This is a genomic window from Micromonospora saelicesensis, from assembly GCF_900091575.1.
In the GTDB taxonomy this organism is placed as follows: Bacteria; Actinomycetota; Actinomycetes; order Mycobacteriales; family Micromonosporaceae; genus Micromonospora; species Micromonospora saelicesensis.
In genome coordinates this window covers 105787-216718 of record NZ_FMCR01000002.1, presented here as the reverse complement: position 1 = coordinate 216718, position 110932 = coordinate 105787, and the positions used below count along the sequence as shown (strand labels likewise).

Annotated in this window: 119 protein-coding genes, 1 tRNA gene, 1 pseudogene and 1 riboswitch; of the genes and pseudogenes, 43 read left to right on the top strand and 78 right to left on the bottom strand. The window is 71.3% G+C overall.

Features of this window, described 5'->3' with window-relative positions; translation table 11 throughout:
• Window positions 1-31 precede the first annotated feature (31 nt).
• From GA0070561_RS08950 to GA0070561_RS08930, 5 genes are all read right to left on the bottom strand, one after another.
• Entirely contained in the window at window positions 32-499 is a 468-nt protein-coding gene (locus tag GA0070561_RS08950) for an HNH endonuclease (RefSeq protein WP_091398176.1), read from the bottom strand.
• A 230-nt stretch (window positions 500-729) separates the two neighbouring features.
• Window positions 730-1290 (bottom strand): dihydrofolate reductase family protein, encoded by a 561-nt coding sequence (locus tag GA0070561_RS08945; protein ID WP_091398172.1) that lies wholly within the window; start codon window positions 1288-1290, stop codon window positions 730-732.
• Between the two features lie 4 nt (window positions 1291-1294).
• On the bottom strand, window positions 1295-1783 hold the full coding sequence (locus GA0070561_RS08940) for an SRPBCC family protein (protein WP_091398170.1): 489 nt from the start codon (window positions 1781-1783) through the stop codon (window positions 1295-1297).
• Entirely contained in the window at window positions 1783-2193 is a 411-nt protein-coding gene (locus tag GA0070561_RS08935; protein WP_091398167.1) for an ArsR/SmtB family transcription factor, read from the bottom strand. The genes GA0070561_RS08940 and GA0070561_RS08935 overlap by 1 nt, the downstream gene beginning before the upstream one ends.
• A gap of 246 nt (window positions 2194-2439) precedes the next feature.
• Window positions 2440-3369 (bottom strand): LysR family transcriptional regulator, encoded by a 930-nt coding sequence (locus GA0070561_RS08930; RefSeq protein WP_091398164.1) that lies wholly within the window; start codon window positions 3367-3369, stop codon window positions 2440-2442.
• 127 nt (window positions 3370-3496) lie between these two features.
• On the opposite strand from GA0070561_RS08930, the gene GA0070561_RS08925 reads away from it, so the two are divergent.
• Window positions 3497-4747, top strand: coding sequence for an MFS transporter (locus tag GA0070561_RS08925; RefSeq protein WP_167362364.1), 1251 nt, complete (start codon window positions 3497-3499; stop codon window positions 4745-4747).
• Window positions 4747-5319: a GNAT family N-acetyltransferase gene (locus GA0070561_RS08920; protein WP_091398158.1), complete on the top strand. Its 573-nt coding sequence runs from the start codon at window positions 4747-4749 to the stop codon at window positions 5317-5319. Before GA0070561_RS08925 ends, GA0070561_RS08920 begins: the two co-directional genes overlap by 1 nt.
• 34 nt (window positions 5320-5353) lie before the next feature.
• On the opposite strand, the gene GA0070561_RS08915 is transcribed toward GA0070561_RS08920, so the two are convergent.
• The gene (locus tag GA0070561_RS08915; protein ID WP_091398154.1) at window positions 5354-6094 is read right to left on the bottom strand and encodes an SDR family oxidoreductase; all 741 of its coding nucleotides are present in this window, start codon (window positions 6092-6094) and stop codon (window positions 5354-5356) included.
• 126 nt (window positions 6095-6220) lie between these two features.
• Here GA0070561_RS08915 and GA0070561_RS08910 point away from each other — a divergent pair, with 126 nt between their 5' ends.
• The gene (locus tag GA0070561_RS08910; protein WP_208603716.1) at window positions 6221-6703 is read left to right on the top strand and encodes an RrF2 family transcriptional regulator; all 483 of its coding nucleotides are present in this window, start codon (window positions 6221-6223) and stop codon (window positions 6701-6703) included.
• A 33-nt stretch (window positions 6704-6736) separates the two neighbouring features.
• Here GA0070561_RS08910 and GA0070561_RS08905 read toward each other — a convergent pair whose 3' ends face one another.
• Complete coding sequence (locus GA0070561_RS08905; RefSeq protein ID WP_091400073.1) at window positions 6737-8299, bottom strand: ArnT family glycosyltransferase; 1563 nt, start codon at window positions 8297-8299, stop codon at window positions 6737-6739.
• Between the two features lie 123 nt (window positions 8300-8422).
• Between GA0070561_RS08905 and GA0070561_RS08900 the strand changes: the two genes are divergently transcribed.
• The 3 genes from GA0070561_RS08900 to GA0070561_RS08890 are packed head-to-tail and all read left to right on the top strand — an operon-like array spanning window position 8423 to window position 10569.
• Window positions 8423-9454: an aldo/keto reductase gene (locus tag GA0070561_RS08900; protein ID WP_091398150.1), complete on the top strand. Its 1032-nt coding sequence runs from the start codon at window positions 8423-8425 to the stop codon at window positions 9452-9454.
• Entirely contained in the window at window positions 9451-9957 is a 507-nt protein-coding gene (locus GA0070561_RS08895; protein ID WP_244166126.1) for a DinB family protein, read from the top strand. Before GA0070561_RS08900 ends, GA0070561_RS08895 begins: the two co-directional genes overlap by 4 nt.
• A gap of 24 nt (window positions 9958-9981) precedes the next feature.
• Window positions 9982-10569 carry a GNAT family N-acetyltransferase gene (locus GA0070561_RS08890; protein ID WP_091398143.1) on the top strand — a complete coding sequence of 196 codons (588 nt, stop codon included), beginning with the start codon at window positions 9982-9984 and terminating at the stop codon, window positions 10567-10569.
• Here GA0070561_RS08890 and GA0070561_RS08885 read toward each other — a convergent pair whose 3' ends face one another.
• The 5 genes from GA0070561_RS08885 to GA0070561_RS08865 all read right to left on the bottom strand — a co-directional run bounded on the left by GA0070561_RS08885 (window position 10570) and on the right by GA0070561_RS08865 (window position 14826).
• A complete protein-coding gene (locus tag GA0070561_RS08885; protein WP_091398140.1) occupies window positions 10570-11862 on the bottom strand; it encodes an MFS transporter in 1293 nt (430 codons plus the stop codon).
• Between the two features lie 149 nt (window positions 11863-12011).
• Window positions 12012-12239, bottom strand: coding sequence for a hypothetical protein (locus GA0070561_RS08880; protein WP_091398136.1), 228 nt, complete (start codon window positions 12237-12239; stop codon window positions 12012-12014).
• A 108-nt stretch (window positions 12240-12347) separates the two neighbouring features.
• The gene (locus GA0070561_RS08875; protein ID WP_141710338.1) at window positions 12348-13253 is read right to left on the bottom strand and encodes a hypothetical protein; all 906 of its coding nucleotides are present in this window, start codon (window positions 13251-13253) and stop codon (window positions 12348-12350) included.
• The gene (locus GA0070561_RS08870) at window positions 13240-14487 is read right to left on the bottom strand and encodes a hypothetical protein (RefSeq protein WP_091398128.1); all 1248 of its coding nucleotides are present in this window, start codon (window positions 14485-14487) and stop codon (window positions 13240-13242) included. The genes GA0070561_RS08875 and GA0070561_RS08870 overlap by 14 nt, the downstream gene beginning before the upstream one ends.
• 93 nt (window positions 14488-14580) lie before the next feature.
• Complete coding sequence (locus tag GA0070561_RS08865; RefSeq protein ID WP_091398125.1) at window positions 14581-14826, bottom strand: flavin reductase; 246 nt, start codon at window positions 14824-14826, stop codon at window positions 14581-14583.
• Window positions 14827-15066: 240 nt separating this feature from the next.
• Here GA0070561_RS08865 and GA0070561_RS08860 point away from each other — a divergent pair, with 240 nt between their 5' ends.
• Both GA0070561_RS08860 and GA0070561_RS08855 read left to right on the top strand, forming a co-directional pair.
• Complete coding sequence (locus GA0070561_RS08860; protein ID WP_091398123.1) at window positions 15067-15822, top strand: DUF5753 domain-containing protein; 756 nt, start codon at window positions 15067-15069, stop codon at window positions 15820-15822.
• Window positions 15813-16004: a DUF397 domain-containing protein gene (locus GA0070561_RS08855; RefSeq protein WP_091398120.1), complete on the top strand. Its 192-nt coding sequence runs from the start codon at window positions 15813-15815 to the stop codon at window positions 16002-16004. The genes GA0070561_RS08860 and GA0070561_RS08855 overlap by 10 nt, the downstream gene beginning before the upstream one ends.
• An 86-nt stretch (window positions 16005-16090) precedes the next feature.
• Here GA0070561_RS08855 and GA0070561_RS08850 read toward each other — a convergent pair whose 3' ends face one another.
• On the bottom strand, window positions 16091-17323 hold the full coding sequence (locus GA0070561_RS08850; protein ID WP_091398117.1) for an MFS transporter: 1233 nt from the start codon (window positions 17321-17323) through the stop codon (window positions 16091-16093).
• A 68-nt stretch (window positions 17324-17391) separates the two neighbouring features.
• Here GA0070561_RS08850 and GA0070561_RS08845 point away from each other — a divergent pair, with 68 nt between their 5' ends.
• The 7 genes from GA0070561_RS08845 (at window position 17392) to GA0070561_RS08815 (ending at window position 21839) form a co-directional block, all read left to right on the top strand.
• Entirely contained in the window at window positions 17392-17907 is a 516-nt protein-coding gene (locus GA0070561_RS08845; RefSeq protein WP_208603714.1) for a MarR family winged helix-turn-helix transcriptional regulator, read from the top strand.
• 55 nt (window positions 17908-17962) lie between these two features.
• Window positions 17963-18478 carry a DUF2087 domain-containing protein gene (locus tag GA0070561_RS08840; protein WP_091400068.1) on the top strand — a complete coding sequence of 172 codons (516 nt, stop codon included), beginning with the start codon at window positions 17963-17965 and terminating at the stop codon, window positions 18476-18478.
• A 52-nt stretch (window positions 18479-18530) separates the two neighbouring features.
• Complete coding sequence (locus GA0070561_RS08835; protein ID WP_091398114.1) at window positions 18531-19007, top strand: MarR family winged helix-turn-helix transcriptional regulator; 477 nt, start codon at window positions 18531-18533, stop codon at window positions 19005-19007.
• Window positions 19008-19083: 76 nt separating this feature from the next.
• Window positions 19084-19497: a DUF6069 family protein gene (locus tag GA0070561_RS08830; protein ID WP_091398111.1), complete on the top strand. Its 414-nt coding sequence runs from the start codon at window positions 19084-19086 to the stop codon at window positions 19495-19497.
• Between the two features lie 249 nt (window positions 19498-19746).
• Window positions 19747-20271, top strand: coding sequence for a GNAT family N-acetyltransferase (locus GA0070561_RS08825; RefSeq protein WP_244166125.1), 525 nt, complete (start codon window positions 19747-19749; stop codon window positions 20269-20271).
• 72 nt (window positions 20272-20343) lie between these two features.
• A complete protein-coding gene (locus GA0070561_RS08820) occupies window positions 20344-20769 on the top strand; it encodes an Hsp20/alpha crystallin family protein (RefSeq protein WP_091400064.1) in 426 nt (141 codons plus the stop codon).
• Window positions 20770-20840: 71 nt separating this feature from the next.
• Window positions 20841-21839 (top strand): tyrosine-type recombinase/integrase, encoded by a 999-nt coding sequence (locus tag GA0070561_RS08815; protein WP_091398108.1) that lies wholly within the window; start codon window positions 20841-20843, stop codon window positions 21837-21839.
• Window positions 21840-21867: 28 nt separating this feature from the next.
• Here GA0070561_RS08815 and GA0070561_RS08810 read toward each other — a convergent pair whose 3' ends face one another.
• Both GA0070561_RS08810 and GA0070561_RS08805 read right to left on the bottom strand, forming a co-directional pair.
• A complete protein-coding gene (locus tag GA0070561_RS08810; protein ID WP_091398104.1) occupies window positions 21868-22275 on the bottom strand; it encodes a RidA family protein in 408 nt (135 codons plus the stop codon).
• 32 nt (window positions 22276-22307) lie between these two features.
• The gene (locus GA0070561_RS08805) at window positions 22308-22679 is read right to left on the bottom strand and encodes a VOC family protein (protein ID WP_091398101.1); all 372 of its coding nucleotides are present in this window, start codon (window positions 22677-22679) and stop codon (window positions 22308-22310) included.
• An 88-nt stretch (window positions 22680-22767) separates the two neighbouring features.
• Here GA0070561_RS08805 and GA0070561_RS08800 point away from each other — a divergent pair, with 88 nt between their 5' ends.
• Window positions 22768-23613 (top strand): LLM class flavin-dependent oxidoreductase, encoded by an 846-nt coding sequence (locus tag GA0070561_RS08800; protein ID WP_091398098.1) that lies wholly within the window; start codon window positions 22768-22770, stop codon window positions 23611-23613.
• A gap of 7 nt (window positions 23614-23620) precedes the next feature.
• Here GA0070561_RS08800 and GA0070561_RS08795 read toward each other — a convergent pair whose 3' ends face one another.
• Both GA0070561_RS08795 and GA0070561_RS08790 read right to left on the bottom strand, forming a co-directional pair.
• A complete protein-coding gene (locus tag GA0070561_RS08795; protein ID WP_091398094.1) occupies window positions 23621-24784 on the bottom strand; it encodes an outer membrane protein assembly factor BamB family protein in 1164 nt (387 codons plus the stop codon).
• Window positions 24785-24815: 31 nt separating this feature from the next.
• A complete protein-coding gene (locus tag GA0070561_RS08790; protein ID WP_091398092.1) occupies window positions 24816-26519 on the bottom strand; it encodes an acyl-CoA dehydrogenase family protein in 1704 nt (567 codons plus the stop codon).
• Between the two features lie 146 nt (window positions 26520-26665).
• On the opposite strand from GA0070561_RS08790, the gene GA0070561_RS08785 reads away from it, so the two are divergent.
• The 3 genes from GA0070561_RS08785 to GA0070561_RS08775 are packed head-to-tail and all read left to right on the top strand — an operon-like array spanning window position 26666 to window position 29515.
• Window positions 26666-27124 (top strand): Rv0361 family membrane protein, encoded by a 459-nt coding sequence (locus GA0070561_RS08785; RefSeq protein WP_373861155.1) that lies wholly within the window; start codon window positions 26666-26668, stop codon window positions 27122-27124.
• Entirely contained in the window at window positions 27111-28304 is a 1194-nt protein-coding gene (locus tag GA0070561_RS08780; RefSeq protein ID WP_167362363.1) for a low temperature requirement protein A, read from the top strand. The genes GA0070561_RS08785 and GA0070561_RS08780 overlap by 14 nt, the downstream gene beginning before the upstream one ends.
• A gap of 59 nt (window positions 28305-28363) precedes the next feature.
• Window positions 28364-29515, top strand: coding sequence for a low temperature requirement protein A (locus GA0070561_RS08775; protein ID WP_167362362.1), 1152 nt, complete (start codon window positions 28364-28366; stop codon window positions 29513-29515).
• Here GA0070561_RS08775 and GA0070561_RS08770 read toward each other — a convergent pair.
• From GA0070561_RS08770 to GA0070561_RS08755, 4 genes are all read right to left on the bottom strand, one after another.
• Window positions 29482-30195: a thymidine kinase gene (locus GA0070561_RS08770; protein WP_091398080.1), complete on the bottom strand. Its 714-nt coding sequence runs from the start codon at window positions 30193-30195 to the stop codon at window positions 29482-29484. The genes GA0070561_RS08775 and GA0070561_RS08770 overlap by 34 nt on opposite strands.
• Window positions 30196-30251: 56 nt before the next feature.
• Window positions 30252-31643: an MFS transporter gene (locus GA0070561_RS08765; RefSeq protein ID WP_091398077.1), complete on the bottom strand. Its 1392-nt coding sequence runs from the start codon at window positions 31641-31643 to the stop codon at window positions 30252-30254.
• A 17-nt stretch (window positions 31644-31660) separates the two neighbouring features.
• A complete protein-coding gene (locus tag GA0070561_RS08760; RefSeq protein ID WP_091398075.1) occupies window positions 31661-32428 on the bottom strand; it encodes a glycerophosphodiester phosphodiesterase family protein in 768 nt (255 codons plus the stop codon).
• Between the two features lie 218 nt (window positions 32429-32646).
• Window positions 32647-33417: a lysophospholipid acyltransferase family protein gene (locus tag GA0070561_RS08755; protein ID WP_091398073.1), complete on the bottom strand. Its 771-nt coding sequence runs from the start codon at window positions 33415-33417 to the stop codon at window positions 32647-32649.
• Between the two features lie 161 nt (window positions 33418-33578).
• Between GA0070561_RS08755 and GA0070561_RS08750 the strand changes: the two genes are divergently transcribed.
• The 4 genes from GA0070561_RS08750 to GA0070561_RS08735 all read left to right on the top strand — a co-directional run bounded on the left by GA0070561_RS08750 (window position 33579) and on the right by GA0070561_RS08735 (window position 38678).
• Window positions 33579-34994 carry a cytochrome ubiquinol oxidase subunit I gene (locus GA0070561_RS08750; RefSeq protein WP_167362392.1) on the top strand — a complete coding sequence of 472 codons (1416 nt, stop codon included), beginning with the start codon at window positions 33579-33581 and terminating at the stop codon, window positions 34992-34994.
• 14 nt (window positions 34995-35008) lie between these two features.
• A complete protein-coding gene (gene cydB, locus GA0070561_RS08745) occupies window positions 35009-36007 on the top strand; it encodes a cytochrome d ubiquinol oxidase subunit II (RefSeq protein WP_091398068.1) in 999 nt (332 codons plus the stop codon).
• Between the two features lie 186 nt (window positions 36008-36193).
• Window positions 36194-37387, top strand: coding sequence for a GNAT family N-acetyltransferase (locus GA0070561_RS08740; protein ID WP_208603713.1), 1194 nt, complete (start codon window positions 36194-36196; stop codon window positions 37385-37387).
• Between the two features lie 94 nt (window positions 37388-37481).
• On the top strand, window positions 37482-38678 hold the full coding sequence (locus GA0070561_RS08735) for a WD40 repeat domain-containing protein (RefSeq protein WP_208603712.1): 1197 nt from the start codon (window positions 37482-37484) through the stop codon (window positions 38676-38678).
• A gap of 12 nt (window positions 38679-38690) precedes the next feature.
• Here the strand turns inward: GA0070561_RS08735 and GA0070561_RS08730 are convergent, their stop codons facing one another.
• A complete protein-coding gene (locus GA0070561_RS08730; RefSeq protein WP_091398065.1) occupies window positions 38691-39128 on the bottom strand; it encodes a MarR family winged helix-turn-helix transcriptional regulator in 438 nt (145 codons plus the stop codon).
• Between the two features lie 97 nt (window positions 39129-39225).
• On the opposite strand from GA0070561_RS08730, the gene GA0070561_RS08725 reads away from it, so the two are divergent.
• Complete coding sequence (locus GA0070561_RS08725) at window positions 39226-39678, top strand: MarR family winged helix-turn-helix transcriptional regulator (RefSeq protein ID WP_091398062.1); 453 nt, start codon at window positions 39226-39228, stop codon at window positions 39676-39678.
• Window positions 39679-39684: 6 nt separating this feature from the next.
• Here GA0070561_RS08725 and GA0070561_RS08720 read toward each other — a convergent pair whose 3' ends face one another.
• From GA0070561_RS08720 to GA0070561_RS08710, 3 genes are all read right to left on the bottom strand, one after another.
• Window positions 39685-40368: a hypothetical protein gene (locus GA0070561_RS08720; RefSeq protein WP_091398059.1), complete on the bottom strand. Its 684-nt coding sequence runs from the start codon at window positions 40366-40368 to the stop codon at window positions 39685-39687.
• 83 nt (window positions 40369-40451) lie between these two features.
• A complete protein-coding gene (locus GA0070561_RS08715; protein ID WP_279616353.1) occupies window positions 40452-40913 on the bottom strand; it encodes a peroxiredoxin in 462 nt (153 codons plus the stop codon).
• A gap of 45 nt (window positions 40914-40958) precedes the next feature.
• Window positions 40959-41792 carry a patatin-like phospholipase family protein gene (locus GA0070561_RS08710; protein ID WP_091398053.1) on the bottom strand — a complete coding sequence of 278 codons (834 nt, stop codon included), beginning with the start codon at window positions 41790-41792 and terminating at the stop codon, window positions 40959-40961.
• Window positions 41793-41880: 88 nt separating this feature from the next.
• Between GA0070561_RS08710 and GA0070561_RS08705 the strand changes: the two genes are divergently transcribed.
• Entirely contained in the window at window positions 41881-42609 is a 729-nt protein-coding gene (locus tag GA0070561_RS08705; protein ID WP_091398050.1) for an SDR family oxidoreductase, read from the top strand.
• A 63-nt stretch (window positions 42610-42672) separates the two neighbouring features.
• Here GA0070561_RS08705 and GA0070561_RS34505 read toward each other — a convergent pair whose 3' ends face one another.
• The 5 genes from GA0070561_RS34505 to GA0070561_RS08685 form a co-directional block, all read right to left on the bottom strand.
• A complete protein-coding gene (locus GA0070561_RS34505) occupies window positions 42673-42798 on the bottom strand; it encodes an MFS transporter small subunit (RefSeq protein ID WP_256442137.1) in 126 nt (41 codons plus the stop codon).
• Window positions 42795-44225 (bottom strand): OFA family MFS transporter, encoded by a 1431-nt coding sequence (locus tag GA0070561_RS08700; RefSeq protein ID WP_091398047.1) that lies wholly within the window; start codon window positions 44223-44225, stop codon window positions 42795-42797. Before GA0070561_RS08700 ends, GA0070561_RS34505 begins: the two co-directional genes overlap by 4 nt.
• Window positions 44226-44358: 133 nt before the next feature.
• Window positions 44359-44610 (bottom strand): flavin reductase, encoded by a 252-nt coding sequence (locus tag GA0070561_RS08695; protein WP_091398043.1) that lies wholly within the window; start codon window positions 44608-44610, stop codon window positions 44359-44361.
• Window positions 44611-44628: 18 nt separating this feature from the next.
• Window positions 44629-45321: an SDR family NAD(P)-dependent oxidoreductase gene (locus GA0070561_RS08690; RefSeq protein WP_091398041.1), complete on the bottom strand. Its 693-nt coding sequence runs from the start codon at window positions 45319-45321 to the stop codon at window positions 44629-44631.
• Window positions 45318-46049, bottom strand: coding sequence for a class I SAM-dependent methyltransferase (locus GA0070561_RS08685; RefSeq protein ID WP_091398037.1), 732 nt, complete (start codon window positions 46047-46049; stop codon window positions 45318-45320). Before GA0070561_RS08685 ends, GA0070561_RS08690 begins: the two co-directional genes overlap by 4 nt.
• Window positions 46050-46145: 96 nt before the next feature.
• Here GA0070561_RS08685 and GA0070561_RS08680 point away from each other — a divergent pair, with 96 nt between their 5' ends.
• Window positions 46146-46682 carry a DUF6817 domain-containing protein gene (locus tag GA0070561_RS08680; RefSeq protein WP_091400058.1) on the top strand — a complete coding sequence of 179 codons (537 nt, stop codon included), beginning with the start codon at window positions 46146-46148 and terminating at the stop codon, window positions 46680-46682.
• 43 nt (window positions 46683-46725) lie between these two features.
• Here GA0070561_RS08680 and GA0070561_RS08675 read toward each other — a convergent pair whose 3' ends face one another.
• Window positions 46726-47154, bottom strand: a complete 429-nt coding sequence (locus GA0070561_RS08675) for a GNAT family N-acetyltransferase (protein WP_091398034.1) — start codon at window positions 47152-47154, stop codon at window positions 46726-46728.
• Between the two features lie 135 nt (window positions 47155-47289).
• Window positions 47290-48669, bottom strand: a complete 1380-nt coding sequence (gene zwf / locus GA0070561_RS08670) for a glucose-6-phosphate dehydrogenase (RefSeq protein ID WP_091398030.1) — start codon at window positions 48667-48669, stop codon at window positions 47290-47292.
• Window positions 48670-48882: 213 nt separating this feature from the next.
• Here zwf and GA0070561_RS08665 point away from each other — a divergent pair, with 213 nt between their 5' ends.
• Entirely contained in the window at window positions 48883-50481 is a 1599-nt protein-coding gene (locus GA0070561_RS08665; protein ID WP_244166124.1) for a beta-N-acetylhexosaminidase, read from the top strand.
• 61 nt (window positions 50482-50542) lie between these two features.
• Here GA0070561_RS08665 and GA0070561_RS08660 read toward each other — a convergent pair whose 3' ends face one another.
• Window positions 50543-51394, bottom strand: a complete 852-nt coding sequence (locus GA0070561_RS08660) for a PhzF family phenazine biosynthesis protein (protein WP_244166189.1) — start codon at window positions 51392-51394, stop codon at window positions 50543-50545.
• A 195-nt stretch (window positions 51395-51589) separates the two neighbouring features.
• Here GA0070561_RS08660 and GA0070561_RS08655 point away from each other — a divergent pair, with 195 nt between their 5' ends.
• Window positions 51590-52372 carry an alpha/beta fold hydrolase gene (locus GA0070561_RS08655; RefSeq protein ID WP_091398022.1) on the top strand — a complete coding sequence of 261 codons (783 nt, stop codon included), beginning with the start codon at window positions 51590-51592 and terminating at the stop codon, window positions 52370-52372.
• Window positions 52373-52640: 268 nt separating this feature from the next.
• Window positions 52641-53684: a hypothetical protein gene (locus tag GA0070561_RS32985; protein ID WP_141710337.1), complete on the top strand. Its 1044-nt coding sequence runs from the start codon at window positions 52641-52643 to the stop codon at window positions 53682-53684.
• Between the two features lie 29 nt (window positions 53685-53713).
• On the opposite strand, the gene GA0070561_RS33535 is transcribed toward GA0070561_RS32985, so the two are convergent.
• Window positions 53714-53872: a hypothetical protein gene (locus GA0070561_RS33535; protein ID WP_167362361.1), complete on the bottom strand. Its 159-nt coding sequence runs from the start codon at window positions 53870-53872 to the stop codon at window positions 53714-53716.
• 345 nt (window positions 53873-54217) lie between these two features.
• A complete protein-coding gene (locus tag GA0070561_RS34130; RefSeq protein ID WP_244166122.1) occupies window positions 54218-54748 on the bottom strand; it encodes a hypothetical protein in 531 nt (176 codons plus the stop codon).
• Window positions 54749-55250: 502 nt separating this feature from the next.
• Between GA0070561_RS34130 and GA0070561_RS08640 the strand changes: the two genes are divergently transcribed.
• The gene (locus GA0070561_RS08640) at window positions 55251-56246 is read left to right on the top strand and encodes a tyrosine-type recombinase/integrase (RefSeq protein WP_167362360.1); all 996 of its coding nucleotides are present in this window, start codon (window positions 55251-55253) and stop codon (window positions 56244-56246) included.
• Window positions 56247-56252: 6 nt separating this feature from the next.
• Here the strand turns inward: GA0070561_RS08640 and GA0070561_RS08635 are convergent, their stop codons facing one another.
• From GA0070561_RS08635 to GA0070561_RS08620, 4 genes are all read right to left on the bottom strand, one after another.
• The gene (locus GA0070561_RS08635) at window positions 56253-56942 is read right to left on the bottom strand and encodes a fasciclin domain-containing protein (protein WP_167362359.1); all 690 of its coding nucleotides are present in this window, start codon (window positions 56940-56942) and stop codon (window positions 56253-56255) included.
• Between the two features lie 92 nt (window positions 56943-57034).
• Window positions 57035-59134 (bottom strand): M14 family zinc carboxypeptidase, encoded by a 2100-nt coding sequence (locus tag GA0070561_RS34500; protein ID WP_091400052.1) that lies wholly within the window; start codon window positions 59132-59134, stop codon window positions 57035-57037.
• A gap of 228 nt (window positions 59135-59362) precedes the next feature.
• Window positions 59363-60163 carry an alpha/beta hydrolase gene (locus tag GA0070561_RS08625; RefSeq protein ID WP_091398011.1) on the bottom strand — a complete coding sequence of 267 codons (801 nt, stop codon included), beginning with the start codon at window positions 60161-60163 and terminating at the stop codon, window positions 59363-59365.
• Between the two features lie 108 nt (window positions 60164-60271).
• Window positions 60272-61051 carry an endonuclease/exonuclease/phosphatase family protein gene (locus GA0070561_RS08620; RefSeq protein ID WP_091398006.1) on the bottom strand — a complete coding sequence of 260 codons (780 nt, stop codon included), beginning with the start codon at window positions 61049-61051 and terminating at the stop codon, window positions 60272-60274.
• Between the two features lie 184 nt (window positions 61052-61235).
• Here GA0070561_RS08620 and GA0070561_RS08615 point away from each other — a divergent pair, with 184 nt between their 5' ends.
• Window positions 61236-62006, top strand: a complete 771-nt coding sequence (locus tag GA0070561_RS08615) for a sulfite exporter TauE/SafE family protein (protein ID WP_279616352.1) — start codon at window positions 61236-61238, stop codon at window positions 62004-62006.
• Here the strand turns inward: GA0070561_RS08615 and GA0070561_RS08610 are convergent.
• Together GA0070561_RS08610 and GA0070561_RS08605 are read right to left on the bottom strand one after the other, a co-directional pair.
• Window positions 62003-62512: a peptide deformylase gene (locus GA0070561_RS08610; RefSeq protein ID WP_091398002.1), complete on the bottom strand. Its 510-nt coding sequence runs from the start codon at window positions 62510-62512 to the stop codon at window positions 62003-62005. The genes GA0070561_RS08615 and GA0070561_RS08610 overlap by 4 nt on opposite strands.
• A 32-nt stretch (window positions 62513-62544) precedes the next feature.
• The gene (locus tag GA0070561_RS08605) at window positions 62545-63891 is read right to left on the bottom strand and encodes a chorismate-binding protein (protein WP_244166121.1); all 1347 of its coding nucleotides are present in this window, start codon (window positions 63889-63891) and stop codon (window positions 62545-62547) included.
• A gap of 123 nt (window positions 63892-64014) precedes the next feature.
• On the opposite strand from GA0070561_RS08605, the gene GA0070561_RS08600 reads away from it, so the two are divergent.
• Entirely contained in the window at window positions 64015-64215 is a 201-nt protein-coding gene (locus tag GA0070561_RS08600; protein WP_007460326.1) for a DUF5999 family protein, read from the top strand.
• Between the two features lie 149 nt (window positions 64216-64364).
• Here the strand turns inward: GA0070561_RS08600 and gcvP are convergent, their stop codons facing one another.
• The 3 genes from gcvP to GA0070561_RS08585 all read right to left on the bottom strand — a co-directional run bounded on the left by gcvP (window position 64365) and on the right by GA0070561_RS08585 (window position 69442).
• A complete protein-coding gene (gcvP, locus tag GA0070561_RS08595; protein WP_091397999.1) occupies window positions 64365-67187 on the bottom strand; it encodes an aminomethyl-transferring glycine dehydrogenase in 2823 nt (940 codons plus the stop codon).
• 72 nt (window positions 67188-67259) lie between these two features.
• Window positions 67260-67358: riboswitch (glycine riboswitch) on the bottom strand.
• Window positions 67359-67441: 83 nt separating this feature from the next.
• Entirely contained in the window at window positions 67442-68284 is an 843-nt protein-coding gene (locus tag GA0070561_RS08590; RefSeq protein ID WP_091397995.1) for an NAD-dependent protein deacetylase, read from the bottom strand.
• Between the two features lie 90 nt (window positions 68285-68374).
• Window positions 68375-69442, bottom strand: coding sequence for a MerR family transcriptional regulator (locus GA0070561_RS08585; RefSeq protein ID WP_091400046.1), 1068 nt, complete (start codon window positions 69440-69442; stop codon window positions 68375-68377).
• 119 nt (window positions 69443-69561) lie between these two features.
• On the opposite strand from GA0070561_RS08585, the gene GA0070561_RS08580 reads away from it, so the two are divergent.
• Window positions 69562-70218: an NAD(P)H-binding protein gene (locus GA0070561_RS08580; protein WP_091397990.1), complete on the top strand. Its 657-nt coding sequence runs from the start codon at window positions 69562-69564 to the stop codon at window positions 70216-70218.
• Window positions 70219-70243: 25 nt separating this feature from the next.
• On the opposite strand, the gene GA0070561_RS08575 is transcribed toward GA0070561_RS08580, so the two are convergent.
• The 18 genes and pseudogenes from GA0070561_RS08575 to GA0070561_RS08490 all read right to left on the bottom strand — a co-directional run bounded on the left by GA0070561_RS08575 (window position 70244) and on the right by GA0070561_RS08490 (window position 84942).
• Window positions 70244-71203, bottom strand: coding sequence for an SAM-dependent methyltransferase (locus GA0070561_RS08575; protein WP_208603711.1), 960 nt, complete (start codon window positions 71201-71203; stop codon window positions 70244-70246).
• Window positions 71204-71306: 103 nt separating this feature from the next.
• Entirely contained in the window at window positions 71307-72698 is a 1392-nt protein-coding gene (gene tnpB / locus GA0070561_RS08570) for an IS607 family element RNA-guided endonuclease TnpB (protein WP_091397987.1), read from the bottom strand.
• Window positions 72695-73272, bottom strand: a pseudogene (locus GA0070561_RS08565) (IS607 family transposase). The gene tnpB and the pseudogene GA0070561_RS08565 overlap by 4 nt, the downstream one beginning before the upstream one ends.
• A 76-nt stretch (window positions 73273-73348) precedes the next feature.
• The gene (locus tag GA0070561_RS08560; RefSeq protein WP_091397983.1) at window positions 73349-74044 is read right to left on the bottom strand and encodes a DivIVA domain-containing protein; all 696 of its coding nucleotides are present in this window, start codon (window positions 74042-74044) and stop codon (window positions 73349-73351) included.
• Window positions 74045-74096: 52 nt separating this feature from the next.
• Window positions 74097-75278 (bottom strand): globin domain-containing protein, encoded by a 1182-nt coding sequence (locus GA0070561_RS08555; protein ID WP_091397979.1) that lies wholly within the window; start codon window positions 75276-75278, stop codon window positions 74097-74099.
• Between the two features lie 2 nt (window positions 75279-75280).
• Window positions 75281-75679: a group I truncated hemoglobin gene (locus tag GA0070561_RS08550; protein ID WP_091397976.1), complete on the bottom strand. Its 399-nt coding sequence runs from the start codon at window positions 75677-75679 to the stop codon at window positions 75281-75283.
• Between the two features lie 257 nt (window positions 75680-75936).
• Complete coding sequence (locus tag GA0070561_RS08545) at window positions 75937-76533, bottom strand: MerR family transcriptional regulator (protein ID WP_091397967.1); 597 nt, start codon at window positions 76531-76533, stop codon at window positions 75937-75939.
• A 159-nt stretch (window positions 76534-76692) separates the two neighbouring features.
• Window positions 76693-77157, bottom strand: coding sequence for a bifunctional nuclease family protein (locus GA0070561_RS08540; protein WP_030327706.1), 465 nt, complete (start codon window positions 77155-77157; stop codon window positions 76693-76695).
• A 185-nt stretch (window positions 77158-77342) separates the two neighbouring features.
• On the bottom strand, window positions 77343-78044 hold the full coding sequence (gene ftsR, locus GA0070561_RS08535) for a transcriptional regulator FtsR (RefSeq protein WP_181518541.1): 702 nt from the start codon (window positions 78042-78044) through the stop codon (window positions 77343-77345).
• A gap of 50 nt (window positions 78045-78094) precedes the next feature.
• Window positions 78095-78547, bottom strand: a complete 453-nt coding sequence (gene odhI, locus GA0070561_RS08530) for an oxoglutarate dehydrogenase inhibitor Odhl (protein WP_007071101.1) — start codon at window positions 78545-78547, stop codon at window positions 78095-78097.
• A 214-nt stretch (window positions 78548-78761) separates the two neighbouring features.
• Window positions 78762-79142, bottom strand: a complete 381-nt coding sequence (gcvH, locus tag GA0070561_RS08525) for a glycine cleavage system protein GcvH (protein ID WP_091397961.1) — start codon at window positions 79140-79142, stop codon at window positions 78762-78764.
• A 60-nt stretch (window positions 79143-79202) separates the two neighbouring features.
• The gene (locus GA0070561_RS08520) at window positions 79203-80225 is read right to left on the bottom strand and encodes a DUF881 domain-containing protein (protein WP_091397958.1); all 1023 of its coding nucleotides are present in this window, start codon (window positions 80223-80225) and stop codon (window positions 79203-79205) included.
• 11 nt (window positions 80226-80236) lie between these two features.
• On the bottom strand, window positions 80237-80569 hold the full coding sequence (locus GA0070561_RS08515; RefSeq protein WP_030327710.1) for a small basic family protein: 333 nt from the start codon (window positions 80567-80569) through the stop codon (window positions 80237-80239).
• Complete coding sequence (locus GA0070561_RS08510) at window positions 80566-81510, bottom strand: DUF881 domain-containing protein (protein ID WP_091397955.1); 945 nt, start codon at window positions 81508-81510, stop codon at window positions 80566-80568. Before GA0070561_RS08510 ends, GA0070561_RS08515 begins: the two co-directional genes overlap by 4 nt.
• Window positions 81507-82139, bottom strand: a complete 633-nt coding sequence (gene clsA, locus GA0070561_RS08505; RefSeq protein WP_091397952.1) for a cardiolipin synthase ClsA — start codon at window positions 82137-82139, stop codon at window positions 81507-81509. Before clsA ends, GA0070561_RS08510 begins: the two co-directional genes overlap by 4 nt.
• Before the next feature lie 294 nt (window positions 82140-82433).
• Window positions 82434-82895, bottom strand: coding sequence for a MarR family winged helix-turn-helix transcriptional regulator (locus GA0070561_RS08500; protein WP_091397950.1), 462 nt, complete (start codon window positions 82893-82895; stop codon window positions 82434-82436).
• A gap of 56 nt (window positions 82896-82951) precedes the next feature.
• A complete protein-coding gene (locus tag GA0070561_RS08495; RefSeq protein WP_091397947.1) occupies window positions 82952-84124 on the bottom strand; it encodes a PP2C family protein-serine/threonine phosphatase in 1173 nt (390 codons plus the stop codon).
• Between the two features lie 71 nt (window positions 84125-84195).
• Complete coding sequence (locus GA0070561_RS08490) at window positions 84196-84942, bottom strand: SAM-dependent methyltransferase (protein ID WP_091397944.1); 747 nt, start codon at window positions 84940-84942, stop codon at window positions 84196-84198.
• Window positions 84943-85054: 112 nt separating this feature from the next.
• Between GA0070561_RS08490 and GA0070561_RS08485 the strand changes: the two genes are divergently transcribed.
• The 3 genes from GA0070561_RS08485 to GA0070561_RS08475 all read left to right on the top strand — a co-directional run bounded on the left by GA0070561_RS08485 (window position 85055) and on the right by GA0070561_RS08475 (window position 86721).
• Window positions 85055-85936 carry a universal stress protein gene (locus GA0070561_RS08485; RefSeq protein ID WP_091397941.1) on the top strand — a complete coding sequence of 294 codons (882 nt, stop codon included), beginning with the start codon at window positions 85055-85057 and terminating at the stop codon, window positions 85934-85936.
• Between the two features lie 99 nt (window positions 85937-86035).
• Window positions 86036-86248, top strand: coding sequence for a phosphatidylethanolamine-binding protein (locus GA0070561_RS08480; RefSeq protein WP_088948250.1), 213 nt, complete (start codon window positions 86036-86038; stop codon window positions 86246-86248).
• A complete protein-coding gene (locus GA0070561_RS08475) occupies window positions 86245-86721 on the top strand; it encodes a hypothetical protein (RefSeq protein WP_091397937.1) in 477 nt (158 codons plus the stop codon). Before GA0070561_RS08480 ends, GA0070561_RS08475 begins: the two co-directional genes overlap by 4 nt.
• Window positions 86722-86729: 8 nt before the next feature.
• Here the strand turns inward: GA0070561_RS08475 and GA0070561_RS08470 are convergent, their stop codons facing one another.
• Entirely contained in the window at window positions 86730-86933 is a 204-nt protein-coding gene (locus tag GA0070561_RS08470) for a hypothetical protein (protein ID WP_091397934.1), read from the bottom strand.
• Window positions 86934-87067: 134 nt separating this feature from the next.
• Between GA0070561_RS08470 and GA0070561_RS08465 the strand changes: the two genes are divergently transcribed.
• Entirely contained in the window at window positions 87068-87718 is a 651-nt protein-coding gene (locus tag GA0070561_RS08465; RefSeq protein ID WP_091397931.1) for a hypothetical protein, read from the top strand.
• Window positions 87719-87723: 5 nt separating this feature from the next.
• On the opposite strand, the gene GA0070561_RS08460 is transcribed toward GA0070561_RS08465, so the two are convergent.
• From GA0070561_RS08460 to GA0070561_RS08440, 5 genes are all read right to left on the bottom strand, one after another.
• Window positions 87724-87909: a hypothetical protein gene (locus GA0070561_RS08460; RefSeq protein ID WP_036410487.1), complete on the bottom strand. Its 186-nt coding sequence runs from the start codon at window positions 87907-87909 to the stop codon at window positions 87724-87726.
• Between the two features lie 73 nt (window positions 87910-87982).
• On the bottom strand, window positions 87983-89260 hold the full coding sequence (locus GA0070561_RS08455; RefSeq protein ID WP_091397927.1) for a hemolysin family protein: 1278 nt from the start codon (window positions 89258-89260) through the stop codon (window positions 87983-87985).
• A 79-nt stretch (window positions 89261-89339) separates the two neighbouring features.
• A complete protein-coding gene (locus GA0070561_RS08450; protein ID WP_030327722.1) occupies window positions 89340-89537 on the bottom strand; it encodes a hypothetical protein in 198 nt (65 codons plus the stop codon).
• A gap of 58 nt (window positions 89538-89595) precedes the next feature.
• A complete protein-coding gene (locus tag GA0070561_RS08445) occupies window positions 89596-90336 on the bottom strand; it encodes a hypothetical protein (RefSeq protein WP_091397924.1) in 741 nt (246 codons plus the stop codon).
• A gap of 70 nt (window positions 90337-90406) precedes the next feature.
• A complete protein-coding gene (locus GA0070561_RS08440; RefSeq protein ID WP_091397923.1) occupies window positions 90407-91015 on the bottom strand; it encodes a TetR/AcrR family transcriptional regulator in 609 nt (202 codons plus the stop codon).
• Between the two features lie 92 nt (window positions 91016-91107).
• Between GA0070561_RS08440 and GA0070561_RS08435 the strand changes: the two genes are divergently transcribed.
• Window positions 91108-92148, top strand: coding sequence for an NAD(P)-dependent alcohol dehydrogenase (locus tag GA0070561_RS08435; protein WP_091397919.1), 1041 nt, complete (start codon window positions 91108-91110; stop codon window positions 92146-92148).
• Between the two features lie 29 nt (window positions 92149-92177).
• On the opposite strand, the gene selB is transcribed toward GA0070561_RS08435, so the two are convergent.
• The 7 genes from selB to GA0070561_RS08400 all read right to left on the bottom strand — a co-directional run bounded on the left by selB (window position 92178) and on the right by GA0070561_RS08400 (window position 102651).
• Window positions 92178-93932, bottom strand: coding sequence for a selenocysteine-specific translation elongation factor (gene selB / locus GA0070561_RS08430; RefSeq protein WP_091397916.1), 1755 nt, complete (start codon window positions 93930-93932; stop codon window positions 92178-92180).
• A gap of 2 nt (window positions 93933-93934) precedes the next feature.
• Window positions 93935-95239, bottom strand: a complete 1305-nt coding sequence (selA, locus tag GA0070561_RS08425) for an L-seryl-tRNA(Sec) selenium transferase (RefSeq protein ID WP_091397913.1) — start codon at window positions 95237-95239, stop codon at window positions 93935-93937.
• A gap of 23 nt (window positions 95240-95262) precedes the next feature.
• Window positions 95263-95358, bottom strand: a tRNA-Sec gene (locus tag GA0070561_RS33530).
• Between the two features lie 13 nt (window positions 95359-95371).
• Window positions 95372-96643, bottom strand: a complete 1272-nt coding sequence (gene nrfD, locus GA0070561_RS08420) for an NrfD/PsrC family molybdoenzyme membrane anchor subunit (RefSeq protein WP_208603710.1) — start codon at window positions 96641-96643, stop codon at window positions 95372-95374.
• On the bottom strand, window positions 96640-97752 hold the full coding sequence (locus GA0070561_RS08415; RefSeq protein WP_258401312.1) for a 4Fe-4S dicluster domain-containing protein: 1113 nt from the start codon (window positions 97750-97752) through the stop codon (window positions 96640-96642). The genes nrfD and GA0070561_RS08415 overlap by 4 nt, the downstream gene beginning before the upstream one ends.
• On the bottom strand, window positions 97742-101014 hold the full coding sequence (gene fdh, locus GA0070561_RS08410) for a formate dehydrogenase (RefSeq protein ID WP_279616351.1): 3273 nt from the start codon (window positions 101012-101014) through the stop codon (window positions 97742-97744). Before fdh ends, GA0070561_RS08415 begins: the two co-directional genes overlap by 11 nt.
• Before the next feature lie 1076 nt (window positions 101015-102090).
• The gene (locus tag GA0070561_RS08400) at window positions 102091-102651 is read right to left on the bottom strand and encodes a hypothetical protein (protein WP_091397904.1); all 561 of its coding nucleotides are present in this window, start codon (window positions 102649-102651) and stop codon (window positions 102091-102093) included.
• Window positions 102652-103429: 778 nt separating this feature from the next.
• On the opposite strand from GA0070561_RS08400, the gene GA0070561_RS08395 reads away from it, so the two are divergent.
• Both GA0070561_RS08395 and GA0070561_RS08390 read left to right on the top strand, forming a co-directional pair.
• The gene (locus GA0070561_RS08395; RefSeq protein WP_091400038.1) at window positions 103430-103771 is read left to right on the top strand and encodes a hypothetical protein; all 342 of its coding nucleotides are present in this window, start codon (window positions 103430-103432) and stop codon (window positions 103769-103771) included.
• On the top strand, window positions 103768-104427 hold the full coding sequence (locus GA0070561_RS08390; RefSeq protein WP_091400036.1) for a nucleotidyl transferase AbiEii/AbiGii toxin family protein: 660 nt from the start codon (window positions 103768-103770) through the stop codon (window positions 104425-104427). Before GA0070561_RS08395 ends, GA0070561_RS08390 begins: the two co-directional genes overlap by 4 nt.
• An 82-nt stretch (window positions 104428-104509) precedes the next feature.
• Here GA0070561_RS08390 and GA0070561_RS08385 read toward each other — a convergent pair whose 3' ends face one another.
• A complete protein-coding gene (locus GA0070561_RS08385) occupies window positions 104510-105412 on the bottom strand; it encodes an SDR family oxidoreductase (RefSeq protein WP_091397901.1) in 903 nt (300 codons plus the stop codon).
• 182 nt (window positions 105413-105594) lie between these two features.
• Here GA0070561_RS08385 and GA0070561_RS08380 point away from each other — a divergent pair, with 182 nt between their 5' ends.
• Window positions 105595-107385: a bifunctional metallophosphatase/5'-nucleotidase gene (locus GA0070561_RS08380; protein WP_091397898.1), complete on the top strand. Its 1791-nt coding sequence runs from the start codon at window positions 105595-105597 to the stop codon at window positions 107383-107385.
• Window positions 107386-107442: 57 nt separating this feature from the next.
• On the opposite strand, the gene GA0070561_RS33525 is transcribed toward GA0070561_RS08380, so the two are convergent.
• Together GA0070561_RS33525 and GA0070561_RS08375 are read right to left on the bottom strand one after the other, a co-directional pair.
• Window positions 107443-107616 (bottom strand): hypothetical protein, encoded by a 174-nt coding sequence (locus tag GA0070561_RS33525; protein WP_167362358.1) that lies wholly within the window; start codon window positions 107614-107616, stop codon window positions 107443-107445.
• Between the two features lie 84 nt (window positions 107617-107700).
• Window positions 107701-108861: a geranylgeranyl reductase family protein gene (locus GA0070561_RS08375; protein ID WP_091397894.1), complete on the bottom strand. Its 1161-nt coding sequence runs from the start codon at window positions 108859-108861 to the stop codon at window positions 107701-107703.
• 148 nt (window positions 108862-109009) lie between these two features.
• Here GA0070561_RS08375 and GA0070561_RS08370 point away from each other — a divergent pair, with 148 nt between their 5' ends.
• A complete protein-coding gene (locus GA0070561_RS08370) occupies window positions 109010-109246 on the top strand; it encodes a hypothetical protein (protein ID WP_091397890.1) in 237 nt (78 codons plus the stop codon).
• An 85-nt stretch (window positions 109247-109331) separates the two neighbouring features.
• On the top strand, window positions 109332-110771 hold the full coding sequence (locus GA0070561_RS08365; RefSeq protein WP_091397887.1) for an MFS transporter: 1440 nt from the start codon (window positions 109332-109334) through the stop codon (window positions 110769-110771).
• The last annotated feature ends 161 nt before the right edge of the window (window positions 110772-110932 follow it).

The window sequence follows — 110932 nt, the reverse complement described above, 5'->3', positions numbered from 1 at the left end:
GAGGCGGACCGAAAGACGGCGCGGTACGTACTCAGTCCACCTGCCGCCCGTAAGCCGCCCGTGCTGCGGCAACCTCTGCGGCCTGGCGGATGCGCCACCTTCGCTGGGCCTCGCTGTTGCACACACGACACACCTTGCGGTAGCGGCCACTCGCGGGATCGATTTCACGCTCATGCCCGCGGCTGCAGCGCGGCTGCTGGGCGCGCTTGCGGCAGGTTTCGGCGTGTGTCACCTGCTGCAGATGAGTTGGTTCGATGCAGTCCGGCACGCCACAAAGGTGGTGGACGTCCAAATTCGGGTCGTAGTCACCCACGAAGACAACGTAGGCCGTGATGTGGGCCCAAGCCCTCCCGGCGACCTTCTGGTACACGCCCCGCTGGCTACCGTAGCCGCAGACAATCAGGCAGCCGTCGTCTCGACGAACCGAACGATCGATGAGGTGCGCCCGCAGGGTCTCCTCTGTGAAATGTCGGGACAAGCCCTTCACCTGCGACAGCATCTCACCAGGCTAGGTCAGTGCTCAGACACTTTCGACCTGCTGGTACCGGATCCGGCGGGCGACCTGCCCTGAGCAGGGCCGCGGCGACGGATGCTCCGACGGGGATCGGACCGCCGCCAACCGCGCAGGTCGAGCGTGATGAACGCACAGAGCGAGCTGGGCGTCGCTTCGGCCGGTGGCCCCGTCGGCGTCACCGACACACGTCCCGGCCGGTGACGCCGACGACCGTCTCAGGTACGGAGGCCGTAGTGCACGTACAGGACACCGTTGCTGAGTCGGCGACTGTCCGATAGCTCCAGACCGAGGCGGGTGCCGCTGGGCAGCCCGGGCTTGCCTCCGCCGGTGAGGATGGGATGGATCAGCAGGTGGCACTCGTCGATCAGCCCGGCCTGGAATGCCTGCGCCGCGAGGTGTGCGCCTCCGATGGTGAGGTCACTGGTGGCCGAGGCTTTCATGGCGCGTACCGAGGCGGGGTCGAAGTTCCTTTCCACCCGGGTCCTGGCGGTCGAGGTCGCGTCCAGCGTGGTGGAGTAGACGACCTTGTCCGCTGCCTGCCAGACGTCGGCGAAGTCGGCAGTGAGCTTCGAATGTGCGGCCAGGGCAGGGTCGGTTTCCCAGACGGACATCGACTCGTACAGACGCCGGCCGTAGAGGTAGGTGCCCCTGGGCCGAACCAGGTCGGTGATGAACGCGAGGTAGTCGTCGCCGGGTGGGGTCCAGTCGAATCTGCCGTGTTCGTCCTCGATGTAACCGTCGAGGGACACGTTCGTCACGTAGATCAGCTTGGCCATGGCGCTACACCTCGACGTCGACTGCGACGGGTTGGGCGTTCCGCAGTGTGGCGTCCAGTTTGGAGAAGGCCTCGTTCCAACCCTGTTCGGCAGGGCCAACCACCCGCCCCGGGAGCCACTGACGGATCTCGAGGCGCGTCCGTCCATCGGCCTCGTCGTGGAACTCGACCCGCATCCTTGTCTCGTGCGGCTCAATGCCCTCCGGCAGTTGCCCGGTGACGTGCGCGACGCCGTCGAGCAGTTCGCCGTCGACGACGTCGGTGAGGTCGATGTGGACGTCGACCCGAAGGTCGGGTTGGGTCGGGAAGACCTCGGTCCACCGCTGGTAGCCGCCGGGCCGAACGTCGAACTCCATTTCGCCGCGAGGCAGTGAGTTGCCGATCGGTCCCCACCATGCGGCCAGGTGGTCCGGGTCGGTGAAAGCTCGGTAGACCAGCTCCCGTGGCGCGTCCACCACGCGTGAGATGACGATTGGCGGTTTGTCGCTGTCCATCAATTCTCCTTGTCGTGAGCCTTGGTCGGGGATTCCCTGTCGGGAATCGCCGGGCCGTGGGTCGTTCGGTCCGTCGGCCGGCCGGCGGCCTGCACGGCCGCGAGGTGGGCGTCGAGGCGGGTGAGGGACGTGTCCCAGAACCGCCGGTAGCGCTCGATCCAGTCGGCCGCTTCGCGTAGCGGGGCGGCCTCGATGCGACTCATCCGCAACTTCCCCGACCGGGTGCGTGAGATGAGCCCGGCGCGCTCAAGCGCCTTCAGGTGCCGCGACACCGCCGGCATCGAGATCGGAAGCGGAGCGGTGAGCTCGGTGACCGTGGCGTCGCGGTCGGCCAGCTCGGCGAGGATCGCCCGTCGAGTCGGGTCGGCGAGCGCCGAGAACACCGCGCTGAGTTGATCGCTGCCTGACACCAGAGCCTCCAATCACTTAACCAACACGTTAAATGTAGTGCCGGATGAACGCGTGTCAACACGCCGAGACATCGCGACGCGTCGACCGAGACTTCGACCCTGGCTGCTCACTTCCTCAGCCCGCCGCAGCTGCCGGTGGTGGTCAGCAGGGATGGTGTCGGCACCACAACGGACGGCAGGCTGAATCCAAGGCCGCCCGACGTCTGGTGGTGGTGATGGGGTAGTCGCCGCTGACGCGCTTGCGCGCTAACCCCAGGGTGGCAGCCAGACCTCGATGTCGGGGGCCTGCACTCGCCGGGAGGCGAGGTAGTCGCGCAGTGCCCGCAACGCGGGATGCGGGTTGTCGTCGCGCCAGATGAGTGACATGGGGTAGATGGGCGCCGGGTCACGTACCGGTACGCGCCGCAGGTCGTAGCTGTCCGGCCACAGGTACCGGGTCCGAACGCCCGCGAGGGTCGCCAGCTCCGCGGAGTCGGCGATCTCGGCGAGCAGCGCCTCGTTGCCGAAGACCGGCCCGACCAGGTCGATGGTGAGGCCGAACGCCGCGGCGAGTTCGTCGTAGTAGTCGGCCCATTCGGTGCCCGGGGCCATGCCGGGCATCCAGATGCGGTGCTCGGCGAGTTGCGCGGGCGTGACGGTGCGCGCGTTGGCCAGGGCGTGGCGGGGGCCGACGAGCAGTTCGTGGTGCTCGTCGATCACGCGGGTGGTCCTGATCGTGGCGGGCAGGTGACGCGCGGCGACGGTGACAGCGTGGAAGGTGGCGTCGACCGTCCCCGCCTCGACGGCGGCCATCGCCGCGTGGACGTCGGCGTCGAGGGTGACGACGTCCAGCTCGATGCGGGGATGCGCGCGGTGGAAGTCCTGCAACAGCACCGCCGGTGCGATCCGTCGGCTGTGCACATCGACGCGCAGTGCCCGTCGGCCGGGGCGTACGGAGGCGTCGGCGCGCGCCTCGGCCCGGAGCAGTTCACGGGCGTGCGGCAGGAAGGTCTGACCGTCGACCGTGAGGTGGGTGCCGCGCGCGGTGCGGGTGAACAGCCGTACCCCGAGGTCCTTCTCCAGTGCGGCGATGCGCTTGGAGACGGCCTGCTGGGTGATCGACAGCGCGGCGGCGGCGTCCTGGAACTGGCCGGCGTCGACGGCGGCGACGAACGTGCGGACGGCGTCGAGATTCACCTGACAAACCCTACTGACACAACCTCTGGTTGTGCCGCGCCGCTCATCCGGTTGTTTGATCCATGGTCGTCCGCCTTGCTTTGATCGCCGCGGTCAACGCTGAGTTGTTGGGGCGGGAGGTGTGGGCTTGTCCGCGAGACGATCCCTGGGGCGGCGGTTCGGCTGGTTGTGGGCGTCGTACGCGGTCAGTGCCTACGGCTCGGGGCTGGGTTTCGGGGCGTTGCCGTTGATCGCCGTGCTGGTGTTACAGGCCAGCCCCGCTCAGGTGTCGGTGTTGGCCGCGCTGGGGCCGGCGGTGGGCGCGCTGATCGCGTTGCCGCTCGGGCCGTGGGTGGAGTTCCACCGCAAGCGGCGGGTGATGATCGCGATGGACCTGGCCCGGTTCGCGGTCCTGCTGACGATCCCCGTCGCGTACGCGCTGGGCCGGCTCAACTTCGGGCAGTTGCTGGTCGTCTCGGCCGTGCTCGCCACCGCCAAGATTGCCTTCCACGCGGCCAGCGGCGCCTTCCTCAAGGCCCTCGTGCGGCCGGACGACCTGCTGGTGGCTAACGCGCGGTTCGAGTCGACGACCTGGAGTTCGATCGCGCTCGGGCCGCCGCTGGGCGGCGCCGCGGTGGGACTTTTCGGGCCTGTCGTCACCGTCGTGGCCGACGCGCTCAGCTACCTGCTCTCCGCGCTGGGCCTCACCGCCATTCGCGGCCCCGAAGACCACCCCCGGCGCGCCAGCGCTGGGGTCCGGGCCGGTGATCTGCTCGACGGCTGGCGGCACCTGCTGACCCACCCCGGTCTGCGGGCGCTCTACCTCAACCAGTTGCTCGTCGGCGGGCTGATCATGGCCACCGAACCGCTGCTGGCCGTGCTCCTGCTCGGCGAGTTGGGCTTTGCGCCCTGGCAGTACGGCCTCGCCTTCGCCGTGCCCTGTGTCGGCGGGCTCATCGGGTCGCGCCTGGCCCGTCGGGTGGTGGCACGCTACGGCCAACATCGGATCATCCGCACCGTGGGCACGCTGCGCGCGATCTGGCTGATCGGCCTCGCCGTCGTCCAGCCCGGCGTGGTCGGTCTCGCCACGGTGATCGCCGTCGAGTTCGCGATCATCATCAGCATGAGCCTGTACAACCCGGTGCTCGCCACCTACCGCCTTCAACAGACTCCGAAGGATCGCGTCGTCCGTACCCTCTCTGCCTGGTCCATCGGCAGCAGCGCGACCATCGCCACCCTCAGCGCGCTCGGTGGGCTGCTCGCGCAGGCCACCAGCCCACGCACGGCGATCACGGTCGCCGGGCTGGCGATCCTCGCGAGCCCGCTGCTGCTGCCCCGACGCCCGGACGCCGATCGGCCGGTAACGGAGCGCTCCGCGCGGGTCTCTACGATCGCGTGATGTTCCAGCCGACCTACCCGATCCGCACCGCACGGCTCGTCCTGCGCCCGGTCACGATCGACGACCTCGACGACGTGTACGCGTTTCAGCGTCGACCAGACGTCGTGCGCTGGATGCTCGGCGCGGAGCCGCGTACCCGTGAGCAGTCGCGGGTGTCGGTGCTCGCCATGGCGGGCGAGGACGCGTGGCGCGCGGAGGGTGACTGCCTGACGATGGCCGTGGTCACCGACGCCGGGGTGATCGGGATCGTGGAGTTGGTGTGGCGCAGCCAGCTCGACCGTACCGCCGAACTCGGGTTCGTCTTCCACCCCGACCACGGCGGTCGCGGGTTGGCCACGGAGGCCGCCACCGCGCTGCTGGACTGGGGCTTCACCGAGTTCGGACTGCACCGGGTCTACGGCCGGTGCCACGGCCGCAACACCGCGTCGGCCCGACTGATGGCGCGACTCGGCATGCGGCAGGAGGCCCGCCATGTCGAGAGTTACCTGTTCAAGGGGGAGTGGGCCGACCAGCTCGTCTTCGCGATCCTGGCGAACGAGTGGCGGGCCGGGACCCGCACGCCGCCGTCGTGATTGTCTGCCACGGCGACGTGCGGGCGTCGACACCTCAGGCCCGGCGCGCGAGCCACTCCCGGTAGGCGGTGGGCGCGATGACGGCGTCGTCGCCTGCGATGAGGACATCGCCGGACATGGCGGCGAACATGCCGGCGCCGTCGTCGGTGGTGACGGTGCGCTGGTCACCACGGGCGGCGAGGGTGATCCGCCCCAGCTCGTCGAGGGCGAAGACGTCGGGCCCGGCGACGTTGCGGATGCCCCGCAGCGGCGCGCCCATGCTGACCTCGGCGACGGCCTGCGCCACGTCGGCGGCGGCCATCGGCTGCACCGGCGTGCTGGGCAGGCGGACGGTGGTGTCGTCGGCCGTCCAGGACAGGATCGCCTCGACGAACTCGAAGAACTGGGTGGCGCGGACGATCGAGTACGGAATCGGACCGGCCGTGAGGATCTCCTCCTGGAGGGTCTTGGCGCGGTAGTAGTCCAGGTCGGGCACCTGGTCGACGCCGACGATGGAAAGGATCACCGCGTGGCCGACGCCCGCGCGAGCGGCTGCGGCCAGCAGGTTGTCCATGGTCGTCTGGAAGAAGGCGGGCGACGCCTCGTCGAAGGTCGGCGAGTTCGTCAGGTTGACGACGACCTCGGCGCCGGCGAGCCCGTCGGACAGGCCCTGCCCGGTGAGCAGGTCCACGCCGGTGGACGGCGAGAGCGGCACCGCCTCGTGCCCCGCGGCCTGCAGGATCTTCACGACCTGCGACCCGATGAGGCCGGTCCCGCCCAGTACGGCGATCTTCATCCCATGCACCTTCCCGTGACTGTTTTGGTCCGACTGCTGAGGTTCAGCCGAAACTCGGACCTTCCTTGTCCGAGAACTATACTCGGACACAACGAGTCCGAGTAACGGGGTGACTAGGGTGACGTCATGAAGATGTCCGGCGGGGTCGAGTGGGCGCTGCACTGCTGCGTGGTGCTCACCGCCAGCCACACGCCCGTTCCGGCGGCCAAGCTGGCGGAACTGCACGACGTCTCCAGCAGCTACCTCGCCAAGCAGCTCCAGGCGCTGGCCCGCGCCGGCCTGATCCACTCCGTGCAGGGCAAGTCCGGCGGCTACGTGCTGACCCGCGCACCGCAGAGCATCACCCTGCTCGACGTGGTCCAGGCCGTCGACGGTCCCGGCAGGACCTTCGTCTGCACCGAGATCCGCCAGCGCGGCCCGTTCGCGACGCCGGCCGACGCCTGCACCACGCCATGCCCGGTGTCCCGGGCGATGTGGGCGGCCGAGGACGCGTGGCGCCAGGCGCTCGCCGCGGTCACGATCGCAGATCTCGCCCGCGACGTCGACGCCACCTCCGGCCCCGAGGCTCTGGTCGGCATCCAGGCCTGGCTGACCGGCGGAGCCAGCTGACCCTGGCTGACCGGCGGAGCCTGTCGTGCACGGTCAGCCGGTGTGGCGTACCTCGGTGTCCCAGATCTGCGACCACGGACGCCGCAGCCCTCGGCACACGTGGATCGGGCCGCCGTTCTCGTCGTTGTCCACCTCGACCCGCTGGTCCACCACCCCGGAGAGGGTGCACCGCTCGAACCAGGCGCCCAGCGGGTCGCCAGGCTCACCACCAACCCAGCCGACGGCGATGACCACGTCCGCGTCGGCCGGCGGGCGACCGAAGTCGACCATGCTGTTGTGCCCGGAGTACGCCCTGGGGAGGTCACGGGCCGGACCGTAACGCGCCAGTGCACCGGCCTCGCCGTAGTTGGCGGTCAGGACGACCGCCCGTGACCGCTCCTCGGGCGGCAGGCCACGATGGACCCTCGCGACCGAGTCGGCGAACTCCGGCCAACCGATCGTCTCACCGGCGTCGTAGTTGACGTCGACCACGAAACCGGGCAACCGGTCGGCCGGCAGCACCGGCAGCAGCAACACGACGTTGGGCAGCAGGAACGGCACCACGCCCAGCGCGAGCAACCCCCGACGCCACCAGAGCGACCCGCGCGAGGCCCACGCCACGGTGACCAGCGCTCCGGCGGCGGTGAGGACCAGCAACAGCGGCGCGTCGTAGTAACCCTTGCCGCCGGCGATCAGCACGATGCCGACGACGACCACCCAGGCCCACCCCACCGCCCGGTAGGCCCGCCACTCGGGCCGACGGAGCAGCGCGATCAGGCCGGCGATCCAGATCGGTACGGCGTACGGGCTGATGATGACGAACTGGAGGGTGAACGCGTCCCGTCGACCGCTGTAGGAGCTGTCACCGTCGGAGATGGAGGCGGCCACGCCGAGCTGCGGAAAGCCGTTGGCCGCCTGCCAGATCAGGTTCGGCGCGGCCAGCAGCACGGTGATCCCGGCGGCGGCGAGCACCCACCGGTCGCGCAGCAACCGGCGTGGGCCGGCGATGAGCACCCCGGCGACCAGGCCGACGGCCAGCAGCGCGGGCAGCAGCTTGCTGAGCATGCCCACACCGAGCGCCAGCCCGATGCCCAGCGCCCAGCGGCTGTCACCGGTACGCAGCAACCGCACCGCACACCACGCCGCGACCAACCAGACCAGCAGGTCGACGGTGGTGGTGCTGAGCAGGTGACCACTGGCGAGCACGATGCCGGAGAGTGCGGCGAGCACCGCCGCGAAGAGCTGCCCGCCCCGGCCGGCACCCAGCTCCCGGGCGATGGCGGCGACCAGCAGCACCGCGCCGCCGGCCAGCACCGCCGACGGGGTGCGAAGCACCACCAGGTTGCCCGGGGCGATCGTGTCGAGCAGCCGGGCCAGCGCCGGGACCAGCGGGCCCTGATCGACGTAGCCCCAGTCGAGGTGCCGACCGGCGAGCAGGAAGTACAGCTCGTCGCGGTGATAGCCGTAACGGCCCGCGAGCAGCAGGAGCGTCACGGTGGTGGCGGCGGCCACCAGCCAAGGGCCACGGGTACGAACGCCGGGCTCCGGCGGCCGCCCCGACGGCGGCGACTGGGTCGGCCGCTGAGGTCGGTCGATCTCGATCGCGGGCTCGCTCACCCGCTCATGATGACCGGCGGCGTCGCCGCGTGGGTGCCCCAACGGGCGTTCGGCACTGTGCCGAATGCGGGTGGTCGAGGCGGGTGCGAAGATCAGCTTTGTCACTCGGACCGAAAGGACGATATGCGCTATCGCACTCTGGGCAACACCGGCACCGTGGTATCCACCCTGTGTCTGGGCACGATGACCTTCGGCGCGGAGACCGACGAGGCCGGCAGCTTCGCCCAACTGGACCGGTTCGTCGATGCCGGTGGCACCTTCATCGACACCGCTGACGTCTACTCCACCGGCGTCTCGGAGGACATCATCGGGCGCTGGCTGCGCAGCCGACCCGAGCTGCGTGACCGCCTGGTGATCGCCACCAAGGGGCGGTTCCCGATGGGCCCGGGGGCCAACGACGCCGGCCTGTCCCGGGTGCACCTCACCCGCGCCCTGGAGGCCAGCCTGCGCCGCCTCGGCGTCGAGGCCGTCGACCTGTACCAGGCGCACGCCTGGGATCCGCTGACCCCGCTGCCGGAGACGCTGCGGTTCTTCGACGACGCGGTCAGCGCCGGCAAGATCCGCTACGCGGGGGTCAGCAACTTCACCGGCTGGCAGTTGCAGAAGGCAGCCCTGCTCACCCAGCACCTCAACCTCACCCCGATCGTGACCCTGCAACCGCAGTACAACCTGCTGGCTCGGGAGATCGAGTTCGAGTTGGTGCCGGTCTGCGAGAACGAGGGCATCGGCATCCTGCCGTGGTCACCACTGGGCGGCGGTTGGCTGACCGGCAAGTACCAGCGCGACAGCACGCCCACCGGCACGACGCGGCTCGGCGAGAACCCGCAGCGCGGCGTCGAGGCGTACGCGGGTCGCAACGCCGAGGAGCGCACCTGGCGGGTGCTCGACGCGGTCCGCCAGATCGCCGGGGACCGCGACGTGTCCATGTCGGCAGTGTCGCTGGCCTGGCTGGCGGCCCGACCGGCGGTCACCTCGGTGATCCTCGGCGCGCGGACCACCGAGCAGCTCGACGACAACCTGACCGCCGCCGACCTGGTCCTCGACGCCGAGCAGATGCGGCTGCTGGACGAGGCGAGCGCCCCGCTGGTGGGCGACTACCCGTACGGCGCGGCCGGGGTGCGCCAGCGTGCCCGTGACCTGCCGGCCGGATCATGACGTCGTTCCCCGAGCCCACCGACCCGGCCGGCAGCCGCACCGAGGTCTTCCTGCGCTACCTGGACTACTTCCGGGAGTCCACGGTGGCCAAGGTGTCGGCGCTCGCCGAGCCGGAGCTGCGGCGCAGCCGGCTGCCGTCCGGGTGGACGCCACTGGAGCTGCTCACACACCTGCGCCACGTCGAGCTGCGCTGGATCGAGTGGGGTTTCCAAGGCCGGGACGTCGCCGAGCCGTGGGGCGACCGCCGCGACGACCGCTGGTACGTCGCCCCTGACGAGACCCGCGCGGATCTGGTGGCGGCGCTGCGGGCGCAGGGCGCGCACACCACGGCCGTGGTGACGGCACACGACCTGGCCGAGATCGGCGCGCCGGGCCCGCGGTGGAACGGCGCGGACCCGGCGTCACTGGAGCGGGTGCTGTTCCACCTGGTGCAGGAGTACGCCCGCCACCTGGGCCACCTCGACGTGGTCGCCGAACTCGCGGGCGGCCCGACCGGGAAGTGAGGCCGTCGGCTCGATAATGGGCTGATGCCGCTGCTCATCGCACCAGCCCTGCCCGCCGGAAGCCTCGCCGCCCAGGAGCAACCCCACCTCCCGGTACGCCCCTGGCTGGCCCTGCGGCCGTGGCGCGACGACGACGCCCCGGCCGTCCGGGCCGCCTTCGACTGCCCGCAGATCCAGCGGTGGCACGTCCGGCGCATCGACGGCGACGACGAGGCGCGGTCGTGGACGGCGCAGTGGGCCGGTCGTTGGCGTGACGAGACGGCCGCCAGCTGGGCGATCGTCGACGCCGACGACCGACCGCTGGGTCAGGTGGGCTTGCGGGGCGTGCTGCTGGACGAGGCGTCGGCGCAGGTGTCGTACTGGTTGTTGCCCGTTGCGCGTGGTCGGGGCATCGCCACCGAGGCGCTGGGGGCACTCACCCGGTGGAGTTTCACGCGGGCCGGTCTGCACCGGCTGGCCCTGGAGCACTCGACCGCCAATGCGGCGTCGTGCCGGGTGGCCACGCGGGCCGGTTTTCCGGTGGAGGGCGTGGCCCGGGGGTCGGTTCGCCACGCCGACGGCTGGCACGACATGCACCTGCACGCACGGCTGCGCACCGACCGCCGGACCTGATCACCCGATCTGTTCGGTGGTCGGCGCGGATGGTGTCGGCGTCGCGCCATCCTCGTCGGCGCGTCGCATCGCCCGCGGCAGTCGCAACGCGACGACGCCGGTGGCCACCAGTCCGCCGACCCCCGCGACCATCAGCGTCACCGGGGCGGAGGTGGCGTCCAGCAGGACACCGCCGGCGAGGTAGGACGTCGCGGCGGCGACCCCGATCGCACCGTACAGATTGCCGAAGACCCTGCCCAGCATGCCCGGGGGCACCGTGCGTTGCAGCAGTGTGCTGGAGGCGACGTCCATGGCCGCCAACCCGAACCCACGGACGGCTTGCAGGGCGATCGCGGCGGCGACGGCCCAGGCGAGCCCGGTCAGCAGGTTGCCGACACTGCTGACGGCGAAGCCCGCGATCAGCAGCAGCGGCATCGACGCCCGGGTGCCCCACCTGGACAACATGGCGTAACCGGCCACCAGTCCGACACCGACCGCGCCCAGCAGAAGCCCGACCGCGGATTCGCCGACGTGAAAGGTCTTCTGGGCCAGCAGCACCAGGGCTACGTCGTCGACCCCGTTGAAGGCGACCACCGCAGTGAAGCCAAGGAAGATCACCCGCACCGTCGGAACACTCAACAGATAGGCGATGCCCGCTCTGGCCTGTCGCAGCAGGGACGGCTGGCGCCCGTCGCCGGAAGCTGGCGGAAGTGAGGGGAGCGTCGCGAGCAGCACGGCCGAGACCAGGAACGACACGGCGTCGACGAGCAGCACACCACGCAATCCGACCAGCGGGAACAGGGCTGCGGCGAGCAGGGGGCCGACCGCCTCTGCTGCGTTGGAGCCGAACCCGAGGGTGGAGTTGGCGGTTTCCAGGTCACTGTCACCGACCAGTGCGGGCACCGCCGCCCGAGACGCCGGTTGGAAGAGCTGCGACGCGGTGGCGCGAACCGCGACGAGAGCCAGCAGCATCGGCAGCGAGGGCATTGTCAGCACGATGACCAGCAGGACCACAGCTTGGACGAGTTCGCAGACGACCATCAACCGTCGGAGATTGAGCCGATCAGCGAGGGCTCCGGTGAAGGGACCCAACAGGGATGGAGCGAAATCTCCGACCAGAAGCAGAAGCGCGACCGCCAGTCCCTTCCCCGTCGTCTCGGCGACGTGGAAGATGAGCGCGACGAGGCTGAGCGAATCGCCCGCATACGAGACGAGCCGTGCCGAGAAGAGCGTTCGGAATGGCCTGTTGCGGCGAAGCAGTCGGGTGGGACGCAATGGCGCAGCGTCTGCCGTGGCGGACGCTGCGCCGGACATCTCGAACTTCCCCTGTCGCCGAGGGCTGCGGTGCGGCGTCGTGCTGCCGACACAGAGGACGGGTGACACGGTCCACCGATCAGCCTGTAGGTGAAGGTAGCCATCACAGCGTCGGTGAGCGCGGTATTTACGGTTGTCGGGGAGCTGACTCAGGAAGCGATCGGGACGTCGGTGGTGGTCCCGTTGGCGTCGGTGACCCGTACGTCGGTCGCGGCAGCGGGCAGGAGTGCCGCGTTGCGGCCGGCGTCCTGCCACTGACCGTCTCCGACTCGGCAGCTCAGCGCCGACCTCTCGGCGGCGACGAGAACACCCTGGTCGTCGGGCAGTCGTAGCCGCACCGGTAGGGGTGCCGACCAGTCCGCGGTCGTGCTGGCCACCGCTTCGAACGGAAGATATTTGCGGGCGAGCAGCGCGATGACGCGGGACGGGTCGTCGTCGTACTGGACGGTCCGGGGTGGGTGCCGCAGCTGGTGGGCGGCCGGCGGTCAGTAGGGGCAGCTGCGCCCGTCGCGCACCATCTGCGCGTACTCGGCGCCGGTGATGCGCAGCCGATCGGTCTCGCTGCCGTCCTTGGCCCGACAGCCGTTCAGCGGATTGAGGTAGATCCCGGCGTAGGCCGAGTCGTCAGCGCGCCCGGTCACCTCGAACGGTTTGTCGCCGGGTGCCGAGATCACCATTGTCGTCCGTCGTCCGTCGGCGAGGTAGTCCAGCTCCAGTCGCCATCGGCAGTGCTGCTTCGCGCTGAGCGCTCGTACCTGGATGACGTTCTTCTCACCCTTGGGCAAGGTGATCTTGTGGGTGGAGAAGAACGGGGCACCGGCATCCTCGCCATCCGGGTCGTCGACGAGCATGCGGGGATTCGGTCGATCCACGTGTGTCACGAGGACGATCTTCTTGGAGTCACCCTGGGAATCGTTGTGTTCCCGAGTCCCGGTGAGCGGGGGGCGGCAGGGCTCGACGAGGACGGGCCGCAGGTCGACGGCCTCGCCGGCCTCGTCCCGGGTGCCGACGAGGGTGATCTCCCAGGTGCTCCGTTCGATGTCGACAGCGCCGGCCTCGACGGACGGATCGTCCGGCCGTTTGGCGTCCAGGCGAGCCAGGTCGGCGCCGGCGGGGTAGACGTAGTCGAGCGCACCCTCCTGCGGGTAGGGAACGTGCTTCACGTCCAGGACGACGACAGGCCCCCGGCCGGCCAACTGCTCGGCCAGCTCGTTCGCTGGCTTCCACTGGTTGATCGCGCCGAGAACGACGGCGCCGAGCCAGGTGGCGACCGCGCCGACCACGATCGTCAGCAGCCAGGTGACGGGACGCTTCCACCAGGCGACAGGTGCCGGCACGGGGGACGACACCGGGGCCTTACGGCGACGCGGACGCTTGTTACGTGGACTCATGGACCGGAGTCTCCTGCGTATCGATGGACGTGTCGGTGTCGAGGAGCCGACGGGCCAGCAGCACCGGCAGCGCGACGAGCCAACCCCAGGCCGCGCCGAACCGCAGCGCCGAGGTCAATTGCAGGCCCAGGGACTCCCAGGGCGCGCAGCCGGTAGGGGAGTCCGAGATGGCGCAGCCGACGAGGACATCGGACGTCGCGGTCAGCGCGGACGCCGCGATCGTGGCACCCCAACAGACGACGACGAGCCCGAGGCGGTGACTGGAGTTCGGCAGGCCGGCGAGCAACGCCCAGAGCAGGAGCCACAGCACCACCAGCACGGCGAGGGCGAGCACCGACCTGTGCACCCATACGTCCATCGACAGGGGATTCGGGTCGATCTCGTGGGTCAGTCGATATTCGACGTCGTCGCGTCCACGTGGCGGCGGGGACAGGGCGGGGCGGGACAGGAACACAGTGAGCAGCGCCAGGAAGCCTCTCCCCGAATAGCTGTCCCACACCGCCTGGGTGCCGTTGATCAGCATGAGCACCAGCACCGGAAGGACGCCGGCCAGGGCAAGGTTCGCGCTGCGTCCTCGCACGTCGCCGATGAGAAGAACGCGGGCTGCCGGAGCGCTGTCGTCGGCCGCGTCCCGGGGCTCGTCGTCACCTTCGTCGGTGTCTTTCTTGAGCCGGCCCAGCAGCAATATCGCCAGGCTGGTGCAACCCACCAGGGAAGCGTTCGCGCCCGCCAGCAGGCAGCCGAGAAAGAGGGCGTCGGACGTCCAGCCGGTCAGCGTCAGATGCGCGCTGGCGAGGAGCGTGGAATGGTCCAGTGCCTCGTTGGCGTACCAACCGGCGGGGGCGGTGTGGACGCGGACCACCAGGGTGGCCCACCAGAGCAGGTCCCCGATCGCCGTGGCGGTGAGGGCGGCGGCCGCACCGACCATGGCCGCGATGAACGGGTGCGTCCGCCGGGTGACCAGGCCGCAGGCCAGGTACGTCGACACCCCCACCAGCAGGATCACGACCCAGCGGATCAGCGGCGTCACCGCGTCCATCATGGGAGCGGTGATGGGGTCGAGGGGGGCGAAGAAGACCACCCCCTTCGCGACGAGGGTCCGGAAGTCGACGGCGGTCCGCGTGACGGTGATCGGCCCCGCCATGGAGTTGACCTCGGCGGTGACCCCCAGGTAGATCAGGATGGCGCCCACCGCGGCGAGCACGGCGACGACGATCCTGAATGGTCGGCTCATCCGGGCGGCCTCATCCCGGGGCGGGTCGTCACGCCGTCAGTCTCCCGCATTGCGCTGACTCGTACAGACCCCCAGAGGTGGTTGACGACCGCCTCAGCGGGCCTCCGCCCAGCCGACGAAACGCGGGGTCAGATCGGGCAGCGCGACGTCCGGGTTGAGCTTGGTGAGATCAGTGGTGGCCTCCTCCTGGACCTTCGTCAGGTGGATCAACAAGCCCGGCCGATCCTCGCGGTACTCGCCGAGCAGGCGCAGCTTCGCGGCCGAGCACGGCCACAGGATGCCGCAGACCGGGCAGCGCCACGACGGGCGCAACGGGGAGTGCTTGGGACGCTCGGGCATCAGCCGACCCCCACGGTTGCGCAACGCCGGACCGGTGTGGGTTTGCTGAATTGGACGCTCGTGGCGGTGGCCAACAGGACCACGTCCCCGGCCCTGAGAGCGCCCGGTACCTCGTTCTGCACAGCTTCTCCTTCTCGTCGCAGCACCGTCTACACCGCACTTTGCCGGGGGTTGCTGGACAAACACACAGCGTTAACTAATCTCTTCGGAGCAGCTGATTTGTTCCAGGGGAGGGACGGCATGAATCACGCCTTTGTCGCGGCGGGTCACACCGCCGAGAGCCTCGCAGGTCAGCTCGGTGTGCACCCGAAGACCGTCGCCAGATGGGCAAACCCGGGGCACATTCCCCAGAGCCGACACCGTGCGACAGTGGCCGGGCTGCTGGCAAAGGACGCCGACGCGCTGTGGCCGGACGTGGTCCGTCGCCGTGAGCCGGTGTGGTTCCGGCCGTGGGTCGACCTCGAACGTGAGGCCGTGACGCTGCGATCGTTCGAGCTGACCTGGGTGCCAGGGCTGTTGCAGACCGAGGCGTACGCCCGGGCGACCCTGGCCGGTGGGGTGCTGACACCGGAGGCGGTCGCCGAGTTCGCCGAGGCGCGGATCAACCGGCAGGCGATCCTCGGCCGGGGAGGCGGACCGCTACTGATCGCCGTGCTGGACGAAGGGGTGCTGAGGCGCCGTGTCGGCGACGACCGCGGGCTGATGGCGGTGCAACTCGCGCGCCTGCTCGGGCACGCCGAGGCGGGCACCGTGCAACTCCACATCGTCCCGGCGGACGCGCCCAGCTACCCCGGACTCGACGGACCGTTCACCATCGCCGACATGCCGGACGGGTCACGGATCGCGCACGTCGACAGCGCGGCACGGGCGCAGATCCTCGATCAAACGTCGGATCTTGTTAGCCTGGAACGACGGTGGGAGCGCATTCGCGGCGAGGCCCTGCCCCGAGGGCGCTCGTTGGAACTTCTCAGAGAAGCGGCAGCATCATGGACATGACCGGTGCGCGGTGGCGGAAAAGCACGAGGAGCGGCGGCAACGGTGGCAACTGTGTCGAGGTTGCCGACAACCTTCCGGGCGTGGTCCTGGTCCGTGACACGAAGGACCGCGACGGGGGCACGCTGACGTTCAGCCCACAGTCGTGGCGCGGCTTCGTCGCGATGGCCCGCGACGCCGGCTGACCGACCACATACGACAAAGGCTCCCGGCACTGGCCGGGAGCCTTTGTCGTATGTGGGCCCGGCCGTCGCATCGACGATCGATCTGATCAACGGACGGCAGCGGGGTCGGCCGGTTGCGGTTGCGGGGTCGCCGGCCAGGTGAGTCGGCGTACGCCGGGAACGAGGGCGGTGCCCGCGCAGGAGGCGAGGACCAGCAGGCCCGCGACGGCCAGCGGGACGGGTGCGCCGAACGCGTCGGCGGCCAACGGCGCCAGGGCGTAGCCCAGCGGCATGGCGCCCAGCGAGACCAGCCAGTCGTACGAGGTGACCCGGGCCAGGACCTCCGGCGGGAAATGGTGCTGCACGACGGTCTCCCACACCGGGTTGAGGTAGCCGAGGGCGGTCAGCGCCACCGCGTAGGCGACGATCACCGCGGGGGCGGGCGCGGCGACGGCGAGCAGGAACAGTGGCGCGGCGTAGCAGGCCAGCCCGAGGTTGGCCAGCAGCACCGGCCGGTGCAGCCGGACCCGCCCGGCCAGCAGCGATCCCGTGAGCATCCCGATCGCGCCGGCTTGCAACAGCAGCACCCAGGTCGTCTCGCCCCCCAGGCGGTCGATGGCGACGGCCGGCCCGAGGGTCATCAGCACGGCGGCGGCGCCGTTCCACACGCCGTGCCCGAGCAGGCTGGTCCAGAACCAGTCGCGGGCGCGTACCTCGCCGAAGCCGTGCCGCAGGTCGGCGAGGACGGAACGGCGGGGCACCGGCACGTGGCGGACCCGCACCAGCGCGAGCAGCGCGGCGCTGAGCGCGAACGACGCACCGTCCAGGATGAACGCCCAGCCGGGCCCGGCGGCCCAGATCAGCGCGCCGGCCAGGGCCGGGCCGGCGAGGCGGCTGGTGTTGGCGGTGATGCCCATCAGGGCGTTGGCCTGCTGCCGGTCGGCTGGTTCGACGGTGCCGGCGACCAGCGGGGACGCGGTCGGAATGGCGAACGCCGAGGCGGTGCCGCCGAGCGCGGACGCCACCACCACTGTGGTCAGCGACGGGTCGCCGCCGAGCAGCTCCACGCCGACCGCGAGCTGCGTGGCGCACCGGACCAGGTCGGCCAGGAGGGCGACCCGGCGGGCGTCGAACCGGTCGGCCACCACCCCGCCGAACGGCAACAGGACCAGCCGGGGGACGACCGCCGCGGCGAGGACGACGGCGAGCGCGCCGGTGGAGCCGGTGGCCCGCAGCACGGCCAGCGCCAGCGCGGCGGGCACCACCGCGTCGCCGAGGGCGGAGATGGTGCGTCCCAGGAACAGCAGCCGGAAGGAGTGGTTGCGCAGTGGGTGAGCCATGCCGACAACATACTTCGACATCGAATATTTCGGCAATGAATATTTCGGCGCTGAGGTAAGCTGGCACGGTGACCATCACTCCGGACGCCGTCGACCGGCACATCGAGCGCTGGCTGCCCGTGCTGCCCGACCTCGACGCGGACGTCGAGGGGGTGGTGACCAGGATGATCCGACTGACCCGGCATCTGCGGGCCGTCAAGGAGCGGGTCCTGGTCGACCTCGACCTGCCGGCCCACGAGTACGACACCCTGCACGCCCTCGCCGGTCGCGGTGGCCGGGCCGCGCCCTCGGACCTCGCCGCGGACCTCACGATGGCCCCCGCCTCGATCACCGCGCGGGTGGACGCGCTGCTGCGGCGGGGTTTCGTGCACCGGATTCCGTCGACAGTCGACCGTCGACGCGTCGACGTGGAACTCACCGAGGCGGGTCGGGCCGCGTGGCGCGGGGCGATGGAGGTCCAGGGCGCCGAGGAGCTCCGCCTGCTCGGCGCGCTCACCGCGACCGAGCGGCGACACCTTTCCGACCTGCTGCGCCGGGTGCTGCTCGTCGCCGAACAGCCACAGAACACGCCGCAGACCGACTGAGCGGGGCCGAAAATCGCCTGGCGGCCCGCGTACCGCTGATGCAAGGGTGACCGGCGTGACTGCGCATGTGCTGGCCGGGGCCCTGGCCGACGACGGACGACGACGGATCTTCGCGGCGATCGTGCTGGGTGCGACCAGCGCGACCGAGGTCGCCGAGCGGACCGGCCTGCCGGCGCGGGTCGTGCTCACCGGGGTTCGCCGGCTCACCGACGCGGGCCTCGTCACCGGCGCGGACGGCGCGCTCGCGGCAGACGAGGCGTCGCTGCGGGCCACCGCGCGCGACAGCGGCCCGGCCGACGACGCCGAACCCGGCGTCGACCCGGTGCTGCGGACCTTCCTGCGGGCCGGCGTCCTGGTGAGCCTTCCGGCGCAGCGGGGTCGACGGCGGGTGCTGCTGGCGCACATCGCCGAGCAGTCGTTCGAGCCGGGCACCCGCTATCCGGAGCGGGCCGTCGACGACGCGCTCAAGCCGTGGTGCGCCGCAGGCGGGTCGGATCACGCGACGCTGCGCCGGTATCTGATCGACGAGCAGTTGCTCACCCGCGAGCACGGCATCTACCAGCGGCCCTGAACGTCGGCTGCGCGAACCGTCTGGTCGCGGAGGATCTTGCTAGCCTCGGCGCATGACCTCGTGCACGCCCTCGGACGGCCCGCCGGACCTGTTGTTCCTGCTCTCCTGGGCGAGTCACGCATTGCAGACCGAGCACGCCGCCGGGCTGGCCGAGTTGGGCATCTCGCCGCGGGCGCACTACGTGCTGGCGCAGGCCCACACCGGTAAGCTGACCCAGCGGGAGATCGGCGAGCGGTGCGGCGTGGACAAGACCACGATGGTCGTGACGCTCGACCAGTTGGAGCGGGCCGGGCTGGCCGAGCGCCGTCCGGTGCCGACGGACCGACGGGCCCGGATGGTCGCGGTGACGCCGGCGGGGGAGCAGGTGCTGCGGCAGGCGCAACAGGTGGTCCGGCGCATCCAGGACGACCTGCTGGCAACCCTGCCCGAGCAGGACCGGGAGGCCTTCCTGCGGGCTCTCCTGGCCCTGGTGAGCGGGCCACTGGCCAACACCTCCCCGTACGCGCCGGGGGCCCGCTCCGGCTGTTAGTTCCGAGAAAGATAGTTTCGAACAAGACTATCTGTTACGGTCGTACTCGTTCGTTTCCCCTGAACGAGGAGCCGTCATGAGTGCTGCCGCCGTCACGACCCCCGCCCCCTCACCCCTGCGCCGCCGCGCCCTCGGCATCGCCGCCGCCGTCGTGGCTCCCCTGGCCATCTGGGCGATCGGCGCGCTGGCCGGAGTCGACTACACCGTCGAGAGCCCGGGCCAGCCCGCCACTGTCATCGGGGCCGGCGGGATCGTCATGATCGCCCTTGTCGCCGCCCTGCTCGGCTGGGCGGCGCTGGCGCTGCTGGAGCGGTTCGCCCCCCGGGTCGCCCGACCGGTCTGGATCTCGCTGGCCATCGTCGTGACGGTGCTGTCCTTCGTCCCCGTGCTCAGCGTCGAGGCCACCGGCGGCGCCAAGCTCGCCCTCGGCGCGACGCACGTGGCCGTGGCGGTCGCGTTGATCGCCCTGCTGCCCCGCCCCCGCCGGTAGGCGGCCCGCTGGCATTCCCCCCGCCCACCTCGTGTCGCGCCGACCACGGGGTGGGCGAAACCCTCATGAGTCGATGCGCCGAGGTTGCTAGCATCGACGAGCGCCGCCGTCGTCGTCGCCGCCCACGACCGGCAACTGCTGCAGGACCTGGCCGACTGGCCGCTGCTACGGGTCGGCAAGGCCGTGACAACGGGTACGCGAACCGCGGGGACCGGATAAAACCGTTGACCGGGCAGTGATGATCAACAGGTGACCATTACCGCCCGGCCCACCTGGACGACCAACACCAGCCGGCCCGACCACCCCGACGCGGTGCTGCTGCTGCGCGAGTACATGACCGAGATGGTGGTTCGCTATCACCGTCGCTCGGCACTGCCCGGCGAGGTCGACGCGGCGCTGGCCGAGCTACCCAGCGACGACCTGACCACGCCGAGCGGGCTGCTCCTGCTCGCCCACCACGGCACCGACCTGGCCGGCTGCGCCGGGCTGCGGTGGCAACCCGGCTGGGCCGAGCTGACCCGGGTGTTCATCCGCCCCGAGCACCGCGGCGCCGGTGGGGGCGCCGTGTTGCTGGCCGCCGTCGAGGAGCGGGCGCGCGCGGCCGGGGCGGACCGGATCCGGCTCGATACCCGCCACGACCTGGTCGAGGCCCGCGCCCTGTACGCCCGACACGGCTACGCCGAGATCCCGGCGTACTCGCGGGGCCCCTACGCCGAACACTGGTTTGAAAAGCGGCTGTCCGGAGCAGTTGACGCCGGCGCGCGGACGCGCTAAATAAGAAGAGGAAGTTGAGTCACCCCGGCTCAACTCATCACCTTCGGCCAGGAGAACCGAGGAGGCATGACGATGTTGATGCGTACCGACCCGTTCCGCGAGATCGACCGGCTCGCCGAGCAGTTCTTCGGTACGGCGGCCCGTCCCGCGACGATGCACCTGGACGCCTACCGCGACGGCGACCACTTCTACGCGGCGTTCGACCTGCCCGGCGTCGACCCGGACAGCATCGACTGCACCGTCGAGCGCAATGTGCTCACCGTCCGCGCCGAGCGTCGCCGGCCCACCGGCGACGGCGTCGAACTGGTCGCCGCCGAACGCCCGATGGGCACCTTCACCCGGCGGCTGTTCCTCGGTGACACGCTCGACACCGACAAGCTGGAGGCCGGCTACGAGAACGGGGTGCTGACGCTGCGCATCCCGGTCGCCGAGCGCGCCAAGCCCCGCCGGGTGACCATCCAGGCCAACGGCGGCTCCCGCCGAGAGATCAACGCCTGATCCGACACGGTGACGGGTGGGACCGGCGCGCCTGCACGCCGATCCCACCCGAGGCTGAGAGCCTTTTTCACATGGTGTTCTCCGACGCTCCGGTACTCGCCCGCCCGTCCGCGCCACCAGCGCTGCCGAGCGGGCCGGTCGAGGTCACCGAGGCGTGGCTGCGCAACCGGCGGCTGTCCGAGCACACCCGCGACGCCTACCGACGTGACGTCACCGGCTGGCTCCGCTGGTGCGCCGGTCACGACCTGGACCCGCTGCGGGCCACGTTCCTGCACGTCAACGAGTACGCCCGCGCGCTGGAAAGCAGCGTCGGCGCCCGTAGCGGCCGCACACTGACCCCGGCGACCGTCGCGCGCCGACTCTCGGCGCTGTCCAGTTGGTACGACTTCCTGGTCAAACTGAGCGCTGTGCCGGCCAACCCGGTCTCCGGCGCCGACCGCCCCCGCGTCGACCGGGACCACTCCGCCACCGTCGGGCTCACGCCCGAGGAGGTGGACGCCCTGCTCAGCGCGGCCGACGCGGACACCGGCGCGACCGCCGTACGCAACCGGGCGGCCCTCGCGCTCCTCGCCGACCTGGGTCTGCGGGTCGGGGAGCTGATCTCGCTGGACCTGACCGACCTCGGCACCGAACGCGGCCACCGCAGCGTGCGTTTCATCGGCAAGGGCGGCAAACAACGTCGCCGCGCCCTCACCCCGGGCACCGCGCACGCCCTGGACGCCTACCTGGCCCAGCGGGCCGCCACCACCGGCGTGCCGGTGCCGCAGCTCACCGGCCCGCTGCTGGTCACCGCCAGCGGTGCCCGGCTGGACCGGCACTCGGTGTTCCGGATGGTCCGTCGGCTCGCCCGCGCCGCCGGCATCCCGGCCTGGGCGAAGCTGTCCCCACACTCGCTGCGACACGCCTTCGCCACCACGGCCCGCTCGGAGGGCGTGCCGTTGGAGGACGTGCAGGACGCCATGGGGCACGCCGACCCGCGCACCACCCGCCGCTACGACCGGGACCGGCACAACCTCGACCGCGACCCGGCCTACGCGGTGTGGGCGGCCCGGTCGCGACGTCGCGGTTGAGTGCTGGACGCCCGACGTCGGGTTGTTGTCAGTCGAGCACCGCAGTGGCTTCGACCTCGACGAGGAGATCAGGCTCGCCCAGAGCACTGACCCCCAGCAGCGTGATGGGCTTGACCAGGTCAACTCCCAGCTTCGCACCCGCCCGAGCGACGCCTTCGCCCAACAGGGGCATCTTGTCGGACGACCAGTCGACGACGTAGATGGTCAGTTTCGCCACGTCGCCGAAGGACCCACCGATCTCGGCCAGGGCGGTGCCAATGTTGAGATAGCACTGCTCGACCTGAGCGGCGAGGTCTCCCTCGCCGACTTTGCGCCCTTCGACGTCGCGGGCCACCTGACCGGCGAGGAAGACCAGCCTGGACCCGGTCGCGATCGACAACTGACGGTAGACGTCCGGCTTCGGTAGCCCGTCCGGATTGACGAGGGTGATGGCCACGCTGACTCCTTCTGTCGTCGCGCCGGGCCGTCTCAGTTCTGTGGGCGGGGGCAGATGCAGAACGGCTGCCCGATCGGGTCGAGAAGCACCACCCACCGCTCGCCGCCGGGCTGGAAGGCCGGCTTCGACGCGCCCGCGGCGACGAACTTCTCCTCCGCCGCCGCCAGGTCGTCGACGTAGAGATCGAGGTGGTAGCGCTTGTCGCCGGTCTGGTCCGGCCAGGAGGGCGGTCGGTAGCCCTCGACCAGCCCGAAGCCGATGGAGACGCCACCGGAGCTGATCATCGCGTACTCCGGTTGGCTGTGGGTGACCTCCCAGCCCAGCGCCTCGTGGTAGAACGCGGCGTGGCCGGCGGGATCGGAACTGTCGAGGTTGACCATCGCGAGGTCGGCAGAAGTCGTCACGCCGGCAGTATGCCGCCGGGGCCCGACAACTCCGGCCGCGCGACACTCGCTGCGGCCTGGTGTCGGGCCCCCGCCCTACGGTCGATGGATGAGACATGGTCTGGAGATTTCCTGCGGCGGGGCCTCGGTCGCGGTGTCCGCCCTGGTCGAGCTGGGTGAGCTGGCCGAACGCGCCGACTGGGACGGCGTGTTCCTGGAGGACTATCTGATCCACTATTCCGGCGACGAGCCGTTCACCTACGACCCTTGGCTGGTCCTCGCCGCGATCGCCGGGCGCACCGACCGGGTGCGACTGGGCACCACTGTCACCGCGCTGCCCCGGCGTCGCCCGGCGAAGTTGGCGCGGGAGGTCCTCACCCTCGACCACCTCAGCGCGGGCCGGGCCACCGTGGCGGTCGGTGTCGGCGACCCCGGGGATCGGGGCCTGGCCGCCTTCGGCGAGCAGACCGAGGTGTCCGTGCGGGCCGCGATGCTCGACGAGGGTCTCGACCTGCTGACGGGGCTGCTCAGCGGTGAGCGGGTCAGCCACCAGGGCACCCACTACAGCGCCGACGGGGTGTCGCTGCGGCCTGCGCCGGTGCAGTCGCCGCGGGTGCCGGTCTGGGTCGGCGGGAGCACCCAGGCCGGGGCGGTGCGCCGCCGAGCCGCCCGCGCCGACGGCATCGTGCCGTACAAGCTCACCAACACCGACGGGTGGTCCGACTTCACCCCCGACGAGGTACACGACCTGGCAAACGCCCTGCCAGCGACGCGCGCCGACGGTCAGCCGTTCGACGTGGCGGTCGGCGGCCGGCGGCGCCGTTCCGACGAGCGCACCGAACGGGCCTACCTGGGTGAGCTCGCCGCCGCCGGGGCCACCTGGTGGCTGGAGTTCGTCCCGGCCGGCGATCCGGCGACGATGCGCGCAGCCGTTGCCCGAGGCCCCCTGCGCTGACTCGGGGTCAAGGGCCCTCGATGGGCCAGAACGTCACGCGGGCCGTGCCGTCGCGGCAGATCAACCCCGCGCCGACCCGGCGGCAGTCGGTCACACCCGCCGGGAGCACCGCGGACACCCGATGACCGTCGCGTCCCACCGTCGCGACCAGGGAGCGCCTGCCGTCCGCCGCCATTCCCAGCACCACCAGAGGTTCCGCAGGGACCCGTGGGCCAGCCACCGTTCGCCAGCGCGCCCCGGCCGGCCACGTCCACACCCGCACCCCGCTGCCCGGGTCGATCGCCCAGCGTCCCTGCTCGTCCTGCCCGCAGATCAGACCCTGGCAGGGCCGCAGGATCAGCTCACCCGGCTGAACCGGCACCTGCCAGCGTCGCGCCAGCCCGGGTAGGTCGTAGCCGGTCAGCGCCATCGCGCCGCCGCTCGGGTGGCGCAGCACCAGGTGCGCGCCGACGACCTGGGGATTGTCCGGGCCGTAGTCGGCCGGCGGAAGCTGTCCCCGCCCGCGTTCGGTGCCGTCACGGGCGTCGAGCAGCCGGACCAACCCGTCGTCCTGCACCAGCAGCACCCGCCCGGGCAGGGCCCGCAGCACCGCCGTGGAGGGCAGCGGAACCGACCACCGGGTCGCGCCGGTGGCCGGGTCGACGCCGTGCACAGTGCCCTCGACCCGCCGACCCGGTTCGGAGGCGCTGCGCACCTCGCTCACCGCGACCGCCTCGTTCCCGGCCGCGTACACCCGCTCGGGTCGCCGCCACACCGGCTGGCCGGTACGCAACGACCGCGCGGTGGTGACCCGTGCCCCGAGTGCCTGGTCGCGCTCGACCAGCAGCAACAGATCACCGGCGACCTCGGCGGACCACCCGGCGGCGGGCGGCACGGTGACCCGCCACCGCGGCGGGCCGTCCGGCGCTGCCGAGTCGTAGGCGCTCAGCGTCGGCGGGTTCGGCTCGGGGTCGACGACCAGCAGCAGCGGCCCCGCGCCGAGCACTGTCGCCCGGGCGGGCACCGCCGGCCCGGGCTGAGGCGTCAGGCGCGCGGCCGGGGCGGCACCGCCGAGCAGGACACAGGCCGCCGCCAGCGCCGCCACCCGCCACCGGCGGGACACCTGCGGCGGTGGCCGGCGCTCCTCCACTGGCGCGCCCCGGTCGTCACCCAGCTCGATCAGCACCGACATGGGCGCCCACCCGTCCGCTCGCGCCGGCCGGTCAGCAGAGCAGGTCGAGGTGGTGGTGGGCGTCCTCGGCGATCTCCTCGTGCCGCAGCCAGCGGCGCGCCCACAGTCGGGCGGCCAACTCCGCCTGCTCGTCGCCCCACGCGGCGTGCTCGACGAGCAGCGCGGTGGTCAGCGCGTACGCCAGGCGCAACGCCAGACCGCGTGCGCCCGCGATCACCGCCGACGCACCCGGGTCGGCGGTCACGGCGGTGATGGTCTCCTGCAACTGCGCGGCGGCGGTGGCCAGGGTGTCGGCCAGCACCGGCGACAGCGGCCGGGCCAGGTCGACGGCGGCGGTCAGCCGGCTCAGCAGCGGCGCACCGGCGTCCTCGCGGGTCAACGCGCGCAGCACGTCCAGGGACAGCACATTGGTGGTGCCCTCCCAGATCGGCAGCACCTGGGCGTCGCGCAGCAGCCGGGGCACGCCGGTGTCCTCCACGTAGCCGGCACCGCCGAAGCTCTCCACGTACTCGCTGGCGGAGCTGACGGCGAGCCGGCCGGTGGCCAGCTTCGCCAACGGCGCCACGATGCGCAGCTCGGCAGCGGCCTCCGGGTCGGCGCCGACCTCGACCCGCCCGAGCAGGGCGAAGGCATGCCCGGCGAGAGCGAACGCGCCCGCCGCGTCGACCGCGAGGGTGCCCAGGGTGGCCCGGTGCAGGGGCGAGGACACCAGCGGGCCGCCGGCGACGTGCCGCACCTCGGCGTACGCGCGGGCGTAGGCGAGACCCCGTCGCATCCCGCCGGCCGCCGCCGCGGCGTTGTGCACCCGGGTCACCACGACCAGTGTCATCGCCCGGACCAGACCGGGCACCGCCGGGTCACCCAGCGGGAGGGCGTACGCGTCGTGCAGGCCGATCTCGGCGGTGGGCAGTGCCCGGGTGCCGAGTTTGTCCTTGAGCCGGTGCACGGTGACACCTGGTGCGGGTACGCCCGGCGCCGTGCCGTCGGCCAGCGGTGAGTCGACCGCGTACCGGGGAACGAGGAACGGGGCGAGCACCCGGCTGCCCCGCCCGGCGCCCTCCGGCCGGGCCAGCGCCACCGCCATCGCGGCGTCGGCGGCGGAGCAGAACCACTTTTCCCCGGTCAGCCGCCACGAACCGTCCGCCGCGGGTCGGCCGAGCGTGCTGGAGCGGCCCAGATCGGAGCCGCCCTGCGACTCGGTCATCCACTGCCCGCTGGTGATCGCCGTGGCCGGGTCCGTGGAGATCAGCCGGGGCAGCCACGCGTCGCGGACCGTGGCGTCGACGTCGGGCATGCTGAGCAGCGCCGCCGCCCCGTCGGCCATCGCCACCGGGCAGGAGAACGTCGCCGACTCCGGCCCGTACAGGTGCAGCAGGGCGTGCTGCACGACCCGCGCGGCGGCACCCCAGGTGCCCCGGGCGTCCGGCAGGTAGGGCAGCGCCACCACGGCGTGCCGGGCGGCGGCGGCGCGCTGCGCCTGCCAACCGGCGGAGGTGTCGATGCGGTCGATCCGGGCACCCCAGGGGTCGTAGCGGACCAGCGTCGGCGGGTGCGCCTCCGCGTCGGCGTGCGCCGCGCGCAGCGGCCCGGTGACGTCGGCGGCCAGGTCCGCGAGACGGCCCTTCGCGGCGGCGTGCCCGCCCGGGCCGAGGTGACGCTCCAGCCAGGACCGCAGCAGGCCATCGCCGGCGTACGGGTCGACGGGGGGTGGTACCGGCTGCACGAAGCGGCTCATCGATCGGCTCCTGGCACTGCTCGGGGGTGTGCGCCGACGGTAGACGATGCGAGGCCGCCGCGAACAGGGCACGCCCGCGCATCGGGCGCACCCAGTTTCCGGCTTGTCGCCCGTCGGCGTGACCGTCTTCTCTACGGTCGGTAGTCGTGGGTGCGGGCCAGTCGTGGAGCCGACCGGCCCGGCGTCACCGCCCGATGCGCACCGGGTTGGCGTTCGCCGGGTTCGGTGTGGCGCTGTGCTGCGTGGGGGTGGCCGGGTTGGGTGCCTGGAACCTGCAGACCGTCCGGCAGGCCGCCGGCCCGATCCGGGAGACCGCCGACGGTTTCCTCAGCGAGGTGGCCCTCGGCGACAGCGACCGGGCGTACGAGCGGCTCTGCGAGGACGCGCGCAGCCGGTGGAGCGCGATCGGCTTCACGAGTTGGGTGCGGACACCACCGATGGTCACCGACTACGAGATCACCGACGTGTCGGTCGCCACCCGCAGCGGACGACCGCACGGCACGGTGACAGTGAAGGTGACCCGCGACGGTGGAATCAGCGAAGAACGTCGCCTGCCGGTGGTCCGTGAGGACGGGAACTGGCGGGTGTGCGGTGACCCCTTCTGAGCCCCCGGTCGCCGCCCCGCTACGCCCACAGTTGCTGCGACCACGTGAGGGGGTGCAGCCGACCACCTCGACGGAACTCTTCTTCGACCTGGTCTTCATCTTCACCATCACCCAGTTGTCGCACTACCTGATCGCGCACCTGGACTGGCGGGGCGCCGGGCGTACCGCCCTGTTGCTGGCGCTGGTGTGGTTCGTCTGGGTCTACACCACCTGGGTGACCAACTGGCTGCAACCGGACCAGGGGCCGGTGCGGACGATGCTGATCGGGGTGACGCTGGGCAGCCTGCTGTTGTCGGCGGCGATCCCGGAGGCGTTCGGCTCGACCGGTCTGCTCTTCGCGGTGGTCTACGTGACCGTGCAGGTGGGACGCACCCTGTTCTCGTTGTGGGCGGTACAGGGCAGCCCGTGGCTGGTCGCCGGCTTCCGGCAGTCGCTGCCGTGGATCGCCGGGACGTCGCTGCTCATGCTCCTCGGTGGCCTGGTCGGCGGGGCCGCGCGCGAGGCCGTGTGGGCGGCGGTGATCGTGATCGAGGTGGTCGGCCTCTCGATCGGCTATCCGCTGCCGCGACGGGGACGTAGCCGACCCGAGCGGTGGATGGTGGAGGGCGGGCACCTGGCCGAACGGTGCGCGGCGTTCGTCCTGATCGCGCTGGGGGAGTCGATCCTGGTCACCGGCAGCACCCTCACCTCGCACGTGGACCTGGTGACGTCCGGGGCATTCCTGCTGGCGTTCGGCGGTTCGGTGGCGCTGTGGTGGGTGTACTTCGCCCGCTCGGCCTCGGCCGCCACCGAGGTCATCGCCCAGGCCGGAGAGCGCACCGGCGCACTGAGCCGAGTCGCGTTCAACTACCTGCACCCGGTGATCGTCGCGGGGGTCGTCGTCACGTCGGCGGCCGACGAGCGGTTGCTGCGGGAGCCGGGCGCGCCGGCCACCACTGTCGACGTGCTGCTCACCCTCGGTGGTCCCGCGTTGTTCCTGGCCGGGCACGCCGCCTACAAGGCGCTGCTGTGGCGGACCCTGCCGACCAGCCGGCTCACCGCGGTGGTGGTCCTGCTGGCGCTGATGCCGGTCGGTGTGTGGCTGGAGGTGCCCGTCGCGGTGTGCGCCGTGGTGGCGTTGGCGGTGACGGTCGCCGTGATCCTGACCGACCGGTTCCGGCCATTGGTGGCTGCGCGGTGACCGCCGCGTCACCAGGACACGGTCCGCTTCATCCGCAGTTACTGCGCCCGCGCCGTGGTGTGGAGCGGACGACCGCCACCGAACTGTTCTTCGACCTGGTCTACGTCTTCACGATCATCCAGCTGTCGCACTATTTGGCCGAGAACCTCAGCTGGCGGGGCGTCGGACGGACAGCGGTGCTGCTGAGTCTGATCTGGCTGGTCTGGATCTACACCGTGTGGGCGGGCAACTGGCTGCACCCGGACCGCACACCGGTGCGGGCCACGCTGCTGGTGGTGACGCTGGGCAGCCTGCTGCTCGCCGCGGCGCTGCCCACCGCCTTCGGCGACAACGGTCTGCTCTTCGCCCTGGCGTACGCGGCGGTGCAGGTGGGCCGCACGGCCTTCTCCCTGTGGGCGATTCGGGGCGAGCCCTGGCTCGGCGACAGTTTCCGCCAGTGTTTCGTCTGGATCACCGGCACCGGCGCGCTGGCGGTCGTCGGCGGGCTGGTGGACGCCTCGGCCCGGGAGCTGATCTGGATCGCGGTGATCGTCGTCGACTCGATCGGCCTGGCGACCGGGTTTCCGGTGCCCGGAATGGGACGGAGCAGGCCTGAGCACTGGCGGGTGGAGGGCGGGCATCTGGCCGAACGCTGTCAGGCGTTCATCCTCATCGCGCTGGGGGAGTCGCTCCTGATCACCGGTGGGACGCTGACGCAGCGGTTGGACCGGGTGACCATCGCCGCGTTCCTCCTCGCGTTCGCGAGCTCGGTGGCCCTGTGGTGGGTGTACTTCGACCGGGCGCAGGCCAGCATGGCGGCGCTGGCGGCCGCGGGTGAACGGGCCGGTCGGCTCTCCCGGCTGGTGTTCAACAATCTGCACCCGGTGATGGTGGGCGGCATCGTCGTCGCGGCCGTCGGTGACGAGCGGCTGCTGCACGACCCCGGGGAACCGGTCGGCTGGGCGAGCGCGCTGGTCGTCCTGGGCGGTCCCGCGCTGTTTCTGGCCGGGCACGCCGCGTACGAGATGGCGCTCGGTCAGGCCGGGGTGGTCGCCCGGGTCGCGGCGACGCTGCTGCTGCTCGCGTTGTCCCCGGCGGCGGTGGCGTTGCGGGCGCCGGTCGCGGTGGCCGCCGGGGTGGCACTGTTGATCACGGTCGGGGTGATCGTGGCCGATCGCGTGTCGGCGCGGCGGGCCGCTCAGTCGCGGGGGCCGAGGTCGCCGCTGCGGTAGTGCCGGCGGCAGAGCACCTGGTAACGCACCTCGGCGGTGTCGACGGTGTCGCCGATGACGACCTGTGCGCCCTCACGGACGACCCGCCCGTCGACGACGCGAGCGTTGAGCAGCCCTTCGCGGCCACACCAGCAGAGCACCTCGACCTGGATGCGGGCCACCTCGTCGGCCAGCTCGAACAGACGTTGCGTGGCGGGGAACAGCCGCGACCGGAAGTCGGTGGCCAGGCCGAACGCGAACACGTCGACGTCGTAGCTGTCGACCAGCTCGGCCATCTGCTCGACGTGCTCGACGGTGTAGAAGCATGCCTCGTCGCAGATCAGGTAGTCGACGCGTACCCCGTCGGCCCACCGGCCGCGCACCAGGGCCCGCAGGTCCAGGTCGTCGGTGACCTCGATGGCCTCGTGGGCCAGGCCGATGCGGGTGGTGACCTGTGGTCCCAGCGACCGGTCGATGCGGGTGGTGACCAGCCCGCGCCGGCCCTGCCGGGCGTGGTTGTAGTTCATCTGCAACGCCATCGTGGACTTGCCGCAGTCCATCGGCCCCCAGAAGAACTTCAACGCCGCCGCGTGCACCGGACGCCCGTCGAGCCCGCGCGCGGCCGCGCACCCGGCCGGAGCGTGCGGCTGGCCGGGGAACGGGTGGGCCAGGCAGGTCGGGGCGGCGGCGTCGTCAGTCACGGTCGGGCAGCCTAGCCCATTGACCGGCCTGGATCGGTTGGGCGCGGGACCCGTGCTCAGAGCACTCGGGGTGGGGTGTTGCCCGCGGCCACGATGGCACGGCGGATCGGCACGGCCGCGAGGAGCAGGAACCCGACGATGAAGAAGATCAGCAGTGAGACCAGGCCCACCCGGTAGGAGGAGGTGAGCTGGAACACCAGGCCGAAGGCGAGCGGGCCGAGCCAGCTGGTGCCCTTGTCGCTGATCTCGTAGAAGCCGTAGTACTCGCCCTCCTTGCCGGCCGGGATGAGCTGGCTGAACAGCGACCGGCTCAGCGCCTGGCTGCCACCGAGGACCAGGCCGATGGCCGCGCCGAGGACCATGAACGGCAGCGGCGCCTCGGCGGGCAGCCGGAACGCGGCGATGATCACACCGGTCCAGAGGACCAGGCTGAGCAGCACGGTCTTCCAGGCGCCGATCCGCTTGGCCAGCGCGCCCAGACTCAACGCGCCGCCGAAGGCGAGGAACTGCACCAGCAGGATCGTGATGATCAGGGTGCTCTGCTCCAGGCGCAGCTCTTCGGTGCCGTACTGGCTGGCCAGGGTGATGACGGTCTGGATGCCGTCGTTGTAGACCAGGAACGCCAGCAGGAAGTACAGCGTCAACGGGTACGCCTTGACCTCGCGCATGGTGCGGGCGAGTTGCCGGAACCCGTCGGTGAGCACGTTGCCGCCACTGGCCAGGGCCGCGACGCTGGGGCGCTCACGCAGCCAGCGCAGCGGCACCAGCGTGAACAACGCCCACCACACGCCGGCGGACACGATCGACCAGCGGGCCAGGTCCAGGGTGCGTTGCGGGTTGTCGCCCTCGTCGAGCAGGGTGATCGCGACGAGGTTGAGGGCCAGCAGCAGACCGCCGCCGAGGTAGCCCAGCGCCCAGCCGCGACTGGAGATGCCGTCGCGTTCGTCGGGGCCGCCGAGCTGCGGCAGGAACGAGTTGTAGACCACGATCGCCGCGCCGAAGGAGATGTTGGCGACCAGGAAGAGCGCCCCGCCGAGCAGGTAGCGGTCACCGGTGACGAAGGCCATCGCGATGGTGGCGCCGGCGCCGGTGAACGCGGCGCCGCCGAGCAGCCGCTTCTTGTGTGCCGAGCGGTCGGCGATCGCCCCGATGACCGGCAGCACGAACACGGTGAGGAACACCGACAGCGAGATCAGGTACGGGTAGTAGGACCCGGCGGCGATCTTGATGCCCAGGGGGTAGACGGAGCCGTCGCAGGAGTCCGCGCCGAGTTCGCAGCCGGCCGCCAACTCGGCGACGGTGGTCAGGAACGGGCCGAGGAACACGGTGATCACGGTGGTCTGGAACGCGGAGTTGGCCCAGTCGTAGATGTACCAGCCCCTGCGCTCCCGGCGGGTGCTCGCTGGAGGCGGGGTGTCATCCACCGTGGGGGTCACGGTCTCGGCCATCGGGGGTCCTTCGATGGTCAGGCGGCCCAGTGGCCGCGGCTGCGGTAGACGTCGCGCAGCACGCCGACGTGATCGGTCATGATGCCATCCACGCCACGATCCAGTAAGTCGTGCATCTGGGCTGGTTCGTCGATCGTCCAGACGTGCACCTGCAGGCCGATCCGGTGGCAGTAGTCGAGGAACCGGCGGTCCACCACCGGTACCCGCCCGTAGTGTGGCGGCACCTGCGCGGCGACCACCGACGGCGGCAGCCGCAGTGGCCGCCCGTGCAGGGAGGCCAGCCGCAGCCGGGCGACGCCGCGCATGCCCAGGCTCGTGGCGACCCGGCCCTCGGTGAGCGCCCGCAGCCGGGTCAACCGGGCGTCGCTGAACGAGGCGAGCAGCACCCGGTCGCCGGCGCCGGCCCGGGTCACTGTCGCGACCGTCGGCTCGACGCCGCCGTCGGCCTTCACGTCGATGTTGAAGCGGACCTGCGGCCACGCCCCCAACACCTCGTCGAGCCGGGGTACGACGGCAGCGCCGCCGACGCGTACCGAGGCGAGGTCGGCCCAGCTCATGTCGGCGATGCGTCCCGCCTCACCGGTGACCCGGAGCAGCGTCGGGTCGTGGAAGATCACCGCCACGCCGTCCGCTGTGGCGTGCACGTCGGTCTCCACGTACCGGTAGCCCAGGCCGATGGCCCGGGCGAACGCCTCGGTGGTGTTCTCGTCGCCCTCGGCGGCGCCGCCACGATGGGCGAACGCCAGCGGCGCCGGCGCGTCGAGGTAGCCGAATCGGGTCAACACGCGACGCAGTATGCCCCCGGTTGGTGGCCGGCGGGTGACCGGCCGGCGTCTGTCGCCCGCTCGCGCCGCCGCCCCTGCCGCGCCCCGCCCGGTGATCGACTCGGATTCCTGAAAGTCGGGGTGTCCGGGGCGCGGGAATGCCCCGATTTGCAGGAAACCGAGTCGATCTTCGTGTCTGTCTCAGCTCCAGTTGTCTAGCGCGTTCACCCGGATCGACCTCAGGCCGAGCGGCGATGCGCCCGACTGCTGTCGCTCGGGCGGCCGGGGTCGACGTGGCGGGGCAGGTCCGGCTCGTCGGGGCGCAGCGGAGCGAGGGTGTCGGTGAGCGCGTCGATGATCCGGTCGGTCGCGCGGCGGGCCGCGCCGGGGTGGGCCGCAGCCGTCTCGCCCAGGTCGACGGGGCTGCCGAAGTGCACCCGGATCACCGGTCGACGCCACAGCGAGCGGGCGATGCCACGCAGCATTCCGCGGGGCGCCTGGTAGGGCAGCACCTCGTGCGACCCCCACTGGGCGACCGGGACGACCGGGGCGCCGCAGGCCAGAGCGAGGCGCGCGGCGCCGGTCTTGCCACGTTCGGGCCACAGGCCGGGGTCCAGGCCGATGCGCCCCTCGGGGTAGATGAGGATCACCGAGCCGCGGGCGACGGCCGTGGCGGCGTCGTCGAGGGCCCGGTGCACGGCGCTGGTGCCCCGGTCGACCCGGATGTGCCCTGCGTGGCGCATGGCGGCGCCGAACACCGGGACGCGGAACAGTCCGGCGGTCGCCATGATCCGCGGGGCGACGCCACGGGTCTGGCAGGCGGCGGCCATGACCACCGGGTCGAACGGGCTGATGTGGTTGGCGGCCAGCACCAGCGGGCCGCGACGCAGGTACGCCGGGACGTCGCCGGTGACCTCGAGGCGGGCGAGCAGGCCGACCAGGCCCCGGGCCAGCAGCAGGGCCGCGCGCCAGATCAGCGGCGGCTGCCAGGTGGTGTGTGCGGTGTTCATCAGCGCGCCATCGTCGCACGCGCCAGCGGGGCCGCGAGGGCGGGTCGGGTGATCAGGGTCATTGGTCCCGGTGCGTTCGGGCCCCCCGGCCCTGCCCAATTCTCTACGACGAGCAGTAGTATTTACTACGTCGCGTAGTACGGATGGTTGGGGGTTTTCAGGTGGACGCGTTGGACGTTGCCCGCTGGCAGTTCGGTGTCACCACCGTCTACCACTTTCTCTTCGTACCGCTGACCATCGGCCTCTCCGTGCTGGTGGCCATCCTGCAGACGATGTGGCACCGCACCGGCAACGAGCGCTACCTCAAGCTCACCAAGTTCTACGGCAAGCTGTTCCTGATCAACTTTGCCATGGGCGTGGTCACCGGCATCGTGCAGGAGTTCCAGTTCGGCATGAACTGGAGCGACTACTCCCGCTTCGTCGGCGACGTCTTCGGCGCACCCCTGGCCATCGAGGCGCTCGTCGCGTTCTTCCTCGAATCCACCTTCATCGGCCTGTGGATCTTCGGCTGGGACCGACTGCCCAAGCGGGCGCACCTGGCCAGCATCTGGGCCGCCGCTATCGGCACCAACCTCAGCGCGTACTTCATCCTCGCGGCGAACTCGTTCATGCAGAACCCGGTCGGCTACCGGATCAACGCGGACACCGGTCGCGCCGAGCTGACCGACTTCCCGGCCGTGCTGACCAACAAGGTCGCCCTGATCACCTTCCCGCACACCCTGGCCGGCTCGTTCCTGGTCGCCGGGTCGCTGGTCACCGCCGTGGGCCTGTGGCACGTCATCCGTAACCGCGGCTCCGCCGACACCGGCGCGTACCGCTTCGCCACCAAGTTCGGCTCCTGGGTGGTCCTGGTCGCCTCCGCGGCCGTGCTGTTCACCGGCGACATCCAGGGCAAGATCATGACCGACGTGCAGCCGATGAAGATGGCCGCCGCCGAGGGCCTCTACACCACCGAGAGCCCCGCCTCGTTCTCCGTGCTCACCGTCGGCAGCCTGGACGGCAGCCGCGAGGTGTTCGCCATCAAGATCCCGTACCTGCTGTCGTACCTGGGCACCGGCGACCCGAACGGCACCGTGCACGGCATCAACGACCTACAGGCCCAGTACGCCACCCAGTACGGCGCGGGCAGCTACACCCCGATCATCCCGGTCACCTACTGGAGCTTCCACTTCATGATCGCCTTCGGGATGGCGGCCGGCGCGATCGCCCTGCTGGTGCTCTGGAGCCAGCGCAAGGGCCGCACCCCGAGCAGCAAGTGGCTGCTGCGCGCCGGGCTGGCCATGCCGGTGCTGCCGTTGCTGGCCAACTCCTTCGGCTGGATCTTCACCGAGATGGGTCGGCAGCCGTGGATCGTGTTCGGCGAGATGCTCACCCGCAACGGGGTGTCCCGCAGCGTCTCGCTGGCCGAGGTGCTCACCTCGTTCGCCGCCTTCACGCTGATCTACGCCACCCTCGCCGTGATCGAGGTCAAGCTGCTGCTGCGCTACGCCAAGGCCGGCGTGCCCGACGTCAGCGAAGAGCACCCCATCGACGACACCCCCGACGACGCCGAGCGCCCGCTCGCCTTCGCCTACTGATCCCGGAGCCCATCGTGGAACTGACCACCATCTGGTTTCTCCTCGTCGCCGTGCTGTTCACCGGGTACTTCATCCTGGAGGGCTTCGACTTCGGCGTCGGCATGCTGCTGCCCGTGCTCGGTCGCGACGACCGGGAACGCCGCGTCCTGATCAACACCATCGGCCCGGTCTGGGACGGCAACGAGGTGTGGCTGATCACCGCCGGTGGCGCCATGTTCGCCGCGTTCCCCGAGTGGTACGCCACCCTCTTCTCCGGCTTCTACCTGCCGCTGCTGCTGATCCTGCTGGCCCTGATCGCCCGGGGGGTCGCCTTCGAGTACCGGCACAAGCGCCCCGAGGCGTCCTGGAAGCGTCGGTGGGACGCGGCGATCGTGGTCGGCTCGCTGCTGCCGGCGATCCTGTGGGGCGTCGCCTTCGCCAACATCCTGCGCGGTGTGCCACTGGACGCCGACCACGAGTACGTCGGCGGCCTGCTGAACCTGCTCAACCCGTACGCCCTGCTGGGCGGCGCGACCACCCTCGCGCTGTTCCTCACCCACGGCGCGGTGTTCATCGCCCTGAAGACCACCGGCGACATCCGCGAGCGCGCGGGCGCGCTCGCCGTGCGCCTGGGTGTGGGCGCCGCCGTGCTCGCGGTCGGGTTCCTGACCTGGACGTTGAGCATCCGCTCCAGCGCGGCCGCCGTCGTGCTCGCCGTCGGCGCGGCCCTCGCCCTGCTCGGTGGCCTGGCCGCCGCCCGGGTACGCCGGGAGGGCTGGGCGTTCGCCGGCACCGCCGTGGCGATCGGCCTGGCAGTGGCGACCCTGTTCGCGGCGCTGTTCCCGAACGTGCTGCCCTCCACCCTGGACGCGGCCGGCACGCTGACGGCCACCAACGCCGCCTCCACCCCGTACACCCTGAAGATCATGACCTGGGTGGCGGTGATCTTCACTCCGGTGGTGCTGGCCTACCAGGGGTGGACGTACTGGGTGTTCCGCAAGCGCATCGGTGTAGCCAACATCCCGCAGCACTGACCGGCGTGGCGCGGACTCGGCGTCCCCGCCGCGCCCTCGCCCCGCCACGCCGATCTTGCAGTTTCTGTCGCCGTGATGCGTGGAATGCCCCATATGCTGGGGCAGAAACTGCAAGATCGCGAGACGAGTTGATCATGCGGGCGTAAATCGGCTGTTGGTGTGGAGTCGCCTCGCTACGGTGTGCCGATGCCCGCCACTGTGCACGTACGTGAACTCGACCTCGCCGACCTCGACGCCGCCTGGGAGCTGGGCCGGTTCGCGTTCGGCTCGACCTCGGAGCGTCCGGCGCCGACGACGGTCGCGGTGCCCGGCATGACCCGTTACGGCGCGTTCGACGACAGCGGTCGGCTCGTCGGCAAGGCCGTCGACCTGCACCATGACCAGTGGTGGTCGGGGCGGGCGGTGCCGGCCGCCGACGTGGCCGGGGTGGCGGTCGCCCCCGAGGCCCGGGGCCGGGGCGTGGCCCGTGCCATGCTCACCGGCCTGCTGCGTGGTGCCCGGGAGCGCGGCGCGGCGGTCAGCGCGTTGTACCCGACCGTCGCCGCCCCGTACCGCGCCTGCGGGTGGGAGACCGCTGGTGTGCTGCGCACCGTCGACCTGGCCACCGCCGCGCTGCCCCGCCACCGGCCCGCCGCGCACCTGACGGTGCGGGCCGGCACACCCGCCGACCTGCCCGCCGTCGCCGACCTCTACGAGCGCGTCACCCGGCACCGCAACGGCATGTTGACGCGCCGGGGTGAGCTGTTCGACTTCTTCGCCGCCGACGCGGGCCTGCCCGGCGACGGGCTCACCCTCGTCGAGCACGACGGCGCCCTGGTCGCGTACGCCACCTGGCAGCGGGGCCGTGGCTACGGCGCCGACTCCGTGCTCACCGTCGACGAGGCCCTGGCCACCACCGCCGAGGCGGCCCGGGAGATCGTCGGTGTGCTCGGCAGTTGGGCCAGCGTCGCGCCGACGGTGCGGCTGTGCCCGCTCGACGGCGACGTCGTCAGCACCGTCCTGCCGCTGGAGGCGGCGCGTGACCACGAGCGGGACCTGTGGATGCACCGGCCGGTGGACGTGGCCCGGGCGGTGGCCGCACGCGGATGGCCGGCCCACGCCCGGGGCGTCGTCGACTTCGGCCTCACCGACGCGCTCGCCGACTGGAACACCGGCACGTGGCGGTTGACCGTCGTCGACGGCGCCGCCGAGCTGACCCGGGTCGACGCCGACGCGGACCTGCGGCTGGACGTGCGCGGTTTCGCGCTGCTCTACGCCGGGGCGGCGCACGCCCGCTCGGTCGCGCAGGCTGGCCTGCTGCACCACCGCGCCGGTGTCGACCCGGCAGCCCTGGACCTGTTGAGCGCGGGAGGCCCGGCGCAGTTGCTCGACTACTTCTGACGGCTTCCCGGAGCCGGGTGTTCGGGCCCGGACCTACTCCGGGGATTGCCCGTCGGGGACGATCATGGGTCCGCCTCACCGGTACGGTGTGCCGGTGGAAGTTCTGGCGCGGATCCACTGTGGAGCGACGGTGCAGCGGCTGCTGTGCCACCCCCGCCTTCCATTGGTGGCCGGTTGGGACGCCGACCGTCCGGCGATCAGGATCTGGAAGTACGGGGACGGGCAGCTGCGGGAGTGCGGGGCCGTCGGCGCGGGTTCGGCCGTCTACGGCGACGACATCGGCTATGAGCGGGCCAAGCGGACACCCTCCGCCGCCTGGCATCCGGGCGAGGCGCTGCTGGTGGTGGCGGACGCCGAGAGCGTCGCCCGCTGGACACCGTCGGGCACCTCGCCGATCGACGGTGTTGCGCCGACTGAGTACCAACGCGAGGTGGCGTTCAGTCCGGACGGTCGGACGATCTGGTTGTCGCCCGCCGACGGGGAGGACGGCTGGGAACAGTCGGTCGCGCTCGACCTCGCCTCGGGAACGACCTCCATCGGCCCTGGGTGGGACACCGGGGTGGTGGCGCATCCGGCGGGCGGCCTCGTGTGCACCCTCCAGAGCGACCAAGCTGCCACGCTGGTGCTCTTCTCTGAGGACACCGGGCCGGTGCTGCGGCCGTTGCGCCGTGCGCTGGTCCTGGACTGCGACGGCTACGAGGCTCCGACCTTCAGCTCGGACGGCCGGCACCTCGCGGTACGTGGCAACGCGTACGACAACTCACTGGAGGTGTTCGAGTTCCCCTCGCTACGGCGCGTCCTGGGTATGACGCTGGGGGAGCCGAGTCCGGGGTACCCGTACCCGCCGGAGTGGCTGGACGAGATGGACGCCTGGTCGCGCCACAACGTCGTGTTCGGCCCGTTGCCGGGGGTCCTCTGGATCGGGACACCCGAGGGCGCGGTGGTCGAGCTGGAGATCGACGGGAAGCGGGTGACTGAGCACGAGGTGCTGCCCGGGGCCGCGGTGACGGCGCTGGCGGCCACCGCCGCGGGTGACCTCGTCGTCGCGGGCAACGACGGAATGCTTCTCCTGCTGTCGGTGGGGAGGATCGGCACGGAGGAGGCGCCCAGGGCCGCGGTGACCGAGTTCCTCGCCGCCACCTCCGAGGCGTCGGTTGTCGACATGGACCAGCTCGACCTCACCGACGGGACGCGGACCTGGCAGCCGGGTGACCTGGAAGTGGTCAGCGAGGACTCCGGAGCCGACCCGTCCTGGCTGAGGATCCGGGCCGCCATGAACCGGCTCACCTGAGCCGCTGTCGGGTCAGGCGGCACCCGCCAGTTCGTCGTTCGCCCGCTGGGTGACCAAGGTGAGCACCCGGGCGGCGGCGGCGAGTTCGTCCGCCGGGATGTCCCCGTACAGCCGGGCGGTGATGCCCGCGACGGCATCGGCGACGTGGGCCTGCGTGGCGTGTCCGGTGTCGGTGAGCCGCACGTGCGGTTCGGGCCCGTCGACCTGGGCGATGCCGGCGTCGACGAGCTGGTCGATCACCTCGCGCACGGCCGGTTCGTCGACCTTGAGGGTGCTGGTGATCCGGTGCACGAGCCGGGCCCGCTCGACGGCGCCTGCGGCGAGGACATTGAGCGCGAGCACCTGGCCGAAGTTGAGCCCGAGCGGCACGACGGCCCGTTCGAGCAGGGCCCGGGTGGCGTAGTGGGCCTGGCCGACGACCTGACCGTTGAGGGTGGGGAGCGTGGACATCGGACCTCCTTCGAAACGTTGGCTACGCCAACGTTGGAGTCACCAACGTAACACCTGATCGTGGGTCGCGCCAACGATTACTGATAGGCTGCGCCGCATGGACAACGCGGCCCCGCAGTCACCCGCCGGGCTCAGCACCACCGCGACCTGGCTGCTCAACCAGAGCGCCAGCCACGCCGCCCGCCTGCTCAGCGAGGGCTTCGCCGCGCACGACCTGCGCGGCTACCATTACCGACTGCTCGCCACCCTGGCCGAGGACGGGCCCGCGAGCCAGGCCGACCTCGGCCGGCGCTGCGGCATCGACCGCAGCGACGTGGTGGCCGCCATCAACGACCTGGCCGGCCGAGGGCTCGTGGTGCGTGCCCCCGACCCGGCCGATCGCCGCCGCAACGTCATCAGCGCCACCGACGCCGGCGCCGACGAGGCCCGCCGGATGGGCGCGACCCTCGAGCGCGTCCAAGCCGACCTGCTCGCCCCGCTGTCCGCCACCGAGCGCGAGCAGCTGACGCGACTGCTCACCCGACTGCTGCGCCACCACAGCGGGCACTGACCCGCCTCAGCGGGCCTCGCGCAGCTCCGCCAGCCGGGCCTCGATCTCGGCCAGCTCGGCGCGCAGCTTCTCGGCCTGCTGCTCCGCCTCGGCCCGCTCGGTGCCGAGGATCTGCTCCACCGCCTCCTGCACCCCCGGCACGTCGACCAGGCCCACCATCTTCAACGCCTCCGCCGGCTTCACCACGTACGGCTTCGCGAGGGCCTTGCTGCCCTGCTGCGCGGCGACGGTCCACTCACCGTCGGCGTACGCCAGGGTCACGGTGAGGCCCGCGGGGCCCTTCGGCTTGACGGCCTTGACCGCCCGCCGCGCCGGCGGCTTCTCCGTCTGCTCCACCTTCGGCTCCTCCTGTCGCTGCGCGGGCACCCGCGGCGTGTCCAACACGAACTCCGGCGCGGCCACCGCTGGCGGCTCGGGCTCGGGCTCCGGCTTCGGCTCCACCACCCGACGAGTGACGCCCTTGGGCGCCACGGCCAGGTCGGCGGGGGAGAACGGCAACTCGTCGCGACCGAAGCGCACCACCACGAACTCGTCGGACACCTCGGGGTCGGTCAGCTCGATCACCTGACCGACCTGACCGGCGATCTGCCCCGCCGACGCGGTGAACACCACCCGCGGTTTACGCCCGGCCGCCAACGACTCCCGGATGCTCTGCACCTCGCTAGTGGACAAACCCTGGCCGGCATCCATCACAACCCTCTTCCGTACACCTGTTTGATTGCTGTCTTGATACCAGCCGACTGCGACACCCGCCGCACGGGGCTCACGCCCGCTCAGCCGCCCAGCGCCCGCAGCGCCCGGTCCGCGTGCTCGTTCATGCTGACCTCGCTGTGGATCACCTCGATGACCCGCCGGTCGGTGCCGATCACGAACGTCATGCGCTTCATGCTCAACGGTCCCAACGGCACCCGCCGCTTGACCCCGAACTGCTGCGCCACCGCGCCGTCGGCGTCCGACAGCAGCGGATAGTCGAAGCCGTGCAGCTTCGAGAACTCGGCCTGCTTCGCCACCGGGTCGCGGCTGATGCCCACCCGCGTCGCGCCCAGCGCGGTGAACTCCGCCGCGAGGTCGCGGAAGTGGCAGCTCTCCGCCGTGCACCCCCGGGTCATCGCCGCCGGGTAGAAGAACAGCACCACCGGCCCGGCCGCCAGGAACTCCGACAGCCGCCGTGGCGTGCCCGTCTCATCCGGCAGCTCGAAATCCTGCACCTCGTCGCCGACACCCACACCCGCCACCGCGCACCTCCGTCGTCTGATCGACCGCGCGGTGAGCGTAAGCGATCACTCCCAGATCGCCGCCACCTCGTCGGCCACCACGTCGGCCTGGGCCCGCCCGGCCCGCGCCGCTCCCGCCCGCCGCGCCGGGTCCAGCACGTTGCGGCCGATCGCCGTACGTGCCGCCGCGTCCGGGGTCAGCACCACCACCCGCGACCCGGCCACCCGCAACGCGTCCACCTGCGCCGACAGCCGTGGCATCGGCCCGAACGCCGCCGACGTCGGCGCGAGCACCAGCACCCTGCGAGCGCCCGCCGCCAGGTCCGCGTTCACGCTCGAGCGCATCCCCCCGTCGACGAAACGGCGCGCACCGATCGTCACCGGCGGCCACACCCCGGGCACCGCGCAACTCGCCCCCACCGCGTCCACCAGGGACACCCCACTGTCACTGTCGAACACCACGAACTCACCGGACGACGCGTCCACCGCCGTGATCAGCAGCCGCCGCTGCGGCCACTCCCGGTCCGGCAGACGGGCCTCGATCACCACGCGCCGCGACGCCTCCGACTGGGTACGCGCCGCCACCGCCATCGCCCCGATCCGGGCCCGCGAGCGCACCGCGTCCCGGGTCCGACCACCGGCCCAGATCAGCCGCGCCAGCGTCGCGAAGCCCAACCGTGCCGCCAGCTCACTCGACGGCGGCGCCAACTGCTCGGCGTAGAAACGCTCCACCGGCAACCCGGAGCACACCTGGGCGCCGACCAACGAACCCGCCGACGTGCCCACCACCAGGTCAGCCTCGGTGACCGGCACACCCCGCTCGACCAACCCGGCCAGCAGCCCCAACTCCCAGGCCACCCCGGTCACCCCGCCACCGCCGAGCACCAACGCCCGCTGCATGTGACTCTCCTCTCGACGACCGATCCGCGCCGGTCACGGTAGCGTCGGCACGACCATCGCGCAGCCGTCAGACCCGCCAGGAGGCACCGTGGCACCCGTCACCGTCATCACCGGCGGCGGCCGGGGCATCGGCGCGGCCACCGCCCGTCGGCTCGCCGCCGCCGGTCACCACGTCGCCCTGTGCTACCGCCGCGACGAGGCCGCCGCCACCGCCGTCCTGGCCGACCTGCGGGCCGCCGGCGCGCAGGCCATCGCGGTACGCGCCGACACCACCGACCCCGAGCAGGTGCACGCCCTGTTCGACGCGGCCGCTCAACTCGGCCCGCTCACCGGCCTGGTCAACAACGCCGGCGTCACCAGCCTGATCGGGCCGTTCACCGAACTGCGCGTCGAGGACCTGCGCCGGGTCGTCGACGTCAACCTCGTCGGCTACGTCCTCTGCGCCCAGCAGGCAGCCCGCCGGCTCACCGACGGCGGGGCGATCGTCAACGTCTCGTCGGCGGCCGCGACCCTGGGCAGCCCGGGGGAGTACGTGCACTACGCCGCCGTGAAGGCCGCCACCGACACCCTCACCGTCGGCCTGGCCAAGGAACTCGCCCCGAAGGGCATCCGGGTCAACGCCGTGGCCCCCGGCATCGTGCGCACCGACATCCACGCCGACTCCGGAGTGCCCGACCGCGCCGACTCGGCCGTCGGTCGCATCCCGCTGGGCCGCGCCGGCGAACCCGACGAGATCGCCGCCGCCATCGCCTGGCTGCTCGGCCCGGACGCCTCGTACGCCACCGGGACCGTGCTGCGCGTCTCCGGCGGTCTCTGACCACGCCTTCACCCGGTCGGAGACCGCCGGGCGTTCACGTGGTCGGAGACCGCCGGATCCGGCTCAGTGGGTGAACAGCTTCGCCGCGGTCACGACGGTCTGGGCGACCCCGTAGCCGAGCAGCGCCGCCACCACCAACCAGGAGATCCACAACCGGGCCTGCTGCCCGGGTCGGCTGTCCTCACTCATCGCGTACCACTCCTCTGCGTCGTCGTGTCCTCGTCCACGTCCCGATCCTGATGTGCGTCCTGCTCCGCCGCCGGTTCGTGGTAGCGCTGCGGCACCGGCCGCACCAGAAGGTTCGCCAGGAAGCCCACGGCCAGCACCCCCACCATCGTGAACAGCGCCGGCCGGTACGCCGCGGCGGTCAGCGAGCCCGGCTCGCCCTGCGCGTCGAGGAATCCGTTGACGATCAGCGGACCGGCGATCCCCGCCGCCGACCACGCGGTCAGCAGCCGACCGTGGATCGCGCCGACCTGGAAGGTGCCGAACAGGTCCCGCAGGTACGCCGGCACTGTCGCGAAGCCACCGCCGTAGAACGACAGGATCACGCAGGCCAACAGCACGAACAGGGCCGTCGAGGTCTGCCCGACGAGTGCCAGCAGCGCGTAGAGCACCATGCCGACACCCAGGTACACCAGGTAGATCGGTTTACGGCCGATGACGTCCGAGGTGGACGACCACACGAACCGGCCGGCCATGTTGAACAGCGACAGCAGACCCACGAACCCGCCGGCCGCCGCGACGGTCACCGCCGAGGTGCCGTTGTCCCGGAAGAAGTCCTGGATCATCGGGCTGGCCTGCTCCAGGATGCCGATGCCCGCGGTCACGTTGCAGAACAGCACCACCCACAGCAGCCAGAACGAGCGGGTCTTCACCGCGTTCGCCGCCGACACGTTCGCCGTGGTGACCAGCGGCTTCGCCGCCACGCTCGCCGGGTCGAAGCCGGCCGGCCGCCAGTCCTGCGCCGGCACCCGCACGTTCGCCACCCCGAACATCATGATCACGAAGTAGCCCAGGCCGAGCGTCACGAACAGCCACACCAGGGCACTGCCCGACGCCGTCGACCCCGCGTTGGCCGGGTCGTAACCGGCGTCGTAGAACGACAACAGTTGCCGCGACAGGGGAGAGGCGACCATCGCCCCACCACCGAACCCCATGATCGCCAACCCGGTGGCCAGCCCCGGCCGGTCCGGGAACCACTTGATCAGCGTGGAGACGGGGGAGATGTAACCGATGCCGAGCCCGATGCCGCCGAGCAGCCCGTAGCCCAGATACAGCAGCCACAGCTGCTTGGTGGCGATGCCCAGCGAGCCCACCAGGAAACCCGCCGCCCAGAAACAGGCCGAGACGAACATGGCCTTACGCGGTCCGTTCGCCTCCACCCAGGTCCCGGCGACCGCGGCGGACAACCCCAGCATCACGATCGCGATGCTGAAGATCACCCCGATCGCCGTCTGGCTGGTGTCGAAGTGGGCGATCAGGGAGTTCTTGTAGACGCTCGTCGCGTAGACCTGACCGATGCAGAGGTGGATGGCCAACGCCGCCGGGGGGATGAGCCACCGGCTGTAGCCGGGTGGCGCGACGGTGTGCCGACGATCGAGTGCGGAAAGCATGCGCTGCTTCCTCTCCGATGAGGACGTGAGACGTCCTCCACATGCCCACACCACGCCTCGACGGCAAACCTCGCCAGCGCCGGACGGTCGATGCCGTGAGCTGAGCGGTCAGTCAGCCCTCGGGTTCGAGGACCTACCGGGCGGACGCCCAGCCGGTGAATCGCTCGACCATGTCAGCCGACGCGACGCCGTCGGGCACCTCGGCGTTGAGGTGCGCCACCGCCTCGTCCCGCAGCGTCGCCAGACAGATCAGCAGCGCCGTTCGATCCTCGCGGTACTCGGCCAGGAGGTTCAGCTTCGCCGCCGAACACGGCCAGGCGATGCCGCACGCCTGACACCGCCATGTCGGCCGGGTGGGCAGGTGCGCGAGCCGCTGGCGGGTCACCGACCAACCCAAGCGCTGCTACCAGCGAAGATCAGGACCGTCTAAGGAGAGATAGCGCGGCGAGGCGGTGTCGGTGCTGTCCAGCAGTCGCCCAAGCCGGCTGGCTGCCTCCCAAGGTGCCGTGGCCGCGCCGGCCCCTCCCATTGCCGTGGTGAGGCTGCCCGGGTGGACGGCCCAACACCGGACGCGACCGGCAAGTTCCTGGGCCAGTGCAATGGTCAGCATGTTCTGGGCTGATTTGGAGACGCGGTATGCGTAGCTGGTCCGGCGATCGGCGAAGTCGCCCGCGGCCTGGGCTGTCAGCGAGCCAAGTCGAGACGACACGTTGATGATCAGAGGCGTAGGTGCGGCCAGCAGCATTGGCAGCAGGGCTTGGGCCATGCGTAGCGGACCCACTACGTTGACGTCGACGGCGTCCAGAATCGTCGTTGGGTCAACGCTGTCCAATGGTCGGGCCGGGGCACCGATGCCAGCGTTGTTGACCAACGCGTGCACCGGCCGGGCGCCGATCGCAGCTAGTAGCCGGTCACTTACTGGTCCCCGGACGTCCTGCATAACCGGTTCGACGCGGTCTCGTCTGATGGCCGCGGCGGCGTTCTCGGTCCGGATACAGGCTACGACGTTCCAGCCTTCATCGGCGAGGTATGCGGTGAGGGCCGCGCCGAGTCCTCGACTAGCGCCAGTGATTACCGCAAGCCGGCCAGAATTCACCGCAGCACCAGCAGATCGAGGACGTCAACGACCGGGCCGGGCTGGCTTCGTGCGGCATGGTTCAAGCGGGCAACGCCCGCCGTGTACGCCTCGTCGCTGATTAGCTGCAACGGAGTATGTGCTTCGCGCCGGAGTCTGGCAGCGGCCTCAGCGACGGAGGGGGCGGTCATCTGCGGGACCGGCTCGCACCCCGCGGTGGTGAAGCCGACGGCGGCAAACGCCGCCTCGACGGCGGGAATGCTCGGGTAGCGGTCGAGTACGGCGACAGCCTCCGGGAACCAGCGGAACAGACTGATCCCCTCATGCCGAGCGGCGAACGCGGACCGGATCAGCACCGGCGCGCCCGGCTTCAACACCCGCCGGATCTCCCGTGCGGCGGCCCCGAGGTCGGGCAGGTGGTGAATCACGGTGGAGAGCCAGACGCCGTCGAGGCTCGCGTCCGCCAGCGGAATGTCGTCGGCGGTGCCGGCCACGACTGGCTGGAACACCGCGCGTTCCCGCATCGCCGGTGAGGGGTCGACAGCGACGACGTCAACGTCGGGCCACCACGCGCGGAACGCCCGCGCCCAGCTGCCGGTGCCGCATCCAAGGTCGAGCAGGCGCATACCCGCACGGGGCTCGAAGTATCGGCCGATCGCCGCGCGCCAGGTGGCCAGGTCGTCGTCGCGCAGATGCCGGGTCGCCTCGAACGCCGTTGCGTCCACGGTGTTGTACGCGATCAGAGCCATGCGCTGACCCAACCCTGCCGACCTCGCCGCGACAAGAGGATGTGCACCTATTCACATGGGCCACTCTCTCCGGTTGATCCGCCTAGGGTCATGTTCATGACCTCGGATGACGCGGCACGGGCCTTCCTGCGAGAGCACGGGGCGGAATCGATCGAGCATCCCGGCGGAACTCTCTACTCCCACCTGTGCCGCGTAGAACAGCGTTTAACGGCGTGTGGTGCCGCCGCGCACGTACGGCTGGCCGGTCTCACCCACGCTGCCTACAGCACCGACGGCTTCGATCTGGCGTTGATCTCCTGGACTGACCGGCAACGGCTCCAGGCCGTGATCGGTCCGGAAGCCGAGGAACTGGTGTATTTGTACGGGGCATGTGACCGCAACCGCACCTGGCCGGACCTGGTCGGCACCTCGGTCGTGCACGACCGCTTCACCGGGCAGGAATGGCTCCTTGGGCCTGACGGCATCGGGCCGTTCGTGGATCTAAGCATCGTGAACGAACTCGATGTCATCGAGCAGAATCCGGGACTGCTCGTCAAACACGGCGATTACTTCCGCGACCTCTTCGCTCGGTGGGCGTCCGCGACGTCGCCCGAGGTGGCCGCCGAGGTCCGGCTCCTGATCGGTTCGCGTTAGTAACCGCGAAGAGCGCGTGGACCGGCCGGGCCCCGCTCTTGCGCTACGGCGTGGTCGGGGTGCTGATCGGCTTTGAACACAGCACGTCTGGAAGCGGCAGGTATCCCAGCGTCTGCCAGAACTGCAGTGCGTCCACGTTGTCCGGCATGACCAGCAGGTTCGCCCTCGGGCAACCCAGGGCAGCGAAACGGTTCTCCAGCTCGCCGATCAGGCGGCGGGCGATGCCCCGCCGGCGATGTGCCGGATCGACCGCCAACCGCAGGATCCATCCTCGCCGGCCGTCGAAGGTGCCAAGTACCACTCCCGCCACGATATCGTCGTGCTCGGCCAGCAGAAACAGGTGCGGATCGCGCACCAGCTTGGCCGCCAGCTCCGCGCGAGGCAGAACATCGCGGCCCGCCGACTTCCACACCTTGGTGACGTCGGCGTAATCCGGCCAAGCGAACTGTCGTATGTGAATCACAGCGTTCATCCTTGCCATAATCGGCGAGAAAGCGGTGGGTCAGTGACATGGCTCGCATCGCTTACGCCAGTGACGACACAACATAGATCAACTGCTTGGCGATTCTTGGTCTGAAAACTACGGGCGGCGCCGTGAGCAGCGCCGCTACCGCAGGTCCGGGGTGTGCCAGCCGCCGGCCAACGCGTCGGCGTCCACCGGACCCCAACTGCCCTTCTCGTACGACTGCACCGCCGCCGGCAGATCCAGGATCGGCTCGACGATGCGCCACTCCTGCTCGATCGTCTCGGCACGCGCGAAGCGCAGGTGCTGCCCGTCCATCGCATCGTCGAGCAGCCGCTCGTACGCCTCCTGCCGGCGACCGAAAGCCGCGCCGAAGTCGACGGACAGATCCACCGGACGGCTCGCCACCTCAGCACCCGGGCTCTTCGCCTGGATCGACATCGTGATGCCGTCACCGCGCCCGAGGCGGAAACGCAGCAGGTTCGCGGCCCTCGCCGTACCCCGCTCGGCGGGGATCAGCGAGCGCTGCGGCTGCTTGAACTCGACCACGACCTCCGTCGCCGTCCCCGGCAGGGACTTACCGGTGCGCAGGTAGAACGGCACGCCCGCCCAACGCGGGGAGTCGACGGTCAACCGGGTCGCCACGAACGTCTCCGTGTTCGAAGCCGCCGCCACGCCGGGCTCGTCGCGGTAGCCGGCGTACTGCCCCCGGACGGTGGACTCCGGCGACAGCGGCGCGATCTGCCGCAGCACCGCGGCCTCCGCCTCCCGGAACGCCGCGGTGTCCTCGCTGTCCGGCGCCTCCATCGCGATGAGCGCCACGACCTGCAGGATGTGGTTCTGCAGCACGTCCCGGGTCGCGCCCACGGTGTCGTAGAAGCCAGCCCGGCCCTGGGTACCGAAGCCTTCGGCGAGGGTCACCTGGATGTTGTCGATGTGCTCGTTGTTCCACAGCGGCTCGAACAGCCGGTTGGCGAACCGGAAGGCGTAGAGACCCTCGACGGCTTCCTTGCCGAGGTAGTGGTCGATGCGGAACACCCGCTCCGGCGCGAAGGCCGCGCCCAGGGTGCGATCCAGCTCGCGGGAGGACTCCAGGTCACGCCCGAAGGGCTTCTCCACGATCACGCGACCCCGGTCGGCCAGACCCACGGCCGCCAGGCCCTCGACGACGGAGCCGAACACCGCCGGAGGGATCGCCAGGTAGAAGACCGGCCGCTCGGCGTCGCGCAGCCGCTCAGCCAGCCGCTGGTACGTCGTCGGGTCCGCGTAGTTGCCGGAGATCATCGAAAGGTTGTCCGCCAGCCGATCGAAGGTCTCGTCGTCGATCTCGTCATTGGCCTCGTTGACCGACTTGCGGGCCATGGTGACCAGTTGCTGATCATCCCAGGGGGAGCGGGCCACGCCGATCACCGGAACGTCGAGGCGGTCGCGCCGGGTCAACTCGTACAGCGCCGGAAACAGCTTCTTCGAGACGAGGTCTCCCGTGACGCCGAACAGCACTACCGCGTCTGAGCGCACGTGCATGACACTTCCCATTCGATCATCCGAACCTGATCTTCCGAACGGACAACGGCACGACCCACTCCAGGAATTCCCCAGCGTGCGGCGTACGTGAGGTCGGCGACAACACTGTCTCGACGAGGCCTTATGTTAAGGAAGGTTTACAGTACAGGCGAAACGCCGGTAGCCTGCGAATCTAATCGACGAAGGTCGATCATGATGAGGCCTGGAGGTACCGTGCGTCGCCGACACACCACCACACGGCTGCTGGCCATAGCCGCACTCGCGCTACCAGTCATCCTGCCCGCAACGCCCGCCGCCGCCACGACACCCACCGCACCAGCCCGACACCTCAGCGACGTCATCCCCGCACCGGTCGAGACCCACCCCGACGCGCACAACACATTCCGGATCACCCCCCTGACCGTCATCCGCACCACCCCCGGCTCAGCCGCCGCCTGGCACGTCGGGCACCAACTCGCCACCACACTGCGCCCCGCCACCGGCCACCCCCTGCCGGTCCTGCCCGTACGCTCCACCCCGCTACCCGAGATCGCCCTGCTCATCGGCGGCGCTGACGACCGCATCGGCCAACAGGGCTACCAACTCGACGTCACCCGCCGCGGCGTCACCATCCGCGCCAACACCCCCGCCGGACTGTTCGCCGGCACCCAGACCCTGCGCCAACTGCTCCCCGCCGAGATCGAGGCACCCGAGCGGCAGCGGACCACCTGGACAGTCCCCGGCGGACGAATCATCGACTACCCACGCTTCGCCTACCGGGGCGCGATGCTCGACCTCGCACGCCACTTCCACACCGTCGACGACATCACCGCCTACGTGGACCTGCTCAGCCAGTACAAAATCAACTACCTGCACCTGCACCTGACCGACGACCAGGGCTGGCGCATCCAGATCGACTCCTGGCCCCGCCTCACCACAGTCGGCGGCGGACCCGGCACCGGAGTCGACGGCGTCGGCCCCGGATACCTCACCAAGGCCGACTACAAGGCCGTCGTCGCCTACGCCGCCGCACGACACATCACGATCATTCCCGAGATCGACATGCCAGGGCACACCAACGCCGCCCAGTCGACGTACCCCGAACTCAACTGCGACGGCGTCGCACCGCCCCCGCGCACCGACATCGCGGTCGGCTACAGCTCCCTCTGCATCAACGACGAACTCACCTACCGCTTCGTCGAGGACGTCATCCGCGAACTCGCCGCCATCACCCCCGGACCCTTCCTGCACATCGGCGGCGACGAAGCCCACGCCACCACCGACGAGGACTACCGCACCTTCATGAACCGGGTCCTGCCCCTGGTCGCGAAGTACGGCAAGCGCGCCTCCGGATGGAACGAGATCACCCAGGCCGACCTGCCCACCGACGCCGTCGCCCAGTTCTGGGGCACCGGCACCACCAACGCCAGCCTCGCCGCGGCCGCCGCCCGCGGCAACAAGATCATCATGTCGCCGGCCAACAAGGCCTACCTGGACATGAAGTACGACGCCAACACCCGCCTCGGCCTGCGCTGGGCCGGCCTGATCGAGGTGTCCGACGCCTACGGCTGGGACCCCGCCGCCCGGGTCACCGGCGTCGGCGAGAACGCCATCCTCGGCGTCGAGGCCCCACTGTGGTCCGAGACGCTGCGCACCCTCGACGACATCGAATACATGGCCTTCCCCCGCCTACCCGCGATCGCCGAACTTGGCTGGTCCACCACCGCCAGCCACGACTGGGAATCGTTCCGGACCCGGCTGGGGGAGCAGGCACCCCGCTGGCGACTGCAACAGGTCGACTTCTACCCGTCCCCGCAGGTGCCCTGGATCTGACCCGTACCTCTGGCACCCGCTGTTCGTGGGCACCGGCCGACCCGGCCGGTGCCCACGACCGTCAGCGACCGCAGACGTCGTCCAACGCGTTCAGCGGCGGGTCGAGATCCGGCGCCTCCACCTCGGTGGCCTTCGGGCCGCTCACCGGATGCGACGCCGTACGGACCACCATCGCGGCGGCCCCCACCAGGACTCGCGGTCCGGTGGGACCCGGGCGGACAGAGGCGGTGATGGTCGCCGGCTCACCGAGGACGTCGCCCATGTCAACGGCCAACTCGGTGCAGCCGCTACCCGCCATGCGGGCGGCCAGACAAGCCGTGCTGTTCACATTGGCGACGTCCTCAGGAACCCCAATCGACGGCGCGAACATCCGCGCCACCACACCACCAGAGCGGGTGGGCGCCGAAAAGACGTAGCAGCCCAGCAACCCCAACTGATCACACACGGCGCGCAGGCGGTCCAGATGCGGGCCGAGGGCCACGACGGCACCAGGCGTACGAACCGGCACCAGTATCCGCGCCCGCCCCAACGAGGCCACACACGCCCCGGCAAGCAGATCACCCGCAGCGACACCGAGAGCGTCGACGACGAGGTCAGTCTCGACCGAGGTCGCGTCCCGTACGGCCACCGGACCCGGGTCGAAGGCGGCACGGAGCTGGTCACCGTCGCGGACCGCACGACCAACGAACGTCCGCCCCGACACGCGCAGCCTGAACTCGTGCTCACCACCGCGACGACGCCCGGCGAGAAACGCCACCGCCGCCACCGTCCCATGCCCACACGCAGGCAGTTCCCCCTCGGCGGTGAAGAACCGCAGGTCCACAGGCTCGTCGCCCACGACTGGCCCCACGAACACGGCATGCGAGGTGCCCATCCGGACCGGCACCCGGCTGCGCTCGGCGTCGCTCAACACATGACGCGGTGCGGGGGAGAAGTACTCATCGACGACAGACGTTGGACTGCCCCCACGCCCGTCCCGAAGGCACGCGGTGACGATGGTGACGACAACCGAGTCACCGGAAGCAGCCACCGTCGATGTGTCCTCACCGCACCCCACGACTCCGCCACCCCTCAATCAGAGGAACCGTCTCTCACTAGCATCTCCACCATGAACCTGGCAGCCGATCAGTCAGCGGAAACCGGACCACCAGTGGTGTGCCTACCGATGTTCAGCATGACCCGGGCCGCCATGGCCGCCGCCTTCCGACCCGCCTTCGCCAGCGCGGACCTGCGAGAGGTCTACCTGGACCTGCCCGGCCACGGAGACACCCCCGCGAACTGCCCGGCCACGTCCCAGGCCGTACTGGACACCGTCTGCGCATGGATCGACCACCACCTCGACACGCCAGTCCTGCTCGCGGGTGGCTCCTACGGCGCCTACCTGGCCACCGGCATCGCCCGCCAACGACCCGACCTCGTCCGCGGCCTGCTCCTGATCTGTCCCGGCGTCACCATCGCCCGGCACAGTCGGAACCTGCCCGACGAACCACCACTCGAAGCACCCACGGGCTGGCTCGACGCCGCTCCCGCCGCCCTGCACGCACACCTCGACGCCGCCCTGGGCCACCGCACCCCGGCTGTCGTCGCGACGGTGCTCGCGGCACTGAACTCCGGCGGCCCCGGAGACCCGACCTTCCAACAGGAGTTGCAGAACGGTCCCGGCTACGCGCTACCCGACGAGAACGCCGAGGTCGTCTACGACGGCCCGGTCAGCGTGATCACCGGCCGACAGGACCGGATCGTCGGCTACGCCGACCAGTTCCGCGCCATGCGCCACTATCCGCGTGGCACCTACACCATGATCGACGCGGCAGGGCACTACCTGCCGTACGAACAACCCACCCTGCTGCGCGCGCTCACCCAGGACTGGTTGCGCCGTACGCACACCTGACACCCCGAGCTGGGGGAGCGACCTCGCCCGCGGCCACACCGCGCTCGCGCTTGGGGATAAATCAACGCCAGTGAGACACGTCTAAGGTTCCTGCGCTACATCAGACATGCGATCTGCTCCAGCGCAAAGTGAAGTCGAATGCCGTTGTTCCGCTACGCTGACCAGTTGCGTGACATCCCTGCGCCGGCGAAGCGCTCGCCTTTGCCGGTCCGGCAGGGCCTTGGCGCAACAGGGCGCACGTCGTATCGAGCTGACCGGCGGTGGCGGAATGACCGAGCGAGTTAACAAGCTCAGGGCAGAGACCTTCGCAATTCCCGCCGGTGGGGGAAGCAGCTTGAAGTGGCGATCGTTCTTCGTCATGGCATGTGTTGCCACCATCGGGCTGTGGGTGGCATCCAGTGAGTATCTCTCAGTCCTAGGCGGCTGGATCAGGCGGGACAACACAGACGACACCTTCTTGTGGCCCTTTGCCCTTGGTTGGTGGGAGAGGATTGGGAAAGCATTGCAATTCCTGGCCGGGATGACCATCGTTCTCGATCTCATCGACCCGGCCAAGCTCCGCAACGCCGCACTCGGAGCCTTGGACCATCTTCGCTCTCTCCGAGCGGCTCGGGGAGAAAATCAATTCATGGCCCATATTGACGAGGTGCGACGACTGACCTTCTACCGGTTCGTGAGCCGCTATAACGGCACACCGGACGGGTATCTGAGTTATATGGGCTATCATGTTCCTTCGCCCACTTGGGAGGCCGGAGTACCGGAGGCTCCCTTCACTCACGATGACTACTTACTTGCACACGAGCGCTTCGCCGAAGAGCGTCGAGCGCACTGTGGGCACCGCCGCAAACACAGGCAGGCCTGCCGTAAACAGAAAAACTTCCTCTCGACGTTAGTGAACGAACTGATCGACCAGGCACTGTCGCCTGAACAGCGATCTCAGCTCGAGAAGACTGAGCGAATCAACCCACATCAACGGGTGCGCGCCGGGTTCAGCCTATTGGCAACGGTGGCGTTCCTTGCTGCATTCGTTTGGTTCAGCAGCCAGGTTCGTGCTTCCAGTGGAATTTGGTCGGTCGGTTATTTGGCGGGCCTGCTGGCGATGTTTGCCCTGTGGCTGAACGTCACCCTCAACGACGTCATAGCGAGCCGTCTTATGAGAGGGGCAAGAATCTTGGCCAAGTACGGCGTCATCGCGGCGAGTGCCCCACTCTTGGCGGACCTCTTGGACGCCAGCCGGCCTGGCCACCGACTGCGCTGGATAGGATTCGTCTTGTTCGTGACCGGTTTCCACTTCGACTTGCTGGCCACGTGAGACCGCCGACAGATCGGCACTCGGCGACTTCAGGGCGTCCAGGCCAGCTGGGCGAATACAAGAAACTCGGCCGCAGCGTACAGCGCAGCGCGCCCGGCGAGGCCCGTCGGCGCGGCGACGCTCGCGATCAGTGCCGCACGGTTCGACAGCGTGGCGCGGCCAAGGCCCCAGCCGACCGCGCCCGCCATGGCCACCGTCCCTCACGTCAGTAATGCTGGGGAGCAGGGGCGGAGATCCGCGACAACGAATGCGGAGGCGGCACCGCCCAGGCCTTGCCGGGTGGGAGGATCCGAGGTGTGGAGGATCGCGCGACGACCGAGCGGGCCGGCCCGCCGAGCGTCATCTTGTTCGAGGTGGCGACCGCCCGATGGGCTGGCGCGCAAGCTACGCGCCCAGCTACCCGGTGGCTCCGCCCTCGCCGCCCATAATTCCGATGAGGCGGGGTCCACTCGCGACCCGAATCCTGATTCGATAATGCACATTATGTAAAGTAGCGCGTTCCGGGGGTCCCCTTGCCGTGCCACGGGTAACCGCTACTCGCGTGTCAGTCCTGGCGGCAGGGCGTCGTCATCGGGCCCGACACGGCGGGCGTTGACCAGCGGATTACGGTGCAAGGCCCCGACGAGGGCGGCACTGCCGCCGATGTCGGTCCAGGTGTCGTCCCAGAGGGCGGAGACCAGCCAGGAGCGATCCGCGGGAAAGAACAGGTCAGGCAGCGGCCCGTCACCGCGCGAGTGACGGCTCCGCCAGGTCAGCGCCTGCTCGGGCCCAGCTTCGACCAGCACGTAGGACCAGTCTCCGTACAGGGACACCCGTGGAGCACGCGGGAAGACGACGTCGTGGGCGCCGGTAAAGAGATAGCCCAGCCACCACGGCTGGTCCGGGGTGTACGCGGCGAGTTCGTCGACCACGGCGAGCTCGTGGTCGACGAAGCTGACGCCGTCGGGTGGATAGAAAGTGGCGTACGCGTCGAACACTGGCGGAATCGCCGCGGTGATCGAGACTCCCTGTGTGGTGCAGCCGGCGAGCCAGGCGACGTCGTTGGCCGTGCCGATCCGCCACACCCGACCGTCCCTGACGAAGTCCCTGGGGTCCGTCGACACCGACGCGTCACCCGCGTCGCTGCCTCCGGCGACAATGGCTGGTGTCGCCCAGGGAGCCCATCCAGGCCGGTCGGCCGCCTGCCACGCGTGCCCCTCGGGGCAGACCCAACCTACGGGTTCGTCGGGCTCTCGGTACACCGTCGGCCTGCCGGACCGGCCACACTCGGCGCAGGTGGCGGCTGGTGACGTCATACCGGGCACGTTACGTGCTTCTCGATCAGCGCGACTCGTTCCCGCGTACGCCCGGGTGGCACGTCGACCAGCCGGTGCCCGTACGCCTCATGCACCTCCTTCGGTTGCCACCTCCCGGATCACCAGGTGTCCGCGGCGGCTCGGCGCCTCGATCAGTGGTCTTGCCGGCTCCCGCAGCTCCGGTCAGGACCTGGCGCTGCGGTTGCCGGTCACCGCACTCCCCTCTCCCCACGGCTTCCGGGAAACCCGAAAATGCTGCATAATATCCCTTATGCATGACAAACAGGACGAATCGCTCGCGGTGCTGATCGAGGAGTTCCTGACCGCGCGGGCCACCCGTAAGCCCTCCCCGCACACCCTGGCCGCGTACCGCAGGGATCTGCACACGGTGGCCTCCCTGGTGGCGGAGGATGCCACCCCTCCCCTACCCCTGGACGCGCTGTCGATCACCGACCTCTCCCCCCGGGTGATGCGCGCGGCCTTCGCCCGGTTCGCCGCTCCCCGGGCGCCCGCGTCGGTGCATCGGGCCTGGTCCACCTGGAACAACTTCTTCACGTTCCTGGTCGCCGACGGGTTCGTGGCGGGCAACCCGATGCCGGCGGTCGGGCGGCCTCGGGCACTACTCCCCCAGCCGAAGCCGCTGCGCGGCGCGGACACCCCCGAGGTGCTGCTCGCGTCCGCCGCGCGCGACGACGGTCGGCAACGTGACCCGTGGCCGGAGCGCGACGTGGCGGTGTTGGCGGTGGCGCTCTGCGCCGGGCTGCGCCTGTCGGAGCTGCTGGCGTTGCGCGTCGACTCGCTCGGCGGTCGGCCCGGTGAGCGGCGGGTCGAGGTGGCGGGCAAGGGTGGGCGGCCTCGGGTGGTGCCGATCGAGGCGGATCTGGACCGGGTGCTGCGGGACTACCTGGACAGTCGGGTGCGGCGCTTCGGTTCGCGGTCGGTACGCCCCGACTCGCCGTTTCTGGTGGATCGGCGTGGTGAGCCGTTGCGCCGTGGTGGCCTGCAGTATCTCGTCGAGTCGTGTTACCGGCGGGCCGGCATCGGCGACCGGGTGCCGCGTGGTGCGCGACTGCACGCGCTGCGGCACACCTTCGCTACCCGCTTGGCGGAGGACGGTGCGAGCGCGGCGGAGATCATGCGGTTGTTGGGGCACGCGTCGTTGGCGTCGTCGCAGACGTACATCGAGGTGACGGCCGGGCAGCAGCGTGACGCGGTCCGCGCCAACCGGACCAACCGCGCGCTGGCGGGTCTGGTGCCGCCCGGGTGAGCGTGGTCAGTGTGCGCGGTGGCCGGCGCCGTCGGCGGTGACGGGCAGTGGGCCGAGGACGGCGTTGATGATGTGGATGCGGGCGTTGGTGGCCTGGTAGTCGGCGCAGACCGTGTCGGCGCGGTCGCCGAGGCGGGCGGTGGGCCCGGTGCGGGTGACGGTGACGGTGACGCCGTCGAGGGTGGTGGCGGTGCCGGCGGTGGTGAGGTCGGCGATCGGGTGGCTTCCGGTGATGAGGTGGGCCTTCAGCAGGGTGCGGAGCTGGTCGGTGTGGTGCGTCATGAGGTCGTCCCAGTTGTCCTCGGAGAACGTGGCGGCGAAGGCGTCGTCGGAGGGCGCCAGGACGGTGATGCCGTCGCCGGCGGGCAGGTCGGTGAGGACGCCGCTGGTACGCAGGGCCGCTTCGAACGTGGTGAGGGTGGGGATCCAGCGCAGCGCCTGGTCGACGGGTTGCCCGGCGAGGTAGCTCGGGTTGCCGGGGTCGGTGCCGGTGGGCAGGGCGGCGCAGAGTGGCCCGGTGGGCTGGGGGGCGGTGCTCGCGGGCGCGGCGTCCGTGCGGGGGGCTGCGGGGCTGCCGGTGCAGGCGGCCAGCAGCAGGGTCGGCAGGAGCAGGCCGAGCGTCTGTCGGACGCGCCGAGCGCCGTGCGGTCCGCGGAATCGTCGGGGGTGTCGCGGTGGGGTGGCGGGGTGCGACACGGCGGCCTCCACGGGTGCCGGGGTGGGTGGGAGGTGCCGGCGGCGCGGGTGTCGGGCCCGCGCCGCCGGCGTGATGGCTCGCTAGTTGTCGGTCACAGTGCCGCGCACTGGGTGGTGCGGGGGCCGTGGACGGTGTTGGCGATGCCGAGGTTGTGCGGGGTGGGGTTGTTGCCGGTGCAGTTGAGGGGGCCGCGGATGGTGGTGCCGGCCAGTACGGGTGCGTCGGTGCCGGTGGTGTTGCCGGACAGGTCGACGGGGCCGGCGATGGTGGCGTCGATGATGGAGATCGTGTCGGTGGCGGCGATGCGGACCGGGCCGTTGACGGTGCTGTCGGCGAGGAGGATGCCGGCGGCGCCGGTGGCGGTGAGGGGGCCGCTGATGGTCGTTGCCGTCGTGACGAGTGCCGCGCCGGCCCGGACGGTGACCGGGCCGTTGATGGTGGCGTCATCGGCGCAGGTGAAGCCGGTGACGGCCAGGGGTCCGTTGCGGCGGCCGGTGAGGGTGGGATAGACGCGTTCACCGTCGGTCAGCTTCTCCACGCCCTTGCCGTCGAGGAGAAGGGGGATGAGGCCGCGTTCGGGTTGGTTGAGGGGGACGTAGTGGTCGTCGCCGATCGTGATGACCTTCCAGCCGTGGGCGGCGATGCGCTGGGCGACGGTGGTGCCGACGCCGCCGGGTCCGTCGGTGCGGGCGCCGTTGTACTGCGCGTCGGTGAGTTTGTAGGCGCAGGGCGGGTTGTCGAGGATCAGGTCGGCGGGGGGCGCGTCGAGTGGTGGTGGGCTGTCGCCGGGGTGCGGTGCCGGGTGTGCGGGGATGGGGCGGGAGCCGCGGAAGACCAGCCGGCCGGTGTTGGCGGCCTGGGATTCGATGGCCTCGCTGCGGGCCTTCAGGATGTCGGCGCGGTCTGCGCGGTGGTAGTCGAGGAACTGGTGGAACGTCCACAGGGCGGAGTAGGTCTTGCGGCGTCGGTTGTTGGCGGTGTTGCCCTCGTCGGGACGGGTCTGACCGCCGGAGCTGCGCAGTTCCAGCAGGGAGTTGGTGACGTTCTTGAGCCCGAGGGTGTTGCGCAGGATGGTCTCTTCGCTGAGGCCGACGTTGCCGCCGCCTTCGCAGCCGTAGGGGCAGGCCCACCAGCCGGCTTCGGCGCCCTTGGCGTACATGTGGCCTTCGATCATGTCCTGGGACTGGTCGAAGATGGGTTGGGCGACGTTCTGGTGCCGTGGGGGCAGCATCGGCAGGTCGCCGGCACGGGAGTTGCCGAACTCGTGGCCGTCGTAGCCGGCGACGGGTCGGTAGTCGCGGACCATTTTGATGTACGCGGTGGTCTCGGGCTGGCGGATCAGCGAGTAGTCGCGGTTGAGGTCCTGGCCGGTGGAGTTGCCGCGGGTGTTGTTGGCGCGGCCGTCTCCGTTGATGGTGGGGACGATCAGGACGGTGGTGTGGCTGAGCAGGTCGGTGATGCGGGGGTCGGTGCTGAAGGCGAGTTGGCGGGCCATGATGAGGCAGGCTTCGCGGTCGCCGGGTTCGTTGCCGTGCACGTTGCAGTTGATGGCCACGGGTGCGGTGGCGGCGACGGCTTCCGGGGTGGCCGCCGGGGTGGGGTGGCCGATGACCATCATGTTGATGGGTCGGTTCTGCACGGTGCGGCCGAGTTCGACGACGCGTACGCGGTCGCTGAGGGCGTCGATGGCGGCGGTGTAGGCGTACTCGTCGGTGTCGCTGGTGTACTGCGCGGCGTGGGTGGTCTCCCAGCCGGTGCGCAGTTGCTCGCCGGGGGTCGTGGGATTGCCCCAGGGTGCGGTGGTGGTGGCGGTGACCGGGTCCGAGTAGGGCTGTTCGGTGGTGCCGGTGCGGGCGCGTACGCGCCATTGGAAGGTGTCGCCGGGGTTGTAGCCGGCGTCGGCGAAGGTGGGCGCCTGTTGGTTGATCTGGCGGTTGGGTCGCCAGATGCCGACGATGGTGGGTGCGCCGGTGGGGGTGCCGTCGGCGTCGACGGGGGTGCGTTCGATCTGGTAGTCGGTGGCGCCGTCGACGGGTTGCCAGGCGAGGGTGGTGTATCCGTCGGCCTGGTGGGCGGTGAGGGCGGTGACCTGGTCAGGTGGTGCGGCGTTGGCGGGGGCGGGTGCTGCGGTGGTGAGGGTGATGGCGATGAGGGTGGACACGGCGATGAGGGTGGGTCGCTGGCGTCTCATGTGGCCTCCGACGAGTTGATCGTGGCGCGTGTCGACCAGCATGGTTGTCGAAGTCCGTCGATGCAATGATCTTGAGGGAATCTTGCGCCTTGGCGGTCCGCTCCCCCGCCGACCCTTGATCGATTCGGTTTTCAGGGAGGCGCGGTGTCCGGGGCACGGGGATGCCCCTGATGTCAGGAAGCCGGGGGCGGCGGCAGGCCGAACGGTCGGCGCGGTGAGGCGTCGCGGTCAGCGGGCGTGGCGCAGGGCCCAGTCGAGGGCGACGTCGGCGATGCGCTGCCAGCCCTGCTGGGCGGGCAGCAGGTGCGCGTACCCCTCGAAGAGTTCGACCTCGGTGATGGTGTCGCCCTTGTAGTGCGCGGCGTTGGCGCGTTGCACGCTCGGCGGCTGGATGTGGTCTTGCGAGCCGGAGATGAACAGCAGCGGCGCGCGCTGGTCGTTGTGGTAGTTGACGGCGATGTCCTGGGGGCCGGGCAGCAGGTTGGCCAGGACGCTGTCCCAGAGGATGCCGCCGGCGGCGGGGATGGCGTAGCGCTCGTACAGGGCGCGGGCGGTCTGCTCGTCGAAGGTGTTGGTGAACGCGTAGTTCCACTGCTCGAAGGTGAACCCGACGGCCCGGTGCCGGTTGGCGGGGTTGCGCAGCACCGGGAAGGTGGAGCGCAGCTGCGAGAAGGGGATGTTCCGGACGCCTTCGGTGGGTGCCGAGTTGAGCACGACCGCCGAGGCGCCGTAGCCGCGGTCGAGCAGCACCTGGGTGAACGCCCCGCCGGCGGAGTGGCCCATGAGGATGGGTGGCGTGGGCAGCGCGTCGAGCACCGCGGACAGGTGCGCGATGATCTGTGGCGCGGTCAGCGTCTCCAGCGGGCTGGGGTCCGCGTTGATCGCCTCGACCTCGCCTTCCAGCCCGGGGTACGTGGGAGTGAGCACCCGAAAGCCCTTGTCCTGGTAGTGGGTGACCCAGTGTTCCCAGCTGCGGGGGGTGACCCAGAACCCGTGGATGAGGACGATCGTGTCCGGCGTGTCGCTCATGGTCAGCTCCCTGTGATGTCCGGGGGTGGCGATGGCGCGACAGCGTGGTGTCGGCGAGCCCACCCTAGGCATTCGTGAGCCGCGATGCGGCTGGTTGGGCGATGATGCTCAGCCGAGATCGACCAGCAGGGGGCGGTGGTCGGAGATGGTGGACGCCGGCGCGGTGACCGCGCGTACGGGTGGGAGCTGGTCGAGGGCGTGCCGGTCGGCGAGGATGTGGTCGAGTTGGACGCGGGGCTGCCCGGACGGGTAGGTGGGGCGTCGGCCCAGGGGGTGCCAGCCGGAGATGAGCCGGGCCGCGCCGGCGGGCAGGTTGAGGTCGCCGAGCAGGACGCGGGGTCCCGGTAGCGCGCGCAGGGCGCGGACGGTCTGACGTAGTTGGCGGGCGTTCCAGCCGGGCACGAAGGACAGGTGGGTCGCGGCGACGGTGAGGGGGCCGTGCGGGGTGTCCAGGACGGCGGCGAGGATCACGCGGGGTTCGTCGTGCAGCAGGATGAGGCCGCCGCGGGGGCCGGGCACGTAGACCGGTGAGCGCACCGGCGCCGGCTTGAGTCGGGTGACCTGCCAGCTGCGGACGGGGTATCGGCTGATCAGCCCGATGCCGTAGCAGGGTTCGCCGTGGCCGTCGTCGTCGTGGCGCAGTGGGCGGAACTGTTCGCCAGGGGTGCCGACGACGGCGGCGGCGAAGCGGTGGTGGGGTGCGCCGAGGGCGCGGGCGGCGATGGCGGTGAGGTCGAGGTTGCCGCTGCGGCGTTGGTCGCGGTCGACCTCCTGCAGGGCGAGCACGTCGGCGTCGAGGGCGCCGATGGCGGCGGTGAGTCGGTCGGAGTCGACGAGCCCGTCGGTGAGGGACCGTCCGTGCAGCAGGTTGAAGGTGGCCAGGCGCACTCCTGCACCTTACGTGCCCGTGGCATGGTTGCCGGGTGGTGAAGGTCTTGCTGTGTTCGGTGCTGGTGTTCGTGGCGGTCGGCGCGTTGGGGGTGTGGTTGCGGCGTACGCGGGGTCGGTGACCGGGTGAGGCTGGCCACTCGGGTGCCGCTGGGAGCGCGTCGGGTGGGCAGAATTGCCGCCCGTGGACGCCGTGACGCTGAGTACTCTGCTGGCCGCCGCCGCGATGGCCGGGTGGGTCGATGCCGTGGTCGGTGGTGGTGGGTTGCTGCTGCTGCCGGCGTTGTTGGTGGCCGCCCCGGGGTTGCCGGTGGCCACCGCGTTGGGCACGAACAAGTTGGCCGCGATCTTCGGTACGGCCACGGCGGCGGCGACGTACGCCCGCAGGACGAAGGTCGACTGGCGGGTGGCGGGCCCGGCGGCGGGTTTCGCGGTCCTCAGCGCGGGCGTCGGCGCGGCGTTGGCCGGGGCGGTGCCGGCGTCGGCATACCGGCCGGTCGTGCTGGTGGTGCTGGTGTCGGTGGCGGCGTTCGTGCTGCTGCGTCCCCGGATGGGGGTGGTGGCGGTGCCGGCGAAGCGCACCCCGGTGCGGGTGGCGGTGGTGATCGCGGTGGCCGGGGTGGGGATCGCCCTGTACGACGGGTTGATCGGCCCGGGCACCGGCACGTTCCTGGTGTTGGCGTTCACCGCCCTGGTGGGCGCGGACTTCGTGCACGGCTCGGCGATGGCGAAGGTCGTCAACGCCGGGACGAACCTGGGCGCGCTGGTGGTGTTCGGGGTGACCGGGCACGTGTGGTGGCTGCTGGGCGCGGGCATGGCGGTGTGCAACATCGCCGGCGCGGTGCTGGGGGCGCGAATGGCGTTGCGCCGCGGCTCCGGTTTCGTGCGGGTGGTGTTGCTGGTGGTGGTCGTCGCGTTGGTCGCGAAGCTGGGCCACGACCAGTGGGTGAGCTAGCCGCGACGGCTGGGTGAGTCGAAGCGCCCGGCGCGGATCTCGCGCAGGGCCCGGCGGCGGGTGTCGCCGCGCAGGGTGTCGACGTAGAGCTTCCCGCCCAGGTGGTCGGTCTCGTGTTGCAGGGCGCGGGCCAGGAACCCACTGCCGGCGATGGTCAGCGGCTCGCCGTGCTGATCGACGCCGTGCGCGGTGGCGTGCAGGGCCCGCACGGTCGGGAAGTACAGCCCGGGGATGGACAGGCAGCCCTCCTCGTCGTCCTGGAGTTCGTCGGACAACTCCAGGGTGGGGTTGATGAGGTGGCCGCGGTGCCCGTCGGCGTCGTAGACGAACACCTGGGCGCTGACGCCGATCTGCGGTGCGGCGACGCCGGCGCGGCCGGGGGCGCCGAGCAGGGTGTCCATCAGGTCGGTGACGAGGGCCCGCAGCTCGGCGTCGAAGGTGGTGACCGGTTCGCATCCGGTGCGCAGGACAGGGTCGCCGATGATCCGGATGGGCCGCATGGTCATGGGGTTCAGCGTATCGCCGTGCCCTGCTGCGGTCAGCGCCCGGCCAGGGTCGCGCGGATCGGGGTGGTCTTCGCGGCGGCCTCGGCGACCTCGGCGTGCGCGTCGCTGTCCCAGGTGATGCCCCCGCCGGCCCAGGTGTGCAGCCGCTGGCCGTCGGCGGCGGCGGTGCGAATGGTCAGGCCCAGGTCGACGTGACCCGGGGCCACCCAGCCCAGCGCGCCCATGCTGGCGCCCCGCCCGACCGGTTCGAGGACACTGATCTGGGCCAGGGCGGCGAGCTTCGGGGCGCCGGTGACCGAGCCGCCGGGGCAGGTGGCGCGCAGCAGGTCGGCGAGGCCGAGGCCGTCGGCGGCAGCGGCGCGGACCGTCGACTCGGCCTGCCACAGGTCGCACCAGCGGCGCACGGCGAACAACTCGTCGACGGTGACCGTGCCGGTGCGGGCGATACGGGCGAGGTCGTTGCGTTCCAGGTCGACGATCATGATGTGTTCGGCGCGTTCCTTCGCGCTGGCGAGCAGTTCGGCGCGGCCGGTGGCGGTGGCCGGGCGGGTGCCCTTGATCGGACGGGTGATCACCTGCCCGTCGGTGACCTCGACGAGGGTTTCCGGGGAGGCGCAGCCGATGGCCCAGCCGTCGCCGGTGAGGACGCCGCCGTAGCGGGCGCCGGGGAGCGCGCCGAGGCGGCTCAGCGCCGGCAGCGGGTCGCCGGTGTAGGGGGCGGCGGCGTGACCGACGAGGTTGCTCTGGTAGACGTCGCCGCGGCCGATGGCGGCGCGGACCGCGTCGACGGCGGCGGCGTGCTGGCCGGGGGTCCAGCTCTCGACCCACTCGCCGAGCCACCACGGCGGCGGTGGGCCGGGCCGGGTGACCCGGGTGGGGCCGTGCTGGTAGACGACGACGGCGAGGTCGGGCAGAGCCGGCGCGGGCTCGGGCGCCCCGGCGGGGGCCCCGGCCAGCAGCGCCCCGGCGGCGGCGGACAGGTACAGCGCCGCGCCGCAGACCCCGGTGCCGTGCTGGCCGCTGGCGGGCCGGGTCAGGTCGTGCAGGGGCAGGCCGTGCGCGGCGAGGAACTCCTCGGCCAGGGCTGCGGGGTCGCCGCCGTCGCCACGGAACCAGTGCAGGCGGGCACGTTCGGTCAACGCACCCCGGCACGCGGCCGGCGCGGCGGGCACATCGATCGGCGCAGCAGGGCCGCGGTGGGCGGCCGACGCCGCCGCGCCGCTGTCCGCGGCCAAGCCAGCCGGGCCGGTGCCCGCGGCCGAGCCAGCCGGGCCGCTGTCCGCAGCCGGGCCGCTGTCCGCGGCCGAGCCAGCCGGGCCGGTGCCCGCGGCGCACACCTGTGGGAGCGTTTCCACGCCGTACGGTCCAACCTTCCTCATCCGTTCAGTGGATTTCCCGTGCACCAGGCGGGCACCTGCTCGATGCTGGACACTTTCGCTTGGTACTGTGCGTCACTGGTCATGTGAACCATGACACAGTGCCCCCACAGTCCGGAGAACCCGATGTGCCAGCACCAACCGACCTGCCCCTCCGCTGAAGCCACCGACCGGGAAGCCGCGCGGGTCCTCGCCTGCTTCCGTGAGCAGGGCTGGAGCCTGCTCTGCAACGGTGTCATCGTCTTCGAGGACACCGGCGAGCTGCTTCCCGACGGCAGCAGCATCGCACCGCACCGCGGCCCCGCCCGCCACGCTCTCGTGGCCTGACCGACCACTCAGCGTCACCGTTTAGCCGCCGTCGACCCAGGCTAGTCCCCCGGTAAGGGACGTCCCAGCCCAGGTCGCAGCGGCTGCCGGGGCAGGCCGTACCGCCCGCCCCGGCGCGCCGTCGTCAGTCTCGACCGGCTGCGGCGTCGTCAGTCCTCGAACGCCTCCGGCGACGGGCACGAGCAGACCAGGTTCCGGTCGCCGTACGCGCCGTCGATGCGCCGCACCGGCGGCCAGTACTTCCCGGCCCGGTCCACCCCGGCCGGGTACGCGCCCACCGACCGCGGGTACGCGTGTGACCACTCGTCACTGCTGACCATCGCCGCGGTGTGCGGCGCGTTGGCCAGGGGGTTGTCCCCCGCCGGCCACGCCCCGGAACCCACCTGCTCGATCTCCGCGCGGATCGCGATCATCGCGTCGCAGAACCGGTCCAGCTCGGCCAGGTCCTCGCTCTCGGTCGGCTCCACCATCAGCGTCCCCGCCACCGGGAACGACATCGTGGGCGCGTGGAAGCCGTAGTCGATCAGCCGCTTCGCCACGTCGTCGACGCTCACCCCGGTCGCCTTCGTCAACGGCCGCAGGTCGAGGATGCACTCGTGGGCCACCAGGCCCTTGTTGCCGGCGTACAGCACCGGGAAGTGCCCCCGCAGTCGCGCCGCCACGTAGTTCGCCGCGAGCACCGCCACACCGGTGGCCCGGGTCAGGCCCTCGGCGCCCATCATCCGCAGGTACGCCCACGGGATCGGCAGGATCCCCGCCGACCCGTACTTCGCCGCCGAGATCGCCGGCGTGGCGTCCACGTGCGCGCCCAGCGGGTCACCGGGCAGGAACGGCGCCAGGTGCGCGCGGACCGCCACCGGGCCCACCCCGGGGCCACCGCCGCCGTGCGGGATGCAGAACGTCTTGTGCAGGTTCAGGTGCGACACGTCCGCGCCGAACTTGCCGGGCTTGGCGAACCCGACCAGGGCGTTGAGGTTCGCCCCGTCGACGTACACCTGCCCGCCGGCGTCGTGGACCTTCGCGCACAACGACGCGATGCCCGTCTCGTACACACCGTGCGTGGACGGGTACGTCACCATGATCGCGGCGAGCGCGTCCCGGTGCTTGTCGATCTTCGCGTCCAGGTCGACGAGGTCGACGTTGCCGTCGTCGTCGCAGGCCACCACCACGACGCGCATGCCGGCCATCACCGCCGACGCCGCGTTCGTGCCGTGCGCCGACGACGGGATCAGGCACACGTCGCGGTGCGTCTCACCTCGCGACGCGTGGTACGAGCGGATCGCCAGCAACCCGGCCAGCTCACCCTGCGAACCGGCGTTGGGCTGCACGCTCACCGCGTCGTAGCCGGTCACCTCGGCCAGCCACGACTCCAGCTGACCGATCATCTCCCGGTACCCGACGGTCTGCGCGTCCGGCGCGAACGGGTGGATGTTCGCGAACTCCGCCCAGCTGACCGGCTCCATCTCGGTGGTCGCGTTCAGCTTCATCGTGCACGACCCGAGCGGGATCATGCCCCGGTCCAGGGCGTAGTCGAAGTCCGACAGCCGCCGCAGGTAACGCAGCATCGCCGTCTCCGAGTGGTGACTGCGGAACACCGGGTGGGTGAGGAAGTCGCTGCCGCGCGTCAGGTCGACCGGCAAAGCCACGTCCGCGTCGCCGTCGAACGCGGGCACCCCGAACGCCGCCCACACCTGCGCCAGGTGCGCGTCGGTAGTGGTCTCGTCGCAGGACACCCCCACCCGGTCGGCGTCGACCAGCCGCAGGTTGACACCACGGTCCGCGGCGGCGGCCACCACCTCGGCGGCCCGCCCGGGCACGGTCGCGGTGACGGTGTCGAAGAACGCGACGTCCGCGACGTCCACCCCACCGGCGCGCAACCCGGCCGCGAGCCGCGCCGCCATCCGATGGGTACGCGTCGCGATGTCGCGCAGCCCGTCCGGGCCGTGGTAGACGGCGTACATGCCGGCCATCACCGCGAGCAGCACCTGCGCGGTGCAGATGTTGCTGGTCGCCTTCTCCCGCCGGATGTGCTGCTCACGGGTCTGCAACGCCAACCGGTAGGCCGGGTTGCCGTCCGCGTCGCGCGACACCCCGACCAGGCGCCCGGGCAGCATCCGCTCCAGGCCCGAGCGCACCGCCAGGTAACCGGCGTGCGGCCCACCGAAGCCCATCGGTACGCCGAAACGCTGGGTGGTGCCGGCGGCGATGTCCGCGCCGATCTCCCCCGGTGCGCGCAGCAGCGTCAACGCCAGCAGGTCCGCCGCGACGGTCACCAGGGCGCCGACGGAGTGCGCCGCCTCGACCAGGCCCGCGTGGTCGCGCACCGCCCCGGACGCCCCCGGGTACTGCAGGTGCAGGCCGAAGAACTCCGCCGGCAACTCGTCGCGCTGCACGTCGAGGACCCGCACGTCGATGCCGAGCGGCTCGGCCCGGCTGGTGATCACCGCGATGGTCTGCGGCAACGCGTCGGCGTCGACGACGTACACACCGCTCTTGCTCTTGGAGGCCCGCCGCGCCAGGGTCATCGCCTCCGCCGCCGCGGTGCCCTCGTCGAGCATCGAGGCGTTCGCGGTGGCCAACCCGGTCAGGTCGGTGACCATGGTCTGGAAGTTCAGCAGCGCCTCCAGGCGGCCCTGGCTGATCTCCGGCTGGTACGGCGTGTACGCCGTGTACCAGGCCGGGTCCTCCAGCACGTTGCGGCGGATCACCGCCGGGGTGTGCGTGCCGTGGTACCCCAACCCGATCATGGAGACGGCGACGGTGTTACGCGCCGCGAGGGCCCGCAGCTCGGCGATCGTCTCGGCCTCGGTGGCCGGGTCGGGCAGGTCGAGGGTGCCGTGCCAGCGGATCACCTCGGGGATCGCCGCGTCCATCAGCTCGTCGATCGAGTCGTGCCCGACGACCTCCAGCATCCGACGCTCATCGTCGGGGCCGGGACCGATGTGACGGGTGGCGAACTGCTCTACGGTCATAGGGGCACTCCCGGGGCGAGGTCGACGTGTCGGCCTCCCCCTCTGTCGCACCCACAGGGGCACTCCACAGTGCCTGCCCACGAGGTCCTTTTGCCTGAGAGGTTCCGGGGAGGATTTGCCCCTTCGGCGCCGCCCTGCGTGCTGTCGGGCGGTCTCTCCCACGTGGGTGTTACCGGCGTGGTCAACGCTACCAGCGTTGGTGTTTCCGGCGGATGTCCTACCCCCGGGCCGGGTGCCACCCGGGGCCCGGCCCGTCACACCCCCAGCGGTGCCCCGGCGCCGACCCGCGCGGCCAACTGCGGCAGCACCGCGCCCAGCGGCGCGTCGACGCACACGGTGGCGTGGCCGTCACCCCGGGTCGGCCCCTGGTTGACGATCGCGACCGGGATGCCCCGTTTCGCGGCCCGAATCACGAACCGGCGCCCCGACATCACCGTCAACGACGACCCGAGCACCAGCAACGACCGGGCCTGCTCCACGGCCGCGAAACACCGCGCCACCCGCTGCGCCGGCACCGTCTCACCGAAGAACACCACGTCCGGTTTCAGCATCCCGGTGCCGCAGATCCCGCAGTCCACCGGCCGAAACGCCGCCACCTGCTCGTCGGGGAGATCAACATCACCGTCCGGGTTGACCGCGGCGACGCGGGCCACGAACTCCGGGTTGGCCTCGCGCAGCCGCCGGTGCAGCTCCTCCCGGGAGGTCAGGTTGCCGCAGTCCAGGCAGGTCACCTCGTCGAGGCGGCCGTGCAGCTCGATCACCGACGGGCTGCCGGCCGCACCGTGCAGGCCGTCGACGTTCTGGGTGATCACCGTGTCGACCAGCCCGGCGTGTTGCAGCCCGGCCACCGCCCGGTGCCCGGCATTGGGCGCCGCGCCCGCGATCAACCGCCAACCCAGGTGGCTGCGCGCCCAGTAGCGCCGCCGGGCCAGGGGATCGCGGGTGAACGCCTGGAAGGTCATCGGCGTGTGCCGCCGCGCCACCCCGCTGGGCCCCCGGTAGTCCGGAATTCCCGACTCGGTGGACAGGCCGGCACCGCTGAGCACCACCACCCCACCACCGGCCACCAGCGAGGTCAACGCGTCGAAGCTCTCCATCACCTCTCCATGCTGCCTCAACCGGTTCACCAACGCCGAGCCCCGCGCCGGGTGGGCGGCCCCACCCGGCGCGGGTGGCGTCGGCGACGGCTATACCGCGACGACGTCGGCGACGACGCAGGCGATGTTGTCCGGCGCCCCCTCGGCCCGCGCCAGATCGATCAGCGCCCGCACCGTGTCCTCGGGATCGTCCGTCGCGGCCAACGCCGACCCCAGATCGGCCCGGTCGACGACCGCGGACAGCCCGTCGGAGCACAACAGGTACCGGTCACCCGGCAGCGCGGTACGCAGCGCCAGATCCGCCTCGACCTGCCGGCCGCCACCGAGGGCGCGCACCAGCACCGCCCGCTGCGGATGCGTCGCGGCCTGGTCCCGGTCGAGCCGGCCCTGATCAACCTGGGCCTGCACCCAAGTGTGATCCTGCGTGAGCAGCGACAGCTCACCGCCGCGCAGCAGGTAGGCGCGGGTGTCACCGACGTGCACCAGCGCCAGCCGGGAACCACTGAGCAGCAGCGCGGTCAGCGTGGTGACCGGCTGGTCGGTGTCGGTGGCCAACCCGTGCACGGCGCGGTCCGCGTCGCTCACCGCGCCAGCCAGCATCGTCAGCAGGTCGACGGCCGGCACGTCGGTGAACGCCAACGGCTTCAGGGCGTCGACGGCGGCCGCGCTGGCGGCAGCGCCGCCGGGCCCCCGCATGCCGTCGGCCACGGCGAGCAACCGCTCGCTGGCGTACGCGCTGTCCTCGTTGCTGTCGCGCACCAGCCCGGTGTCACAACCGGCGGCGCAGCGGACGGCAACTGTGGGATTCGGGTCGGACATGGTGGTGCCCCCTTCAGACAGGTGGTCCACGAGGAGAGTGGCGAGCCGGGCACGCGCCGCGGTGTCGGCGCTGACCTGCCGCCAGTACGCGGTGACCGCCTCAGCCGCCGCCGCGCGCTCCAGGCCGCACACGACCCGGATCGTCGCCAGCGGCATACCGAGCCGACGCAACTGGGCGACCAGCCGAGCCACCGGCAGCTGAGCCGGGTCGTAGAGCCGGTAACCGGACTCCGGATCGACAGCGGCCGGCACCAGCAGCCCAACCTGGTCGTACAGGCGCAACGCCTTCGGTGTCAGCCTCGCCGCCCGGGCGAACGCCCCGATCGTCATCAGCCCCACGTCGACATCCTCCTCGCGCCGGTCACGGCGACCGGCACCCACCAGGCTCAGGGTTGCCCGAAGGTCAAGGTCAAGCCGGTGACACCGCCTGCACCCCGCGGCGCCGGTAGGTTGGGCTCATGCGCGTCGTCATCGCCGGAGGCCACGGCAAGATCGCCCTACTGTTGCAACGCCACCTCGTCGGGCGCGGCGACACCGCCGTCGGCCTCATCCGCAACCCCGAGCAGACCGCGACGCTGCGCGCCGCCGGCGCCACCCCCGTCGTCTGCGACCTGGAACACACCCCGCTCGAACAGGTGGCCGGGCACCTCGACGGCGCCGACGCGGTGGTCTTCGCCGCGGGCGCCGGCCCCGGCAGCGGCGCCGCCCGCAAGGACACCGTCGACCGGGCCGCCGCCGTGCTGCTCGCCGACGCCGCCACCCGCGCCGGCGTCCACCGCTACCTGCTCGTCTCCTCCATGGGGGTGGACACACCACCCGCCCCCGGCACCGACGACGTGTGGGCGGCGTACCTGCGCGCCAAACGCGCCGCCGAGGACGACCTGCGCGGCCGCGACCTGGCCTGGACGGTGCTGCGACCCGGCCGGCTCACCGACGACCCACCCACCGGGCGGGTCACCCTCACCCCACACGCCGGCCGTGGCGCGATCAGCCGCACCGACGTCGCCCACGTCCTCGCCGCGCTGCTCGACGAACCGGGCACCACCGGCGCGACACTGGAACTCGTCGACGGACCCACCCCGATCGCCGAGGCCGTCCGCGCCGCCGCCAGCTGACCACCCGCCGCACCGACTGTCGCCCTCAGCCGCCCGGGCGGTGCGCGGCGACCAACACCGGCCCCCCGGGGACGGTCGGAAAACGCCGAACGTCACCCAACCCGGCCCCCGCCAGCACCTCCGCCATCCGGTCGGCGTCGAAGGCGTTGCCGCCGTTGCGCACCGCGTTCCACCGGTCGACGGCCGCCCGCAACGGGTCCCCGGCCGGCGGATTGGTGCCGGCCACCAGCCAACCACCGGGTCGCAGCGCCTGCACCAGCCGGGGCAACGCGAGCGTCAACGTCTGCTGAGGAAGAAACGGCGCCGGCACCCAGACCAGGTCGTACCCGCCCGGCTCGGCCACCTCCGCGACGTCCTGAAGGCGCAGCGTGATCCGATCCGCGACATCGCGGGCCTCGGCCAACTCCCCGACCGCGAGGTCCAACGCCCGTTGCAGCACGTCGATACCCACCACCGACACCCGGGGAAACGCGCGGGCCAGGGCGACAGCCAACGCCGCCACACCCGTGCCCACGTCCAGCACCCGGGCGTCCGCCGAGTCCAAACGCTCCGCCAACCCCGGCAACTCGGGCACCACCCGGGTCGCCAACGCCCGGCCGGTCGCCGCCGACGCCCGACCCTGATGCAGCAACACCTCGTCGTCCACCTGCGCCCAGCCGGCCCCACCCCCGCCGGAAGGCTCCTGCGCCGCCGCGGCGACCGCCTGCCGCAGCGAACTCAACCGCGCCTGCACCGCGCTGCGCCCGGTCGGCCCGTCGGCGGGCACCAGCGACGGGTGCGCGACCGGTTTCCCACCCTCCCAGGACAGCAGACCGGCGGCCTGCAGCACCGCGCTGCGGTGCGGCGACGCCGCGAGGACCTCGGCGAGCGGAGCCGACAGGGCGTCACTCATGGTGCCGACCGCGGCGGCCAGCGCCCACGCCGACGCCTCCAACGCGGCCAGCGGGTCCGCTGACCTGCCGGGTGGGGACGGTGATACCGACACGACGGCGCCTCTCCCAGGGGCGGGCCACCGGTCAGCCCCGCCTGGCCCCTCCGACTATGCCACCGCCGCCAGCGCGCCGGGTGGGGTCCACGTCAGCGCACCGTTACCGGCGAGTGCTCAGAAGTGAGCGCTGTGCGGTAGTCCCGCCTTGCGGTGGGACGGTCCCGGCGTGACCCGCTCGCGCGGTGCCGGGTAGACGCTTCACAGCCACCTGCCCGCGGCTGCGGGTCTTCTGGTCGGCTCCACGTCCGTTTAGCGACTCCCGGCCACTCCGGTCGTCGGTTACCTCACGCGCGAGGGCGGCGAGGTTGAGTGCGGCGTTGAGGTCCCGGTCGAGACTCAACCCGCAGGCGGTGCAGATGTAGGTCCGCTCGGCCAGGGTCAGCTTGGTTTTCACCGCGCCGCAGCCGGAGCAGGTCTTGCTCGACGGATACCACCGGCCGGCGGTGACCAGCCGCCCACCGTTCCACTCGCTCTTGTAGGTCAGTTGACGCCGGACCTCCGCGAAGCTTGCGTCCGCGACGTGCCGGGCCAGCCGGCGGTTACGCAACATGCCCGCGACGTTCAGGTCCTCGACCACGACAGTGCCGTGCTCGCGGGTCAGCCGGGTGGTGAACTGGTGTAAACCGTCGCGGCGTAGCCCGACGACGCGCGCGTGCGCCCGCGAAAGCTCTTGCTGCGCCCGGGCCCAGCGGTTCGACCCGACCCGACGCACCCGACGGTCAGGAGTGACGCATCGGCTCACCGCCCGGGCCAGACGGCGCATCCGGCGCGCGGCCACCACGAGGTGCCGCGGGTTGGCCATCCGTTCGCCAGTCGACAGCACCGCGAGGTGCTTCTTACCAAGGTCCACCCCCACCATCGAGCCAGGCCGGGCTGGTGCACGCACGGCGCGCTCGACCTCGCAGGTGAACGACACGAACCAGCGGCCGCCCTCGCGCCGCACCGTCGCGGACATGATCCGCGCGGTGCCCGCCTCCAACCGCCGAGCCAGCTTGCGCGCCGACTCATGCAGCCGCAGCGCGCCCAGCCGGGGTAGCACCACATGCCGGCGGTCGGCCTCGATCCGCATCACGCCGGTGGTGAACCGCACCGTCGGGGTGCTGCGCCGCCGGGACTTGAAGCGGGGAAACCCAACCGCGCGACCCTTACGAGCACCTTTGCGCGAGTCAGACCAGTTCTTCAGCGCCCTCGCGAGGGCGTCGAGACCGCTGTTGAACGCCTCCTTCGAGCACTCCGCCCACCACGGTGCGACCTCATCCTTGGCGGCGTTCCACGCCTTACGCAGTGACGGCAGCGACCACGAAATCGGCGGGCTCAGCAGCCCGTCTGGCACGCCGTAAGTGCGTTCGGCAGCGCGCTGGCTCATGACTGCCTTCACGCGAGCCAGGGCCCAGTTGTGCGCGACCCGAGCCGCTCCAGCGTGGGCGAGGACCGCCCGCTCCTGGCGCGGTGACAGGTCCAACGCGAACCGGTACGCCTGCAACGTCTTCACGACGGTCCCTCTGTAGCCGCTTCGACCGCGCGCTGAGCTCGGTTCGCCGCGGCACGGCGACCGTATAGGCGTGCGCACAGCGAGGTGAGGACCTCGGTCATGTCCCGGACGAGGTCGTCATCCACCTCAGCGGGGTCCACCACCAGTAGGCGGCGGCGTGTGCGCTCAGCGCGGCCTCGACGTATTCGGCGCCGAAGCGGGCGAACCGGTAGCGGTGCTCGACGACAATGGTCGTCACAGCAGGATCACGCAGTAGGGCGAGGAACTTCTCGCGATGCCCGTTGAGGGCGGAGCCAACCTCGGTGACGACACTATCGACAGCCAACCTCTGCCCAGTGGCCCACACGGTCACCCGGGCGACCTGCCGGTCGAGGTCCGTCTTCTGGTCTGCTGACGACACCCGCGCGTACACCACGACCCGACCAACCTCAGCCAGCGTGCCCGTCCCCGGCTCGCCGACCATGATGAGCCGGCCGAGCCGATACGTCGGAACGGGCAGCGCCCCGGCCTCGTAACGCCGCCGAGCGGTCGCGTACGAGACGCCGGTGGCCGCCGCCCACTCCTTCAAGTTCACGCCCGCACCAAGCACTCTAATGAGCACTCCCGCCCACCACAACGAGACCTGCTAGCAGCCCCACCCCGGCGACCACTCAGCGCTGCTGGTGTCGCGGCAACGCCGACTGGCCCACCACGCCACCCACGAACGGCGCCCCCGGCGTCTCCGCCGCGATCCGATCCATCGTGCGCGCCAACTGCTCACTGCCGTCGTCGAGATGCCGCGCCGCCGCCTGCATGTGCGACACCATCATCTCGCCGAAGATCCGCAACGCCTCCCGGGTCGCCACCGTGTCGTCGAAGCTCGGCCCCGCCGCGCTGCGGTACTCCGCCACCGCCCGCTCCGCCTCCTGCTTCGCCTCGGCCTCCGCTGCGTGCAGGTAACTCTCGTACTGCACCCGGGCGTACTCGGCGACCCGACGCGCGTAGTCATGCGCCTGCGCGATGATCTGCTCGGCCTCCCGCTGCGCCGCTGACAGCAGATTCACCTCCCGTGCCGCCGGGACCTTCGCCGCCGCCCCCGTACTCGGAATCACCCCGTGCCGGTGCAGCTCCACCCGGTCGGTCAGCCGCTCGTTCTCCGCCCGCAACGTCGCGATCTGCGTCGCCAACAGGTCCAACTCGTCAGCGACCTGCACCCGGAACCGGTCCACGTCAGCGTTGTCGTAACCACGCCGCGCGAACGACGCCGCACCGAACTCCCACCGTCGAACCCGATCGGCGGTCATCCGCACCTGCACACCGCCGGAAACCTGCACCCCGTCATACCGGCTGATCGGCGTCGCACTCACCTGTGCAGACCTCCGTTCGCGACCGCCGGGCTCGCAAGCTCACTCGTCGCGCTCACCTGTGCCCACCTCCCGAAGTGTCACCCGCAGGCGGCTGCTGCACCGCCGTCCGCCACGCCGGGCCGTACCACTGCGCGCCCAGGCCCTCGTGGTGCACCTGACCCGCGTGGTAACCCGCCTGAACCAACGTCCGCACCGCGTGCGACACCATCTCGTCCGACCCACACACGAACACGTGCCGGGACCGCCAGTCACCGTCGGCCAACGCCCGGTCCACCGCCTGCACGAACTCCCCCGGCCGGTGCACGTCGGCACCGACCACGTACGTCACCGTCAACCACGGATACGACGACGCCAACTTGTCGATCGCGTCGCTGTCGTAGAACTCGCTACGGGACCGGGCCCCCACGTACAGGTCCACCCGCCGGCGGGAACCCTCCGCGGCCACCTGCTCCACCAACGCCTTCACCGGCGCCCAGCCCGTACCCGCAACCAGCAGCAACAGGTCACTGGAGCCCGCCGACCACAACCCCAGCCGGTCCCCCACCGGCGCCGCCAGGTGGATCCGATCCCCCACCGCCGACCCGTACACCAGCCGCGACGACACCGCGCCACCCGGCGCGGCCCGCACATGCAACTCCAACGTGCCGTCCGCCCGCGGCGCGTTCGCCGGCGAGTAGTACCGCCACGACCGCACCGACGGGTGCGACACCCCGATCGACTGACCCGGCGTGAACGGCAACAGGTACTGCGGACGCACCGTCAACACCGCCACGTCGAACGCCCGCCGCTCATGCGCCACGATCTCCGCCACCCACCACGGCGGATTGACCGCCTCAGCGGCCTGCGCGGCCTCCGTCATCACCTGGGCGACCAACCCGTACGCGGCCGTCCAGTCCGCAGCCAACTCGTCGGTCCACTGCTCGGCGAGGAAATGCTGCAACGTCGCCACCAGCGCCTCACCGACCGCCGGATAGTGCTCCGCGCGGACCGCGAACTTGCGGTGATCCGCGCCGAGATCCTGCAGGAAACCCACCAGCTGATCCACCTGGTCCACGTTGGACACGATGTGACCCAGCGCGGTCACGAGGCGGTCCCGCTGACCGGCCATGTTCGTGGGGAACATCTGCCGCGTCTCAGGATGAGCGAGGAACAACGTCGAGTAGAAGTAGAGCGGCACCTGGTCGCCGTGACCGGCGACCACCGACCAGCTCTGCTTGAGGCGAGCCGCGTCCACGCTCAGGCGCCCGACCTGTTCCCGGCAGCCACCACCTGGCCCTGCACCTGCCCCAGCACTGTCTGCACGTCGGCGAGGATGTCCGCCGGCACCCCCAGCTCGGTCAGCGTCACCGTCAGGTGCTCGCCCACCTTCGCGTAGTGCCCCACCGTGATGTTCAACGGCTGGTGCGCCTCGGCCAACCCACGACCCGTGTACTCGTTCGGGCCACCCAGCACCACCGTCAACATCAACGCCAGATGCCGCCGCTGACCGGCCATGTCCACGTCAGCGAAGTAGCCCGCCAACTCCGGGTCCGCGAGCACCTTGTCGTAGAACAGCTCAACCGCCGCCTTGACCGAACTGGCACCGCCAATGCGGTCGTAGTGCGAGGCGGGAGCAGTCTCTTCCGTAACCGTCACGGTCGTTCCTTCCGGGGATGAAGGGTCCAGAACCGTGAGGGACCATAGCGTGTCAACCGCTTCCGGTCAGCGCCCCCTTATCGGATTCCCGACAACACGCTGACACGTTGCGTCACCACTACCGATGGGTATCTCCACAATGGGCCACCGACACGACACCCACGGTATCCACAGTGGATCGCCATCGCCGACAGAACCCCGCCACCGTCACCGACGGTGGCGAGAAAACAACCGAAAAAAAACCGAAAGACGAACGATCAGCCGGCGCGCCGCCGCGCCCGCCGCGCCGCCAACTCGTCACCCATCGGATCCGGGCCCGACGCCACCACCGACTCCACCGGGCCGCTCGTCGCCGGCTCCGCCGGCAGATGCGACAACGACCCCTGGATCTCCTTGAAAGCCCCACCGATCGCGATGCCGAAGACCCCCTGGCCACCCTGCAACAGGTCGACCACCTCCTCCGGAGACCGGCACTCGTACACCGTCGTCCCATCAGAGATCAGCGTGATCCCCGCCAGATCCTCCACGCCGCGCGACCGCAACGCCTCGATCGCCTTACGGATGTTCTGCAGGGACACCCCCGCATCCAACAACCGCTTCACGACCTTCAACACCACCAGGTCCCGGAACGAATACAACCGCTGCGTCCCCGAACCCGAGGCGTCCCGAACGCTCGGCACCACCAGCGTCGTCCGCGCCCAGTAATCCAACTGCCGGTAACTGATGCCCACCGCGTGGCAGGCCGTCACACCCCGGTAGCCAACCGAACCGTCACCCTCAGCCGCCACACCTGGCGACGAGGCACCCGACTCGTCGAACTCTGCACCCGGATCGGAATCCCGCGGCTCGTGCATCCGGACAACCTCCCCGTCACTGTGGCAACGCATCGTTTCCGGGACGCGCACCCCTCGACATGGAAACCCTATCGCCACCGTCAGGGGTTACCACGGAGGAACCGACGCGACACGCCGCGCAGCCACCGAGAAAGATCACCAACCGAGCCCGGGCACACCTCAGCCCGCGAAATCCTCCGGACGCACCTGCTCCAGGAACTCGCGGAACTTCTCCACCTCGTCCTCCTGCTCATCAGGGATAACGATCCCCGCCTCGCTGAGGACCTGCTCCGCACAACGAATCGGCGCACCAACCCGCAACGCCAACGCGATCGAATCGCTCGGCCGCGCCGACACCCGCACCCCATCGCCGATCAACAGATCCGCGTAGAAGACGTTCTCCTTCAGCTCGGTGATCTCCACCGCCTGCAAGGGCGCCTTCAACGCCGCCAACACATCCCGCAGAAGATCATGCGTCAACGGCCGGGCCGGCTTGACCCCCTGCTGCTCATAAGCGATAGCCGTGGCCTCGACCGCGCCGATCCAGATCGGCAGATAGCGGTCCCCCTCGACCTCCCTGAGCAGGACGATCGGCTGGTTGCTGGGCAGCTCCACCCGAACTCCGACCACGCTCAGCTCGCGCACCGCCGCCTCCGTGTCGTTGTCACCTACGCCGCACCGCGCCCTTCCCTGCACGGTACACGGACCGCAACACGGCCGTCCCATGCGCTACAGCACCACGCCCGCGCCGAAAAGGGGTTACCCCGGCAAGCCTACGGCACGCTTCCCGGAAGAGATCTTTCCGCTCAACCGCCACCCACCGGGCACCCTCACCGACCCAACGTCGACCGCAGCCCCACCCGCACCAACGCCGCGTGCAACTGCTCCGACAACGCCACCAACTCCCGCGCCGTCTCCGCCGCCCGAGCCCGCGCCGCCGGATCACTCTGCCGCGCCAACGGGGCCACCAACTGCGCGAACAAACCGACCTCCCGGTCCGCCGCCGTCCGATAACCCCGCAGGTGCCGCGGCTCCAACCCGTACGCCGCCAACCCCGCCACCGCCGACGCGATGATCAGAGCATCCGCGTCATACCACCCCGGCGGATCCGACACCAGGACACCGAGCCGCTCCAACTCCACCAACGTCGACTCGTCGATCCCACTGCGCGCCACCAGATCCGCCCGGCCGAGCCGCACCTGCGACGACTCGGCCGGCTCCGCCAACTCACGACCCGGCACCGCACCATCAGGACCAACCGCCACCAACGCCGGCCGCGACCGCCCCGGCTGCTCACCGGACGAATCCCACTGCGCCAACTGCTCCCGGATCACCCGCAACGGCAGGTACTTGTCCCGCTGCGCGGTCAACACGAACCGCAACCGCGCCACATCGTCCCAGCTGTACTTCCGGTAACCCGCCGCCGTCCGCTGCGGCTCGACCAAACCCTCGGCCTCAAGAAACCGCAGCTTCGAAATCGTGGTATCCGGAAAATCCACCCGCAACTGCCCAAGCACCTCACCGATGCTCATCAGCGGCTCAGACCGAGCCGCCCCGGGTGACATGGAGGCCGCAGGCTCGTTCACCCCCGGCCGGCCTCCTCCTCCGGGCGCGGACCGGCGATGAACACCACCCGGAACTTACCGATCTGAACCTCGTCACCATTGCTCAACGTGGCCGCCTCAACCCGCTCACGATTGACGTACGTGCCATTCAGGCTGCCCACGTCCCGCACCGTGAACGTCCCACCATCGCGGTGGAACTCCGCATGCCGACGCGACACCGTCACGTCGTCCAGGAAGATGTCACTGTCCGGGTGCCGGCCACTGGTCGTCACATCGTGGTCCAACAGGAACCGGGCACCCGCATTCGGGCCTCGACGAACCACCAGCAGCGCCATACCCGGCGGCAACGAACCGGACATCCGGCTCGGAACCACATCGGTATCCGGCCCCTCCAGCACTTCGTCGAGCGAACCGAGATTGAGCGTCGAAGTGACGTCGAGTGGGGGGAACTCGTCGTCTGGCCGCGTCATGGGACCACCTCACGGATCTGTTCGGTCGGCGTCGGGTAATGGCGGGTCTGGCCGCCGGGCACTTGAACACCCGGCGGCTGGCTCCCCGTGCCCGGGAAGGCAATTCCGCAACGCTCAACTATTGGGTTCTCGGTCGACTGGGCGAGCCTAGCCAGCGCCGAAATGCAGGGCAACCGGACGCGCGCAGACATCCCACGCACCGGATCAAGCACACTCAGCCTTCGGTGATCTTCTGATACGCGGCCGCCGTCAGCAACCCATCCGTCGCAGTCGGATCGTTCGGCGTGATCTCCACCAACCAACCCTCACCGTACGGATCAGTGTTGATCAGCTCAGGCGTGTCAGCCAACGCGTCGTTGCGCGCCGCCACCGTACCGGCCACCGGCGCGTAGATCTCCGACACGCTCTTGGTCGACTCGATCTCACCCAACGAGTCACCGGCCGCGACCACCGCACCCGCCTCGGGCAACTGCACGTACACGATGTCACCGAGCGCGTCCTGCGCGAAGTGGGTGATGCCGACCCGGACCGAAGCCGTGCCGTCACCCGCCACCCACTCATGCTCGGCGGTGTATCGCAGATCCTCGGGAATCACCAGACGCGTCCTTCATCCATCGGTGCCCCGGACCACCCGGGTCCGGCGCGGCCGCGCCGGTCAGGAGACCGGACGGGCGTGTTCCAACTTGATCGGCACGTGCAGCGCCGAAACCTCGGCAACCTCACGCTCCCCAAACGTCACGTTACCGCCGTCACCCCGGACCGACGCCACCACCCCACCAGGAATGTTCAACGCCGTACGCATCGTCGCTGGATCACCGATCACCGTGATCGTGTACGGCCCCGACAACCGACGCCCCTCCACCATCAACGACCCGTTGTCCCCATCGAGGAAGTACGTCGACGCGATGATCCGCACCGTCGCCCGGTCCCCACCGGAAATCTGCATCGCCTCGGCGCCCGCACCACGCAACTCCTGCACCGCGTCCAACACCCGGTTCGCCGAGATCGGCTTCACACCGGCGTCGAACTGCACCGTCAATCCCGGCCCCACCGCCGGCAACGTCCCCGCCAGGATGCCCAGCTCGTCCGCCCGCCGCGTCGCCTCATCCAACGCCGCCTGACGACCCTGCTCACCCGACTGCAACTGCCGCTGACTGTCCTCCAGAGCCCGGATGTCCTGCTGCAGGCGGTTCTCCCGCGCATCCAGATCCGACAGGATCCGGACCAGGTCCTCCTGCCGGGTGGCCCCCAGGGTCGGGTCCGTCGACGTCGTCTTCAACTGCACGACCAACGTGAACCCCAGCAACGCCAACAACGCGGCGATCATCACCCCGGCCGCACTCCACCGGGACCGACCAGCCGCCACCGGCGCCGCCAACCCGTCAGAACCCGCGAGCGGCGGCTCCGCCAACCCGTCGGAACCCGCGAGCGGCGGCTCCCCCGACCGCGACACCGCGCTCAGGTCCACCGTCGCACCATCGTCGACCGGCTCCACACCCGGCTCCGCCGCAGGCTCGTCATCCGACGGCTGCGCCGGCCCCTGCGGCGCCAACGGGCTCAACTCATCCGGATCCGGTGCATCGGGCCGCGGATCCGGCTCACCCGCCGGCCCACCCGGCCGCACCGGACCGGCCGGCTGCGGCCACCCCGTCCCCGTGTCGGTCTGCTCGTCACTCATCGCAACCCAACCTACGCCCGGAAAAGGTGCCGACGGATCGCCGCCACGTTGCCGAAGATACGCACACCCAACACAACGACCACACCGGTGGACAACTGCCCGCCCACCCCCAACTGGTCACCCAGATACACGATCAGACCAGCCACCAGCACGTTCGAAATGAACGACACCACGAACTGCTTGTCGTCGAAGATGCGGTCCAACCGGGCCCGCACCCCACCGAACACCGCGTCCAACGCGGCCACCACCGCGATCGGCAGGTACGGCTGCAACGCCGCCGGCACCGTGGGATCAAGCCACACGCCCAGCACCACACCGGCGAGCAACGCCAGCACCGCGATCATCGGCCACCTCCGGAGGGGCTAACAGTCGTCGCCGGACCGGACGACCCGGGACTGCCGGAACGGACACCCGACGCGGAAGGGCTCGGACTGACCGACGGCTTGGCGTAGCGTAGCTGCGGCTCCGGCGCCGCCGGCAGGGTGAGGTCATCCGCCTCCCGCACACCGAACGACAACCCGGTCCCCTGCGCGACCTTCCGCATCAGCGCCGCGTTGCGGCTGTCCTCGAACTTGCGCCGCATCGAACCCGGCCCGATCGCCGACACCTCGTACGGCCCGGTCACCGGCCGGAAATCCACGAGCATCGCCTCACCGGCCGACCGGATCGTCGACGTCGACGTCAACCGCTGCCCGTTGATGGCGATCGCCTCCGCGCCAGCACTCCACAACGCGTTCGCCACACCCTGCAGGTCGCTGTAGAGCACCCGCGGCGGGCCAGCGCCGGCACCGGTGACCGCGTCCGCCTTGTCCGGCGCGTCCGCCAACCGCACCACCACACCATCACCGCGCACCCGACCCAGCCCGGTGCTCGCCTCCAGGTTGCGCAACCGGGCAGCGGCCGACCCGCTCAACGCCGCGTCCCGCTGCCGACTGACCTCCTCGCGCAGCTGGTCCGCCCGCGTGGACAACCGATCGGTCTGGCTCTCCCGTTCCTTGATCTGCGTCACCAGACCCGAACGGGCCTGGCTCCGCCCCGGCTCGTCCGCCATCGTCTGCCGGTACGCCACCGCGAACAGGAAACCGAGCATCACCACCACGACCAGGCTCACCGACCGTGCCGGCAACGCCCGCCACCCGCGCGCCGGAGCCGACTCCGCCGAGCGCCGACGCGCGGCAGCCGCGTCCGCGTACCCCGGATCCAGCGGATTGCGGAACAGCTCGGTGAGGAAGTCCGGCGCGTACACCCGGTCCTGGCCGGGTTTTCCCAGCCGCGGCGCGCTCACCCCGCCGCTCCCGGACCGCGCGCCCCGCGCACCAGTCGGGCCGCCTGCACGATGTACATCCCGCCGGCCACCCAGTACAGCACCAGCCCCCACCAGGCCAACGCCCAACCGATGGCGCTCGCCGCCGTCGCCACGTCGGTCGCCGCGCTGGCCAGCAGCAGCACTGGGAACGCCGCGAGCAGCAGGAACGTGGCGGTCTTGCCCACGTAGTGCACCGGCGGCGGCCCGTACCCGTAGCGACGCAGCACCGCCAGCGAGGCCAGCAGGAGCACCTCACGGGCCAGCAGCGCCGCGGTGAACTGCCACGGCACCACCTCCCGCGCGGTGAAGGCGACCAGGGTGGCGAGAATGTAGAGCCGGTCGGCGAGCGGGTCGAGCAGCTCGCCCAGGCGGCTGACCTGGTGCAGGCGGCGGGCGATCCAGCCGTCGACCCAGTCGGTGGTGCCGCCGATGGCCAGCACAACGACCGCCGCCACGTCGGCCCGCGCCACCAGGAACAGGTAGAGGAAGAGCGGCACGCCCAGCAGCCGCCCGAAGCTGATCAGGTTGGGCAGGGTGAGCACCTGGTTGCCGGGAGTCTCGTCACCGGTGTCCCGCGGTTGCTCTGCCCGAGCCTGCCGACGCGACACCGATCCTCCTCCACGGCACGCGGGCCCCCGGCCGGCGCCGGGCGCGGCTGAGGGTCGTACGCGCTGTCGGGCCGACCAGCGCCGGCTCTCCCCTGCGGCCCCGGGTGGGGCCCCTTCCCCTGATGCGGCCCGCGATCTCGAAGATCGCGGGCCGGGTAGGTGCGCTGCCACTATATCGGGCTTCCTCTCGCTGCCCGGGCGCCGCCGCGGGCTGTCGGTGCGGCTGTGCCGCACTGTGGCGTGGATCACCACGCCTAAAGCGTCCTAGGATACTAGTGGAAGAGGGGACGACGCTCAGGCCGTCTGGACGGCGGGATCGGTCTGCTGCTCGGGCGCCGACGTCGCCGCCCGAGCGAACCCGGCCAGCGCCAGCAACAGCTCGTGCTGCATCCGCACCGGCATCCGGTCCAACACCGCCTGCACCGCGCGCTGGCGCCGCTCGGCCAACTCCCCCAACAGGGTCAGCGCCGCAGCGGTCGGCACCAACCGCACCTCACGCCGATCACGCGGATCGGCCACCCGACGCAACAGCCCGGTCGCCTCCAACCGGTCGCACAGGCGGCTCGCCGACGACGGCACCACGTCCAGCAACTCCGCCAACCCGTTGACGTTGGTCTCCGGACGGCCGCAGATCAGCGTGAGCACTCTCAGCTGGGTGGGCGGCACCTGATGCCGCAACGCGGCCGACTCCAGCACGGCGATCAGCGTCCCGGCGGCCGCGTCGATCGCCGCGGCGAGATCCGCAGGTCGCTCCACCTGATGTCCCCTGCCGTCGTCGCGCTGGTGCCCGCCCGGCAACGCGGCGGCGAATCTCACCCCGTGCCCCGTTCGCGCGGACCGTGCCAGTCCAGACAGACCACGACGGCGTCGTCGCGCAGATCGGAATCCGCGTGATAGGCGTGCAGTTCGCGCATCACCGTACCAACCGCCTCGGCCGGCGGCTGCAGCCGCGTGGCGCGCAGGGAACGAGCCATCACCCGCTGCCCGTACGGCTCCTGACCCGGCGGCTCGGCGGCCCACACCCCGTCACTGACCACGAAGAGCCGGTCACCCGGGGCGAGTTGCACCTCCTGAAGCTCGTAGCGGGTCTCGGCGAACATGCCCAGCGGCAGCTGCTGATCCAGCTTCAGAGGCTCGACCGTGGACCCTCGCATCCGCAACAGATGGGGGGAGCCCGCGTCGACCGCCCGCACCCGGCCGACGCGAGTGTCCACCTCGAGCAGCAGGGTGGCCACGTGCCGAGCGCCGCGGTGTTGGTAGAAGACCGTGTCCGAGGCCAGCTCGGCCTGTTCCACCAGGCCGCCACCGGAGCGCCGCGCGTTGCGCATCGCGTTGACAGTGACGGCGGTCAACAGGGACGCCGCCAGCCCACTGCCCTCGCCGTTGAGCACCGTGACGGTGAGACGGTCGCCGTCCAACGACCAGTCAAAGTGGTCGCCGCCGACCGTGTACGCCGGTTCGAGCTGGCCGGCCAGATCGAACGCGTGGTGGGACACACCACGACCGGGCAGCAGGTCCCACTGCATCTCGGCGGCCATCGTCAGTCGCTCCCGACGGCGGGCCCGCCGGTAACGGTCGGTCTCCCGGTCCGCCGCGCGCATCGCCACGGCCAGGGCGCCGGCGATGTCCGTCGCCCGACCGGTGACCGTCGCGTTCGGTACGGCTGGAAGCTCGATCAGCAGCACGCCAAGCCGCTCCCCCCATACCGTCAAGGGCAGGTAGAGCCGGCAGGGGCCTTCACCGTCGCGTACCGGCTGCTGGCTGCTGAAGCAGCGCTGCGCCACGGTGTGGCAGGCCAGGAAGCCGCCCGCCGGCAGGTCCGGGTCCAGCACCGGCCAGAGGCCGCTGATCCGGTAGTCGGCGACGAAGACGTCGGTGCGCAGCGCGCCCATCGCGGACCGGATCGCCCGGTCCGCTGCCTCCGCCAACTGGTCGGGCGGAGCCTCGCGCAACGCGCGCGACACCATGTCCGGCGCGTCTACCATCGTCGTCCTCCCCAGAAGCTTGCTATAGGGCAAGCATCATACGGACGCCACCGGACGGATGATCGGCGCGGTCAGTCACCCGCGCGGGTCGCGAGCACACCGTGGAACGCGTCGGGCACCCGCGCCGGCGGGCCGTCCGGCCGCCACTCGGCGACCGGGACGATCCCGTCCGCCGTCGGCGCCCACCGACCCAGCAGCGGCGCGAACGCCGCCGGTGGACGCATCCGGAACTGCGGTCCCATCATGGCCAGCGCCTGCGGGTGGCCGGCCAGCTCCTCGGTGTCGAAGTCCACCGCGAGCAGGCTGCCCGGCGCCGCGGCAGCGTACAGCTCCTCGAGGGTGCGGGTCAGCGTGGCGTCGTCGAGGAACGCCGCCAGGCCGAGGAAGACCACCCCGACCGGCCGCCGACCCCAGCCCGGCACGAAACGGTGCAGCTGCGCCGGGTCGACAGTGCCGATATCGGTCGCGTCGCCGAAGCCGTAGCCGGCCCGGTCGCTGCCGGCGAGGATGCTCTGTCCCAGTCGGATGGTGACCGGGTCGACGTCGGTGTAGAGCACTGTCGCGTCGGTGGCGACCTCGTGCACGTTGCCCATCGTCGGCACCCCGGCGCCGAACACCAGGAACCCGTCCACGCCCTGGGCGGCCATCGCCCGCACCGCCCGGCCCAGGAACGCCCGCAGCTCGCGGAACACCGGCGCGCACGGGCCGTACGCCTGCTCAAACGCGTTCGCGGCGGCCACGTCCACGGGGAAGTGATGCTGCCCGCCGAGCCAAAAATCGATCATGCGAGCGGTGCTCGGCTGGTCTGGTTCACCCATCGGCGGCGCTCCCTCCCCGGTCGTCGCCAGCGTACCGACCGGGACGCGCTCAGCGGTATCGCGGCGCGAGGGCGTCCGGGCCCGCGATACTGGCCGCGAGCGGAGGTGAGCGGTGAACTCGGCGAACAACGCGGCGGTGGTGGCCGGCGTCGACGGCTCGGAGTCGGCGCTACGCGCCGTGCGCCTCGCCGCCACCGAGGCCGCGCGCCGGCACCGACCGCTGCGGGTCGTGCACGGCTTCATCTGGCCGCTGCTGCACGTACCGGTCTCCCCCGCCCCGGGCGCACCGCCCGACGGTGGGCTGCGCCACCGCGCCGAGGAGCTGGTCGAGGCCGCGGTGCGCGAGGCCGAGGCGACAGTGCCCGGGTTGTCGATCTCCGGCGAGATCATCGACGGTGAGGCCGCCGCGGTGCTGGTGGGCGAGTCCCCCACCGCCGCGCTCATCGTGCTCGGCGACCGCGGGCTGGGTGGCTTCTCCGCGCTGCTGGTCGGCTCGGTCGCGGTGCAGGTCGCCGCGTACGCCGACTGCCCGGTGCTGGTCGCGCGCGGCACGCAACGACCCGACGAGCCGGTCCTGGTCGCGGTCGACGGCTCGGACGCCTCCCGGCGAGCGGCGGACTTCGCCGCCGAGACCGCCGTGTCGCTCGGCGTGCCGCTGGTGGCGGTGCACGCCTACCGGCACCCCGGCAGCAGCGGTCCGGGCGACATGCAACCCCTGGTGTACGACGAGGCGAAGCTGCGCGGCGAGCAGGAGCGGATGCTCGCCGGGTGGCTGACCGGGCTCACCGAGGACCACCGGGGTCTGCGGTTGACCTGCCAGGTGGTGCACGGCCGACCCGGCACCGTGCTCGCCGAGGCGTCCCGCTCCGCCCAACTGGCGGTCGTCGGCGGGCGGGGGCGCGGCGAGGTGACCGGGTTGCTGCTGGGGTCGGTGAGCCAGTCGATGCTGCACCACGCGCAGTGCCCGGTGGTCGTGGCCCGCGCACCCAGTTAGCGCGCCGGGGTTGGTCCGCCACCAGACGGGTAGACGGCCGCGGTACGCCCAGCGGACGGTGGGCAGCACCAGGTGCCCAGACCGACGAAGGAGGCACAGATGCCAGGACCACGGCCGGGCAGTAACGCGTACGACAAGCAGCGCGCGCGGTTGCGCAACGCGATCGACGACTCCGGGCGCCGAGTACCCGACGGCAAGGCCAACCAGGTCGCGAACCGGATCCTCCAGGAGGATCGCGGTCAACGGGGCGTGGTGCGCGGTGAGCGGACGTACGGCCCGAAGAGCGAGCGTGAACCGGGCGACCCGAAGTGAGGAGGGTCGACGTTGCCGACGGCGCGATCGCGGGCGCCGTCGGCAGCACCGCGCTGAACGTGGTCAGCTACCTCGACATGGCGCTACGGGGACGGCCGGAGAGTGACGTCCCCCAGGAGACCGTCGACCGGCTGGCCGGGATCGCGCACGTGGACCTGGGGAACGGGGCCCGGGCGGCCAACCGCCGCTCGGGCCTCGGGCCTCTGATCGGTTACGGGCTGGGCGTCGCCGCGGGCGTCGGGTTCGCGCTCTACGCCGGTGGTCGACGTCAGCCGTTGCCGATGGCCACCGGTCTGCTCGGCGCGGGCGTGATGACCATGACCGACGGGTCGATCACGGTGCTCGGGATCAGCGACCCGCGTACGTGGCGGCGCTCCGACTGGATCTCCGACATCATCCCGCACCTCGCGTACGGGCTGGCGGCCGCCGCCACCTGGAACAGGTTGCGGCGGCCGCCAGCCCGCGGTCGCTAGCTCATCGGTCAGCGAGTGTCGCTGTCGTCCTCGGCCACGGGCTCACCGGCCGGGCCGTACGGCGACACCTGCCCCTTGGGCACCGGTCGACCCTCGTCGCCCCGAGACGAGCCACGGTTGAGCGGGTGCCCCGTCGGCTTGGGTCCCTTGCTGTCCTGGCTGGTGGCGCCCTTGGCGTTGCGCCGGAACTCTTCCTGCTGCGGATTGACCACCGGTGTCTCCCTTCCGGGTACGGAGGCGGCATCGACCGCCTCCACGCCTCGGCATACCCGCCCGCCCCGGTGGCATTCCGGCCGGGGTCAGCGGTGCGACGGCTAGCGGATCCTCAAGTGGGTAACCCGACGGGGTGGGCAATGATCGAAGTGTGGTGCGGGTGCTGCTCGACCGGCGTGGCCGCACGTACGCGGAGGAGGCCGGTATCCGGCTCTCCGACCGGCCCGGGCCGCTGTATCAGCTGCTGGTGCTGACCACGCTGCTGAGCACCCGGATCCGCGCGTGCGTGGCGGTGGACGCCGCGCGGGAGCTGTTCGCCGCCGGCTACCGCACCCCACAGGCCATGGAGGCGGCCAGTTGGCAGGAACGCGTCGACGCGCTGGGCCGGGGCCACTACCGCCGCTACGACGAGCGGACCGCCACCATGCTCGGCACCGGCGCCCGGCTGTGCCTGGACCGTTGGCACGGTGACCTGCGACGCCTGCACCGGGAGGCCCAGGGCGACCCGGCCGGGCTGCGGCGGCGGCTCACCGAGTTCCCCGGCATCGGCCCCACCGGCGCGGACATCTACCTTCGCGAGGCGCAGACGGTCTGGTCGGACGTGCGCCCGTACGCCGACCGTCGGGCCCTGGCCGGGGCGAAGCGGCTCGGCCTGCCGGGATCCCCGGACCGGCTCGCCGGTCTCGTCGACGAACCGGACTTCGGCCGGCTCGCGTCAGCGCTGGTACGGGTGGCGCTGGGTGAGGAGTCCGCCGGTGAGGTCACCCGCGTCGCCGCCCGCTGAGGCGCTCACTTGACCGTCTTGTCCCCCGGGCGGGTCAGGTGCCACACCAGTAGCGCGGCGAGCAACGCCAGGACCACCACCCCGCCGGAGATGCCACGGCCCTCCTCGGGGCTGCGGCCGGCGCTGCCGAAGTAGATCACCGCGAGGCCGGCCAGCACCGTGACGAACGTACGCAACCCTCGGTCCTTCACGTCTGGCACCGTAGGCGGACCGCGTTCCCCGCTGTGGCGATTTGGACCTTTTGTCAGCCTTCTGGGTGAGCCCTCAGCGCTCGGTGACGAACCCGCAGAGCCGCACCCGGCGCACCGCCCGGTCGGCGACCTCCACCACCTGCAGGGTCAGCCCGGGCAGCCGCACCGTCTCACCCGGGGAGTCCGGCAGGTGCCGCAGTCGGGCCAGCACCAGACCGGCCACCGTCGTGTAGTCCCGGGACAACGGAAAGCTCAGCCGCACCCCCAGGTCGGGCAGGTCGTGCAGCGGGAAGTCGCCGGGGACCAGCAGCGACCCGTCCGGTTCCCGGACGACCCCGCGCACGTCACGGTCGGTCTCGTCGTACAACTCGCCGACCACCTCGGCCAGCAGGTCCTCCATCGTGATCATGCCGTCGATGCCCCCGTGCTCGTCGACCACCAGGGCCAGTTGCTGATGCTCCTGCCGCAGCTGACGCATCGCGTCGGCGACCGGCAGGGTCACCGGCAGCAGCAGCGGCTCCCGGACCTGCTCCCCCACCGGGGCGGCGCCGGCCCGCACCAGGTCGCGGATGTGCACCACCCCGAGCACCTCGTCCAGGCCGCCGGGGCCGGTGACGGGAGCGCGGGACCGCCCGGCGGCGGCGAGCCGCCGGACCCCCTCGTCGGCGGCCAGACCGGCGGGCAGCGTCGTCACCTCCCGCCGGGCCACCAGGATCTCCCGCAGCGTCCGGCCGGCGATGTCGAACGCGCCGGTCAGGATCTCCCGCTGCTGGGCCGACAGGCCGCGCTGGCTGGCCAGCATCTCCCGCAGCTCCTCCTCGGTCATCTCCTCCCGGTTGGCCCGCGGGTCGCCACCGGCGAGTCGCACGACCGCGTCGGTGGCCCGGCTGAGCAGCCACACCGCCGGCCGGGACACCCGGGCCAGCAGATCCAGCGGGCCGGCGCTCAGCAGCGCCCACCGCTCGGCCCGCTGCATGGCCAGCCGCTTCGGGGCCAACTCCCCGAGCACCAGCGTGACGAACGTCAGCAGCACGGTCACCAGCAGCACCGCGGCGGGACGCGCCGCCCCGCCGAGGAAACCCAACGGCCCGACCAGCGGACCGGCCAACGACACCGCGGCCGCCGCCGAGGCCAGGAACCCCGCCAGGGTGATGCCGAGCTGGATCGTGGCCAGGTAGCGGTTCGGGTCGCGCGACAGCTGCACCAACCGGTCGCCGGCGCGGCTGCGCCGGCCCAGCCGCCGCAACTGCCCCTCCCGCAGGGTCACCAGCGCCATCTCGCTACCGGAGAGCGCGGCGTTGACCAGCACCAGCACGGCCACCAACGCCAACTGCCCGAGCTGACCGCCCATCGAGTACCCCCGTCCGCCGCCTGAGGTCACTCAACCGCAGCGGGGCGCGGCGCGGGCCCGGTTTGCGACCGCGCCCCGCTCAGTCGACCTCCAGGTCGTCCAGCGAGATGGCGTGGGTCATCAGCCACCGGGCCAGCGCCGACATCCCGAACAGCCACAGCGGCACCGACTCGGTGGGGCCGTTGGTGGCGTAGATGGCGAAGCGCAGGTCCGGCGCGCGGTACGCCTCGATCCGCCACCGGTGCTGCCGGTCCCGCCAGACCGCCGAAGGGTCCATGGCGTCACCGTAGGTGACCGTCGCCGACCTCGGGGCCGGTTGGCCCGGCATCGCCGGCTCAGCCCGGCACCACAGTTGTCCCGACCACGATGCGGGCAACGGACACCAGGAGGCTGATGCCGACTGCGGCGAGGATCAGCCAGCCGAACCCACGCCACCCCGAGCCACGGCCGGGCACCGGCGCCGGCGGTGGTCTCCACAGCTCCCGGTAGGTCCAGGCCAGCACACCCACCCCGAACGGCAGGAGCCCGACCCAGAACCAGAACCACCGGGTGCCGGCCAGCGGCGGCGCGCCAGCGATCAAGCGACCCAGCCAGAGCACGGTCAGCACACCGGCGAGCAGACCGGCGGTGCCCGCGATCCGGTGCGCGAGGTCGCCGCCGACCCACCCGGGACCGGCCACGGCAGCGAGCCGCCCGTCCAGCCCGGCGTTCGCCGACAGGTCCGGCTCGCCCGGGTACGAAGCCGAGGCGGGCGGGTCGACGAAGGCGTACCGGATCTGGCCGTTCGGCACGGTCCAGGCGAGCATCCCGCCGTTCGTCGCATACTGCGGCCGAGGCCGGCTCCCCCAGTACGCGCCGTCGTCGGCCCAGCCGGACGACCGCTGGAAGGCCACCACCTGGCCAGCCGCGAGATCCCGGTCGAGCTGCGCCTCGGTGGACTCGCGCGGCTCGACCCACCACGCGAGGGACGCCCACAGCACCCACAGCACCGGCAGCGCCCAGCGCAGCACCACCGGGACGACCGCACGCCGCCGGCGGCGGGAGGCCCGTGACCGGGTGGGGATCGCCTCGACCATCAGCTCACCGTCGCACCTCGGCGCACTGTTGTCAGCCCCGGATCGGGCGCGACTGACGGCCGTGCGGTGGTCAACGGTCCGGTTGATCCTTGTCCGACGGCACAGTGGCTCGCCGAACGCAGTCGCGCAGCAGGGCGCGGCGTTGATCATGAACGTCGTCGGGTTCCTGGTTGCTGGCCGCGTAGACGTTGCTGACCGGCGACCAGGCCATGGACATGGCGATGACCAGAGCCATGAGGTCGAACGGGTCGCCCGCACGTACCCGCCCGGCGGCCTGCGCCTCGGCGATGGCCGTCAGCTTGCGATCGTCGTAGTGCTGGTGGGTCTCGACTAGGTGCCCGGCGGGCCGGCGCTCCAGTCGCGTCCAGGTCGCGAGGCGGATGAGGTCGGGGCGGCGCAGGTATTCGTCGTAGAGGCGAACGGCCCAGTCGGCAAGATCGTCAGCGTCGATCGGCACCACGTTCGTGATGCGCTCCAGTGAGCTGAGGAAGATCGCGTCGAAGAGCCGTTCCTTGTCGCCGAAGTAGCCGTAGAGCTGCGCCTTGTTGGTGCGCGCCGCCGTCACGATGCGTTCGATGCGCGCTCCGGCGATGCCGTGCTGGGCGAACTCCTCGGTGGCGGCGTCCAGGATGCGCTGGTAGGTCGCGGTGCCGCGCGAGGTCAGGGGCTGCTCCGGCATGCCGCCACTCTAGCAACAGAACAGTTGGTTTGCTTCCCTCCGCGACCAGGGCTACGGTCGACAGACCGAACAGTCTGTTTAAGGATGTGTGTATGCGAACGACCATCGGATGGCGGGCGAGCGGCCCGACGGCGCTGCGGCGTATGTCGCTGGAACGCCGTGACCTGCGCTCAGACGATCTGGCGGTGCGAGTCGACTACTGCGGCGTGTGCCACACCGACCTGCACTCCCTGCGCGACCATGACCAGCATGCGAAGGCGCCTCTGGTGCCCGGTCACGAATTCACTGGTGTGGTGACCGGGACCGGGGCCGAGGTGACTGCCTTCTCGGTCGGCGACCGCGTCGCGGTGGGCAATATCGTGGACTCCTGCGGCACCTGTGCCATGTGTCGAGCAGGACAGGAGAACTTCTGCCACTCCTTCCCGACTCTCACCTACGGCGGCACCGACCGGCAGGACGGGTCGACCACCTTGGGCGCCTTCTCCCGCGAGTACGTCGTGCGGGACCGCTTCGCATACCTGCTGCCCGCCGGCCTCGACCCGGCCGCGGCCGCCCCGCTGATGTGCGCCGGCGTCACCGTCTGGGAACCGCTGCGCGCCCTCGGTGTGGGCCCCGGCAGTCGCGTCGCCGTGGCCGGGCTCGGCGGCCTGGGTCACCTCGCGGTCAAGCTGGCCGTGGCACTCGGCGCCACCACGACCGTCATCAGCCGCACCCAGGAGAAGCGCGACGATGCCCTCCGGCTCGGCGCACACGATCTCCTGGACTCCACCGACACCCGCCAGATGGCAGCGACACGCGACACCTTCGACGTCGTCATCGACACCATCTCCGCTTCGCACGACCTCGCCCCGTACCTGAAGGTGGTGGCGATGGACGGCACCCTCAGCCTGCTCGGATACCTGGGCCCGGTCACCGTCGAGGCGATGGACCTCCTTGTCGGCCGCAAGAAGCTCAGCTCCGCCGGCAGCGGAGGCCGCCGCTCGACAGCCGAGATGCTCCAGTTCTGCGCCGACAACGGCATCGCCGCCGACGTCGAGGTGCTCCCGTCGGCGCAGGTGGAGACGGCACTCGACCGCCTCCGGCGAAATGACGTCCGCTACCGCTTCGTGCTCGACATGTCCGACCTGGACTGACAGCGGTTGACCCGGCGCGCGCCACGCCCTCAGGTGACGACGATGCGGGCGTCGTCGGGCAGCCGCCGGGTCGCGCCCCGCCGGTCCAGCAGCTCCAGCAGCGGCACCGCCACCCGGCGGGTGGTGTCCAACGCCTGCCGGGCCGCCGACAGGGTGAACGGCTGCGGCAACCCGGCCAACACGCGGACCGCGTCGTCGAGCGCGTCGGGCAGCAGCACCACGTTGTCGGCCAGCCGCAGCAGGGCGCCGGCCCGCACCGCGGCGCCGATCTCGCGCGGGCCCAGGCCGAGGTCGACGAGGCGGTCCGCTTCGGGGGCGCGGAACGGCCGGTCACCGTACTCGGCGCGGACCCGTTGCACGGCCAGGGCCACCGGTTCGGGCAGCGCGTTGGCGCTCGCCGCCCCGACCCGACCGGCGTGGATCCGCAGCGGCGGCCGGACCAGCGCCTCGACCAGCACCCGGTCGGGCAGGGCGAGGCGCTGACGCAGCGCGTCGACCGGCATCCCGGGCTCCAACGGGTGTTCCCGCGCGTGCCGGGCGACCTCCTCGGTCAGCTGCTCACCGAGCCCCCGCCAGTGGGCGGGGTCGGCCAGCCAGTCACCGGCCACCGGCTCGGCGTGCACCGGCACACCCATCCGGATCAACGCGCCGGCCCGGATCAGCCGGCGACGGCGCAGCTCCCCCGCCAGGTCGGGTCGACCGTCCAACTCGGCGAGGACCTGGGCGCGGGCGGCGGCCGCACCCCGTCGGCCCAGCGGTGGGGGTGCCACGTCCAGCACCCGCACCCCGCCGCTGACGTGGTGGCGGCCCGGGTCGCGCAGCAGCGCCCGGTCACCCACCAGCAACGGCAGCGGGCGGGCCAGCCGCAGCCGGACGGTGTCCGGGCCGAGCGGGCGCACCCGTACCGGCACCGCCGCCGACCCGACGTGCAGGGTGAGGGTGGCCGGCAGGTCCGCGGCCGGGTCGCCGGCGAGCCGGACGTCGACCAGGTCGGTGTGGTGAAACCGGCCCGGGGTGAGCAACGCGTCGCCCCGGCCGAGCCGGTCGCGGGGCGTACCGCGCAGGTTGACCGCCACCCGGGCGACCGCTGCCGCCTCCGGTCGGGCCTCGCCCAGAGAGTGCAGGCCACGGACCCGGACCGGTTCGTCGGCGCCGGCCAGCTCCAGTTCGTCGCCCACGCGCAGCCGCCCGGCGCCGAGGGTGCCGGTGACGACGGTGCCGCTGCCCCGCACGGTGAAGCTGCGGTCCACCCACAGCCGGACCGGGTCGTCCACCACCGGCGCGGGCAGTTGGGCGGCGAGCCGGTCCAGGGCCGCCCGCAGCTGCGGCAGGCCGGCACCGGTCAGGCCACTGACCGCCACCGCCGGCACCGCGCCGAGGCTGGTCTCGGCGATCTCGGCGCGGGCGCGGGCCGTCGCCGGCCCCGGATCGGCGAGGTCCGCGCGGGTCACCGCCAGCAGGCCGTACGCGACGCCGAGCGCGTCGAGCGCGGCCAGGTGCTCGGCGGACTGCGGCATCCAGCCCTCGTCGGCGGCCACCACGATCAGCGCCGCCGGGACCGGGCCGACCCCGGCGAGCATGTTCGGCACGAACCGCTCGTGCCCGGGTACGTCGACGAAGGCGACGGTGCCGCCGGACGGCAGCGTCGTCCAGGCGAAACCCAGGTCGATGGTCATTCCCCGGCGGCGTTCCTCGGCCCACCGGTCGGGTTCCATCCCGGTCAACGCCCGGACCAGTGTCGACTTGCCGTGGTCGACGTGCCCGGCGGTCGCGACGACGAACACGCTCACTCCTCCCCGGGTACGCGCAGCACGGCCTCGCGGACGGCCTCGTCCGCGTCGGCGGGCACACAGCGCAGGTCGAGCAGGAGGCGGCCGCGCACCACCCGACCCAGGACCGGTGGGTCTCCGGTGCGCAGCGGCACCGCGTACCGCTCGGGCAGGCTCAACGCCCACGAGTCCAGCTCCACCCCGGGGGCGCCACCCCCGCCGACCACCGCGACGGCCGGCACCACCTCCGCCTTGCGGCCGTCCGCGCCGAGCCGGTCCCGCAGCCGCTCCACCCGTTCACGCAGGGCACCCGGGTCGGTGTGCAGCGCCGCCCGGGTCGGAGTGTCCGGTTGGTGCACTGTGGCGGCCAGCGCGGCCAGGGTGAGCTTGTCCACCCGCAGCGCCCGCGCCAGTGGGTGGCGACGCAACCGCTCGATCACCTCGACGTCACCCAGCAGCAGCCCCGCCTGCGGCCCACCGAGCAGCTTGTCGCCGCTGGCGGTGACCAGCGCGGCGCCCGCGCGCAGGGTGCTGGCCGCGTCCGGTTCGTCGGGCAGCAGCGGGTCCGCGCCGAGCAGCCCGGAGCCGATGTCCGCGACCACCGGCACCCCGAGCGTGGCCAGTTGCCGTACCCCGACGGCGGAGGTGAAGCCGGTGACCCGGAAGTTCGACGGGTGCACCTTGAGCACGAAGCCGGTCTGCGGGCCGAGCGCGCCGGCGTAGTCCGCAAGGGTGGTGCGGTTGGTGGTGCCCACCTCGCGCAGCCGCGCACCGGTGCTCTCCAGCAGGTCGGGCAGGCGGAAACCGTCGCCGATCTCGACCAGTTCGCCCCGGCTGACCACGATCTCCCGGCCGGCGGCCAACGCGGTGGCGGCCAGCACCAGCGCGGCGGCGCCGTTGTTGACCACGTGCACGGCGCCCGCGTCGGGCACCGCGGCGGCCAGCGCGTCGAGCGCGCCCCGGCCGCGACGGGCCCGCCGGCCGGTAACCAGGTCCAACTCGACGTCGGTGTGCCCGGCGGCGGCCACCACCGCGGCGACCGCGGCGGACGACAACGGCGCCCGGCCCAGGTTGGTGTGCAGCACGACACCGGTGGCGTTGAGGACCACCCGGGGGCCGGGCGTGGGCAACGCGGCGACCGCCGCGTCGCGTACCTCGTCGGGGTTGAGCTCGCCCCGGCGGGCGCGGCCCTGCGCGTGGGAGACGATCGCCTTGACCTGCTCCCGGCCGAGGGTCACGGCGGCGGCGGCCAGCACCGGGTCGGCGAGCAGCGTGTCCGTACGGGGCACCCGACGTCGCGGGTCCACCGGGCCGTCGCCCATCACGTCATCTCCTGCAAGCGGTGTGGCGGAGACGGACGGGAATCGAACCCGCCTGGCCCGGGTCCCGGACCACTCCGGTTTTGAAGACCGGGAGGGGCACCAGCCGCCTGAACGCCTCCACCGGACATTCGATCACACCGCGGGCGGCACCGCCCGATCAGATGGAAGATCCATGCCGGTTCGCCGCGCCTCGACCCGTTCGCGCTGCGGCACCACCGTGTAGCGGGGGTCGCGGGCCGAGGCGACGCCGCCGTAGAAGATGCCGAACCGGGTCAGCACCGACGCGGCCAGCAGCGCGGTCCCCGAGAGCGCCCCGACCACCCGGCTGCGCCGGCCCAGCAGAGCACCCGCCACCCCGCCGGCGGTCAGCAACCGCCCGGCGCGCAGCAGCCGACCCGGCCGACCCAACCGGTAGGGCTCGCTGAGCAGGCCGAGGCGCGTCTCCACCCGATGAGCGCCGTACAGCTCCAGGGCCGCGCCGGCCACCGCCATCCGGCGGGCCGGCCCGGCCTGGGCCGGCGGCGCGGCGAGCAGACCCACGCCGGCGCCGCTGGCCAACGCGCTGCCCGCGAAGATCACCGGCAACTCGGGGTACGCCTCATGCCAGGACGGCACCGCCGTGTCGGCCAGCAACACCCCGGTGTACGTGGCCAGCGCCGGCGCGGTACCGGCGGCGAGCAGCCCAGCGGCGTGCCCGATCGGCGGCAACGCCCGGCCGGCCAGCCCGAGCAGACCGTGCCGGGGCAGCACACCGGCCGCCTCGGCGATCGCGGCGACGCCCGCCGCCGGCCCGTACGCGGTGAGGATCCAGGTGCCCATCGACATCGGCGAGGTCGGCTTGGCCACCCGCAGCATGTGGTGGAACCGTGCCGGCCGGCCCAGGTCCTTGACCAGGAAGACGGCGCTGGCGCTGACGGCGGCCAACGCGGTGACCCGACCGGCGCGCCGCAGCGCGGGCCGCCCGGTGAGTTGCCCACCGGCGGCGAGCAGCGACGAGCCGGCGGCCAGCCCTCCGGTGAACAGGTACGCGGCGATGTCCCACTTCCAGACCGGCCCCTTCAGGATGGGCCGACCGTAGTACGACGTGAACTCGGCCTCCGGCACCCGCAGTTCCTCACCGCCGCCGCGCCGCCTGCCCCGCCGGCCCTGCCGGCCCCCGGCTTCGGTGCTCCGCCGCGCCGTCAGGTCGCCCCGGCGGCTGCTGGCGGCGGTGCCCCTGTCGTTCGGATGGTCGCCACCGCTCGTGGCCACCGCGCCGCTCGCGAGCTCCTCGCCGCTCGTGGCCGCCGTACCGCTCGCGGTACTGCGCCGCTCGTCGCTCACCTGTGGTCGGTCGTCGCCCTCGGCGGCGAGCCGCTCCCGGAAGCGACGGAACCGATCGCCCACGGGGCCCGGTGGGGTCATGAGGAACCTCCGACGAACGCGGCGACGGTGGCTGCCGCCATGGCGAGGGCCGCGAGGCCGGCGCGCTTCCACATCTTCGGCAGATCACGGGTGGTCACGACCGGGTCGGGTGGCAGCCCGTACACCTCGGGTTCGTCCAGGAGCAGGAAGAACGCCCCGTCACCGCCCACGCCGTCGTTCGGGTCGTGCCCGTACAGGCGGGCCTCGGGGACGCCCCGCTCGTGCAGCGTCGCCACCCGGGCGGCGGCCCGCTCCCGCAACTCGTCGAGGGGCCCGTACTGGATCGACTCGGTCGGGCACGCCTGCGCGCACGCCGGTGTCATGCCCGCGCCCAACCGGTCGTAGCACAGCGTGCACTTCCACGCCCGACCGTCGTCCTTGCGCTGGTCGATGACGCCGTACGGGCAGGCGGAGATGCAGTAACCGCAGCCGTTGCAGATGTCCTCCTGCACCACCACCGTGCCGAACTCCGTCCGGAACAGCGAACCCGTCGGACAGACGTCCAGGCACGCCGCATGCGTGCAGTGCTTGCACACGTCCGACATCATCAACCAGCGGAAATCCGTACGCTCCTCGACGCCCGTGCCCCGGCCCGGTGGCTGGGCCCCCGGCATCCCCAGGAACTGCGGCCCCGCGTCACCCCGGCCCGCGGCGGTCGGATCGGCCGCGATCGCGCCGAGCACGTCCGCCGGCCCGCCCCCGGCCATCCGCGCGGCGGCGGACGGCGTGCCGGTCGGCACACCCGGGTCCGTGCCGGTGCGCTCGCTGGTGCCGGCAGCCGCGGCCGCCGACGCCGCGCTGACCGAACCGTCGGTCGGCGTTCCCGCGAACGGCGGCGTGCGGTGACCGGCCGGCCGGGGTTGCTCGATGAACGCGACGTGCCGCCAGGAGTTCGCGGTCAACGCGCCGGTGTTGTCATAGGACATGCCCAGCAGGTCGAGCCCGCTCTCCGGGACGCCGTTCCACTCCTTGCAGGCCACCTCGCAGGCCTTGCATCCGATGCAGACGCTGGTGTCGGTGAAGAACCCCATCCGCGGCGGCGCGTTCTCGTAGCCCGCGTCAGGTGCCGGGTCCAGCGGGCCGTACAGGCTGTTCGGGTCAGGAAGCACCGTGCTCCTTTCCCTCGCTGTCGGTGGTGACCGCCGGGGCATTGTGGCCCGGGTTGATCCCGGCGCGCCGCTGGTAGTCGGCCACCAGGTCCAGCAGCGCCGGCCCGGTCGGTCGGCGACCCGGCCGCACGTCGCAGGTGCCGACCTTGCTCTCCTGGATCAGCACGTTCGGGTCCAGGCTGATACCGAACAGGTCGTTGGCCGAGTCGCCGGTCACCAGACCTTCGAAACCGAAGTGGTACGGCAACCAGACCTGATGGATCAACCGGTTCTCGACGCGCAACGGGGTGAGCCGGTCGGTCACCAACACCTTCGCCTCGATCACGGCACGACCGCTGACCAGGTGCGCCCAGCCCAGGTGGGCGAGGCCGCGTTCGACGGCCAGCTCCGGGGACACCTCCACGAACATCTCCGGCTGCAACTCGGCCAGCGGCGACACCGTCCGGCTCATCGCACCGGCGGTGTGGTGCTCCGTGAGCCGGCTGACCGTGAACACGTACGGGAACACCTGACTGTGTTGCTCCGGCGGGCTCGGGTTCACCGAGTTCACCGGGTGCGCGTACATCTTGCGGGTCGGGTTGGCCTGCTGACCGTAGAGCGGGTTACGCACCGGCGACTCCACCGGCTCGTAGTGCGTCGGTAGCGGCCCGTCCAGGACACCGCTCGGCGCGTACAGCCAGCCCTTTCCGTCGCCCTGCATGATGAACGGGTCGTCGCCGGCGATGCCCTCCGTCCCGGACGCGCCGGGTGGCGGCTGGTACGACGGCGGCTTGGTCTTCTCGAAGTCCGGCACGTCGTAACCGGTCCACTCGGACTTCTCCGCGTCCCACCACACGTAACGCTTGCGCTCGGACCACGGGTTGCCGTCCGGGTCGGCGGAGGCACGGTTGTAGAGGATGCGCCGGTTCGCCGGCCATGCCCACCCCCACTCGGCGGCCACCCAGTCCTGCTCGTGTCGGGACTTGCGCCGGGCCGCCTGGTTCACGCCGTCGGCGTACACCCCGGTGTAGATCCAGCAGCCGATGGCGGTGGAGCCGTCCGCGCGGGCCTCCGCGAAGCTGGACAGCGGACGGCCGGTCGCCACGTCGTACCCGTTGATCTCGCGCAGCACCGCCTCGGCGCTCGGCTCCGCCTGCGGACCGTGCGTGGGGTAGTCCCAGGTGAGGTCGAGCAGCGCCCGGTCGCGCGGCAGCGGCGAGTCGGCCAGCTTCTCGCGCAGTTTGCGGCCCAGGTGGTAGAAGAACCACAGCTCGGAGCGGGCGTCACCTGGCGGCTCGACGGCCTTCTCCCGCCACTGCAACAGCCGCTGCGTCTGGGTGAACGTGCCCTCCTTCTCCACGTGCGACGCGGCGGGCAGGAAGAACACCTCGGTGCGGCACTCCTTCGGCACGATCTCCCCGGTGGCGACCTCGGGGCCGTTCTGCCAGAACGTCGCACTTTCGATCATGAACAGGTCCCGGACGACCAACCAGTCGAGGTTGGCCATGCCCAGACGTTGCGCGCGGCCGTGCGCGGAGCCGACCGCCGGGTTCTGCCCGAGCAGGAAGTAGCCCTTGATCTTGCCGTCGATCATGTTCAGCACCTGCTGATAGGTGCCGTGGTCACCGGTCAGCCGGGGCAGATAGCCGTAGCAGTAGTCGTTCTCCGGGGTCGCCGCGTCACCCCAGTACGCCTTCAGCAGGCTGGCGGCGAACGATCCGGCGTTACCCCAGAAGCCCTTCTGGCCGGGGTGCCGGATGCTGTCCACCCACTCGTCGAAGGTCGGGTGGTCGGCGTGGTGCGGCATCGGCAGGTAACCCGGCAGCAGGTTGAACAGCGTCGGAATGTCCGTGGAGCCCTGAATGCTGGCATGACCGCGCAGCGCCATGACCCCACCACCCGGACGACCCATGTTGCCGAGCAGCAGCTGGATGATCGCGCCGGTGCGGATGTACTGCACACCGACGCTGTGCTGCGTCCAGCCAACCGAGTAGATCAGCATCCCCGTGCGTTCCCGGCCGGAGTTTCGCGTCCACGCCTCGGCCAGCTCCAGGAACTTGTCCTGTGGGATGCCACAGACCCGCTCGACCATCTCCGGGGTGTAGCGGGCGAAGTGCCGCTTGAGGATCTGGTAGACGCAGCGCGGGTGCTGCAACGTCTCGTCCCGGGGGGTGTCCCCGTCGATCTGCGCGCCGTGCGACTCGTGCTCCAGCCCGGACGCGCTGTCGCGCTCCTTGGCCGTGTGCCCACTGCCGGAGGATCCCTCGTTGCCCTCGTACTGCCAGCTGTCCTGCACGTAGGTGCCGGTCTCCGGGTCGAACCCGGAGAAGAACCCGTCGCCGTCCTCGGTGTCGCTGAACTCCTCGCTCACGATCGTCGCCGCGTTGGTGTACGACAGCACGTACTCCCGGAAGTCCAACTCGTTGTCCAGGATGTACCGCACCACCCCACCGAGCAGCGCGATGTCCGTGCCCGCCCGGATCGGCAGGTACGAGTCGGCCACCGCGCTGGTCCGGGTGAACCGCGGGTCGACGTGGAAGACCTTCGCCCCCCGACGCTTGGCCTCCATCACCCACTGGAAACCCACCGGGTGTGCCTCGGCCATGTTCGAACCCTGAATGACGATGACGTCAGCGTTGGCGATGTCCTGCTGGAAATCCGTCGCACCGCCACGACCGAAGCTGGCCCCCAGACCGGGGACGGTGGCGGAGTGTCAAATACGGGCCTGGTTCTCGATCTGAAGAGCCCCCATCGCGGTGAACAACTTCTTGATGAGGTAGTTCTCCTCATTGTCCAGCGTCGCCCCACCCAGACTGGAGAAACCCAGCGTCCGGTTGAGCGGCCGGCCCTGCGTGTCGACGTCCTCCCAGGTCTGCTCACGAGCCGCGAGCATCCGGTCGGCGATCATGTCGAGCGCAGTGTCGAGCTCCAGATCCTCCCACTGCGTCGAGTAGGGCCGGCGGTAGCGGACGGTGGTCTGCCGCAGTGGGCTGGTGACCAGGCTCTTGCTCGCCGAACCCTTCGGGCAGAGCCGACCCCGCGAGATGGGGCTGTCCGGATCGCCCTCGATCTGACTGACCTGCCCGTCCTTCACGAACACCCGCTGACCACAACCCACCGCGCAGTACGGGCAGACCGAACGGGCGACGCTGTCGGCGTCCTCGGTACGGGCCGTGAGCGCACGGGACCCGTCGGACTTCGCCGCGGCACCCCGGCCCAGCGGGTCCGTGCCGGTGAGCTGGCGGTAGACCGGCCAACCCTCGATAAAGGTCCGTAGACCCAACCCCGACACCCCCTCCCACGCGAGCGACCCTCTGAAGATAGGTCAACTGAGACAGGTTCGCGAACCGAGGATGCAAGACAGCGCCGCCCCCGGCCGGTGGGCCGGGGGCGGCGCTGGTGTCGGTGTGCAGGTCGCCTCTCGGCGAGTGGCACGACGCGGCTCCAGCCGAACGGTATTCCGCGAAGGCGATATTAGGTGAGGCCCGGGGACACTGAGTCACACCGACACTGTCCACAACTAGCCCGCACCCCGCGTTGTTCCCGCACCCCGCCGGGCCGTCCCGCGTCACCTCGCTGCACCGCCGGTCGCCTCACGACCTGGACACCCGCCATCGCGCCGCGCCGATAGCCGCGGCCGCTCCACTTCCGCCGCACCGCCGGCTGGCGTCGGCCAGTCGGTGCCTGACTGGTGCCGTCGGCGCACCGCCTGGTGGCATCGGCCAGTCGTGGCATCAACGCCCCGCCGCGCGGCCGCAGCACTGGTAGCGGCGGACGGTCGGCGGCCTCAACGCCCGCTGCTCCCCCGGGCCGTCCCGCCGCCGGGTCCCCTCGCTGGCTGACGCCGGTCGCCTCGCGACCACGACACTCGCCATCGCGCGCTTCGGCCGCAACCCACGAGATCTTGGACAGTTTCCGTTCACGCGGAACGGAAACTGTCCAAGATCTGCTGGCAGCCACCAACCAGACCGCGCCATCCGCCTCCGCCGGCGCGCATCCCGTTCCGGCGACGGACCATCCGGTTCCGGCGACCCCGCCATCTGCCTCCGGCGAGCACCCGCCGGCATCGTGGCATCCGCCTCCGGCGAGCATCCGGCGTCGCGGCGTCCGCCCCCGGCGGCCACCCCGTGCCGCGGCATCCGCTCCCAGCGGGCATCTGACGTCGCGGCATCCGCTCCCGGCGCCGCGGCGCCCGCTCCCGGCCAGCGTCGCGACGTCCGGGACCAGCGACCAGGTGCCTGCCGCACGGAAACGGAAATGCCGCTGGCCGGCACCCCGGGTGGGGGTGCCGGCCAGCGGTCGGTGTCGTGCTGTGGTCTTGCCGTGCGGTGCGGTTCTGCGGCAGTGCTGTGGTGTGGGTCAGCTGTTCCAGTGCTGGGCGACCAGGTCGGTGGCCTGCTGCTCCCACTGGGCGTAGGCGTCCGGGTAGGCCGACACCTGCACGGTCTGCGCGGCGTCGGTCAGCGCCATGTCCTGCCACCCGTCGACCTGCTTCAGGCCCTTGAGGAACGCGGTCGTCGAGTACTCGGGGTCGGTGATCTGCTCCGGCGTGCCCCAACCCGTGGTCGGGCGCTGCTGGAACAGGCCCAGCGAGTCGTGGTCGTTCCTGTCGCCCAGGTGACCCAGGTTCTCCAGCTTCGACTCCTGCAGGCTGGTCGCGATCGAGATGACCGCGGCCCGCTCGGGCAGACCGGCCTTCTTGGTGGCGGCGATGATCGCCTTGACGTTGGCGGTCTGCTCGTCGTTGAGGCTGATGTGGGACTGCTCGCCCTGCGGCTTCGGCGCCGCCGACTGCACAGCCACCGCGACCGGCTTGGCATCCACCGGGTTGGCGTGGGCGGCGATCGGACCGGCGAAGACACCACCGGCGAACGCGAGACCAGCAACAGACAGCATGCTCTTACGCATGATCGTGTTCATGGGGGTAGCTCCTTCGGGGGTAGGACACCCGCACCGCCAAGGGGGGCGGCGGTAAGGGTGTGAGCACCTCGTCCGGCGCTGCACGTACAAGGGGGGAAAGTTTGGGGGGTGACGCCGTGTCGGGCGTCGGGCGGCGACCTAGCGAGCGGGGGGCTCGCGGCGCCGGTCCCTGTGTAACGACCCGGGGGCCGGGGTCATTCCGGGGGTGGCCCATCCATCGGCACCCTCATCGTGGCGGCGCCTGCGGTCGTTCGTGGGGGTTGTAACGACCGAGGGGCCCGGGTCATTCCGGGTTGGCCCACCCGTCGGCACCCTCATCGTGGCGGTGCCTGCGGTCGTTCGTGGGGACTGTAACGACCGGGTGGAGGCTGGCATTCCAACCTGCGCGACCAGCCCTCAGGGTCGGGCGGCGGGTCGTGGTACTGCGATCGTCAGGGTATGTAACGACCCCGCCCCGGCCATGATTCCGGCCCACGAGTGCGCCCGGCCACACCCCACAACACCCACCAACGGGCAAACCACCCACACAACACCGCACCCAAGGCGTCGAAACGCCCCTCACCCGCGTGACCCACCCGAGTTCACGGAAGTCGGAGCATCCCGGACTCCCGCACACCCCGACTTCAAGGAACCCGAGTCGATCACGAACGGGCCGAGCGCACCACCTCGCGCAAACCGGACAAACTTGGAGGTGGATGAGGGCCGGGCGGCGCGCCTGGAGCAGCGTGCTGGGATCGACCTGAGCGACACCGGCTCTGGTGGGCGTTACCCTGACACCATGCAGGCCGTCTCCCCCACCGCGACCGGCGTGGCCTTTCTGGCCCGCCCGGGTCGCCCCGCTGTGGTGGCACGGACGCTCGCCGAGCTTGCCGGCCCCACCCGAGGTGTGGTGGAGCTGCCGGTACGGCTGATGTGGAACGCCGAGCGCACCTTCGACCTCGGCGACCCCGACCAGCTGCTCTGGATGTACGAGAACGTGCTTCGCGAGACCACTCGGGCCGACGATCTGCGCGCTCTGATCAACGGGCGGACGCTGCGTCGGGTGTGGCGACTGCTCAACCTGCCTCGGGGCGTACGCCAGGCGTGGGAGAGCCGGCACCGCGGCCTGCGCGCGGCGTGATCGAACCTCATCTGCACGAGTTCTACCGGGAGGTGGCCCGGGTGGCGCTGGCCGCCGCCGGGCCGTACCGGTTCGTTCTGGGTGGTGGGGTGGCGTGGGCGGCGCACGGGCTGGTCGCCCGACCGACGGAGGACGTGGACCTCTTCGCGGACGTGGAGGGCGCTGCGGCGGCCGCGTCCGCCGGAGTGCGGGTGGCCCTGGAGCGGGCGGGGTTCATCGTCAGTGATGCCGACCCGGACAGTGAGCTGGGCGAGCTGTTCGACGGGTACGAGCAGGACATGAAGGACTTCGTGGTGAGCCGCGACGGACGGCAGATCCGGCTCAGCCTCGCCCGGTTGGACCGCCAGCAGAGCCCGGTGGTGATGGACCTGGGCCCGGTGATGGACGTTCGCGACCTGGTGGCGAACAAGATCGCGGCGTTGGTCAACCGACGGGAGGTTCGCGACTTCATCGACGTGGCCGCCGCCCTCGACCACTACGACGTGACCGAACTGTTGGTGCTGGCACGGCAGGTCGACCCCGCACTGGACCCGGACGACGTGCGCGCCGCCGGCCGTTACCTGGACCGGCTCTCCGACCAGCGTTTCGGCCGGTACGGCCTGGGCACCGCCGACGTCGCCGAGATCCGGCAACGCTTCGCCGCCTGGCCACGCTGACCAGCGAGCCACGCGAACAAGCGACGCGAGCGGGCCACAGCGTCGGGTGGGCATCCCGCGCGGACGCCCACCCGACGGCGGGTCACTTGGTCGGTCGACCGCCCGTGACCCCCAGGATCTCGCCCGTCACGTAGCTGGACTCCTGCGAGGCGAAGAAGACGTACGCGGGCGCCAGCTCAGCCGGCTGCCCGGGACGCCCCTCCGGGGTGTCGGTGCCGAACTGCTTTACCTTCTCCTTCGGCATGGTGGACGGGATCAGCGGCGTCCACACCGGTCCCGGTGCGACAGCGTTGACCCGGATGCCCTGCTCGGCCAGGTCGGCGGCGAGGGCCTTCGTGAAGTTGGCGATCCCCGCCTTGGTGGTCGCGTAGTCGAGCAGCTGCGGCGACGGGTCGAACGCCTGGATCGACGACGTGTTGATGATCGCCGACCCCTCGGCCAGGTGGGGAATGGCGGCCTTGCAGAGCCAGAACATCGCGTACAGGTTGGTCTTGAACACCCGGTCGAACTGCTCGGTGCTGATGCCGAGGATCCCCTTGTCCTGCGACATCTGGAACGCCGCGTTGTTGACCAGGATGTCGAGGCCGCCCAGGTCGCGCACCGCCCGGTCGACCAGTTCCTGGCAGTGCGCCTCGTCGGTGATGTCACCGCGTACCGCGACGCCCCGCCGGCCGGCGGCCTCGACCAGCCGGATGGTCTCCCGGGCGTCGGCGTCCTCCTCCTCGCCCAGGTAGGAGATGAGCACGTCCGCGCCCTCCCGGGCGAAGGCGATCGCGACCGCCCGGCCGATCCCCGAGTCACCGCCGGTGATCAGCGCCCGCTTGCCGTCGAGCTTGCCGCTACCCCGGTACGACTCCTCCCCGTGGTCCGGCTTCGGGGTCATCTCCCCGGTCGAGCCGGGCGCTGACTGCTGCTGTGCGGGCTGACCGGACTGCTGGCCGTACTGGCTGGTCGGATCCTGCTGGGTGTGCTGGTCCTCGCTCACTGAAATCTCCTCGCTGCGCGCGGGAAGCGGGGCTCTCCCGCGAATGTCGTCCTGACCGCCCTACCCTGCGTCGGCCTGCGGAAACCGCTGCAACGATCGGGGCTGCCGTGGCGGTGGTGCCAGGTGCTGGTTATGGTGCGCAAGGCGCTCACGAGGCGCGTACCCCCATGGAAAGGCACGTCATGACCTCTCCCTCCGGCCCGTCGCGCCGCCAGGTGCTCGTCGCGGCGGCGGCCGCGGCGACCACCCCGCTGATCGCCGCCGCGCCCGCGCAGGCGGCCGGCCCGGCCCGGCCCCGCACCTGGGACCTCACCCTCCTGGGCACGTCGGACACGCACGGCAACGTCTACAACTGGGACTACTACCGCGACGCCGAGTACGACGACAGCAAGCAGAACGACATCGGCGTGGCGAAGCTGGCGACCCTGATCAACCAGATCCGTCGGGAGCGGCGCGGCAAGGCGACGCTGGTGCTCGACGCCGGCGACACGATCCAGGGCACGCCGCTGGCCACGTACTACGCCAAGCAGGAGCCGATCACCGCCACCGGGGAGACGCACCCGATGGCACGGGCCATGAACGTCATCGACTACGACGCGGTGACCCTGGGCAACCACGAGTTCAACTACGGCCTGCCGTTGCTGGACCTGTGGATCCGCCAGCTCGGCTTCCCGGCGCTCGCCGCGAACGCCGTCAATGCGAAGACCGGCAAGCCGGCCTTTCTGCCGTACGTCATCAAGAAGGTCTCCCTCGGTTTCGCCGCGCCGACCCTGCGGGTCGGCATCCTCGGGTTGACCAACCCCGGTGTGGCCATCTGGGACAAGGGCAACGTCGAGGGCAAGCTGCGCTTCGACGACATGGTCGCGACCGCCGCGAAGTGGGTGCCGATCATGCGGGCCCGTGGCGCGGACCTCGTGCTGATCTCGGCGCACGGCGGTGACAGCGGCACCTCCAGCTACGGCCCGGAGCTGCCGAACGAGAACCCGGTGGCGCTGATCGCCCAGCAGGTGCCGGGAATCGACGCGATCCTCTTCGGTCACGCGCACAACGAGGTGGTCGAGCGGTTCGTCACCAACGAGCGCACCGGCACGCAGGTGCTGCTCTCCGAGCCGTCGAAGTGGGGCCAGCGGCTCACCCGGATGGACTTCACCCTCACCCGTGAGCGTGGCCGGTGGACGATCACCAAGAAGGCCGCCACCATGCTGAACACCAACACGGTGGTCGAGGACCCGAAGGTGCTCGCCGCCGTGCGGGCCCAGCATCAGAAGACCGTGGCGTACGTCAACCAGGTCGTCGCCACGTCCAGCGTGGAGTTGTCGGCGGCAGAGTCGCGGTACAAGGACACGCCGATCCTGGACTTCATCAACCACGTGCAGACCGAGGTGGTCGGCGCGGCGCTGGCCGGCACGGCGTACGCGGACCTGCCGGTGCTGTCGATCGCGGCGCCGTTCAGCCGGACCGCCGTCTTCCCGGCCGGCGACGTGAAGATCCGCGACGTGGCCGGCCTGTACGTGTACGACAACACCCTCGAGGCGGTCGTGCTGAGCGGGGCCGAGGTGCGCGCCTACCTGGAGTACTCGGCGAAGTACTTCCGTACGTTCGCGCCGGGTTCCCCGGTCGACCCGGAGCAGATCAGCGACCCGGCGGTGCCGGACTACAACTACGACGTCTTCTCCGGCCTGGACTACGACATCGACATCTCCAAGCCGGTCGGGCAGCGGATCACCCGGCTGGTGCTGTCCGGCACCGACACCCCGGTGGCGGACAACGCCCAGTTCGTGGTGGCGGTGAACAACTACCGGCGCAGCGGCGGCGGCAACTTCCCCGGCATCGTGAAGACCCAGGTCTACAACGCACAGCAGGAGATCCGTCAGCTGCTCATCGACTGGGCGCAGGCCAAGGGGACTATCGACCCGGCCGACTTCTTCCAGCCCAACTGGCGTCTGGTCCGCGAGGGCGTGCCCGTCTTCTGACCGCAGCGCATCACGAACGGGCCGTGGGTGGCGACACCCGCGGCCCGTCGCGCGTTCTCAGCCCTGCACGTTCCAGCGGATCGGGTCCTCGGACTCCTCCGGCCGGTCGCGCCCGGGATCGGTCTCGGTCAGGGCCACCCGCTCGTCGGGACGGACGGCGGGCGGCAACTCCCCGAACCGCGCGTGGCGCAGAAACGCGTACTCGTCGTCGGTGAACGGCTGCTCGGTCATCAGCGCCTCCTCCTGCTCCGCTGTGATTGTCCGGCGGTCACGCCGGTCGACACCAGTAGCCAAGCACACACCCTGTAAGGCGTCCTAGGATCCTGGGTGAGCGGTGGTGGCCTGGCGCGACGGATGGGACAACCGGTCGAGCACCGCGAGGGCGGCCCGGATCGGGCGGCGGCGCAGCATCTCGTCGAAGCTCGCCCGCCCTTGGCAGAACTGCACGAACATCCGCCAGCCCGGCGGGGTCGCCAACAGGGCGTGGAACACGTCCGGGCGACGGGTGAACACGTCGAGCAGCCGGAAGCCCGCCCGCATCTCCGGCAGCAGACGCTCGGCCACCGCCCGCTCGTACCCGGCCAGGTCACCGCCCGCGACCGCAGCTCCGGCCAACTCGCCGGAGCGCAACGCGAAGCTGATGCCCTCCCGGCTCCACGGCTCCAGCAAACCCGCCGCATCCCCCACGACCAGCACCCGGCCGTTGCGCAACGGTGAATCCTCCGCCCGACAGCGGGTCAGGTGACCGGAGTCGTGCTCCGCCGGCAACCCCGTCAGACCCAGACGGTCGACGAACTGCCGCAGGTAGTCGCGGGTCCCCTCCCCCGCCCCGCGCGCGGCGATCACGCCGACGGTCAGCCGGTCACCCTTGGGAAAGACCCAGGCGTACGAGCCCGGCATGGCACCCCAGTCCAGCAGCAGCCGGCCCCGCCACCGCTCCTGCTCGACGCGCGGCACCGGAATCTCCAACTCCAGACCCAGATCCACCTGCCGGTACCGAACCCCGACGTGCCGCCCGGTCACCCCCGACGAGCCGTCCGCCCCGATCACGGCACGAGCCGCGATCGTCGTACCGTCGGCCAGCCGCAGGCGTACCCCCTCAGGGTCCTGCTCGATCGCGCGGACCGCGACCCGCTCCCGCAACTGCGCGCCGGCGGCGACCGCCGCCGCGCGCAGCCGGTCGTCGAACTCCTCGCGGCGCACCATCGTCACCACCGGGCTGCCGTTGCGGCGGGTGAACTCCCGACGGCCGTCGCGGGTGAATGTCACCCGGTCCACCCGGTCGTGCGCGGGCACCTCGATCCGATCCTGAACGGCCGCCAGCGAGGTGCCGATCAGGCCACCGCCGCAGGTCTTGTACCGCGGGTGAACTGCGCGCTCGACGACAAGGGTGGAGACGCCCGCACGGGCAGCGGCGTGCGCCGCGGACAGCCCCGCGGGGCCAGCGCCGACAACGACGAGATCCCAAACGATCACGGAAGCAGCCTAGGGCACCTCCCCCGCCCGACCGCCGGACCCGCCCGCCGTCGCGACCGCCCGATCGGGTGTGCATCTTCGGGCACCGAGGGGGTAACCGGCGCACGGCAGCCGCCACCGCAATGGCGGACGAGCACAAGGAGGAACCATGCAGCAGGTGCAACTGTCGGAGGCCGAGCAACGGGTGTACCAGGCGGTCACCACCCTCGAGGCACGTGGGCAGGTGCCATACCCGGACCTGATCGCCGAGGAATCCGGGCTCACCGCGGAGCAGGTGGGCAGCCCCCTGCACCTGCTCACCGAGAAGGGCCTGCTGCACCGCGAGGACTCACCGATGGCCGGCCTCGACTTCGGTCCCCGGTTCTGCGCCCGCCAGATGGCGTGACCCGCGGAACCAACCGGCACGGTTCGCCCCCCGAAGACCCGGGTAGCGGTCAACCATGGATGACCAGGGGTCGACGGGGGGCACGATGAGCGCGGCGCAGACGCCACAGCCGGTGACTGCCGCCGAGAACCGACGACGCTGGCAGGCCGTCGGCGTCGGACTCGTCGCCGCCTTCATGACGCTGCTCGACGTGAGCATCGTCAACGTGGCCGTGCCCTCCATCGACCGGGCGCTGCACGCGTCGTCGAGCGACCTGCAGTGGATTCTCTCCGGGTACGCGCTCACCTTCGGCCTGGCACTGGTGCCCGCCGGCCGGTTCGGCGACGCCCGCGGCCGGCGCAACGCCTTCGTCTTCGGCATCGCGCTGTTCACTATCACCAGCGCGCTCGCCGGCCTCGCCACCTCCCCGACCTGGCTGGTCATCGCCCGACTACTGCAGGGCGCCGCCGCCGGCGTCGTCAACCCCCAGGTCATCGGGCTGATCCAGCAACTGTTCCGCGGGCCCGAACGCGCCCGCCCGTTCGGGCTGCTCGGCGCCACCATTGGCATCTCCACCGCCGTCGGGCCGTTGCTCGGCGGACTGCTCATCGCCATCGGCGGCGACGAACACGGCTGGCGCTGGGTCTTCTTCGTCAACGTGCCGGTAGGTGTCCTCGCGGTGATCCTCGGCTGGCGGCTGCTGCCCGGCCGCCCCAGCGGCCAACCCGGCTGGCATCGACTCGACCCCGTCGGCGTCCTGCTGCTCGGCGTCGGTGTGGTCCTGGTCCTGCTGCCACTGGTGCAGGAGCAGCAGTGGCGGACCCCGTGGAAGTGGGCGCTCATCCCGGTCGGCCTGGCGGTGCTGGTCGGCTTCGGGCTCTGGGAACGACGGTACGCACGCCAGCACCAGCCCCTGTTCGACCTCCGACTGTTCAGCTTCCAGTCGTACACGCTGGGCTCGATCCTGGCGCTCGTCTACTTCGGCGGCTTCACCGCGATCTTCTTCATCTTCACCCTGTTCCTGCAGATGGGGCTCGGCTACAGCGCGCTCGTCGCCGGCCTGGCCATCACCCCCTTCGCCCTGGGCTCCGCGGCCGCCGCCGTGCTCGGTGGCCGCATCGTCAACCGCTTCGGCCGACCACTGGTCGCCATCGGACTGCTCACCGTGGTGGTCGGACTGGCCGCCACGGTGATCGCACTGCGCCTCTTCCCGGACGCCCCGGCGCCCTGGGTCACCGCCGGCCCACTGCTCGTCGCCGGCATCGGCAGCGGGCTGGTGATCGCCCCCAACCAGACGATCACCCTGTCCGAGGTGCCGGTCGACCAGGCGGGCAGCGGCGCCGGCATGCTCCAGACCGGCCAGCGGATCGGCGCCGCCGCCGGCATCGCCGCGGTCGGCTCGCTGTTCTTCTCCACGTTGGCCGACAGCCGCGGGGACTGGACCAACGCCTTCGAACAGTCCCTCATGCTCGCCACCGGCATCATCGCGCTCGCGCTGATCACCGCGCTGATCGATATCAGGCGCACCCACAACCACAAGAACTGACCGGGGTACGCCGCTGGCCGCCTCCCCGGGTGTAGGTGCCGGTTTCGTGGTGCGGTTTATGCGGGGTTGTCAGGGCACGGAAATGCCGCTGGCCGGCACCCCGGGTTGCGGGTGCCGGCCAGCGGTCGGTGTCGTGCTGTGGTCTTGCCGTGCGGTGCGGT

What these genes read in the sequence shown, in the direction of transcription:
- GA0070561_RS08455 (WP_091397927.1), bottom strand. Translation starts at nt 89,260, where the DNA reads ATGGGCGGTCAGCTCGGGCAGTTGGCGTTGGTGGCCGTGCTGGTGCTG.
- GA0070561_RS08950 (WP_091398176.1), bottom strand. Translation starts at nt 499, where the DNA reads ATGCTGTCGCAGGTGAAGGGCTTGTCCCGACATTTCACAGAGGAGACC.
- GA0070561_RS08755 (WP_091398073.1), bottom strand. Translation starts at nt 33,417, where the DNA reads ATGAACACCGCACACACCACCTGGCAGCCGCCGCTGATCTGGCGCGCG.
- GA0070561_RS08655 (WP_091398022.1), top strand. Translation starts at nt 51,590, where the DNA reads ATGAACCTGGCAGCCGATCAGTCAGCGGAAACCGGACCACCAGTGGTG.
- GA0070561_RS08790 (WP_091398092.1), bottom strand. Translation starts at nt 26,519, where the DNA reads ATGAGCCGCTTCGTGCAGCCGGTACCACCCCCCGTCGACCCGTACGCC.
- GA0070561_RS32985 (WP_141710337.1), top strand. Translation starts at nt 52,641, where the DNA reads ATGACCGAGCGAGTTAACAAGCTCAGGGCAGAGACCTTCGCAATTCCC.
- GA0070561_RS08910 (WP_208603716.1), top strand. Translation starts at nt 6,221, where the DNA reads ATGAAGATGTCCGGCGGGGTCGAGTGGGCGCTGCACTGCTGCGTGGTG.
- GA0070561_RS08605 (WP_244166121.1), bottom strand. Translation starts at nt 63,891, where the DNA reads ATGAGGAAGGTTGGACCGTACGGCGTGGAAACGCTCCCACAGGTGTGC.
- GA0070561_RS08725 (WP_091398062.1), top strand. Translation starts at nt 39,226, where the DNA reads ATGGACAACGCGGCCCCGCAGTCACCCGCCGGGCTCAGCACCACCGCG.
- ftsR (WP_181518541.1), bottom strand. Translation starts at nt 78,044, where the DNA reads ATGAGCATCGGTGAGGTGCTTGGGCAGTTGCGGGTGGATTTTCCGGAT.
- GA0070561_RS08800 (WP_091398098.1), top strand. Translation starts at nt 22,768, where the DNA reads ATGAGACATGGTCTGGAGATTTCCTGCGGCGGGGCCTCGGTCGCGGTG.
- GA0070561_RS08710 (WP_091398053.1), bottom strand. Translation starts at nt 41,792, where the DNA reads ATGCAGCGGGCGTTGGTGCTCGGCGGTGGCGGGGTGACCGGGGTGGCC.
- GA0070561_RS08365 (WP_091397887.1), top strand. Translation starts at nt 109,332, where the DNA reads ATGAGCGCGGCGCAGACGCCACAGCCGGTGACTGCCGCCGAGAACCGA.
- GA0070561_RS08720 (WP_091398059.1), bottom strand. Translation starts at nt 40,368, where the DNA reads ATGGATGCCGGCCAGGGTTTGTCCACTAGCGAGGTGCAGAGCATCCGG.
- GA0070561_RS08885 (WP_091398140.1), bottom strand. Translation starts at nt 11,862, where the DNA reads ATGTCCGGCGCAGCGTCCGCCACGGCAGACGCTGCGCCATTGCGTCCC.
- GA0070561_RS08740 (WP_208603713.1), top strand. Translation starts at nt 36,194, where the DNA reads ATGCCCGCCACTGTGCACGTACGTGAACTCGACCTCGCCGACCTCGAC.
- gcvP (WP_091397999.1), bottom strand. Translation starts at nt 67,187, where the DNA reads ATGACCGTAGAGCAGTTCGCCACCCGTCACATCGGTCCCGGCCCCGAC.
- GA0070561_RS08730 (WP_091398065.1), bottom strand. Translation starts at nt 39,128, where the DNA reads ATGTCCACGCTCCCCACCCTCAACGGTCAGGTCGTCGGCCAGGCCCAC.
- GA0070561_RS08900 (WP_091398150.1), top strand. Translation starts at nt 8,423, where the DNA reads ATGCGCTATCGCACTCTGGGCAACACCGGCACCGTGGTATCCACCCTG.
- GA0070561_RS08520 (WP_091397958.1), bottom strand. Translation starts at nt 80,225, where the DNA reads ATGAGTGACGAGCAGACCGACACGGGGACGGGGTGGCCGCAGCCGGCC.
- GA0070561_RS08445 (WP_091397924.1), bottom strand. Translation starts at nt 90,336, where the DNA reads ATGGTCGAGGCGATCCCCACCCGGTCACGGGCCTCCCGCCGCCGGCGG.
- GA0070561_RS08590 (WP_091397995.1), bottom strand. Translation starts at nt 68,284, where the DNA reads ATGGAGAGCTTCGACGCGTTGACCTCGCTGGTGGCCGGTGGTGGGGTG.
- GA0070561_RS34500 (WP_091400052.1), bottom strand. Translation starts at nt 59,134, where the DNA reads ATGAGACGCCAGCGACCCACCCTCATCGCCGTGTCCACCCTCATCGCC.
- GA0070561_RS08370 (WP_091397890.1), top strand. Translation starts at nt 109,010, where the DNA reads ATGCAGCAGGTGCAACTGTCGGAGGCCGAGCAACGGGTGTACCAGGCG.
- GA0070561_RS08480 (WP_088948250.1), top strand. Translation starts at nt 86,036, where the DNA reads ATGCCAGGACCACGGCCGGGCAGTAACGCGTACGACAAGCAGCGCGCG.
- GA0070561_RS08945 (WP_091398172.1), bottom strand. Translation starts at nt 1,290, where the DNA reads ATGGCCAAGCTGATCTACGTGACGAACGTGTCCCTCGACGGTTACATC.
- GA0070561_RS08915 (WP_091398154.1), bottom strand. Translation starts at nt 6,094, where the DNA reads ATGAAGATCGCCGTACTGGGCGGGACCGGCCTCATCGGGTCGCAGGTC.
- GA0070561_RS33535 (WP_167362361.1), bottom strand. Translation starts at nt 53,872, where the DNA reads ATGGCGGGCGCGGTCGGCTGGGGCCTTGGCCGCGCCACGCTGTCGAAC.
- GA0070561_RS08860 (WP_091398123.1), top strand. Translation starts at nt 15,067, where the DNA reads ATGAATCACGCCTTTGTCGCGGCGGGTCACACCGCCGAGAGCCTCGCA.
- GA0070561_RS08890 (WP_091398143.1), top strand. Translation starts at nt 9,982, where the DNA reads ATGCCGCTGCTCATCGCACCAGCCCTGCCCGCCGGAAGCCTCGCCGCC.
- GA0070561_RS08850 (WP_091398117.1), bottom strand. Translation starts at nt 17,323, where the DNA reads ATGGCTCACCCACTGCGCAACCACTCCTTCCGGCTGCTGTTCCTGGGA.
- GA0070561_RS08875 (WP_141710338.1), bottom strand. Translation starts at nt 13,253, where the DNA reads ATGAGTCCACGTAACAAGCGTCCGCGTCGCCGTAAGGCCCCGGTGTCG.
- GA0070561_RS08830 (WP_091398111.1), top strand. Translation starts at nt 19,084, where the DNA reads ATGAGTGCTGCCGCCGTCACGACCCCCGCCCCCTCACCCCTGCGCCGC.
- GA0070561_RS08940 (WP_091398170.1), bottom strand. Translation starts at nt 1,783, where the DNA reads ATGGACAGCGACAAACCGCCAATCGTCATCTCACGCGTGGTGGACGCG.
- GA0070561_RS08440 (WP_091397923.1), bottom strand. Translation starts at nt 91,015, where the DNA reads ATGCCGGAGCAGCCCCTGACCTCGCGCGGCACCGCGACCTACCAGCGC.
- GA0070561_RS08815 (WP_091398108.1), top strand. Translation starts at nt 20,841, where the DNA reads ATGGTGTTCTCCGACGCTCCGGTACTCGCCCGCCCGTCCGCGCCACCA.
- GA0070561_RS08865 (WP_091398125.1), bottom strand. Translation starts at nt 14,826, where the DNA reads ATGCCCGAGCGTCCCAAGCACTCCCCGTTGCGCCCGTCGTGGCGCTGC.
- GA0070561_RS34505 (WP_256442137.1), bottom strand. Translation starts at nt 42,798, where the DNA reads ATGAGTGAGGACAGCCGACCCGGGCAGCAGGCCCGGTTGTGGATCTCC.
- GA0070561_RS08395 (WP_091400038.1), top strand. Translation starts at nt 103,430, where the DNA reads ATGCAGGCCGTCTCCCCCACCGCGACCGGCGTGGCCTTTCTGGCCCGC.
- GA0070561_RS08400 (WP_091397904.1), bottom strand. Translation starts at nt 102,651, where the DNA reads ATGAACACGATCATGCGTAAGAGCATGCTGTCTGTTGCTGGTCTCGCG.
- GA0070561_RS08920 (WP_091398158.1), top strand. Translation starts at nt 4,747, where the DNA reads ATGTTCCAGCCGACCTACCCGATCCGCACCGCACGGCTCGTCCTGCGC.
- GA0070561_RS08870 (WP_091398128.1), bottom strand. Translation starts at nt 14,487, where the DNA reads ATGAGCCGACCATTCAGGATCGTCGTCGCCGTGCTCGCCGCGGTGGGC.
- GA0070561_RS08435 (WP_091397919.1), top strand. Translation starts at nt 91,108, where the DNA reads ATGCGAACGACCATCGGATGGCGGGCGAGCGGCCCGACGGCGCTGCGG.
- GA0070561_RS08855 (WP_091398120.1), top strand. Translation starts at nt 15,813, where the DNA reads ATGGACATGACCGGTGCGCGGTGGCGGAAAAGCACGAGGAGCGGCGGC.
- GA0070561_RS08625 (WP_091398011.1), bottom strand. Translation starts at nt 60,163, where the DNA reads ATGAGCGACACGCCGGACACGATCGTCCTCATCCACGGGTTCTGGGTC.
- GA0070561_RS08600 (WP_007460326.1), top strand. Translation starts at nt 64,015, where the DNA reads ATGTGCCAGCACCAACCGACCTGCCCCTCCGCTGAAGCCACCGACCGG.
- GA0070561_RS08700 (WP_091398047.1), bottom strand. Translation starts at nt 44,225, where the DNA reads ATGCTTTCCGCACTCGATCGTCGGCACACCGTCGCGCCACCCGGCTAC.
- GA0070561_RS08835 (WP_091398114.1), top strand. Translation starts at nt 18,531, where the DNA reads ATGACCTCGTGCACGCCCTCGGACGGCCCGCCGGACCTGTTGTTCCTG.
- GA0070561_RS08765 (WP_091398077.1), bottom strand. Translation starts at nt 31,643, where the DNA reads ATGGCCGAGACCGTGACCCCCACGGTGGATGACACCCCGCCTCCAGCG.
- GA0070561_RS08795 (WP_091398094.1), bottom strand. Translation starts at nt 24,784, where the DNA reads ATGTCGGTGCTGATCGAGCTGGGTGACGACCGGGGCGCGCCAGTGGAG.
- GA0070561_RS08610 (WP_091398002.1), bottom strand. Translation starts at nt 62,512, where the DNA reads ATGACCATGCGGCCCATCCGGATCATCGGCGACCCTGTCCTGCGCACC.
- GA0070561_RS08515 (WP_030327710.1), bottom strand. Translation starts at nt 80,569, where the DNA reads ATGATCGCGGTGCTGGCGTTGCTCGCCGGTGTGGTGCTGGGCGTGTGG.
- GA0070561_RS08895 (WP_244166126.1), top strand. Translation starts at nt 9,451, where the DNA reads ATGACGTCGTTCCCCGAGCCCACCGACCCGGCCGGCAGCCGCACCGAG.
- GA0070561_RS08450 (WP_030327722.1), bottom strand. Translation starts at nt 89,537, where the DNA reads ATGGACCCTTCGGCGGTCTGGCGGGACCGGCAGCACCGGTGGCGGATC.
- GA0070561_RS08580 (WP_091397990.1), top strand. Translation starts at nt 69,562, where the DNA reads ATGCGCGTCGTCATCGCCGGAGGCCACGGCAAGATCGCCCTACTGTTG.
- nrfD (WP_208603710.1), bottom strand. Translation starts at nt 96,643, where the DNA reads ATGACCCCACCGGGCCCCGTGGGCGATCGGTTCCGTCGCTTCCGGGAG.
- GA0070561_RS33525 (WP_167362358.1), bottom strand. Translation starts at nt 107,616, where the DNA reads ATGACCGAGCAGCCGTTCACCGACGACGAGTACGCGTTTCTGCGCCAC.
- GA0070561_RS08675 (WP_091398034.1), bottom strand. Translation starts at nt 47,154, where the DNA reads ATGAACGCTGTGATTCACATACGACAGTTCGCTTGGCCGGATTACGCC.
- GA0070561_RS08640 (WP_167362360.1), top strand. Translation starts at nt 55,251, where the DNA reads ATGCATGACAAACAGGACGAATCGCTCGCGGTGCTGATCGAGGAGTTC.
- selA (WP_091397913.1), bottom strand. Translation starts at nt 95,239, where the DNA reads ATGGGCGACGGCCCGGTGGACCCGCGACGTCGGGTGCCCCGTACGGAC.
- GA0070561_RS08380 (WP_091397898.1), top strand. Translation starts at nt 105,595, where the DNA reads ATGACCTCTCCCTCCGGCCCGTCGCGCCGCCAGGTGCTCGTCGCGGCG.
- GA0070561_RS08820 (WP_091400064.1), top strand. Translation starts at nt 20,344, where the DNA reads ATGTTGATGCGTACCGACCCGTTCCGCGAGATCGACCGGCTCGCCGAG.
- GA0070561_RS08490 (WP_091397944.1), bottom strand. Translation starts at nt 84,942, where the DNA reads ATGGGTGAACCAGACCAGCCGAGCACCGCTCGCATGATCGATTTTTGG.
- GA0070561_RS08495 (WP_091397947.1), bottom strand. Translation starts at nt 84,124, where the DNA reads ATGGTAGACGCGCCGGACATGGTGTCGCGCGCGTTGCGCGAGGCTCCG.
- GA0070561_RS08680 (WP_091400058.1), top strand. Translation starts at nt 46,146, where the DNA reads ATGACCTCGGATGACGCGGCACGGGCCTTCCTGCGAGAGCACGGGGCG.
- zwf (WP_091398030.1), bottom strand. Translation starts at nt 48,669, where the DNA reads ATGCACGTGCGCTCAGACGCGGTAGTGCTGTTCGGCGTCACGGGAGAC.
- odhI (WP_007071101.1), bottom strand. Translation starts at nt 78,547, where the DNA reads ATGACGCGGCCAGACGACGAGTTCCCCCCACTCGACGTCACTTCGACG.
- GA0070561_RS08545 (WP_091397967.1), bottom strand. Translation starts at nt 76,533, where the DNA reads ATGCACGAGCCGCGGGATTCCGATCCGGGTGCAGAGTTCGACGAGTCG.
- GA0070561_RS08685 (WP_091398037.1), bottom strand. Translation starts at nt 46,049, where the DNA reads ATGGCTCTGATCGCGTACAACACCGTGGACGCAACGGCGTTCGAGGCG.